The following is a 99,663-nucleotide window of genomic DNA, read 5'->3' on the forward strand; positions in this document are numbered from 1 at the left end:
GCGTCGAGCCGGGGGGGAGCGATGGCATTCAGTGGGGGAGTCTCGGGGCGCTCGAGGGCCGGGACAGGGCTTGCCATGACCTTCTCGAGGACTTCGGCCACCTGGGGCAGCAGGTCGTTGCCGGGGCTCGCGTCGAGCTCGATCCAGGGACTGTGGCGACAGTGGGTGCGCGCACGCAGGTCGCGGGCAAGCTCATCGAGCAGGCCATGCTGGGCGTGGCGGCGCCACTTTTCGTCGGTAACCTGCCAGCGACTGGCAGGGTCGGCGGCCCAGGCCTCGAGTCGTTGTCGCTGGGTGTCTGCATCGATCTGCAGCCACAGCTTGACCAGGCGAACCCCGTCGGCGGCAAGCTCCGCCTCGAACTGACGCATCTGTTCGATGCGGTCATTGTAGGCGCCCTCGCCCAAGGCGCGGGAGGCCCGCGCCAGCACCGCATCGCCGACCCAGCCATGGACGAACACCCCGAGCCGGCCACGCCCCGGAAGACGCCGCCAGAATCGCCACCAGTAAGGTCGTCGGCGCTCCTCGTCGCCGGGCACCAGGGCGTGCACCTCGGTCAACCGGTTCTCCAGCCAGTGGTTGAGCAGGTTGATCAGCTCGCCCTTGCCGGTGGCGGCGTGGCCGGCCACCAGCACTACCACTGCCCGATCCGCTCGCTGGGCCAATTCAAGCTGGGCCGACAGCAGCCGAAACCGCTGACACTCCTCGGCGGACATGGTCTTGCCGGAGGCGTTCTTGCGAGAGGCGTTGCTGGTTGAGCCCCGCTTCTTTCCCTTTGCCACCTTGGTCCTGGTCATCGTCGCTCCTTCATGACGCACTTCCCTGTTCATAAGGCGCATCGCTTTGCATAAGGCGCTTCGCTTTGCATAAGGCGCATCGCTTTGCATGAGGCGCTTCGCGTTTCGTGAGACGCTCCGCCCTTTCATGATGATTCGCCTTTCAGGCCTCGCCCAGCAGCCCCAGGCTCGCCGCCGGCGCCTGTCGCCGAATGCCACGGGACAACAGATGCCCTACCAGGCCCAGTACCACAGCGCCGAGCGTCGGGACCAGCAGCCAGACCCAGGGATGCACCCGCGGCGGCAGATCCAGCCACAGCAGATATAACGCGGCCGTGGCGACCTCCGCCAGCAGCGCCGCCATCAGGCCGCTGGCCAGTCCCAGAACGGCAAATTCAGCCCACTGCACCCGCGCGAGCAGACGGGAACCTGCGCCAAAGACGCGCAACAAGCCGCTTTCGTGGGCACGTACCGGCTGACTGGCGATCAACGCGGCGTAGAGCACACTGACCCCGGCCAGCAGCACGAAGGCCAGCACCACTTCCACCGCCCGGGTCACGTGCCCCAGCACCTCACGGACCTGCCCCAGCAGGGCATCCACGTCGAGCAGCGTCACCCCCGGGAAGGCCTGGACCAGGCTCCCCAGTTCGCGTTTCTGCTGCTGCTCCAGATAGAAGGCGGTGATGTAGCTATGGCCGTAGCGTTCCAGCACACCAGGCGGGAAGATCACGTAAAAGTTGGGCTTGAAGCTGTCCCAATCGAGGTCGCGGAGACTGGTGATCTCACCGACCAGGGTGTCGGCGCCGATGGTGAAACTTAAACGATCCCCCAGCGCCAGCCCCAGACGTTCTGCCAGTTCTCGTTCCATGGAGATCGGCGCCGTCTCGGCGACGTCATCGCCTGCGGGCGCCGAGGACGGCTGGGCGTCCACCTCGTCGAGCCAGCCGCCGACCTCGGCGCGCGAGGCAAACCATTCGCCGGCCACCAGACGATTACCGCTCGGCAGGTCCGCCCGCCAGGTCAGGTTGAGCTCCCGGCGCAGGGCGTTTTCTCCCCTCGCCTCGGGGGGCACGGCCTGCCTCGGCGGCTGGCCGTTGATCGCGGTGATACGCCCGCGGACCATGGGGTAGAGATCACTGCTGGCCTCGGCGATGGCCTCGAGCCGCTGCTCGAAGTCGTCGCGCTCGCCGGGCTGGATATTGATCGCGAAGTGATTGGGTGTGTCCTCGGGTAACTGCGCCTGCCAGGTGGTCAACAGATCGCCCCGCACCAGGGCGATCATGGTCATGGCGAAGAAGGTCACCGCAAACGCCAGCATCTGCCCCAGGCTGGCGTTGCGACGGCGCGCCAACTGCCGAGCGCCCAGACGCAACGACCCACGCAGACCTGCGGGATCGCCCCCCTCCAGCCGCGCGGCCAGACGCAACAGTCCATCGAGAATCAAGCCCGCCAGGCCCCACAGTACGCCCAGCGCCACCATGCCGCCGGCCAGTAGCCCCGCCGCCAGCCCCAGGCTGCCGGAGTACAGCCAAAGCAGAGCACCGAAGGCCAGCGCCGCCGCCAGCAGCAGTGACCAGCCGGAGGCGGGCAAGGGGTCCAGCTCCCGGCGCAGTACCTTGAGTGCGCTAACCCGCTTCAAGCGCAGCAGGGTCGGCCCTGCAAAGCCGGCCAGCACGGCAAGTGCCGTCAGCACGCCGAGCCACAACGGCAAGGCTCCGGGAGGCGGCAGCTCCAGCGGCAGAAAACGCTGCATCAAGGCCAGCAGCAACGCCTGTCCCGCCAGCCCCAGAAGCGCGCCGATCAGCGAGGCCACCAGCGCCAGACCGGCCAGCTGGAAGGTAAAGATACGCGCCAGGTCCCGCTGGGACGCGCCGAAGCAGCGCAGTAGCGCGGCGGTATCCAGATGGCGATCGACGTAGCGCCGCGTCGCCATGGCCACCGCCACCCCGGCCAGCAGCACGGCGGCTAGACCGGCCAGGCTCAGGTAGGTCTCGGCTCGCTCCAGCGCCGAGCCCAGCCGCGGCCGGTCCTCGCGCACGTCACGTACCTCGACGCCGTCGGCGCGCAGGCGGGCGAGCCAGGGCGACAGCGTCTCCACCGCCTGGGGCGAGCCGGCGGCAAGGATCTCGAACTCGATGCGCGAACCGGGCTGGATCAGGCCGGTTGCCTCGACGTCGTCGACGTGCATCATCACCCGCGGGTTGAAGCTGCCGAAGCCGGCAGACTGGTCGGCCTCCCGCTCGATCCAGCCGGTCACCTGGAACTCGCCCCTGCCCAGCGTCAGACTGTCGCCGAGTTCGATGTCCAGCAGCGTCTCGAGCCTCGGCGCCAGCCACACCTCGCCTGGCTCAGGGCCACTGGCGAGCTCCTCGACGCCGGCGCCCTGGTCGACCCGGGACACGCCGTAGAGTGGATAGTCTTCATCCACCGCCTTGATGCTGACCGGCTGAAAGGCGCCATCGCGACTGGCCATGGAGACCAGATCGACCTGGTCGCTCAGGCGCATGCCGGCGCCTTCCAGACGCTCCCGGATCTCCTGAGCGAAGGGATCGGACTGCTCCAGCACCACATCGCCGCCCATCATCTGACTGGCCTGACGGGTCAGACCACGTTCCAGCCGGTCGAGAAAGAACCCCATCATGGTCGAGGCGGCCACCGCCAGGGTCAGCGCCACCAGCAAGGCGCGTACATCACCCGCACGAAGATCGCGCCGCAGAGAGCGCGCCGCCATCACCAGCTGACGTCCCAATTGGCCCTTCGCCGTGACGCTTCGCTCACTCATGCCGAGGCCTCCCGCTGGGCGTCTGGCACCTCGGCTGGAAGCTTGGATGTCACCTCGGTGAGCTGGCCGTCGGCCAGGCGCAGACACCGATCGCAGCGCCTCGCCAGAGCGTGGTCGTGGGTAACCAGCACCAGGGTGGTGCCCTCGGAACGGTTGAGCTCGAACAGGGTCTGAATGATGCGCTCCCCGGTGTCCGGGTCGAGATTGCCGGTCGGCTCATCGGCAAACACCAGCTCGGGGCCGGTGACAAAGGCCCGCGCCAGCGCCACCCGTTGCTGTTCGCCGCCGGACAGCTGCTTGGGCAGGTGATCCAGGCGCTCGCCCAACCCCACTCGACCGAGCCAGTCGGTGGCACGGGCCTCACGGTTGGCAAGGGTCGACAGCTCGGTCGGCAGCAGCACGTTTTCCAGCGCCGTCAGGGTCGGCAGCAACTGGAAGTTCTGAAACACGAAGCCCACTCGGGTGTTTCTCAGCGCCGCGCGACCGTCCTCGTCGAGCTCGGCAAGCGATGTACCGAACATCGCAAGCTCGCCGGCACTGGGCGTATCGAGACCGGCCAGCAGCGCCAGCAGGGTCGACTTGCCGGCACCGCTCTGGCCGAGGATGGCGACGCTCTCGCCGGACTGTACGTCGAGCTCAAGCTCGCGCAGGATGGTCAGTTCCCGCGTTCCGCTGGCGACCCGCTTGGACAGGCCTCGCGCGCGCAGCACGGTGGTCGGGACGGTATTCTCGGAAGGAGACAGCGACATGGTGATGGCATTCCCTGGGACTTGGACGTTTGGGGCGGCACGGCGGTTTTTTTCTGGAGCCTCGCGCTTCGGCGCTGCTGATGCCACGACGTCAGGAAGACGAGCGCAGGATCGCCGGGCAACGCCCGCCAGGCGGATGCTGAAGACGCTGATGATGGCCTGCGTCTTGACCGCCCTTGTGCCGGGGTCGGTCTGGGCCCAGTCTGACACAGCCCCGCCGACCTTGCTGGTGGTGGGCGACAGCTTGAGCGCCGCCTACGGCATCGAACGGGACGCCGGCTGGGTGGCGTTGCTGGCCGAGCGAGTGGCGCACCGCGCCGAGGTGGTCAATGCCAGCATCAGCGGCGAAACCACCGGCGGGGGCGCCACCCGTCTCCCTGAACTCCTCCGACAGCACGACCCGGACATCGTTCTGCTGGAGCTGGGCGGCAATGACGGACTCAGGGGCCTTCCGCCGAGCCAGATGTCGGCAAACCTCGAAGGCATGATCGAAAAGAGCCAGGCCGCCGGCGCCCAGGTGCTGCTGCTGGGTATCGATATTCCCCCGAATTACGGCGACGCCTACCGTCAGGCCTTCACCGGGGTCTTTCGTGAACTGGCCGACACCCATGAGGTGCCGCTGGTACCCTTCCTGCTCGAAGGCGTGGCGCTGGACCCGGAGCTGATGCAGGACGACGGCATCCACCCCACCGCCGAGGCCCAGTCGAGGCTGCTCGACAACGTCTGGCCGAGCCTTGCGCCCCTGCTGGACGAGACCGAGACGCCGGGGACCGAGGCGGTGTCGACCCAACCCTCCAGCCAGAAAGACAGCAAAGAACGCAGCGAGCAAGCGAGCGCCTCCTGAGGCGCTCCGCGGGCCCCTAAGAGGAGGATGGCTCGACGTGAGCCGGCGCCTTCTGCCACTGCTGCAGCCCAAGCCCCAGCAGGATCAGCACCAGTCCGATCAGGGTCGAGGGGAGTATCGGCTCGCCCACCACCAGGTAGAGCAGCATCAGCGACACCGGCGGTGACAGAAAGATCAGGTTGGAGACCTTGGCGGTGCGCGACACCCGCTGCATCGCCGCCTGCCATAGCACAAAAGCGACGCCCATCTCGAACAGTCCGACATAGATGCCCGCGCCCAGGGCGGCACTGCCGTGCCACTGAAAGCCTGGCCCCAGCACCATCAGCAGCGTCAGCACCGGCACCCCGACGCTGAAGTTCTGCCACTGGGCGACCAGCGGAGGACGCCGGTCGCGGGCATTGAACAGCCAGTACAACGCCCAGATCAGCGTCGACACCAGCGCCAGTGCGACGCCCAGAGGATCGGCGAAGGCCACGTCAAAAACCTGGCCGCGGGTGGCGATGACCCAGACCCCGGCGTAGGCCACCAGGCCGGCCACCACGTCCATCGGCGTCAACCGCTGCTTGAGGATCGGCACCGCCAGCAGCGCCATGGCCAGCGCCCAGGTGTAGTTGAGCGCCATGGCCTCCTGTCCGGGCAACCGGTCATAGGCCGCAAACAGCACAAGGTAGTAGGCCACCGGGTTCATCAGCCCGGCCCACACAGCGGTGCGCCAGCCGCGACGAAGTGCCTGATGCAGCTGTCCGCGCCGCAGCATCAGCACGCTCATCAGCGCCCAGGACACCAGCGCCGCCAGCCACATCAGCTCCAGCGGGCTCATATGGGCAAGCGCCAGCTTGAAGGCGGTGGCCACCGTGGACCACAACGCCACGGCGCCAAGGCCGAAGGCCATGGCCTGTCGATCAGTTGTCATGACATTCCCTGGGGTAAAGATGAGGACAAGGATGAGGGCAAGGAGCAGCGGGCCATGGCCACGCCAATCAGCGACGCGGTCAATCAGGATGACGCCATCGAGCCCGCGTTCAGACCGTCAACACAGGATGACCATCGGCAACATTCAACGGTCCAGATGGCCCAGATCGCGCTCGGGAGCGATGCCGTCGCGGACCCGTTGCTTGAGCGTCTTGACGTCGGGAAAGCCGCCATCTCGCTTGCGCTCCCACAGCGTCTCGTCATCCAGCCGGATCTCGAAATGTCCGCCGTGGGAAGGCACCAGCGTCACCTCCTCGAGATCCTCGCCGAAGGTCGAGAGCAGCTCCTGGGCATACCAGCCACTACGCAAGAGCCACTGACATTGCGTACAGTAGATAATCCGAATGCGTGCCACGTTCAGCCTCCCTGTTCCAGCACGTAGGTGGAAACACCGGCGACGCGCTGCAAGGCAGCGTGTACACCGTATTCCCTCAAACCTCGATCATAACAGTCAGGACAGCCTCCATGGCCAGTGGCGAAACCCAGACGCGACTTTACGAGTGGCTCACCGGCGACGAGGACAGTCGCCTGTGCAAGGACATCCCGGACAGCGCCTGCGATGAGCAGCCGCGCAACTTCTTCCTGCATCTGCTGGCGTCGCTCGGCAACAAGCTCGCCGACGAGCTCTCCAGCGCTCGTCTGGTCCTGCCCTGGCTACTGGGTGCCATCGGCGCGCCGACCTGGATGGTCGGCCTGCTGGTGCCGATTCGCGAGGCCGGCGCCCTGCTGCCCCAACTGTTCGTGGCCGGTTTTATCCGCCTGAAACCCCGGCGCAAGGGCGTCTGGATGGTCGGTGGATTGCTCCAGGCGCTGGCCGCCGCGGCGCTGTCGGTTCTTGCCCTGATCGGTTCCGGCGGTGTTGGCGGCGGCCTGGTACTGCTGGCCCTGGTCGCCCTGTCGCTGGCCCGGGGGCTGTCGTCCATCGCCACCAAGGACGTGCTCGGCAAGACCATCTCCAAGCAACGTCGCGGGACCCTGATGGGCTGGAGCGGCAGCGTGGCGGGCGCCGTGACCCTGGCCGCCGGTGCGGTGCTGGTGCTGTTCGACGACCGCCCCGGTGAGCTCGCCCTGGCGGTGCTGCTTGGCGTGGCGGCGCTGGGATGGACCCTCAATGCGCTTTGCGCCGCCGCCATCGAAGAAGCGGAAGGCGCCACCGACGGCGGCGCCAACGCCTGGGATTCGGTCAAGACCGGCCTCGCCCTGATGCGCGACGACGCCGCCTTTCGTAACTTCAACCTGACCCGCGCTCTGTTGCTGTCCAGCGCCCTGGCGTTGCCCTATGTCGCGCTGATGGCCCAGGACAACGGCGGTACTGAACTTGGCGGACTGGGACTTCTGATCGTGGTATCCGGGGTCGCCGGCATGGTCGCCAGCCCCATCTGGGGCAAGCGTTCGGATGCCTCCAGCAAAACGGTGATGCGCGACGGTGCCATCGGTACCACCCTGTGCTGCCTGCTGGGGGCATCGCTGGCCTGGTTGCCCGAGTCGATGAGCGCAAGTGTCTGGCCCTACGCCCTGGTCTACGCGCTGCTGGTCATCGTCCACTCGGGCATTCGCCTCGGTCGCAAGACCTACATCGTCGACATGGCCGGCGCCGACAATCGTGCCCTCTATGTGGCCCTGTCCAACACCATCACTGGCGTGCTGATGCTGATCGTCGGCGCCGTGATCGGTGCTCTGGCGCAATGGCTCGGCGCCGGCCCGCTGTTGCTGGTGCTGGCCGCCACCGCCGCCCTGGCCGCCCTCAGCGCATTGCGCCTGCCGGAGGTAGAGTGACGCAAGGGCAGCAAAAGAGGTTAGCGGACCATTGATTTAATCTCGCCGCCTGGCCATGCTTAGCATCAAATTTTGCCGATTAGAGCCATCATTACATCCCGAGGTTGCGCACAAACCGTCTACGAGAGACTACCGGTTTGGTGCACATCCTGGCCCCTGAATCCCCGGCCCCTGATTACCAGGCAACAAGGGTGTAACGCCAAGCCCGCAACAGGACGTCCCATGACACGACCGAACATGATCGCCCCGGAACTGCTCGAACGCATCGTCAACGCCTCGGAAGACGGGATCGTGGTGGCCGAGAAGGAAGGCGACGAGCATATCCTGATCTACGTGAATCAGGGCTTCGAGCGCCTGACCGGCTACAGCGCGGACGAGATCCTCTACCGCGACTGCCGCTTCCTGCAGAACGACGATACCGACCAGCCGGCCCTCGACGTCGTGCGCAAGGCCTTGAAGGAGTTGCGCCCCTGCCGCGAAGTTCTGCGCAACTACAGGAAGGACGGCACCCTGTTCTACAACGAGCTGTCACTGACCCCGGTGTTGGACGAAAGTGACGAGCTGGTCTACTTCATCGGCGTCCAGAAGGACGTCAGCGAACGTGTGGCCAACCTGGCCGAGATCGATCGCCTGCGTGACGGCGCCGACAGCGCCTGAGCCAGTCCACGCCTCCCTCTTGCACTTTTCTCGATTCCCGCTTATATAGCCAACAGAGTCCTCGGATTCTGTTGGCGCTTCCCGCCGTCGGAAGCATGGTGTGACAAGACGCGCTTCGGCGCTCTGGCCATGGGAGATTTCACATGAGCCGTGATTCCCTTCTCGATGATGCCTACCTCGACCTCTCTGATCAGGAGGCGGTCAACGACGAGGACTATTCCCGCAGTCGTCCTTCCAACCGTGCTGACACCCTGCGCGCCCGCCGACGAGTGGAAGCCCTGCTCGAGGAACGTCGCCTGCGCCAGGCCATCGATGACGACTGGGGCTATGACGAGGAAGAGGAAGAAGAGGAATAGCACCCAGCGCCACCTGTCTTTCCCGGGGCGGTCGGTGCATCGCCCCCGCCCTTCGCTCTCGCCTGGCGAATCCCCTCACCTTGTGTGAGGCGACCCTCGATCTCGCCACACGGCTGGCGTTTGCGCGCCTCCGGCTCTATCATCTGTGACCAGCTTTTTTTCCGCGAACCCCAGTGGAAACGCGGCATCGTCCACGTCTGGCTATGCTGTCGACGCCCAGGGCGTCCGTCAGCGCCGGTGGTGATCGTTTCCCCAACACTAGCGAGTTCCCATGGCGCAATACGTCTACACCATGAACCGGGTGGGCAAGGTCGTGCCCCCCAAGAAGCAGATCCTCAAGGACATCTCCCTGTCCTTCTTCCCCGGGGCCAAGATCGGCGTGCTCGGTCTCAACGGCGCCGGCAAGTCCACCCTTCTGCGGATCATGGCCGGCGTGGACACCGAGATCGAAGGCGAGGCACGGCCGATGCCGGGCCTCAACGTGGGCTACCTGCCCCAGGAGCCCGAGCTCGACGACACCAAGAACGTGCGCGAGACCGTCGAGGAGGCACTGGGCGAGATCAAGGAAGCCCAGGCCAAGCTGGACGCCGTCTATGCGGCCTACGCCGAACCGGACGCCGACTTCGACGCGCTGGCCGCCGAACAGGCCAAGCTCGAGAACCTGATCGAGGCCGCCGACGCCCACAACCTGGAGCGCAAGCTGGAAGTCGCCGCCGAGGCACTGCGGCTGCCGCCCTGGGAGGCCAATGTCGGCCACCTGTCCGGTGGCGAACGTCGCCGCGTGGCGCTGTGCCGCCTGCTGCTGTCCAACCCGGACATGCTGCTGCTGGACGAGCCGACCAACCACCTGGACGCCGAGTCCGTGGCCTGGCTCGAGCGCTTCCTCCACGACTATTCCGGTACCGTGGTGGCCATCACCCACGACCGCTACTTCCTCGACAACGTGGCCGGCTGGATCCTCGAGCTCGACCGCGGCCAGGGCATCCCCTTCGAAGGCAACTACTCCCAGTGGCTGGAAGCCAAGGAGAAGCGCCTGGAGCAGGAAGCCAAGGCCGAGGCCTCGCGTCAGAAGGCGATCAAGCACGAGCTCGAGTGGGTTCGCTCCAACGCCAAGGGCCGTCAGGCCAAGAGCAAGGCACGCCTCAACCGCTTCGAGGAGATGCAGTCCGGCGACTTCCAGAAGCGCAACGAGACCAACGAGATCTACATTCCGCCGGGTCCGCGTCTGGGCGACAAGGTCATCGAATTCCACGGGGTGTCCAAGCGCTTCGACGACAAGCTGCTCTACGAGGACCTGAGCTTCACCATCCCCCAGGGTGCCATCGTCGGTATCGTCGGCGGCAACGGTGCCGGCAAGTCCACCCTGTTCAAGCTGATCCAGGGCAGCGAGAAGCCGGACGCCGGCGAAGTGGTGCTCGGCGAGACGGTGGACATCGCCTACGTCGAGCAGATGCGCGACGCCCTCGACGACAAGCAGACGGTGTGGGAAGCGGTGTCCGATGGACAGGATATCCTCAACATCAACGGCTACGAGGTCTCCTCACGGGCCTACGTCGGGCGTTTCAACTTCAAGGGCAATGACCAGCAGAAGTTCCTCAGGGACCTCTCCGGTGGTGAGCGCGGCCGCCTGCAGCTGGCCCAGACCCTGAAGCAGGGCGCCAACGTGCTGCTGCTCGACGAACCGTCCAACGACCTGGATATCGAGACCCTGCGTGCGCTGGAAGAGGCTCTGCTGGCCTTCCCCGGCTGCGCCATGGTGATCTCCCACGATCGCTGGTTCCTGGACCGCATCGCGACCCATATCCTGGCCTTCGAGGGCGAGTCCCACGTCGAGTTCTTCGCCGGCAACTACACCGAGTACGAAGCCGACCACAAGAAGCGCGTCGGTGACGACACGCCGCATCGGATGAAGTACAAGCGTATCGACGCCTGATACGACAAGCACTGCGCACTGCAACGACGCCACCGGCCCACGCCGGTGGCGTCGTCGTTTGTGCAGTTCCAGTCTTTCCGCTGCCGCCAGCGTTTACCGGCGTACTTGCATGACAGCACGCTTGAAGCGATAAGAGCCAGATGCGACGCATCTTGTCGTCGACATCGACCTATCCCATCCACCGCTACCTGACAGGGTCCCTGCCATGTCATCGCTGACCTTCCATCCGGTGCGGTTGATTCGCGCCTTTTATACCAGCATCGCCTACCTGCCGACCCTGGCAGCCCTGGTCTACGGTCTGCTCGGCCTGCTGGCGCTGGCCCCACCGATCAGCGACACCTCGCTGCCGGAGGTGATCCAGAAGCTCAGTCTCACCGCCCCGGGCAGCGCCCAGTCACTGCTGGCGGCGATGCTCGGCGGCATGATCTCGCTGATGGTGTTCAGCTTTTCCATGGTGATGTCGGTGCTGTCCCAGGCCGGCGGCAACTTTTCCCACAAGCTGGTATTCGGGCTGGTATCGGAGCGCGCCAATCAGTGGGTGCTCGGCCACTACCTGGGCACCATCCTGTTCATCCTGATTCTATTGATCGTGCCGGAGGTCGACGACGGCGAAGCCGCCTGGCGTTCGCTCGCCATCTATCTGGCCTGTGCCATGGTGCTGCACTGCCTGGCGCTGTTCGTCTATTTCATCCACAACGCCTCCCAGTCGATCCAGATCGACGCCGTGATCTCCGGGCTCCATGACACCACCCTGGCCAGCATGCAGCGTCTGCACGACAAGGAAACCGATGACCATTGGCGCTACCTGCCCTCGGCTGCACCGCCGAGCGCCCAGTGTCACGAGATCCATGCGCGCATGGCGGGCTATGTGCAGAACGCCAACCTCGAGCGACTGGCGGAGCTTGCCGAGCGCATCGGTGGCGTGCTGCATCTGCAGTTTCGCTTCGGCGACTACGTGGTGGAGGGGCTGCCCATCGCTATCCTGGAATGCGAGGACACGCCCAACGAGGAGTGGTGCGACGAGGTGCTCTCCACCCTCACCTATCTCGACGGTGAATCCATCGACGAGCACTTCGTCCACGGACTGACCCAGATGATGGAAGTGGCGATCAAGGCGCTGTCGCCGGGGATCAACGACCCCGGCACCGCCAGGCTGTGCCTGCACCGGATGACCGATCTGCTGTGCCGCTACCTCAAGTGGCAGCCGGCCAACACCATGGTCGACGGTGACGGCAAGCGCCGTGTGACCTGGCCGGTGGAACGCTACGACAGCCTGCTGCACCGCCTGTTCGTGCCGATCCTGTCCTACGGCGCCGAGGACCAGAGCACCCTGCTGGGTTTGCTCAAGTCGCTCAAGACCCAGTCACTGTTCGCCGGGGAACACCAGCTCCCCAGCATTCAGCGGATGGCTCAGCGGGTCGGCCAGGCGCTGGCGGACGGCGCCAGCGACCCGATGGATCAGGCCTTTATCGTGGAACGACTGGAAAGAGGCGCGCACCGCCTCGACCTGACCCCCATGCGAGAACGCCTGGCGGCGCGCCTCGAGCAGATCGGTTGACGCCTGGACCGACGAGGCGCCCACGGCCAAGCCGGCAAGCCCCGCCAGGCCAGTCCATCAGTAGATCTTGGCCTCGCCCCTGGGGCGGGTCTTGAAGCGCCGGTGCATCCACAGATACTGCTCGGGATGGCGGCGAATCGCGGCCTCGATCACCGCGTTGATACGGGCAGCGTCGGCGACCTCGTCACCGCTGGGGAAGTTGTCCAGGGCGGGCAGGTATTCGAGGCTGTAGGTGCGATTGTCGGGATTGCGATGAAAGATCAGCGGCATCACCGGCGCGCCGGTCATCTTGGCGATCTTGGCCGTCAGCTTGATCGACGCCGCCTCGACTCCGAAGAAGGGCGCAAACACGCTGGCGTCACGACCGAAGTCCTGGTCCGGACTGTACCAGACGTGGTGACCGGCCTTGATCCGTCGCACCACACCACGCAGGTCATGACGATCGATGGCGGTACCGAAGATGCCGTTGCGGGCACGGGTCATGAAACGCTCGAACACCGGATTGTCGTGGGGGCGATAGACCACGTCGGCGGGAAAGAACAGCGAGTGCAGGGCGCCACCGAGATCCAGGGTGGAGAAGTGGATGCCGATGATCAGCGCGCCCTTGCCTTCTGCCTGGACCCTCGCCATATGCACCTGGCCCTTGAAGGTGACCCGGTGGCGCAGATGTTCGGGATCCCGGCACCAGCCGGTGGCGGTCTCGAAGATGCCGATGCCGTTGGCCAGAAAGCTCTGCTTGACCAGGCGGGCCTGGGCCGCCGGGTCGAGTTCGGGAAAGCAAAGGCGAATATTGGTCTCGGTGATATGACGGCGACGCCCGGCGAAACGCCAGGCGGCCAGTCCGATCAATCGGCCCAACGCCAGCTTGCAGCGCCAAGGCAACCAGGCGCTGGCGCGCATGGCGGTGATGGCAAGGTAGGTCGGCCAGTAGCGTGGCTGGGTCCAGTAACGTGGCGCGGTCGTTGTGTCCTTGGACATGCGATCCCTCGTCGGTCGATCAGGACGACCGACGAGCCAGGCCGTCAGTCGCTAACGGCGCCATTGTACCGCCTGGGCACCCGTGGCAGCACCCCGGTCAACAGGGTATAGCTGATGGTGTCGCAGAATCGGGCCACTTCATCCACCGACAGTACGCCACCGTGACGGCTGCGGCCCCACAGCACCACCTCGCTGCCGATGCCTGCCTCGGGCAGTTCGCTCAGGTCCACCGTCATCATGTCCATCGACACCTTGCCGGCCACATGGGTGCGCTTGCCATCGACCAGCACCGGGGTGCCGTCCACGGCGTGGCGGTCATAGCCGTCGCCGTAGCCACAGGCCACCACCCCGATACGCGAGGGCCGAGAGGTGACGAAGCGCCCCCCGTAGCCCACCGGCTCCCCCGCGGGAAGCTCGCGCACGGCGATGATCTCGCTGCGCAGGCTCATCACCGGTGCAAGCTCTTGGCTTGCGCTGTTGGCGACCTCCAGAGGGTCGGACCCGTAGAGCATCACTCCTGGGCGGTTGATGGCACCGTGGGCCGATGGCTGGGCAAGAATACTTGGCGAGTTGGCCAGGCAGGTGGGCGCGTCGAGGCGCTCGGCCAGCGCCACAATGCACTCGCGCTGACGTTGAAAGTAGCCAGCATCGGTACTGTCGGCGGTGGCGAAGTGACTCATCAGGTGAAGATCACAGACACACTCGGGGGCCGCCTCGAGTGCCCGCCAGGCCGCTTCGGCCCGCTCGGGCGGGAATCCCAGCCGATGCATGCCGGAGTCCACCTTCAGCCACACCGGGATGGGCCGGGCCGGACACCGTGCCAGGGCGGCCTCGAGCTGCCATTCGCTGTGAATCGCCATGCCCAGGCCAAGCGCCTCCACCTGGGCCAGCTCATCGGCGCTGAAGATCCCCTCGAGCAGCACGATGGGCTCCTCGATGCCGGCCTCGCGCAGGGCGACCGCCTCCTCGATCGCTGCCACCGCAAACATCGGCGCCTCGCCGGACAAGGCCCTGGCGCAGGCGACGGCGCCATGGCCGTAGGCGTCCGCCTTGAGCACCGCGACGCTGAGGCTGCCAGGGGCCAGGCCCGCGGCAAGCCGGTAGTTGTGGCGCAGGGCATCCAGGTCGATATCGGCGATCAGGGGGCGAGACATGGGGACTCCGAGGTCAGGGGTAACGGGCTAGCGATATCGCAATATTATGCTCGATAGAAATGGTCATTTCATGGCATATAGAACCATAAATTCCTTGCAACATAGTCGGTTACCCCATAACCATGATGACCCACAGACATAACCACTAAAAAAGCGCCAGGCTTGGCCTGGCGCTTAGGGATACGTCTCACGGGGTCAGTCTTGAAGGCCGGGCACATGCCTCTGTCCAAGCGCCCCAGCATGCGCTGATATCATCTACTTGCGGGCACCGCCACCGACAGCGCTCTGGTCACGCCAGGCTGACGGGGCTACTCGAAGATCGCGTCCAGCGACAGGCCCTGCTTGTCGAGCATCCGGCGCAGCTTCTTGAGCGCCTCGACCTGGATCTGGCGCACCCGCTCGCGGGTCAGGCCGATCTCCTCGCCGACCTGCTCCAGGGTGGCGGCCTCGTGGCCACGAAGGCCAAAGCGTCGCACCACCACCTCGCACTGTTTCTCGGTAAGCTCGGCCAGCCAGTGATTGACGTGGGCCTTGACGTCACCGTCGACCAACGTCGACTCGGGCCCCTGCTCGTTGTCGTCGGTGAGGGTCTCGATCAACGGCTTGTCGCTCTCGCCGCCCATGGGGTAGTCGACCGAGGACACCCGCTCGTTGAGCCCCATCATCTTCTTGACGGTCTCGACGGGCTTGTCCAGATGTTCGGCGATCTCTTCGGCGGTGGCCTCGTGATCGAGCTTCTGGGTCAGCTCGCGGGCGGCGCGCAGGTAGATGTTGAGTTCCTTGACCACGTGGATCGGCAGGCGAATCGTGCGGGTCTGATTCATCAGCGCCCGCTCGATGGTCTGGCGAATCCACCAGGTGGCGTAGGTCGAGAAGCGAAAGCCGCGCTCCGGATCGAACTTCTCCACCGCACGAATCAGGCCGAGGTTGCCCTCTTCGATCAGGTCCAGCAGGGTCAGGCCACGATTGAGGTAGCGGCGCGCGATCTTCACCACCAGGCGCAAATTGGACTCGATCATCCGAGCCCGCCCCTGGGGGTCGCCCTTGCGCGCCAGACGGCCGAAATAGACCTCTTCCTCCGGCGTCAGCAATGGCGAGAAGCCGATCTCGTTCAAGTAGATCTGGGTGGCGTCGAGGCTCTGGCGCGCATAGCGATCCTCGCGACCCAGCGCCTTCTCGAACGCCTGAGTCTCGTCCTCGGCTTCCTCGACCTCTTCGACCTCGTCCGTCACGTCCTCGACGGCGTCCTCGTCAGCCTCGTCTACCGTTTCGAGATTCACATCCTGAAGATCCCGTTCAAGCATGCTCATCGTATAGCTACCCCGTGGTTGCGACCCGGCGTTGTCGTCACCCACTACGATCAACGCCAAAGATTATTATTGTGTGACGCTCATCCTGGAGAAACTGCCGTTTCTCAACGGGAAGGAAGATATTTCGTCGGATCCTGCGGCTGGCCGTCCTTGCGCACCTCGAAATGCAGGCGTACGTCCTCGGCGTCGGAATCCCCCATGGTGGCGATGACCTGGCCTGCCTCGACGACATCGTTCTCGCTGACCTTGAGACTGTCGTTGTGGGCGTAGGCACTCAGGTATTCATCGTTATGCTTGAGCAGGATGAGCTTGCCGTAGCCCCTCACACCGCTGCCCGCGTAGACCACCTTGCCCGGCCCCGCCGCTCTGACAGGTTGCCCCTTTTGACCGCCGATATCAATGCCGGCGGTGATGCTCGAACTCTCGCCGAACTGGCTGACAATCTGGCCGTCGGCCGGCCACTGCCAGGGGACCTCATCGACCGGCGTATAGGTCCGGGACCCGCCGCTTGAAGCGCTTTCGCCGCCACTGGAAGACGTGGCCTGGCTGCTGCTGCCGCTGTCCTGTGAAGCGTTGGCGGCCACGGTTTCTGACTGTGCAGAATCGCTAGCCTCGGCCTGCTGCTGTTGCTGTGCCCTGGCCTCTTCCTCGGCGGCCGCCACCACCGATTCCTCGGCTTCGCGCTGGGCGCGCTCGGCCTTATCCTGACTGCTCAGGCTGCCATCGGCGCCGGGGGTGTCGTAGTCGTACACCGGTCCCGGAGCGGTCGCGCTGACACCGGCCACGGCGGCCGCGCCCTGGGCCGCGGTACCGCTGATCTGCTCGGTACTCGCGCTCACGGTCTCGGTGCTGCCGTCCGGCAACAGCCACTCGAGATCCTCGGAGGAGGGCTGAGCGTTCTGACTTTCCTGGCCGAGGGGCGTTGCCACCGCCCCGCCCTGGCCTGCCTGCGCGCCCGCTACCTGCTGGCTACCGGCGCCCGACGACGGGGCTTGACCGTTGGCCGACAGGCTCAGCGTCTGGCCGACGTCGATGCGGTAGGGAGGCTGGATATTGTTGATCCGGGCCAGTTCGCGGAAGTCCATATCGTGGCGCCAGGCGATGCCGTACAGCGTATCGCCGGACTCGACGGTGTACTGCGCAGGCACCTGGGCGGCACGGGCCGACGACAGGTCCTGAACCTGGACCGGCTGGCTCGGGCCCTGCTGATTGACACAGCCGGCCAGGACCAGCGCCAGGCTGGAGATGACGAGAGTCTTATGCATCGTGTGGTGTCTCCTTGTCGGCTGACCGCGTCGAGCGGCTAGCGTTGGCGTCTTCGCGGGCGGCGGACGAAGCGCCAACCCTGGCAACGATGAGGACCACCAGCATGCCGAGGATGGCGAGCAGCGTCACCCCCACCAGCTGCGCGGCCTCTCCGGTCACCGCAGAATAATCCCAGGGGGCCAGATAACGATAGTCCAGCGGGATGACTTGATTGTCACTGCCTAGCTGATAGCGCGTCAGCTCCCGCCAGGGCCAGAGGATCGGCAGCGAGCCCACGATGAAGCCGACCAGCAGCTGCAGGGTGGCGGTGTGATGACGCCGCAGCAGCCACGACAGCAGACGCGAAAAGGTGAAAAGGCCAACCAGGCACCCCAGGGCAAACAGCCCCAGCAGCGGTACATCAAAACCGCGGATCCCCTGCATTACCACGTCGTAGAGGCCCATGCTCAACAAAAGAAAGCTACCCGAGACGCCGGGCAACAGCATCGCGCTGATGGCGATGGCGCCACCGACGACCAGTACCAGCGAGGGGCTGCCGAGGGCGTTGACCAGCGGCATCAGCGACGGCAGCGCCTGGGCCAGCATCAGTCCCAGCGCCAGCGGCAGCATGTGCCACCAGCGCCAGTCGGCCGGGTGCTTGCCGACCACCAGCGCCGACGCCGCCACCAGGCCAAAGAAGAAGCCGTTGAGCAGCAGCGGATGGCTATCCAGCAGCCACACCACCAGGTGAGCCACGGTGATCAGGCTGGTCAGGATGCCGGCCATCAGCGGAAGCAGGAAGCGCAGGTTCAGGTGAGCGACGAGCCCCCTGACGCCGCCCTGTTTCAGCGCCCCGAAGGCACTGGGACCGAAGCGCTTGATGGTGTGGATCAGCTCCTCGTAGATGCCGGTGACGAAGGCAATGGTGCCCCCGGAGACTCCCGGGACGGCATCCGCCGCCCCCATGCCCGCACCCCGGAGGTAGAGGCCTAGCGAATGTTTCAACGAATTACTCCTTCAAGTAACGGCACGAAGCGTACCGGCTCCAGCCGTTCGAATTCAAAGCGCTCTCCCTCGCGCCGTACACGGGTCAGCCACTGGCGTCCATCGTGGCCTTCCAGCGGCGCGATCAGCACGCCGCCGTCCACCAGCTGGGACAGCAGAGGTTCGGGCAGTTCGCTGGCACAGGCGGTCAGCAGGATGGCGTCGAAGGGGGCGGCCTCGGGCCACCCGTGCCCGCCGTCGGCCAGCCTCAAGCGCGCGTTGTAGGTCTTCAACAGGCGCAGGCGCGAGGCGGCGATACGATGCAGAGCATTGATCCTCTCCACCGACCAGAGTTCCGTCACCAGACGTGCCAGGATCAGCGTCTGGTAGCCTGACCCGGTGCCCACCTCCAGCACTCGCTCGGGCGCCTGCTCGAGGATCAGCTCGCTCATGCGTCCGACGATCCAGGGCTGCGACAGGGTCTGGCCATGGCCGATCGGCAGCGCGGTATCTTCGTAGGCACGATGCGCCAGGGCCTCGTCAAGGAACAGATGGCGAGGTTCCCGCGCCATCACCTCGAGCACGCGAGACGAGCGAATGCCCTGCTCGCGCATGCGGCTGACCATGCGGTCCCGGGTTCGCTGGGACGTCATGCCGACGCCTCTGAGATCAGGTGAGCGCATCAAGCCAGTCCTGCACATCATCGCGTGCGGCGTGTCGGGTCAGATCGGTCTGCAGCGGGGTGATGGAGACGTAACCCTCCGCCACCGCGGCGAAGTCCGTGTCCGGCGCATCGTCGGCATTTTCCCCCACCGGGGCGATCCAGTAGCGCAACCGTCCACGGGGATCGCGCGTCTCGATGGGGCGTTCGGCGGGGCCACGATAGCCCATGCGAGTGACGCGAAAGCCGCGCAGCTCCTCCCACGGCACATCCGGCACATTGACATTGAGCAGGCTGCGCGGCGGCAGCGAAAGCTGCTCCAGTGCCCCTACCAGGCTCGCCGCCACCCGGCCAGCGGTCTCGAAGTAGCGGTGCCCGACCAGTGACACGGCGATGGCCGTCATGCCCAGATTGCGCCCTTCCATGGCCGCCGCCACGGTGCCCGAGTAGAGCACGTCGTCGCCCAGGTTGCCGCCATGGTTGATACCCGAGATCACCAGATCCGGCGTCTCGTCCCAGACGCCGTTGACGCCAAGATAGACACAGTCGGCGGGGGTACCGTCGACGCTGTAGAAGCCGCTGTCCATGGGGCTGAGCGACAGCGGACGCGACAGGGTAAGGGAGTTGCTGGCGCCGCTGCGATCACGATCGGGGGCGACCACCCTGAGCTTGGCATAGGGGCTGAGGGCGTCATGCAAGGCCTTCAAGCCAGGCGCGTTGACGCCGTCGTCGTTGGATAGCAGCAGTCTCCTCATGGTGTATCTCCCTGGTGTTGCTCGGCCACTGGTTGCGCGTCCCCGGTCAGCTCTTCCCCAGGCTGCCTGGCCACAGGCTCCTTCACTAAAGGCTCGTCGACGGACGGCGCGTTGCGAAAGCTCAAGGTGGGGTGATCCATCAGCTCACGCAGCACGGCGGTGGCAAAGGCCCCGGCGGGCAAGCGGAACTCGAGCCACACCGCGTCGCCCTGACGCCATAGACGGGCCTCGGTGGGCATGACTCTCAACGCCCGTCGGGACGCCTTGACCCTGGCCTTCTCGAGTCCGGCGCAAAGCGCCGGCGCCTCGGCCAGGACGTCTTGCTCCAGCGCCTCGGCTCGCTCCCGGGCGCGACTGCCACCGGTCCCCCAGAGTACCCCGGCGGGATGGATGTCGCCTTGCTCGAGGCGCGCCTTCAAGGCGTCATCGGGGCTTTCCACGTCGAACAGGCTGTGGGTACCTTCCAGCATCATCACATCGCCGGCCAGCACCTCTCGCCAGCAGCCCCTGCGCAGACGCTCGGCCAACTGGGCGTTGAACAGGTAGCTGCGAGCGGCGGACAACAGCATGCCCTCGCGGTCATCACGCTTGCGCCAGCCGCGCTCGAGCACCGCACAGGCCTTGCTCAGGTTGCGCCCCTCGTGACCGAACCGCTGGGGCCCGAAATAGTTGGGCACCCCGTCGCTCACCAAGGCCTCGAAGCGCTGTTCGAGCCCAGGGTCCCGAGCCACCTCGCCGGTCAGCTTCAGACGAAAGCGGTTGCCGCGATGGACCCCACGCTTGAGCTTGCGCGGATGACGGCTGGCGGCCTCGACCACATAGCCCTCCGCCGCCAGTCGTGCGTCGAGATCTTTCGGCGCCTCACGCCCCGCAAGATGCACCGAGAACCACTGACGCGTTACCGCCGTGCGGTCCTTCATGCCGGCATAACCGACGTCGCGGCGACTCACCTGACACTGGTGGGCCAGGGTCGAGGCGACCCTGGCGGTGGTGGTGTCACGCTTGGCGATCCACAGCCACAGGTGCTCGCCCTGGCCCTCAGGAGCGAACCCAAGGTCCTCCTCGACCTGGAAATCCTCGGGGGTTTCCCGGTAACGCCCAGCCATCGGGGCGCCGAAACGCTCGTCCAGATAGCGCGGCCAGTCCGGGGGCCAGACGATGGCATCGCTCATGTCGATTCGGCCCTCGTGACACTGGCGCCAGGGTCCCCGGCGGCGCTGGTGGCATCATTGTCAATGGCCGCCATCAGCACCACCGCCTCGGCGGCGATGCCCTCGCCACGCCCGGTGAAGCCGAGACGCTCTGTCGTGGTGGCCTTGACGTTGATGGCGCCCCTGTCGATGCCCAGGTCCTCGGCCAGGGCGTCGCGCATGGCACCGAGATGCGGTGCCATCTTCGGCGCCTGGGCCATCAGGGTGGCGTCCAGGTTGGCCACCCGGTAGCCGGCCTGCGCCACCCGTGCCACCACCCGCCGCAGCAGGTCGCGACTGTCGGCGCCCTTCCACTCAGGGTCGGTATCCGGAAACAGGTGACCGATATCACCGAGGGCGCAGGCGCCCAGCAGCGCATCACTGATGGCATGCAACAGAACGTCGCCATCGGAGTGCGCCACGAACCCCCGATCGAAGGGCAGTCGCACGCCCCCGATCATCAGGTGGTCACCCTCGCCGAAGCGATGGACGTCGAAGCCGTGGCCTATGCGCAGGGGCAGCAGCATGTTCATGAACTCTCGTGCAGATCCCGGAGCACCGCGTCGCCGGCCAGGATCAACTCGGCCAGGCGCAGGTCCTCGGGGTGGGTGATCTTGATATTGTCGCGGCGACCGGCGACCAGTCGGGGCGCGCGGCCCAGGGCCTCAACCGCCGACGCCTCGTCGGTGATCCGGCCGACACCGATGCCGTCCGGCGCCAGCGCCCGCGCCAGAGCTTCCTGAAGCAGAGCAAAGCGAAATGCCTGGGGCGTCTGGGCCTGCCACAGACCCCGTCGGTCCTCGGTGTTCGCCACCGCCCCCTGGCCATCGTCACGCTTGATGGTATCCGCCACCGGCGAGGCCAGCAGCGCCCCGTCAGGGCTCGCTAGGGCAGCGTTGTAGAGCCGTGACAGGTCATCGGCGCTGACACAGGGGCGCGCCACGTCGTGCACCAGCACCAGGTCATCGGGGGCGCCTTGGGCGGCGACCGCCGCCAGGGCATTGACCACGCTGTGCACGCGCTCGGCGCCGCCGGCCACCCGCTGCCAGTCGGTAAAGGGGACCAGCGCCGGGTCGAACCAGTCGTCATCGGGCGCCAGGCACAGGCACAGCCGCGCCTCGGGAAAGCTCTGATGCAGCCGCGCCAGGGTATGCGCCAGCACCGGTCGCCCCGCCACTTCGAGATACTGCTTGGGGCAGGTCCCGCCGACCCGCTTGCCGACGCCCGCCGCCGGCACGATCAGCCACAGTCGGCTCATTCACTGGCCCCCTGGGCAGATCCCGGTGTCGGTTGGGCCACCGGGGCGACGTCGGTCTCGACCCCGGGCACCCAGAAGAACTGCTCGTCGGTGCGCACCATGCCCACATCGCTGCGAGCGCGTTCCTCGATGGCATCGAGACCGGTCTTGAGGTCCACCACCTCGGCGCTAAGGCGAGCATTGCGATCGCGCAGGGGCTGGTTTTCCGCCTCCAGCGCCGCCACCCGCCCGCTGACTTCATTCATTTCCATGACACCGCCCTGGCCCAGCCACAGTCGATACTGAAGCAGGGCGAGCAGTGCCAGCAGCACTATCGCCAAGGTCTTGAGCATGCAGGTACCGTCGACATTCGATTCGGCGCCTAGTATGCCATCGCCGCCCGGTCGGGGGCGAGTCGCGGGTCGGCCCATGTCACGATGGCCAGGAGAGCGCATCAAGACCAGAGGCACCAACGCAATCGGCCGACCCCGAGTGTCGCCCGACTCACTGGCGAGCGTTCTTGCGCTGGTTAAATGCCAACCGCTCTATAGCTGGAACGGCATACGGAAGGTCAGGCTGATATCCGAGGCGTCATCGGTCATGCCGATGCCCAGGTTGGTGACCACCGAGGTGGAATCGGTCATGGCGTAGGTGCCACCGATATTGAACACCCCGATAGTGGCGTCACTGCCGATAACCTCGGTCTCATTGCCACCTTCCGGAGTAATCTCGGTCTTGCGGATATATTCGTGGGAGTAGGACAACGCCAGACTCAGCCGCTCATTCAAGGCAAAGGCGGTACCGAAGCCTGCGCTGATGCTGTCACCCAGATCCACATCGGCGCGCTGATCACCCTCACCCGCCGAAATATCGTCGAAATCTTCCTCGATATTGTAGGTGTAGCCCAGGTTGGCGAAGACGATGGCCGGGTCCAGAGTCTTGAGTACCGACACCCCGGCAGTCACGCCCCAGACGCCGTTGCCGGTAGGCAATTCCTTGGGAACCGACAGGTTACCGGCGGTATCGGATTGCTCGATTTCGATGCCGTAGGGGTCCTTGCCGGTGGGCGCACGCACCCCCAGACTGACCACCACGTCGGGCCTCTCCACGGTCTCCGGCAGCAGCCGGTAGGACAGGCTCGCCGAGATATCACCTAGCCCGGCTTCATCGACGTCATCCTCCACATTGCGTTCTGTGGAGAACTCACCACCGATGGACTGGATGGTGGTGGTGCGATAGACGAAGGGCACATTGATGCTGGCTTCCAGCCGATCGGTCAGGCCATAACGGGTATTGATATCCAGGGTGGTAATGTGGGTCTCGACATTGTCGAGATTCAGCTCGCCGAGAAAGATGGCGTCCAGTGCCAGAAAGCCGCGTAGTGCCAGGCTATCCCGATCCGAGTAGGTGTAGGTGATCCCGGGTTCGATGGTCAGGCGATCGGAAAACAGCGCGTGCTCCTCGCGGAAAATATCCTGCACGCTGCGCGAGGCCTCCTGGGATTCCAGCGCTTCTTGCTGTTCGGCTCCGACGGTCTGTTGTGCAAGAGCAGGCGCCGCAGCACCGGCCAGTAAAAGGCCCGCCAACGGCGGGCAGAGCGTCCTGTTGATGACGATATTCACGTCGATCTCCTTGTCCCCGAATGAAATCGTTTGTACTTCTTGTCGAGCGTCTACTGCGCCCTTCTGCTCCCCTTCCAGCAGGGTCCCCCGACACTCCTGGTAAAGTGTAGTCAAATTGTGCGTTTACGACGGCCAAATCCTTCATAGCTGTCAACGCAGTGCCGCCGCGGACTTGATGCCGCTGAGCATGCCGGGTACCGCCCTGTCTCCCACCCCGGCCTGGTTACCCATATACAGCTGCAGCCGGGTCAGGTTGCGCACCTGCTGCATGTTGCTGGAGAGCTGGATCGCCTGATTCAGCCCGCCGCCGGGTACAATGGCCTGACTGATGCTGCCCATACCCGGAATGTCCACGGATACGCTCATGTTGTTGCCGACGGCGGATACCGCGATGGTACTGCCGGCGATGGAGCGGGTCAGATTGCCGCTGGTGTCCGGGCTCACTCCACCGAAGCTCGAGGCGTCCATGACATCGATGACCAGGTCATTGGCGGCGACGTTGAAGTCCCCCCCCGCCTGGATCGACTGCACCACGCCGGAGGCGTTGGCGGTGCCCCGATCGACTATCGTTGCACCGTTGCCAAGACTTGCCAGACCCGCGGCGCTCTCCACCACGGTAATGGTGGGCTGGAAGCTCACCGTGGGTTGGCCTCGACTCAGATCACCCAGCATCTGCGCCCCGGCAGATAGATGATCCCCCGCCGCGGTGCGCCATTCGCTGACCATCTGCACCCCGAAAAACATCAGGCGCCCCTTATCGGCGAAGCGCCCGCGCTGTTGTCCCAGTTCACTGTCGGATAGCTGACGCGCCTCGCTGAAACCCTCGAAGCGGTCAAAGTCGGTGGTGGCAGCCAACGCTGCCGGTGCGCCCAGAGCCAACGACAATGCCAACAGCATTGCCCAGTATTTCAGCCCTGGTCCCCTGTCATGTCCCATCATGGTGTTGCCCCCTGATCGACGGCGCCTTCCTGCTCGCCGCTGAGCCTTGCCGAAAGAGCGTTATCGTTATCAGAACAGTTCAGCGTGACGGAAACCGAAGTCGATCATCTGCTCGCGTGAGACGGGCGAAAACACGTCCTTCATTCGATGCGCCGTCAAAGGCTGGCGCGGATCGAGCAAGGCGGTATAGCGATCGAAGCCGTCGCCCACCACCGCGAAGATGATATTGTTCCAGGCGGCCATGAATTCGTCCCGGGACATCACCCGGTTGCCCAACGCCGGATCACCGACATAGACGCGATCTGCGCTGGCCTTCTTCATGACCACGAAGTGTTTGTAGCCGTTGAGGTCCAGTAGGACGATCACCGGAATCGAGACGTCATCCAGGGTCTCGGCGTCGACTTCATAGCCGCGCCCGCGTAGGCCCAGGGTCTCGACATAGTTCTTCAGATCCAGCAGGGAGAAGCCCTGCTGCTGTACCAGCTCCAGGTCGGCTACCTCCAGCATCCCCGCCAGCACGTCGTGCTCGGTGGTGTCGGGACGTTGGTAGGCGTACTTGAGCAGGGTGGCCAGCGAAGCGGCACCACAGGAAAAGTCGGTGCGCTGCTCGACCAGATTCTCGTAGCGACGCTCACGGATGGACTGCACGTCCTTGTTGATCACCGTCCCCGGCACGATCCCTCCCAGGCGAATGGTGGCAGCCTGGGTGTTGCCGAGTGGTAGTGCGAGGCCGATGGCCAGTGCCGCGGCCAGCGGCCAGCGTGGCAGTGTCATGACCTGTCCCCCGTATCCAGATGGTGAGTGTCGTATTGGCCAGCTTCTTGGTGAGCTTTGGCGCTGGTGTCTTGTTGGAAAGATCCCCGGCCCAGATGGGCCGGGGAATTCGCGCAGCGGAGACTGGTATCAGTTCTCGCCGCCCACGCCACCGGTGTTGCTTGAGTTCGCCATGCTGGAAGCAATCGACAGCGAGTTGCGCTGCATGTTGCCGGTGCCGGAGGCGATGTTGACGCCGATGTTGCCGGTGGCGCCGCGCAGGGCATTGCCGCTCAGAGTGGCAGTATTTTCCTGGTAGACCAGCACTTCATTGAAGGAGCTGCTGGAACCGGAAGCGGTGCCGGCCAGGCCAATCAGACCAGCCTCGACGAAGCCGAGAGAACCGCCTTCTTCACCCTCGAAACGACCGTCGTTGCCATCCGGGCCCTGGTCGTCGAAGTCAGCATGGCCCCACAGGGACTCGCCGCCGGGGTGGCTGTCGCCGCCCTGCCAGATTTCCGGATAGACGTCGTTGGTCTGCTCCCAGTTGCCCTCGTAGCTACCGACACCGCCACCGATGTAGCCACCGCCCAGTACCACGCCGGCGCTGAACTCGGAGCCGCTTTCCAGGGTCACGACCTGTCCTGCGGTGGTGGTGCTGTTGTTGTAGCTGGCCTGGACGCCGCCGGTGGTGGCGTCGGCGCTGCCGCTGGCGGTGTTGACGGCTGCCGCCAGGCTGTTGTGCTGGGCGTTGCCGATACCGGCCGCGACGTTGACGCCGATGTTGCCGCTGGCGTTACGCAGGGCGTTGCCACCCATCAGGGCAGTGTTCGGGCTGCCGGTGATGCCAGTCATGTTGTTGGAGGTGGACTGGAAGGAGAAGGAGGCCGCCTGGCCGAACACGGTGGCCGCGTCGGAAGATGACAGCGCGGCGTCGTTGGCCTGCTGGTTGTTGTCACCGGCGGCCACGTTGGCACCGATATTACCGGCAGCACCCTGCAGGGCATTGCCGCCCAGGGTCGCGTCATTGGTGGTCAGGTCTTGCGTGGCATAGTTGTTGTCGCTGAACTGCTTGCTGTCCACGGTGGCGCCGGAGTAGTTGTCATCTGTAACCAGGGCTCCACCGAGCGCACCCAGCCGCTTGTAGGTGTGGGAATCGTTCTTGATATGAACGTCGTAGCGGTTGTTGACGTCGGAATCCATGTAGGAATCGGTGTCAAAGCTGTTGTCCGCCAGTGCCGCCGGTGCGACCAGAAGTGCAGAGATGGCCAGAGCGAGCGGTGCTTTTTCGAAAGTTTTCATGATCGTTCTCCTGAATGAACCGTACTGTCTTTTCACTGCTTTTATTGACGTCACTCGTTGTCTTCCACGCTTGCTCTATTGGTTGAAGCGATAGCTGAAGCTGTTGCGAGTGGCGTTCCCCGTGCCGGCTGACTGGTTGACCTGAATCACTCCTCTGGCGCCCCCGAAGGTACTCTCATCGATCTCGAGATTCCGGATGGCGCTGTCGGAGCCATTGCTGCTCGACCCATTCAGCCCCTGCCTTGGTGCCAGCACCTGTTGCAGACTGTCGTCGCTCAGGCCGCTGACCGTGCTCCCCAGAGCCATGCCGAAGCTGTTGCTCTGAAGGTTGCCTATCCCCGCCGCCTGGTTGACGGACATCCACCCGGAGGCTCCACTAAAGGCGCCCTCCCTGATGGCGGTGCCCACCTCCATGCCGGCGAGTCGTTCGTCGATGCGCACCTGCTGCACCAGACGATTGTTGATGGTGGCGCCATCACCGATGGCCAGGGCGCCGCTGTTGGACTGCAGATTCTGGTTGCCCGCGGCCTGGTTGGCCGCCGCGACACCACTGACACCGCTGAGCGCCTGTCCGCTGATCACGCTGCTGCTGCGCAGGCCGCTCAGGTCCTGGCCCTGGGCCGGGTCCGGGCTCACCATCACCAGCCCGAAGGCGGCGGTAAGCACCAGGCTGCGAGTCAGCCGTACCGGCACGAATGAAGGCTTGAAGATCCGCATGATCAGCGCCTCCCGCCGGTCAGGGGCGCCAGCGCGCCAGTCACGGTATTGGCGATACCCGAGGTCGCCCCGATCACGCTGCCACCGGCTGCCGATCCGCCACCGACCGAGGTCGCTACCCGATTGCTGCTGCCCAGGGGGCCGGTGCCGAGATTGGCGCCGGTACCCAGGGCGCGGTGCATCTGACTCATGCCGCGGCCTACGCCGGCGGAGATACTGGCCGCCCGGGTGTCATCGAGCATGATCGCGGAGACCCCACCCATGCGGGTGTGAACGCTGCCGGTGGCGCTGCGCGCCATGTTGCTGCTGTGCATCAGGTCGGCACGGCCACGAATCGGCCCGCTTTCGCGATTGACGTAGCCGAATGGCGCAGTCTCGACCTCTCGCAGCATGATGATCTCGCCGGGCTGGACGCCGGGGCGAAGATCGGCGCCGAGGCTCTGGTCGGTCCCCACACCGACCAGGCCCACCGCTACTACCGCTGCGGCCAGGGCCAGACGCCACTGGCACGTCACGGCGTTCCCGCTTCCCCCTTGCCCTTCTTTGTGCTTCAGGTGTCCCATGGTGATCACCAGTCCCGTTGCGTAGTGACGTTGGCGCTCTGACGGTTGTTCAGCCCGTTGGCTGCGCGATGGCTGCTGTCGTCGCCCCCGCCTCCGGCACCTCGTCCCGGCCGTTCGTCCCAGAGGATGACGCCGTCGGCGTCGATTCCCTGCTCCGGCACGAAGCGGCCTCGAATTGTGTCCAGCGCCCCGTCATTGACGAGGTGCTGCTCCCCGGGAGCGCCGAACACCTGCTGCTCGTCGAGCATCGCGGTGTCCGATCGGGCCGACATGGATCCGGTGGCGGCCAGCGCCACACCGATCGCGATGGACGCGCCAAGGACTAGGGTCCGGCTGTTTGCGATCGTCTGGTTCATGTCGGCGTCTCCTCGGGTCCTGTTCCCGTTGCAGTGTTTCTCCTGCACAAAGAACAGAGCAATCGCCGTGCCAACTTATAATCTGTTGATTTATAGGTATTTTTATTTTTGTGCGAAATGAAGAGTGTTAAGCGGATGAAACAACGCACCTTCAGCCGATGAGAAAAAACAGCACAAAACATCGTCAACTATCTGTTTTGTCGGTGGTTTTCCAAAAAGTACCGTTACTGGTACAGCACAGAACTGAGCGATAGCGACAAACAGGCAAAGCGACGCTGCCAGCCTGGCACTATCGTGCTGAAGGGCCCGCGAGGCGGGGGTTTCAGAAGAAACAGCAAAAAAATGTGGCAGGGTGTGTTCAAGGACGACATTCGCGTTACGAGGGAAGCCGGCACCTTGTACGGATGGGGGAGAAATGTCAGAAATCGCATGATTGAGCACAGTCAAACCTGACCCATCAACAAGCAATACACTGATATAAAAGGTATTTTTTAGACATTCACCGCTTCAACACTGTCCCTCTGGCCAATGTTTCAACAAAGCAACACTTTTGCGCCAGGCCCATTTTTCGGGGGTACGAAGCATCAGCTTCGTCCGGATAGCGTCGACATCTTGCCGCGATCTCTCAACGTCGATAATCGGATCCGGATGCCAGAGCGCAGATACCAGGGAAGTAGAAGGACGCAGATACCAGGGTGATAGAAGGACCCAGATGCCAGGGCGATAGAAAGCCCCCAGATAGCAGAGCACTGGAACCTGGATGCAAAAAGCCCCGCTTGCAGCGGGGCTATCAAAGAGTGGTTTGCCGAGAGGTCATAGAGAGAAGAGAGCGCTGCGAGGAGAGACCTGCCGATAACGCCTCTTCACTACCGCTCGAACAGAATCAATGACACCAGTCCGTCAGGAGAAGGCAGCCTCCTGGGGAGGCGTACGAGAAATACCGTGCTTGTCGAGCAACCGATAGATGGTCACCCGGGAGACGCCAAGTTCCTTGGCGGCGGCGTTGACCCGGTACTTGTTGCGCCCCAGCGCCGAGAGCAGCGCATCACGCTCGGCTTCCTCGCGAACCTCTTCAAGCGTTATCTGGTGGCGGTTCAAGCCACGCCGTTCGATGCCGAGGTCCTCGGGCTGGATCAGACGGTTTTCGCACATCACCATGGCCCGGCGAACCCGATTGATCAGCTCGCGGACGTTGCCGGGCCAATGGTAGCGCTGCATCACCGACAGCGCCTCTCGGGAAAAGCCTTTCAGACAGGAGGCCTTCTCGCAGGAGAAGCGCTCGAAGAAGAAACGCGCCAGGATCTCGATATCTTCCGAGTGCTCGCGCAAGGCAGGTACCTGCACCTGGAGCACATTGAGCCGGTGATAGAGATCCTCCCGAAAGCGTCCCTCCTTCACCGCCAGCTCGAGATTGACGTGGGTCGCGGCGACGATACGCACGTCCACCGGAATATCCTCGAGCCCACCGACGCGCTGGATACAGCGCATTTCCAGAAAGCGCAGCAGGTTGACCTGAAGCTCCAGCGGCAGGTCGCCGATCTCGTCGAGGAACAGGGTGCCACCGTCGGCCGCCTCGATACGACCGATCTTGCGTTGCGAGGCACCGGTGAAGGCGCCCTTCTCGTGGCCGAACAGCTCTGACTGAATCAAATGCTCGGGCAGGGCGCCGCAGTTGATGGCGTGAAAGGGCTGGCGCGAACGCGTGGAGCGCTCGTGGATGGCCTGAGCCGTCAGCTCCTTGCCGGTACCGGACTCACCGCTGATGAACACCGGGGCATCGACCACCGCCACCTTGCGGATGGTCTTGAACAGGTTCCACATCACCGGCGTCGTACCGACGAACTCGTACTCGCTGTCTTCGGCGGCGGCCGACATGCGCTGTTCTTCACGGTCGCGCTGCTGCAGCATCGACAGTTCCGCAGCGTGCTCCATCAGGATCGACAGGCGTAGCAGATCCACCTGGGGCGACACCAGGGAGTGGCTCAGGTGGGCCATGATGCGACGCATCTCGGGATCGTCACACTGATCCGAGGTGCTGACCGCGATCCAGGGCCTTTCGCTTTTCAGGATCAGCGGTTCCAGATGGCGCAGGTCCTGACAGGACAGGTCCTCCAGTACCATGATGCCGACCCGGCAAGGGTCATCAGGCTGCAAGCGGCAATCCGACAGCGGCGACACCAGCGGATGCATCTGCCAGCCATTCGACTGCAATCCCTCCAGCAGGTGGCCGGCACGACCACCGGGGTCGCCGATCCACCAACTGCAACGTTGCTTGACGTCCATCGCCTGTCCCCTGAACCCAACCGCCCGCAGACACCAGCAACGATCGGACTGTCGCGCCAACGCGACTACGAACCCGACCGCTCTCGATCCATCTGCGCCTGCGTAATGTAATCGTTATCTCACATGAGTATCGGTTGAATCATAGCACCGTATTACGCTCTACCTCGAAACGGTAGTCCACGGTGAGCCGCCGCCACATACAGTTCGAGCTGTCGGGCTTCCTCTTGACAAAATCGCGCTACCGCATCGTTGAGGCGGGGATCATTGACATGATGCAAGGACGTCAGCCGGCGGGGGACGAAGCCCCGGGACACCTTGTGCTCACCCTGGGTACCGGGGTCAAAGCAGTCGAGGCCTCGCGCAAGGCAGTGTTCGATACCCTGGTAGTAGCAGGCTTCGAAGTGCAAACAGTCGGCCAGCACCTCGCTGCCCCAGTAGCGACCGTAGAGGGTTCGGGTTCCCTGAAGGCAGAGCGCGGCGGCCACCGGGCGGCCTTCAACAAAAGCTTGAACAAGCACAAGGTTTTCCGGCATATGACGGCGAAGCCGCTGAAAAAATACCTCGCTTAGATATCCTGTCGCACCTCTTTCGAGATAGGTGATGCGATAGCAGCGAAAGAAGTGGCGGATCGCCGCTTCGTCGATCTCGCTACCCTCGAGGCGCCGCAGTTCGATGCCCTGGTCGGCGACACGGCGACGCTCGCGTCTTACTTCCTTGCGCCGTTTCGAGGACATCGCCGCCAGGAATCCCTCGAAGTCGCCAAAGCCCTCGTCTCGCCATTGAAACTGCACGCCGCTTCGGGCGATCAACCCCGGACAGGCCTGTCGCCAGGCGGCCACCTCCGAGTCCTCGGCAAACAGCAGATGCCAGCCCGATAGCCCGGGGTCGTCTTGCCACTGGCTCGCCAGCATGGCCATGACGGTCTGCTCGTCTTCACCTTCTGCCAGTGCCAGGCGCGGGCCTGGCGCCGGGGTGAAGGGGATCGCGCTCACCGCCTTGGGGTAGTAGCGTCCCCCGGCACGCTCCCAGGCATCCGCCCAGCTCCAGTCGAACACGTACTCGCCCCAGGAGTGTTCCTTGAGGTAGTACGGCAGCAGGCCTACCAGTCGCGCCCCTCGCCACAGCGTCAGATGTCGAGGCTGCCAACCGGTGCCCTCCCCCACCGCACCGGTGGCCTCCAGCGCATCGAGAAATTCGTGACGGGCAAAGGGGTGGTCCGGGTCCACCAGGGCGTTCCAGTGCTCGGCCGGCACCTCGGCGACGGTCTCCAGGCACTTGACCGAAAGACCTTCCTCGGCGTGGCCGCCCTGTTCTTGCTGCGGGGATGATGGCGTCACAACCCACTCCTTGCGCTTTGCGATTCAGCCACAGAGTGCCAGACTTTGGAGGTGCTCGTCGCCGAGATCGTCGAAGGCGGCGACCACCGGCCACTCCCTGTAAAAAAACTACATATTCGACCAAAGCACTCGGTCAAGGGGGAGGAAATTGGCTTTTTATTTGGTAAAGTTACGTACCTGACCCGCATCAACACGTCTGAGGTTGACCATGGCTAGCCAGCAAGCTTCTTCGCTCGATCCCACCGTCGCCCGCGTCACCGAGCGCATTCGTGAGCGCTCCCGGCAAAGGCGCGCCCTCTACGAAGAGCGCATGGAGGCCCAGCATCGTCGCGGCGTCCATCGCTCCGAACTGTCCTGCGGCAACCTGGCCCACGGCTTTGCCGCGTGCGGCAGCGAGGACAAGAATCAGCTCAAGCTGATGAATAGCGCCAACCTCGGCATCATCTCGTCGTACAACGATATGCTGTCGGCGCACCAGCCGTTCGAGACCTTTCCCGAGGTGATTCGCGAAAGCGCCCGCCAGATGGGCTCTACCGCCCAGTTCGCCGGCGGTGTGCCGGCCATGTGCGACGGCGTCACCCAGGGCCAGCCGGGCATGGAGCTGTCGCTGTTCTCCCGCGACGTCATCGCCATGGCCACCGCAGTGGGCCTGTCGCACAACATGTTCGACGCCGCCCTCTATCTTGGCGTGTGCGACAAGATCGTGCCGGGCTTGTTCATCGGCGCGGCGCGCTTCGGCCACCTGCCGACTACCTTCATCCCGGCCGGGCCCATGCCCAGCGGCCTGCCCAACAAGGAAAAGGCCCGCGTCCGTCAGCTGTTCGCCGAGGGCAAGGTCGGCCGTGACGAGCTGCTGGAAGCCGAGTCCGAGAGCTACCACAGCCCCGGTACCTGCACCTTCTACGGCACCGCCAACTCCAACCAGCTGATGATGGAGTTCATGGGGCTGCACCTGCCGGGCGCTTCCTTCGTCAACCCCGGTACCGACATGCGCGAAGCGCTGACTCGTTTCGCCACCGAACAGACGATCCGCAATACCGAGCCCGGCGGCGACTACCGTCCGTTCTATCGCCAGATCGACGAGCGTGCCATCGTCAACGCCATGGTCGGCCTCTTGGCCTCCGGCGGCTCCACCAACCACACCATGCACCTGGTGGCCATGGCCGCGGCGGCGGGTATCACCATCAACTGGGATGACTTCTCGGAGCTGTCCTCCGCGGTGCCCAGCCTGACCCGGGTCTATCCCAACGGCCAGGCCGATATCAACCACTTCCAGGCCGCCGGCGGCATGAGCCTGCTGATCCGGGAGCTGCTCGGCGCGGGCCTGATCCACGGCGACATCCCGACGATATTCGGCACCGACCTGACCGCCTACACCCAGGAGCCCTTCCTCGAGGATGGCAAGCTGGTGTGGCGCGAAGGCCCCCTGGAAAGCCTCGACCCGGACGTGCTGCGCCCGGTATCCAACGCCTTTGCCGCCACCGGTGGCCTCAACGTGCTCGAGGGGAATCTCGGCCGTGGCGTCATCAAGGTGTCGGCGGTAGAGGCTCAGCACCGGGTCGTCGAGGCGCCGATCAAGATCTTCGAGGAACAGAACGACCTCAAGGCCGCCTTCGACGCCGGCGATCTCGACCGTGACGTCATCGTGGTGGTGCGCTTCCAGGGCCCCAAGGCCAATGGCATGCCCGAACTGCACAAGCTGACCCCCTACCTGGGCGTCCTGCAGGATCGCGGCTACAAGGTCGCCCTGGTCACCGACGGGCGCATGTCCGGTGCCTCGGGCAAGGTACCTGCGGCCATCCACATGACCCCGGAGGCGCTGGACGGTGGCCCGCTGGCCAGGCTGCGTGATGGCGATGTGGTGCGCCTGGACGCCGACAAGGGCGAGCTGTCTGTCGTGCTCAGCGACGCCGAATGGCGGGATCGTCCCAAGCGCGTGGCCGAACTGGACCACTACCATGTGGGGCTGGGTCGTGAACTGTTCGGCGGCTACCGTCACCTGGCCATGGGCGCCGAGGAAGGCGCCGGCGTCTTCGGTGGCTTCGAGGCCGACGACCTCGAGCGCCAGCAGGGACAGATCCACGACGAGGACGCCTGAGTTCGCCCATGACACGCCAAGCGCTGATCGGGGACATCGGCGGCACCAACGCACGCTTCGCGCTGGTGTCGCCGGGCAAGACTGCCCCCCACGACATCCTGACCCTGCCCTGTGCCGACTATCCCGGCGTGGTGGAGGCTGCCCGTGACTACCTCGAGCGGGTGGGCGCCAGCGGCGAGAAGGCCCCGCGGGAGGCGTGCCTGGCGTTCGCCTGTCCGGTGCACGCTGAACGGGTCAGCATGTCCAACAATCACTGGAGCTTCCTGAAGGGCGAGGTCAAGCGTGACCTTGCCCTGGATGACTTCAAGGTCATCAACGACTTCATGGCTCAGGCGCTCGGCGTCCCCCACGTCGATTCGCATGATCTGGTCAGCATCCAGACCGGCGAGGCCGAAGGGCATGCCGCTCGACTGGTCATCGGACCGGGCACCGGCCTCGGCATGGCTGGCGTCTTCCCGGCACGGCGCGCCTGGGTGCCACTGCCCAACGAGGGTGGCCATGCCAGCTTCGCGCCCACCGACGAACAGGAACTCGAGATCTATCGACGCTTCCACCGTCGCTATGGCCGGGTCAGTGTGGAACGCATCCTGTGCGGTCAGGGCCTGCTCGACCTTTACCGAGTACTGGCCGAGATCGATGGTCTGGAGGCCAGCGCCAGCACGCCGGCTCAAGTCACCGAGGCCGCCAACCGCGGCGACCCGCTGGGGCGTGATACCATTCTGCGCTTTCTCAAGATCCTCGGCGACGTGGCGGGCGACGCTGCGCTGACCCTGGGTGCGAGAGGCGGCGTCTACCTGTGTGGTGGCATCGTGCCACGGCTGATCGACTGGCTGCCTCACAGTGGGTTTCTCAGCGCCTTCTGCAACAAGGGAAGGATGCGCCCTTACAACGAAGCCATCTCCATCCAGGTGGTCACGGCCCCGTGGACGGGGCTGCTGGGCGCCGCCGAGGCGCTCCACAACGAGGAGGTCGAATGATTCCGGCAACGCTCAAGACACGTATCGACGAGGTAGAGGGCCAGGGGCACATCCACTGGGCCGGCCGCGACATCTGGGTGGCCAACGAGAGCTGGGGCCAGCTGGCGATCTCGTTGCAGGGCGCCCAGGTGCTTCACTTTCAACCTGCGCCCGACGCCACGCGAGCCGCAGGCGCATCTCCCGCGCCCGACCCCACGCGAGCCGCAGGCGCTTCTCCCGCCAAAGCCACCGTCGACAGCGGTGCGGATGATCCTCTGGTGCCCGCTGGCTGGCTGTGGGTGACCCCCACGCCCCAGGACGTGCCGGGTGCGATTCGTGGCGGCATCCCCCTGTGCTGGCCGTGGTTCGCCGACGAGAACACCGCCGACGAGTCCCCCGACCGCTCCGGCCCGATGCACGGCCCGGCGCGCAAGGCCGACTGGCAACTGGACGCGGTGGACGAGCACGAAGACGGCGTCGAGGTGCACCTGTCACTGCCACAGCGCCTGCACAGCCAGTTGCATCCCCGTGCGGTGGTCCAGGCCAACGCCCAGCGTCTGCACGTGGAGCTGATCACCGAGCACCTGGGCGAGACGCCGGTGAAGATGACCGCCGCCCTGCACAGCTATCTGGCGGTGGATCAGGTCTTCGCCTGTCGCGTCGAAGGCCTCGTCGGGGCCCGCTACCTGGACAAGCTCAAGGGCTTCGCCGAGAGCGAGCAGGTGGGTGAGCTCGGGGTCCGTGAAGGCGTCGATCGTATCTATCATTCCAACGCCGAGGTGGTGCTCGATGACGGCCAGCGCCGCCTGCGAGTGGCTCGCCAGAACAGCGACTCGGTGGTGGTGTGGAATCCCGGCGAGACACCCAACCCGGACACCCCGCTGGACGCCGCCCGCCGTTTTCTGTGCGTCGAGTCCGCCAACACCCGCCTCGATCCGGTGTGGCTGGTACCCGGCGCCCAGCATATGCTCGGCACCACCCTGTCGCTGGCCGACAACCACTGATCGACGAGGAATCCCGCCATGCCCCCCGTGATCGCCTTTGGTGAAGCCCTGGTCGACATGCTCTCCAGTCGTCTCGGTGATGCCGCCGAGGGACCAGAGACCTTCACCCCCTACGCCGGTGGCGCGCCGGCCAACGTGGCCGTGGCCTGTGCGCGACTGGGACTGACCAGTCGCTTTCTCGGCATGCTGGGCGACGACCACTTCGGCGACTTCCTGGCCCGTGAGCTCGAGCACCACGGCGTCGACGTCTCCGGCGTATCGCGCACCCGCGAGGCCCGCACCGCCCTGGCCTTCGTCTCCCGCGACGCAGACGGCGAGCGCACCTTCGACTTCTATCGTCCTCCCGCCGCCGACCTGTTGTATCGCACCGAGCATCTGCCCCATGGAGTGTTCAGCGAGCCCGCCATCGTCCACCTGTGCAGCAACAGCCTTACGGACGATGCCATCGCCGCCACCTCCCTGGCGATCACCGAGATGGCCTCCCGGGCTGGCTGTCTGGTCAGCGTCGATGCCAACCTGCGTCACAACCTCTGGCCCGAGCACAGCATCGACGTCGGCCTGGTCACCCGCCTGCTCGACCAGGCCGACCTGATCAAGCTGTCCACCGATGAACTCGACGCCCTGCGGGGTGATCACCCACGTGACGACTGGCTGGCCGAACGCCTGGCCGCCGGTGCTCGCCTGATCGTGATCACCGATGGTCCCGGTGCGGTCGCCGCCCACACCACCCAGGGCGTCAAGCGCATGACACCGCCGCCGGTCAAGGCGGTCGATACCACCGCCGGTGGCGATGCCTTTATCGGCGGTCTGCTGGCGGCTCTGGCCGACCACGACTGGCAGCGCCCCAACTGGCAGCACGACGAGGCCTTCCTCGAACGCGCCCTGACCCTGGCCTGTCGCTGCGGCGCCCACGCGGTGACGCGCCCCGGCGCCTACGCGGCCCTGCCGCGCCGCGAAGACGTGATCGACAGCTGACATCACGACAACCTCGGGTGACCCGAAAGTCCCCCGCCGCCATGCCAGGGCCTATCGCCTCCCCGCCCTGGCATGGCGCCAGCGATTGACCAGCCTGTGGACGATCAGCGGCAGAAAGATGGCAGCCACCGCGCAGCCCTGGAACCAGGCCAGACGATAAGGGTGCGCCCATGCGCCCGAGTATCCAGTCAGGATCCCCGTGCAGGTCAGCACGATGGCCGCGGTGATCGTTGCCGCCAACCACTCGAGCCTGACCCAGCGCCGCGACCAGCGGTACACCACGACTCCTTCGACCAGCGACAGCAACACAACCCCCCACGAGTGGTAGCCCAGGGTCATCCCCCAGGACACACCACCCCGATACTCCCTGCCCAGGTAATCGGCGATCTCATGACCGACGCTGTACCCCACCACCAGTAGCAGAAAGCGCAGTCCTGGTAGTCCAAGCACGCGGTAAAGCAATCCTAGCTTCATTGACGGCCTATTCCATCACTGCGTTGACGGCTTGGGTCAGGCCAGGTCCCTGGCCTGCACCAGATGCCTTCCGGCTGGCGCGCTGATGGCGCCCTGCACCAGCGCCTCGGCGATGCGGGCCACCGGACTGGGTCGCCACTGGCGCGGCAGCAGCGGACGCAGACCGCGAGAAAGCGCGAGCCCCAGGCGCTCGGCGTGGCGCACCTCGGCTCGCTCACCGTCGATCAGGCCCGGCCTGACCAAGGTCAGGCTGGGGTAGTCGAGGTCGAGCAACTCGGCTTCCAGTTCGCCCTTGACCCGGGAGTAGAAGAAGCGCGAGCCACGATCGGCGCCTAGCGCCGAGTTCAAGGCAAAGCGTTCGGCACCGGCGGCTCTGGCGCGGCGCGCAAACCACAGCGGCAACTCGAGATCCACACGTCGAAAGGCCTCTCGCGAGCCGGCGGCCTTGAGGGTGGTGCCCAGTGCGCAGATCACGCCATCCGCCTTCCACCACTCGTCATTCCCCGCCAGCACCTGTGCATCACCTCGTCCAGTCTTGTCCGGTCGCAGTGACTCCAGATCGGCGAAATCGACGACCGGGGCGGCTAGCCTTGGGTGCTCCAGCGTCAGCGGTCGGCGTACCGGTGCCCGCACCTCGGTGACGTCGGGATGGGCCAATGCCTGGCGCAGCGCCTCGCTACCCACCAACCCCGTCGCGCCCAGTATCAACAGTTTCATAGGTTTTCTCCGCTCGCTCAGGCAACCATCATCCCATGGCGGCGGACAAAAAAAATCCGGCCAGAGGCCGGATCAAGGACAGCACCAGCTGTCGAGAGAGCACATGGATAGGCATGACGCCCTTCCGGTGCAGAGAGCTCAGGAATCATGACGAAGCGGCCAGCGCCGCTTCGTCATCGAGCATTCGGTGATGGCTTCAGTGATGGAAACGATCCGCGGCTTCCTTGGCCAGGGCGCGGATGGCGTCCCAGTCACCGGCGTCGACCAGCGACTTCGGGGTCAGCCAGGAGCCGCCCACGCACATGACGTTAGGCAGCGCCAGGTACTCGGAGGCGTTGCCCAGGTTGATGCCGCCGGTGGGGCAGAAGCGAGCCTCGCCAATGGGGCCGGCGAAGGCCTTGAGCGCCTTGACGCCACCGCTGGCTTCGGCCGGGAAGAACTTGAAGCGACGATAGCCGTACTGCCAGCCGGTCATCAGCTCGGAGATGGTGGCCACCCCCGGCAGCATCGGCACCGGGCTCTCGACGCCATAGCGGTAAAGCGCCTCGGTGGCGCCCGGGGTCACCACGAAGTCGGCACCAGCCTGCTCGACCTGACGATACTGGGCAGGTGTCAGCACGGTACCGGCGGCGATGCTGGCCTGGGGCAGCTCCTTCTTCAGCCGGGCGATGGCCTCGATCGCGCAGTCGGTGCGCAGGGTCACCTCGAGCACGCTGAGACCGCCTTCGACCAGGGCGCGGCCCATGGGCACGGCGTCCTCGATGCGATCGATGACGATCACCGGGATCACCTCGGCCTTCAGGCAGATGCTGTCGAGCTCGGTGGTGCGGGTAGACGGAAGCTGTTTTTCAATGGTCATGAGCGTGGCTCCAGGAAATCAGGGCGCCCAGTAGACGGCCAGCGGGCAGCTAAGAAAGGCACGAATGGGCAGTTCACGTACGTTGTCACCGGCCATGGCGCTTCCCAGCACGGCGCGCTTGTCGTCACCGGTCAGGTGCAGGTAATGGCGGCGGGCATGGTGCAGGCGCTCGGCGCTCAGGGTAATGCGCGCCTGGGGCTGGCTCGGTGTGCGCACCGCCACCACATGGGCATCGGTGCTCAGTGCCAGGTCCAGTTCGCGACTGTCAGGAAAAAGTGAGGCGGTATGGCCATCACCGCCCATCCCCAGGATGACTACCGATGCCGGCCAGGAGAGGCCCGTCAGTCGCTGGGCGACCTCGTCGGTGCCTTCCTCGGGGGTATCGTGTTCGGTGGTGAGCGGGACAAAGGTGGCCGCCTCGGCCCGGTTGATCAGCAGGTGCTTCCTGACCAGCCGGGCGTTGGAATCGTCGGCCTCGGCAGCGACCCAGCGCTCGTCGGCCAGGGTCACGTCGACCCGATCCCAGGGCAGAGTTTCCTGGGACAGTGCCTCGAAGAACGGCACCGGGGTGGAGCCGCCGGACACGATCAGCAGGGCGCGATCCTGGGACGACAGATCCTCGCGCAGCGCCGTGGCCACGGTCTGGGCCAACTGGTGCGCCAGTTGCTCGCGGGGAGACGGAGAAAGTTGCTCGCTGCTCATGTCAGTAGTCCTCGTACCAGCTACGTCCGTCCTGGGTGATCATGGCGATGGAGGCCACCGGCCCCCAGGAGCCTGCCGGATAGCGGCGCGGCGGCTCGTCACGATCCTGCCAGGTAGCGATCAGCTCGTCGCACCAGTGCCAGGCATGCTCGACCTCGTCACGCCGAACGAACAGGTACTGCTGGCCCTTCATGACTTCGAGCAGCAGACGCTCGTAGGCGTCGGGGATACGTGCCTTGGGGAAGGCGCTGTTGAAGTCCAGGTGCAGCGGGCCACGGCGCAGGCGCATGCCCTTGTCGAGACCACTGTCCTTGGTCAGCACCTCGAGGCGGATACCTTCCTCCGGCTGCAGCCGGATGATCAGCTTGTTGGCGGCCAGCGCCCGCTGATCCGGGTCGAAGATATAGTGCGGCTGCTGACGGAAGTGGATCACGATCTGTGACAGCTTCTCGGGCATGCGCTTGCCGGTACGCAGGTAGAAGGGCACGCCGGCCCAGCGCCAGTTGGACACCTCGGTCTTCATCGCCACGAAGGTCTCGGTATGGCTGCGGGTATTGGCGCCTTCTTCCTCGAGATAGCCGGGTACACTGGTGCCGTCGCTGGTGCCGGCGGTGTACTGTCCGCGCACCACGTCACGTCCGATCATGTCGTCGGTGAATGGCTTGAGCGCCTTGAGCACCTTGACCTTCTCGTCGCGGATGGCGTCGGCGTCGAGGTTGGCCGGCGGGTCCATGGCGATCAGGCAGACCAGCTGCAGCAGGTGGTTCTGGACCATGTCCCTGAGCTGGCCAGCCTCGTCGAAGTAGCCCCAGCGGCCCTCGATGCCGACCTTCTCGGCCACCGTGATCTCCACGTGGGAAATATGGTTCTGGTTCCACTGGGTTCCGAACAGCGGATTGGCAAAGCGCAGCGCGATCAGGTTCTGCACCGTCTCCTTGCCCAGGTAGTGGTCGATACGATAGACCCGTGACTCGGGGAACACCGCCCCCACCGCATCGTTGACCTCCCGCGACGACTCCAGGTCGTAGCCGATCGGCTTCTCCACCACCACGCGGCTTTGCTCGTCCAGGCTGCCACTGGCCTCGAGGTGGCGGCAGATATCGCCATACAGGCTCGCCCCCACCGCCAGATAGACCACCAACGGGCGCTGCTGACCGCCCTGCTCACGCCACTCGGCGATGGCGCCATAGCCTTCCACCGTGGTGAAGTCCACCGACAGGAAGGACAGGCGATCGAGGAAACGGGCGACCACCTTGTCATCGAGCTCGCTCGACTTGACGTATTCCTTCAAGGAGCCATGGATGCGCTCGCGGAAGGCCTCCTGGTCGATGTCCTGACGCGCCAGGCCAAGAAGCCGGGTGTCGTCATGCAAGAGCCCCTCGCGGTCCAGCTGGTAGAGCGCCGGGAACAGCTTGCGGCGAGACAGGTCGCCCAGGGCGCCGAACAACGCCAGATCGATGTCGGTACGCTCGGCGTCACCGGATCGGGTGTGTCGTGTCATAACCGTCCTCGTTTGGTGGTAGACCCCTGGATATCGCAGAAGGCTATCGAGCGAGATGTGTCCTGCTTACCGTCAGGGTATCTAAGTTTACAAAAAAATGGTCAACTTTCGACGGCCAGATTGAAAAATATTTTGTAAACTTACACAAAATATCCCGCTGGCGCGCTTATACGTTGGATGTAGATCGGTGGAGCGCTAGGATAGCCGCCAATACGTAGTTAAATCACCACATCCCCAGAGAGAATTGTCTCGGGTACCCCAATAAATGCGCCGCTGCCCGCGCACCACCGCGCAGTTGCCCGCGCCTTTCGTCACGGAGCCGACCTCGACCATGGTTCGCCACGACCTTATCGAACGCATTCGCACCCGCCTCGACGAGCTCAACCGCTCCGAGCGCAAGGTCGCCGACGTCATTCTGGCCGACCCCGCCGCCGCAACAGGCATGAGTATCGCCAGTTTGGCTCAAGCTGCCTCGGTCAGCGAACCCACCGTCAATCGCTTCTGCCGAAATTTCGAGGCCAAGGGCTATCCCGACTTCAAGATCCAGCTGGCCCAGAGCCTGGCCGGCGGCACCCCCTATGTCAGCCAGGCGGTGGAACCCGATGACGGTGCCGAGGCCTACAGCGGCAAAATCTTCGGCGCTACCATCGCGGCGCTGGACCTCGCCAGTCGGGAGGTCGCTCCCGAGCGCATCGAGCGCATGGTCGACTACCTGATCCAGGCCAAGCAGATCCACTTCTTCGGCCTCGGTGCCTCCGGCGCAGTGGCCCAGGACGCCCAGCACAAGTTCTTTCGCTTCAACCTGCCGGTCAGCGCCTACATCGACGTACTGATGCAACGCATGGTCGCCTCGGCCTGCCACACCGGCGACGTGGTGGTGGTACTGTCCTATACCGGGCGCACCCGGGAACTGGTCGACATCGCCGCCCTGGCCCGTGAAAACGGTGCCGTGGTGCTCGGTATCACCGCGCCGGACTCACCTTTGTCGCGCCAGTGCACCGAAACCCTTGCGGTCAGCGCGCCCGAAGACACCGACCACTACATGCCGATGACCTCACGCATGGTACAGCTTGCGCTGATCGACGTGCTGGCCACCGGCGTCACCCTGCGTCGCGGCGAGGACTTCCTGCACCACCTCAAGAAGATCAAGGACAGCCTGCGCAGCACAAGGTACAGCGTCGACGAGTGACAACAACGACAGGCCCGCTCCACGGCTTGCCTCCCTAGCGTATTGGCACAACAATAGCGGCCTGTCTTGCGTCCCTGTCCGCACGCCGCCATCCACACCATTGCCAGGAAGCCTCATGCGATCACTGCCATCCCTGACCTCTGTTCTGACCGTCTTGAGCCTGGGGCTGTTCAGCCTGCCGACGCTGGCCGACCAGACCGAGACCTTCCGCTTCACCGCCATCCCCGACGAGGACGAATCGCGTCTGGTGGAGCGCTTCTCGCGGGTGGCCGACTATCTGTCCGAGACGCTCGAGGTCGAGGTCGAGTACGTGCCGGTGAAGTCCTACGGTGCGGCGGTCACCGCCTTCCGCAACGATCAGGTTCAGCTGGCCTGGTTCGGCGGTCTGTCCGGTGTCCAGGCCCGTCGTCTGATGCCCGGTTCCCAGGCGCTGGCCCAGGGCGTCGAGGATGCGGCCTTCGAGAGCTATTTCATCGCCCACTCCAGCACCGGACTCGAGGCCGCCGACCAGCTGCCCGAAGAGATCGAGGGCAAGACCTTCACCTTTGGCGCCAAGACCTCCACCTCCGGTCGCCTGATGCCGGAGCACTACCTGCGCGAGCGCTTCGACGCCGCGCCGGAAGAGCTGTTCTCACGGGTCGGCTTCTCCGGTGATCACTCACGCACCATCGCCCTGGTCGAGGCCGGCACCTACGAGCTGGGTGCGGTCAACTTCAAGGTGTGGGACGCGGCGCTGGAAAATGGCGATGTCGACACCGACAAGGTCAGCGTGATCTGGTCTACCCCGAGCTACCCGGACTACCAGTGGACCCTGCGCGGCGACGCCGATGAGGCCTTCGGCGAAGGCTTTACCGACAGGGTTCGCCAGGCACTGCTCGAGATGGAAGATCCCGAACTGCTGGAGAGCTTCCCGCGTTCCGGCTTCATTCCCGCCGACAACAGCATGTACGCCCCCATCGAGACGGTCGCCGAGAGCCTCGGCCTGCTGCGCTGATGGACGATGGCCAACGTCAGGTCACCGGCGGCCGGGACAACGGCCACGGTGACTTCCCGACACTGATCCTCGACGGGGTCGACCTGGGCCACGCCGACCACAGCGTGCTGCATGACGTCCACCTTCGCCTTGCGCCCGGCGAGCGCGTCGCCCTGCTCGGGGAAAGCGGCGTCGGCAAGTCCACCCTGCTGGCGGAGCTGCGCCGCCGTCTTGGCCGCCACGCCGCCTGGTGTCCCCAGTACCACGGCCTGGTGCCTCAGCTATCGGTCTACCATAACGTCTACATGGGCAGGCTGGAGCGCCACTCGGCGCTGGTCAACCTGTGGAACCTGGTCAGGCCGCTGCGCCAGGCCTGGGAAGATGTCGCAAACCTGTGCGCTGAACTAGGGCTCGAAGGCGCCATCAGGCGCCCGGTAGGTCGGCTGTCGGGTGGCCAGCGCCAGCGGGTCGCCATCGCCCGTGCGCTCTATCAGCGCCGCCAGGTCTTTCTCGGTGACGAGCCGGTCGCCAGCGTCGACCCCCACCAGGCCATGGCGCTGCTCGATCGAATCGATGCCCAGCACGCTACCACGGTGATGGCACTGCACCAGCGCGAGCTGGCGCTGAGCCACTTCGATCGCGTCTGGGGGCTGGCCGGCGGTCGCGTGGTGCTCGACGCGCGCAGCCAAGATCTAAGCCTCGATGATCTCGACGCGCTCTACCCCAGTGCGTCACGCACGGCCTCCTCTCCCGCTGCTCCCAGCCCTGCTCGCGACGACAGCAGCGATTCGCCGGCCGAGGCCAGCACTCGCCACGCCTCGCACCAGCCCGGCGAGGAGCAGGCACGACCGTGAGCGCCGCGCAAGCGACACGCCCAGGCCTGTTGGCCGGCGACGGTATCGGTGCCCGCCTGGCACGCCACAGCCTGTGGCTGGTGGTGCTGGCTGCCCTGGCGATTCCGCTGGCCGACCTCGAAGTATTGAGCCGCGATCCCTGGGGCGAACTCGGACGCATGGCAATGGGCCTGGCGCTGCCTGACTTCGGCGCCATCGAGACGCCCCTGCAGGCCATCGGCCTGACCATTGCGGTGGCCTTCTGGGGCACCCTGGCCGGCGTGGTGCTGGGGCTGCCCCTGGCGCTGGTCTACGCCCGCTCACGCCTGGTGCGCGCTGCCAGTGCCGCGGTGCGGGCGGTCCATGAGCTGTTCTGGGCGCTGCTGTTCCTGCAGGTGTTCGGGTTGTCCGCGCTGACCGCCCTGGCGGCCCTGGCGATCCCCTACGCCGGCATCTTCGCCAAGGTCTACGCCGAGATCCTCGAGCAGACGCCCCAGGCGCCCCAGGCGGCGCTGCCCGAGGGTACCGGGCGCCTTGCCCGGCTGGCCTATACCGAGCTGCCCCAGGCCTTCGCCCAACTGGCCGCCTACACCCGCTACCGCTTCGAGTGCGCGCTCAGAAGCAGCGTGCTGCTGGGTTTTGTCGGTCTGCCGACGCTGGGCTACCAGCTCGAGAGCGCCTTTCGCGAGGGCCGCTACTTCGAGGCCGGTGCCCTGCTGTGGGCCTTTTACCTGCTGATCGCCACCCTGCCCTGGTGGGCCCATCGGCGCCTGCTGCTGCCGCTGGGGCTGGCCAGCGTGTGGTTGCTGGGTCCCTGGCCCGAGATCGACCCAGGCCTGTTATGGCGTTTCGTCAGCGTAGACATCTGGCCCCGCGCCCTGCTTGAGGGCGACATCGGCGGTGTGCTCCGCTGGCTGGCCGGACTGCCCGACCTCGTCGGCGCGGTGGCCAATACCCTGCTGCTGGGGCTGCTCGGCACCGTCGGCGCCCTGCTGCTCGCCCTGGTGCTGTGGCCCCTGGCCTCGCGCCACTTCGGCAATCGCGTCAGCCAGAGAATCGGCCAGGGTGTGCTGATCTTTCTGCGCTCGACCCCGGAGCTGATGCTGGCCTTCGTCTTCCTGTTGCTGCTGGGGCCATCGCTGCTGCCGGCCTGGCTGGCCCTGGCGCTGCATAACGGCGCCCTGATCGCCTTCCTGGTATGTCGCCACGCCCAGGCGATCGAGCCCGGCATGCCGGGACTCCCGGCCTCGGGACGGCTGGCCTACGAGCTGTTGCCGCGGCTGTACCCGGGCATGCTGGCGCTGGTCTATTACCGCGCCGAGGTGATCCTGCGCGAAAGCGCCCTGCTCGGCATGCTCGGGGTCGCCACCCTCGGTGACAATATCGATGACGCCTTCCAGACCTTGATGTTCGACGTGGCCTTCGCCCTGCTGGTGATCACCGCCCTGCTCAATATCGCCGTCGACGCCCTGGCCCGCCGTCTGAGGCCTTGTGAGCCGCCCATGGAAGATCCCTGCCTGCGCTGAAGGGAAGACCCCTGCCTGCGCAGAAGACAAGACGCCTTGAAGGGCGGCACATGCGCTTTATCCGGCTCATCCTGACGCCAGGACCAATGCCTCAAAACCGACACAAACGACAACGCCGGCCACGGGGCCGGCGTTGTCGTTCGAGCGGACGGCTACATCACTGCGGCTCTGTTACAGGCCCTTGACGGCGGCGGTGACGGTGATCTCGACCTTCAGTTCCTTGGCCGGCATCGGCGCGCACACGCAGGTACGGGCGGGGGCGTGGCCTTCCGGCACCCAGGCGTCCCATACCGCGTTCATGGCGGCAAAGTCCTCGCCGTTCTGCAGGTAGATGGTGGCGCTCAGCAGATGCTCGCGGTCGCTGCCCACTTCGGCCAGCAGCTCATCGACACGCTCCAGCATGCTGGTGGTCTGGGCGGTGATATCCCCCTGACGGGCGTCCGGTCCGGCGACCTGACCACACAGGTAGGCAACACCGTGGTGGATGACGGCGCGGCTCATGCGGGTCTTGGTGTCGTGACGCTGAATGCTCATCGCTCTCTCCAAAAAAGTCGGTATTTCTAAAAAATCTCGAAAAGACAGCCGATTCGACCACCTCTTCACCAGTGTCTTCTCTGCAACGTTAGACAGCCGCCCAATATAGCCAACTTCTCCCTGCGCCAGATAGTCTGTTGTCGCGCTTTTGCCTCTTTTGCGATGTCAGGTATCCCTCACCCCGGCGACATAGTCACGACAGTCCTGCTGTCGCCCAACCGTTTATATGAGGGTTTGCAAATGAAACGTTCCGTCATGATGGCCGCCGTGCTGTCCACCGCCCTGGCGCAAGCCGGCGCCATTGCCACCGTCCAGGCCGCCGATGGCGACATGGAAAAGTGTTACGGCGTCGCCCTGGCCGGAGAGAACGACTGCAAGGCAGGGCCAGGCACCACCTGCGCCGGCACCTCTACCGTCGACTACCAGGGCAACGCCTGGACCCTGGTCCCGGAAGGCACCTGTACCGATATCGAAACGCCCCACGGCAATGGCAGCCTGAGCGAGGTCGAGCGCCCCTGAGCCAGAGCACTGGCGCCACGGGGAGGCTATGGCCTTCCCGTGACGTTTACACGCCAAGCCTCAAGCCATAGCGAATCGCCCATGCCCTCTTCCCTGTCATCCAGCCTTCCACGCGAGTCGCTCGAGACGCCCGTCTCGGCGTCCTTGCCAGCGCCACAGCCAATGGCGGCCAATGCGGTCGGTATCGGCCTCAAGTTTCAGCATATGCAGGCGCTGGTCCATCTGGCTCACTCGGTTCACTCAGCCCAGTCGGCCCAGTCGGCCCAGTCGGCCCAGGCCCCGGACTTTCTCGAACTGCACGCCGAGAACTACATGAACGCCGGCGGGCCCCTTCAGGATCGACTCGATGAACTGGCACGCTGCTACCCGCTCTCGGTCCACGGCGTCGGCCTGTCGCTGGGTAGTGCCGAGGGCATCGACCCGGCCCACCTGGAGCGTCTTGCACGCCTGGTCGATCACCTGAACCCCGCGCTGGTCTCCGAGCACCTGGCCTGGAGCCGTCTCGACGGCCACAGCTACAACGACCTGCTGCCGGTGCCGCTGACCGAGGAATCGCTACGGGTTCTCGGCGACAATATCGCCCGCACCCAGGACCGTCTCGGCCGCCGCCTGCTGGTGGAGAACCCGAGCCTCTACGTCAGCCTCGACAATCGCTTCAGCGAGACCGAGTTCCTCCAGCGGCTGGTGGACACGACCGGCTGTGGGCTCTTGTTCGACGTCAACAACGCCTATATCAGCGCCGCCAACCTGGGACGCGACCTGGATGCCTATCTGGACGAGGTGCCCTGGGCCGCCGTCGGCGAATGGCACCTGGCCGGCCACAGCCTCGATGCCGCCGGCGAGCTGTACATCGACGACCATGGCAGCGCCGTCAGTGAGCCGGTGTGGCAGCGCTACCGCCAGGTGCTCGCCCGGCGTCCCGGCCTGCCCACTTTGATCGAGTGGGACAACCGGGTGCCGACGCTAGAGCGCTGGATGCAGGAGGTCGACCTGGCACACCGGCATCAGCATGCAGCCCATGGCCCCGGCGCCGATGCGAGCACCGCCCTGGCAGCCAGCGCCTCGGCGCAAGCCACAGGGAGAGCGCCATGAGCGGCCTGCTGGATTGGCAGCGTAGCTTCATCGATGCCATGCATCGCCCCCAGGCGACGCCACCACAGCTCGGCCACAAGGCCGGGCTCGACGTCTACCGCAACAATATTCGCTCAAGCCTGATCGAGGCCCTGAAGGAAGCCTTTCCCCATACCCTGACCCTGCTGGGCGAGGGCTGCTTCAGTGCCGAGGCCGCGAGTTTCGTGGCCACAAGCCCCCCGCAGGACCCTCGACTCAGCCGCTATGGCCAGGGCTTCGCCGACGCTCTGGCGCGCGCACCGGCGCTTGCGCCCTATCGCTTCGTCGCCGATATCGCGCGACTCGAGCACGCCCGGCTTCAGGTCAGTCACGCAGCCGAGGCAGTGCCGCTGGAGGCGTCCGATATCGGCGCCGTCCTTGACGACCAGCGGCTCGTCCAGGCGCGTCCGGCCAGCCGGACCATCCGTTGCCAACATGACGTCGAAGCCCTGTGGCAGGCGCTGGAGAGCGGAGAGGGTGGCGCCCCCCTGGGCGAGCGAGGCGCCGGCCACTGGCTCGTGATCCGCTCGGGTCGCCAGGTCAGGCTTAGGCCACTCGATGCGGCAAGCGCAGCGTTGTACGGCTTGCTGGACACACCGACCTCGCTGTCCCAGGCGCTGAGCGAACTGGCCGACCGCGGCGTGGCAGAGGATGCGCTCGGCCACGCTCTGGGCACCCTGGTCGGCCATGGCGCGCTCGCGGTACTGGACCCCGCCCCCACTTTGCTACGAGGCACCCCATGACACCGATGAAAAACCTGCTGGACACCTACTACGGGCGACTCTGCCCCTGGCTCGAGCGTCGTTCGCTGGACCTGGTGCTAGCGTTGATGCGCCTGATACTCGGCGCCGTGTTCTTTCTGTCGGCGCTGACCAAGGTGGAGGGGTTCGGTATCGCCGACAGCACCTTCTTCCTGTTCGAGCACGAATACGCCCTGCCGTTGATTTCGCCGGTGCTGGCCGCCTACCTGGCAACACTCGCCGAGTTCTCGCTGTCGCTGCTGCTGTGGGCGGGGCTTGCGACGCGACTGGCGGCCCTGGGTCTGCTGATCATGACCCTGGTGATCCAGACCTTCGTCTATCCCGAGGCCTGGGTCACCCACGGACTCTGGGCGGCGAGCCTCGCCACCCTGATCCTGCGCGGCGGCGGCTGTCTCTCGCTGGAGTGGCTGCTATGCAGGATGAAGGGCAAAGGTCGCGAATCGGTGACGCCACAGCAGGACCGCGTCGACGACGCATAGACGCATAAAAAACGACCCGCCGCCGAACAGGATTCGGCGGCGGGTCGATGTCGATGTCGGCTCAGCCTCGTCAGCGCAGCAGCAGCACCGGCAGCGAGGTGCGCCTGAGGACACTGGTGGTGGTGCTGCCCACCAGCAGATGGCGAATCCGCGAGTGGCCATAGGCTCCCATCACCACCATCTCGATGGCGTGGTCCTTCTGGTAGGTGCGCAGGGTCTCCTCGACCTCTCCGGCGCGAATCTCGCCCTGGGCCTCGTGACCGGCGCCCTTGAGGCTGTCCAGCGCCCACTCCAGCTGGGTGCGGTTATCACCGGTATCGGCACCGACCATCACCACGTGACAGGCGATCCCCTTGAACAGCGGGCTCCTGGCCAGCAGCTCGACGCCCTTGCGGGTGGTCTTGCTGCCATCGAAGGCGATCATCACCCGAGTCGGCGGCGTGAAGCTCTCCGGCACCATCAGAATCGGCCGATGCAGACCGCGAACCACCCGCTCGAGATTCGAGCCCAGGTGCTCGCTGGCCTGCTGGGCGCTCTCGCCCCGCTTGCCGATCACCAGCAGGCGGATCTCGTCTTCCAGCTCCAGTAGTGTCTCCACCAGGGTGCCGTTGCGCTGTCGGCAATGCAGGTCATCAACACCACTGGCGCTGGCGCGATCCTTGGCCGCCTTGAGCATCAGGCGGCCGTGCTCCTGGGCGACCTTGGCCCGCCGCTCGTCGAGGCTTGCCAGCTCCTCGAGCAGGTGCTCCCTGGCGCCGAGTCCCAGGTTACCGGACAGATCGGCCTCGGCGGTCTGGGGGTGGTTATCCACCACGTGAAGAAACGTCAGCGGCGCATCGAGGGCCTGACTGGCCCAGGCGGCAGAGTCGCAGACCCCTTCGGAAAACTGGGACCCGTCGATGGCGGCCATCACCTGTTCTGTCATGAAATCGTCCTGCCTGGCGTTGGGGGCGAACGCGCGTCCTGAGACGTCGCGTTCCATCGATTGTGGCCTTGTCGTCGCGCCCGAGCGGGGCGCGACCCTCAGACCTGTTGTCTAGCCCGATCCGGGTGTTACCTCCAGTTCTACACCAACTGGCACACACCCGTCACATCTTCGGCGCCTGCCTCAGTGACCACCCATCAGCTTTTCCACCGCCGCCGGGTTATCGTGGATGGCGTAGCGATCGACGATGGTGGCGCTGGCCTCGTTGAGCCCGATCAGCTCGACGTCGGTGCCCTCACGGCGGAACTTGATCACCACCATGTCCAGCGCCTGGACCGCGGTGATGTCCCAGAAGTGGGCACGTGACAGGTCGATGACCACCTTCTCGACGCTTTCCTTGAAGTCGAAGGCGGCGGAGAAACGCTGAGACGAGGCGAAGAACACCTGGCCAACCACGCGGTAGCGCCGTCCCTTGCCGAGCTCCTCTTGCTGTCCCAGTTCGTCACTGGCGATGTACAGGAAGTTGCCGACCTTGTTGGCGAAGTTGAGCGCGGCGATCAGCACACCGACGAACACACCGATCGCCAGGTTGTGGGTCCACACCACCACCGCCACGGTGGCAATCATCACCACATTGGTGGACATCGGGTGCTTCTTGAGGTCACGCAGCGAGCTCCAGCTGAAGGTACCGATGGACACCATGATCATCACCGCCACCAGCGCCGCCATGGGGATGCGCGAGACCCAGTCCGACAGGAACACCACCATCAGCAGCAGGAAGACCCCCGCCAGCAGGGTAGACAGGCGTCCACGACCGCCAGACTTGATGTTGATCACCGACTGACCAATCATCGCGCAGCCCGCCATGCCGCCAAGCAGACCGGTACCGATGTTGGCCAGACCCTGGCCCTTGCACTCGCGGTTCTTGTCGCTGGAGGTGTCGGTCAGATCGTCGACGATAGTGGCGGTCATCATCGATTCGAGTAGACCAACCACGGTCAGCATGACCGCATAGGGGAAGATGATGCCGAGGGTCTCGAGATTCAGCGGCACGTCAGGCCACAGGAACATCGGCAGGGTATCGGGCAGCTCGCCCATGTCACCGACGGTGCGGATATCCATGCCGGTCGCCAGGTAGACGCCGGTCAGCACCAGGATGCACACCAGCGGGGACGGCAGCAACTTGCCGATCCTGGGCACATAGGGGAACAGATAGATGATGCCAAGACCCGCCGCGGTCATCGCGTAGACGTGCCAGCTGACATTGGTCAGCTCAGGCAGCTGGGCCATGAAGATCAGGATCGCCAGGGCGTTGACGAAACCGGTCACCACCGAGCGCGAGACGAAACGCATCAGATCGGCCAGGCGCAGATAGCCGGCGATGATCTGCAGTACCCCGGTCAGCAGGGTCGCGGCCAGCAGATATTGAAGTCCGTGCTCCTTGACCAGGGTCACCATCAACAGTGCCATGGCGCCGGTGGCGGCAGAGATCATCCCAGGCCGGCCACCGGCGAAGGCGATGATCACCGCCATGGAGAAGGAGGCGTAGAGGCCAATCTTGGGATCGACACCTGCGATGATGGAGAAGGCGATGGCCTCCGGAATCAACGCCAGGGCCACGACGATGCCGGACAGCACGTCGCCCCTAATATTGGAAAACCAGTCTTGCTTGATCGATCGCATCATGAGGCGGTCCAGGGGGAGTGGTTGTGAGATATCGCGACAAGCGGCCCAGGGCCGACCGTTTCTCCACGACAGCAGCGCACCGGGAGGCGTTAGCCTGGCGCTGTCATGATGTAGTGGAGACACGGGAAGGGGCGCAGTTTACCAGAACCACCCGAGCAAGGCGACGCTGCTACCCAGCCTGTCTCCGACCAGTCTCGATCCGGCCAAGCCCGCACGGTGGCATCTTCTGAAAAAAATGTGTAAGGATCGTTGCCCCCTGCCGACTCAGCTGACTACGTCCAAGGAACGCGACATGGAGCGATGTGCCTCGACGCCACCGTCATCGCGAACGGAGAGCCCATCGCCGGGCCCGCCGCTTATAGCGCTTGAGCATAGTCTCGCGCGCCATGGGTGGCCTCTGTCCGGGCATCGACTGGAACCGCTGGCCGATACCGGCCTGGCCCACTGGCATGTGCGCCTGGCCGGCGGCAGTGACAAGGGCGGCTGGCTGGCGCGGTTGCCCAAGCAGAGCCAGATGGGGCTGGATGCATCGTCCAACCTGGCCTATCAGGTCGCCTGCTTTGACCGCGCCCAGGCCAGTGGTCATACACCCAGGCTCAATGACTGGCTGCCCTGCGACGACCTGCTGCCCAGAGGCGCGCTGGTGGTGGAGGCCATCGATGGCCGTCCCGCCAGCCTGCCCTCGGACCTGCCGGCCCTGACCTCGGCCCTGGCCAGCCTGCACCGGCTGCCGCTGCCCGATCACCGCGCCCCCCTGTCTTCACCGGTGGACCCCTGGCGAGAGATGCTCGACGAGATCGCCACCCAGGCCCGCTTTCTCCCCAGGGCCGGGCTGTTTCGCACCAGCACGGCCCTGATCGAACAGGCACTGGCACAGCTCCCCGAGCGACTTCGCATCGCCGACGACGAGATTCGCCTGATCAGCTTCGATGCTCACCCCGGCAACTTTCTGATCACGCCTCACGGACGCGCCGTACTGGTGGATCTGGAAAAGTGCCGCTATTCGCTACCCGGCTTCGACCTGGCCCACCTGAGCCTTTACACCTCCACCACCTGGGACCTCAACAGCCGCGCGGTGCTGTTCGTCGAGGATCTGGTGGCGCTGTATCGGCGCTGGCAGGAACTGATGGCCGAAGACGGCCATCACAGCGACTGGTCGACGCTGATCACCTGTCGTCGCGCCATGTGGCTATGGTCGCTGACCTGGTGTGCCAAATGGCGTGCCCAGCAGCGCCGCCAGGTCGACAGGCAGCACAGTGGTGAAGACTGGTCGGCACAGCTAAGTGACCATGCCTTGATCGCCCATGTGGCCGACCGCGTCGATCACTACCTCTCGGCCCCCATCATCAGGCGTGTCGCCGACGAACTCGAGGAACTCGCCCGTGCCGGATGACGCTCCCGGCGCTGTCCAAGCCTGCCCGGCTCTATCCAACCCTGCCTATCCATCGTCACAAGGACGCGACCATGACCACGCCTTTTTCCTGTAGACGCCCGTTTGCCGACCTCCGCTTGACCTGGCTTCCCGGTGGCGCCTTCGTCCTCACCGCCCTGGCTGCCCTGGGGCTCGGCTCGCCCGCCTGGGCCCAGGATACATCCACGCCGCTGAACCAGCCGTGGCAGGAGATCGAGCAGCAGGCCAGGGGGCAGACGGTCTACTTCAACGCCTGGGGCGGTGACCCCAACGTCAATGGCTATCTCGACTGGGTCGCCGGCGAGCTCGAACAGCGCCACGACATCGACCTGGTCCACGTCAAGCTCGACGACACCGCCGCTGCGGTCTCCCGCGTCCTGGCCGAGAAGTCCGCCGGCAACGTCGACGAGGGCGCCATCGACCTGATCTGGATCAACGGCGAGAACTTCGCCGCGATGAAGGCCAATGATCTGCTGCTCGGGCCCTTTGCCCAGCGCCTGCCCAACTTCGCGCTGACCTCGCCGGACGCCAATCCCGAGATGACCACCGACTTCACCGTCCCCACCGAGGGTTTCGAGTCACCTTGGGGCAAGGCCCAGCTGACCTTCTACTACGACAGCGAGCGTGTCGAGGCGCCGCCGACCAGCATGGCCGAGCTGCTCGACTGGACCGAGCAGCATCCTGGGCGCTTCACCTATCCACTGGTCCCGGACTTCCACGGTTCCACCTTTCTCAAGCAGGCGCTTATCGCACTGATCGACGACCCGGCGGTGCTTGCCCGCCCCGTCGGCGAAGCCGACGCCGAAGCGGCCATGGCACCGCTGTGGGACTATCTCGACGCCCTGCACCCCCATCTGTGGCGCCAGGGGCGGGACTTCCCCGCTTCAGGGCCTGCGCTCAGAAGCCTGATGGGTGACGGCGAACTGTCGCTGGCCTTTACCTTCAACCCCGCCGAGCCTGCCGCTGCGGTCAACAACTACCAACTGCCTCCCTCGATTCGCAGCTATGTGCTCGACGGCGGGACCATCGGCAACGTTCACTTTGTCACCATCCCGTTCAACGCCAGCCACCAGGCCGGCGCCATGGTCACCGCCAACTTCCTGCTCTCGCCCGAGGCCCAGGCGCGCAAGCAGCGCCTGGACGTCTGGGGTGACCCCAGCGTGCTCGATCTCGCGCGCCTGAATGAGGCCGAGCGTCAGGCACTGACGCCCATGGATGACCAGCCAGCGCGACTGGCGCCACAGGCCCTGCAACAGACCCTGCCCGAGCCGCACCCGAGCTGGATGGAAGCGGTAGAGGCGGCCTGGCTCGAGCGCTATGGCAGCCGCTGATACCTCGACCTTCTCCCGCCTGGTGGGGCTGGCGCCGGCGCTGACGGTACTGCTGCTGGTGGCCCCGGTAGTGGCCGGCCTGGCAGGCGCTGCGGCGCCGGCCTTCGGCTGGCTGCCGGTGCTCGGTGGAGAGCAGCTGAGCCTGGCGCCCTGGGTGAGCCTGGCGAACACCCCAGGGCTTTTCGAGATGCTGGTGCTCAGCTTCACCACTGGCCTGATCAGCACCGCCCTGGCCCTGACCATCGTGGTGCTGTTTCTCGGTGCCTTCGCCGACAGCGCCGCCTTTGTCTGGCTCAAGCGCCTGCTGTCGCCGCTGCTGGCGGTGCCCCACGCCGCCGCCGCCATCGGTCTGGCCTTTCTGCTGGCGCCCTCGGGCCTGGCCATGCGCCTGGTCTCCCCGGCCTTGAGCGGTCACGCCACGCCTCCTGACTACCTGTTTCCCGGTGATCCCTTTGGCCTTGCGCTGATCGCCGGACTGGTGGTCAAGGAAGTCCCCTTTCTGCTGCTGATGAGTCTATCGGCACTGCCTCAGTGCCAGGCCGACGATCGTCGGCACCTGGCACTGTCGCTGGGTTATTCGCCGGTGACCGCCTTTCTCAAGGCGGTACTGCCGAGCCTGTACCCGCTGATTCGGCTACCGGTCTACGCGGTCATCGCCTTTGCCTCGTCGAATGTCGATGTGGCCATGATCCTGGGCCCGTCCACCCCACCGACCCTGGCGGTCAGCGTGGTCCGCTGGCTTGGCGATCCCGACCTGTCGATGCGCTTCATGGCCTCCGCCGCAGCGCTGAGCCAGCTCGGCATCACGCTGCTGGCACTGGCCTGCTGGTGGTGCCTGGAACAGGCCGTACGCTGGTGCGCCACGCCACGCCTGACCGACGGCCGACGCAACAGCGGTCAACGCCTCGGCAGCCTGCTGGGCGGCGGTCTGACCTGGCTCAGCGTTACCCTGCTGGGTGCCAGTCTGCTGGGACTGACGCTGTGGTCGCTGGCGGCCTTCTGGCCCTTTCCCTCGGCCTGGCCCACGCCCCTGACCCTGGCCAACTGGGATCGTGCGCTGCCAGGCCTGCTGCCGGCCGCCCTCGATAGCCTGTGGCTGGCACTGGCCGCCACCGCTCTCGCAACCATCCTGGTGATCGGCTGTCTCGAGAGTGAAGCGCTCAATCACCGTAGCATGGGAACGAGCGCCACCCTGGTGCTCTACCTGCCGCTGCTGGTGCCACCGGTCGCCTTTCTCTACGGTCTGGTGCAGCTTCAGGCGCAGCTGTCGGTGGCACCGGGCTTAATGGTAGTGGTCCTGGGACACTGCCTGTTCGTGCTGCCCTACGTCTTTCTGTCACTGGCCGAGAGCTACCGGCGGCTTGACCCCCGCTGGGCCCAGGTCGCCGCAGGTCTCGGCCATGGCCCGGCCGCCGCCTTTGTACGCGTTCGCCTGCCGCTGCTGCTGGCCCCCATCGCCACCGCCGCCGCCGTGGGGGTCGCCGTCAGCGTCGGCCAGTATCTGCCGACGTTGCTGCTGGGGGCCGGACGCCTGACCACCCTGACCACCGAGGCGGTATCGCTTGCCTCCGGAGGGGATCGTCGCCTGACGGCGGTCTATGCCCTGGCCCAGCTACTCTTGCCGGCACTCGGTTTCGCCCTCGCCATCGGCTTGCCGCGCGTACTGCATCGCCACCGACGCGCCCTGCTGACCTGAACCGTCTCAACGCCATCCGAGCCCACCATGTCACAGACACCAGACACACGATGCCACCTTCCCCCTACGTCTCCGGCGAACCCGACGGGCGCACTGGTCTTCGATCGGGTCGTGATCTCGCTGGACGGTGCCCCACTGGTATCACTGAATGCTCAGGTCGCCCCCGGCGAGGTGGTCAGCGTCATGGGGCCTTCCGGTGTCGGCAAGTCCACCCTGCTGGCCTACGCCGCGGGCTTTCTCGCCCCCGCCTTTGACGCACAGGGCGAGGTGCGCCTCGGCGACAGGCGAGTCACCGACCTGCCTGCCTCGGCCCGCCGACTCGGTCTGCTGTTCCAGGATGCGCTGCTGTTTCCCCACCTCAGCGTCGCCGGCAACCTGGCCTTCGGCATGCCGTCGTCTGCCAGCCGACGCGAGCGCCGCGAGGCCATCGAAGAGGCCCTGGCGGATATCGGTCTTGCCGGATTCGGTGAGCGCGATCCGGCAACGCTATCCGGCGGCCAGCGCGCTCGCGTCGCGCTGATGCGCACCCTGCTGTCGCGTCCCCAAGCGATGCTGCTGGATGAGCCCTTCTCCAAGCTCGACGCCGCGCTCCGCCAGGAGATGCGTGACCTGGTCTTCCAGCGCATCCGCGACCATCGTCTTCCGGCGCTGCTGGTCACCCACGACAGGGCAGACGCCGAGGCAGCTGCGGGCCCGATCGTCGAACTGGCGGCCGCCACCGAAGCCCCCGCCGGGGCCGCCTGGCAGGGTGCCCGCCGTGCCTCTCGCTGAACCAGGCTCCCCGACCGTCGCACCACGTCTGTGTGTGGTCATTCCCGTCCTCGATGAGGCAGCGACCATCGTCGCGGGTCTTGAGCGGCTATCCGAGTGGCGCCAGCAGGGCGTCGAGGTGATCGTCGTCGATGGCGGAAGCGAAGACGATACCCAGGCGCTTGCCCGTCCCCTGGCCGATCGGGTCATCGACGGCCCCCGCGGAAGGGCGCGCCAGATGAACCAGGGCGCCGCTGCGGCGAGCGCGCCGTCCTTGCTGTTTCTGCACGCCGACACTCGACTGCCCCCGGCGGCCATGCCGGCGATACTGAAGGCGCTGGAGAAACGCCATTGGGGGCGCTTCGACGTGCGCATCCTGGGCCGGTCGCGCTGGCTATCATTGATCGCCGCCTGCATGAACCTGCGCTCACGCCTGACCGGCATCGCCACCGGCGATCAGGCGATGTTCATGCGTCGCAGCGCCTTCGACGCCGTCGGTGGCTTCCCCGACCAGCCGTTGATGGAAGACATCGAAATGTCCAAGCGCCTCAAGCGGCTGTCGCCGCCCGCCTGCCTTGGCTTCAAGGTGCTCACCGACGGTCGCCGCTGGGAGCAGGGCGGCGTGCTGACGACGATATTGCTGATGTGGCGACTGCGCTTTCGCTATTGGCGAGGGGCCGATCCCGTTCGCCTGGCCGAGGAGTATCGCCATGTGCGCTGACCACGATAGCGACGGGCTGGCAGCCAGCCCGGATCTGGCGAATAGCCAGTCGCATAGCCAGGCGTGCGGCCAGCAGCTCGGCGATCAGCACCCTGTTCACCACGAGGATGGCCTGAAGCTGGCCATCCTGGCCAAGGCGCCGATCCCCGGCCAGGCCAAGACGCGGATGATCCCCGCCCTCGGCGCCGAAGGCGCCGCTCGTCTCCAGCACAGACTGATCGAGTACACCCTGAAGACGGCGCTGGAGACGACGTCCGCGCGCAACATCACGCTTTGGACGGCGCTTGAGCACGACCATCCGTGCTTTGTCGATATCCGCCAGCGGTTCGGCGTGACGCTGAGACCACAGCCTGAAGGCGACCTGGGGGTGCGCATGCACGCGGCGCTGTGCTCGGCAGGTGGCCCGAGCCTTCTAATCGGCACAGATTGCCCGATATTGGATAAGACATTACTAAAAACTTGTCAGAAACGGCTTAAAGACGCAGATAGCGTCTTTCTTCCGGCCGAGGACGGCGGCTATGCTCTGGTTGGAGTTCGTCGCCCCGATCCCCGTCTCTTCCGAGGAATCGACTGGGGCACGTCCAGCGTCATGTCCCAGACGCGCACACGTCTTGCGGAGCTTTTGTGGACGCTGGAGTGTCCAACGACCGTATGGGACCTGGATACGCCCCAGGACCTGGCTCGCCTCGCCGACATGGAAGCCCTCGCCCTGGAGATTCTGCCGTGACCCAAGAAACGCTCACCGACCGCCACAAGAAACTCGCCGCCGTGCGCCCCCGCCTGGTGTCCTTCGCCCGCATGCACCTGCGCGATCATGCCGCCGCCGAGGACGCCGTGCAGGAAGCCATGATCGCCGCCATCGAGAAGAACGACAGCTTTTCGGGGCGCTCCGGCTACGAAACCTGGGTATTCGGCATCCTCAAGTACAAGCTGCTCGACCAGATGCGCCAGCAGAAGCGTCATGGTCGCTGGGAGCCCTTCGATGAAGAGCACAGCGACGACGCCATCGACCGCATGTTTCAACAGGACGGACACTGGGCCGCCGACGCCAAGCCCCAGGCATGGAGCACCCCGGAGCAAGCGTTCGAGAACGAAAATTTCTGGAAAGTATTCGACGCTTGTATGCTGAGTCTTCCAGAAAACGTGGCTCGCGTTTTCTCCCTGCGCGAATTGATGGGCCTTTCCACCGACGATATTTGTAAGGAAGTGGGCATCAAGGAAAACAACGCTTGGGTGATCCTGCATCGGGCTCGCCTCAAGCTTCGCGCTTGCATTGAAAAGGGATGGAAGGAGGACGCGGCATGATGATGTGCAAGGCCGCTACGCGGCTGATGTCAAAGCAGTTGGATGCACCCCTGACGGCCAGGGAGCGTATTTCGCTGCGGTTTCACTTGATGTTGTGCTCGGCCTGTCGCAACTGCGAAAAGCAGTTCGGCATGCTGCACCGGGTCGGCAATGCCTATAACGGCACAATTGATAAACCCCAGGACGGTACGTCCCCTGGCGCGACTACCGACAACGTCGCCAGTGATCAGGACCTGCTGAAGGTAAAGGAAGCGATGGCCGAGGCGGAGACCCGTCGTCAGAACTGAAGGTCTCGGCTGACGGACTGGGCGCAAGGACCTCGACTGACCTACCTCGACTGAACTACCTCGAGGGCAGCATCTCGCTGGTCGACCCACCATTCTGCCTCCCCCTGGCGGGCCACCAAGGCAGCCCGCCGACGGGGCGCCAGTTACCCCCCACCTGAGTCAGCCTCAAGCGATTGCGTGCCAGATCCCCGGTAAAGAGGTCCCGAGCCGGACCCGGTGAGCAAGGCTCGGGAGATGCCTGGGCAAGGCCAGGCCATCATTGCTGGCCCGCTGCCTCCCGCGCCAGCCCGGTCAGGGCCTCGGCGATCTTGTCCACGGGCAGCTCGCAGTCTTGCAGGCCGTGGCGCTCCACCAGGTAATGAGGGTCGTTCCACTCGATCACCAGGTGATCATCCTGCTGGCGAACCAGCATCTTCTGGGGAAGGTCCAGCGCGACACTGCCCTCGCACTGCATCAGTCGAGTGCCCACCTCGGGCTTGCCGAAGATGTAGGTGCGTGTCGCTGGCAATTCCAGCTCCACCCCGGCGGCGTTGGCCTGGTGGTCCACGCTTGCCATCAGTCCCATCCCCCGTTTTTCCAGCCCCTCCTTGAAGCGGGATTCCACCGCCTCCAGGCTATCGGTCGACGTCAGACTGGCGATACCGCTGTCGCTCACCTCGACCTCGCCCTGCGCCCAAGCCATGGTCGCCATCGATCCCGCCAGCACGCTGCCCAGGCACAGGGTGAACATCTTGCGATAGCACTGCTTCATGATGGAGCTTCCTTTCCAGGTCAATGTGCCTACAGCATGGTCGCCGGTCCCCGACCACCACAAGGGGAAATCTCTCACAATCCGGGTTGACGCTGTGTAAGGTTCAACGCCGGGGCGACGACCCAGTACCCATAGCCGACGCGACTGGGCATAGTGCGCGCAATGCAGCTACACGATGTGCGCACAGGCGATGGCCGCCCACACGATTTGGACCTGATGGTTCATATCGTTCATATCGTTCACGTCGTTTCAGCCGCTTCCCCGATTGCCGACGACAGGAGCCTGCATGGCCCGGATTCTTCCCCTTCGCCACCTCGCTGCCCCACCGCCGCGTACCCTGACCTGCGCCCTTGTCTCGGCTGCGGTCCTGATGGCCTCCTGCGCCCAGGCCCAGACCTTCAGCCCGCGCGCCATGCTCGACTGGCCAACCAAGTCCTTCGCCGGCGAAACGGCCTACCGGCTGGTCGAGCGCGATGGCGTCAGCGTGCTCGAAGCGCGCTCCCGGGGGCTGGCTTCGGCCCGCTATCTGGAGCGCGACATCGACCTCGGCGAGACCCCCTACCTGCGCTGGTGCTGGCAGGTATCCGGGGTCTATTCCGGGGTCGACGAACGCACGGAGAGCGGCGACGACTATCCCGCCCGGGTCTACGTGGCCAGACGCACCGGCCTTCTACCCTGGCAGGTGGAGTCGGTCAACTATGTGTGGTCATCGAATCAGCCGGCAGGCACCAGCTGGCCCAACGCCTTTACCGATCGCGCCGTCCTGCTGGCGCTGCAAAGCGGAGGTGCCAAGGCTGGGCAGTGGGTCGGCGAGGTGCGCGACGTGGCCGCCGACTACCGTCGACTGTTCGGCGCGAGCCCCGACGGCGTCGATGGCCTGGCGCTGATGAGCGATGGCGACAACGCCGGAGGCGACGCCACCGCCTGGTTCAGCAAGATGGAGTTCAGCGCCTCGTCGTCGCCGCCTGTCTGTCCCTGACATCAGCGCTGGAACACCACCGTGCGCGAGCCGTTGAGAAACACCCGACGCTGCAGGTGCAGGGTGACCGCCCGGGCCAGGGTGATGCACTCGATGTCACGCCCCCGGGCCACCAGGTCCTCGGCGGTATCGGCGTGGGTGACCGGCTCCACCCCCTGGGTAATGATCGGGCCTTCGTCCAGGTCATCGTTGATGTAGTGGGCGGTCGCCCCGACCAGCTTGACGCCCTTCTCGAAGGCCTGGTGGTAGGGCTTGGCGCCCTTGAAGCCAGGCAGCAGCGAGTGATGGATATTGATCGCTCGACCGGCCAGGCGTTCGCTCATCTCGCTCGACAGCACCTGCATGTAGCGCGCCAGGATCACCAGCTCTGCGCCACTGTCCTCGACGATCCGCCATACCTGGGCCTCCTGCTCGGCCTTGGTCTCGGCGCTGATCGGCAGATGGTGATAAGGCAGCCCGTGCCACTCGGCCAGCGGCGCCAGATCGGGGTGGTTGGACACCACCGCCTTGATGGCAACGGGAAGCTGGCCGGTACGATAGCGATAGAGCAGGTCATTGAGGCAGTGATCCGCCTTGGAAACCATGATCACCACCGGTGTGAGGCGCTCTGGTGAGGTCAGCTCGAATGCCATGGAGAACGGCGCTGCCCGCTCGGCAAAGGCCGCCTCGAAGGCGCCTGCATCGAGCTCGCCCTCCTCGGGAGGGCGAAACTCGGTGCGGATGAAGAAACGACAGGAGCTGCTGTCGTCAAAGGACTGCTGCTCGGTGATGTAGCAGCCCTGCTCGCGCAGAAAGCGGGTGACCACGTCCACGGTGCCAAGACGACTGGGGCACTGGGCGGTCAGGATCCAGTGGGTCGTGCGCACGGCGCTCACGCTGATCGTCATGTCGTCTCCCCGGCGGTGACGTCACGCTCGACGCCGATGGCGAACTCCTCACCGGCATCGAGCAACCAACGATAAACGTAGTCGGCGAAACTGCGCCGCACCACCAGCTCCCAGCGTCGCTCGTCGGGGCGACGCAGGATGACACTGGTCTTGGCCAGCACCGTGGTCACCCCCTTGCCCACCGCAAAGTGGCGCGGGTGGACGTCGTAGACCACCGACTTCATCAACAGCTCGCGCATGGCCTGGTCCTCACCGGTCAGCTCGATCACCGTCTGACCGGCGCTGACGTCGGAGAAGGCCACGCTGGCGTCACCCAGGGCGCTGCGCAGCGCCGTCTCCACGCGGAAGGCGTCACCCTGGGGCAGCACGGCAAGCCACTCGTCGGGACTTAGCCACTGAAGCGAAGCCCTCTCTCCCTGACTGAGTTCCAGCGGACGCGCCGGCAACGACAGCCCCAGCACCGCGCGCACCGCCTCGTCGAGCACGATGGCGCCACCGCGCAGGATCAGATGGTCGTGCAGGCGTTCGCGCATCACCACCCGCGAGTCAGTGCCGGGCGCTGGGCAGCCGACATGCTGAAACGACCAGGCCAGCGGCGACTCCAGGGCAATACGTTCGTCCGGGAAGGCATCAAAGGTACGGGCACGTTCTATAGCTTCAGACATTCTGGCGCTCCCCCTTGGGGTCAAGGAAGATGGTGGAAACGATCTCGGCCTCGTGGACCTTGCCGTCGACACAGGGTAGATAGACGGTCTCGCCCATCCGCTGGTGGCCACCCTTGACCACCGCCAGGGCGAAGCCGGTTTCCAGCGTCGGGCTGTAGTAGCTCGAGGTCACGTGGCCGACCATCGGCATGGGAATCGGATGGTCAGGGTCGAGCACGATCTGGGCGCCCTCCTCCAGCACCACCGACGGATCCCTGGGTTTCAGCCCCACCAGCTGCTTGCGATCCTGGCGCGCGGTGTCGCTGCGGGTCAGCGCCCGCTGGCCCACCCAGGAGAACGGCTTGTCGTAGCCTACCGCCCACTGCATGCCCAGATCCTCCGGGGTCACCGAACCGTCGGTGTCCTGACCTGCGATGATGAAGCCCTTCTCGGCACGCAGCACGTGCATGGTCTCGGTACCGTAGGGTGTCAGGTCGTACTTCTCGCCGTGGGCGAACAGCGCCTTCCACACGTGCATGGCGGCGTGGGCCTGGACGTTGATCTCGTAGGCCAGCTCGCCGGTGAAGGAGATCCGGAACACCCGTGCCGGCACCCCAGCCACCTTGCCCTCGCGCCAGTCCATGAAGCGAAACGCCTCGCGATCCAGATCGATGCCCTCGGTAAGCTCGCTCATCAGCTCCCGCGCCCTGGGGCCGGTGACGGTCATGGTGGCCCAGTGGTCGGTGACCGAGGTAAAGCTCACGTCGAGCTCCGGCCACTCGGTCTGGTGCCACAGCTCCAGCCACTCGAGCACTCCCGCGGCGCCACCGGTGGTGGTGGTCATCAGGAAGTGATCCTCGGCCAGACAACTGGTGGTGCCGTCATCCATGACCATGCCGTCGTCCTTGCACATCAAGCCGTAGCGCACCTTGCCCACGCCCAGCTTGGCCCACTTGTTGGTGTAGATGCGGCCGAGAAACTCGCGGGCGTCCGGCCCCTGGATATCGATCTTGCCCAGAGTCGAAGCGTCGAGGATGCCGACGCCTTCGCGCACCGCGCGGCACTCACGCATCACCGCCTCGTGCAGGGTCTCGCGCTTGCCGTTGACGGTCCTGGGGAAATACCAGGGCCGCTTCCACTGGCCCACGTCCTCGAACTCGGCGCCCTGCTCGACGTGCCACTGGTGCAGCGCGCTGTAGCGCTCGGGATCGAACAGCGCACCGCAATGGCGACCGACGATGGCACCGAAGGTGACCGGGGTATAGTTGGGCCGGAACACGGTGGTGCCGACCTCGGGAATCGAGCGCCCCAGGCAGCGCGCGGCGATGGCCATGCCATTGATGTTGCCAAGCTTGCCCTGATCGGTACCGAAGCCCATGGCGGTGTAGCGCTTGACGTGCTCGATGGACTCGAAGCCTTCCCGGGTGGCAAGCTCGATCCCGGCGGCGGTGACGTCATTCTGCAGGTCGACGAACTGCTTGGGCGCCCGCAGGGTCGGCTTTTCGTGGGGCACCTGGAACAGCGCCACCGCCGCACCGTCGCGCCGCGAGGCTACCGCCGGCAGTATAAGCTCGGCACCCTCGAAGCCAGCCTGGCTCGCTGCCTCGAGGCCGGCGTCGCGACCTTCCGCCAGCACCTCGGCCAGGCAAAAGGTGCCGCCGGCTGCACCGGCCGCCAACATGCCCCTGGGCAGGTTGGGCACGAAGGCGATCAGGTCGTCGCGCCAACTCGGCCGCGTTCCGGTGTGAGAGGCCAGGTGAATCACCGGACTGAATCCACCGGAACTGGCCAGCGTGTCGCAGTCGAGCGTCTCGCTGGCGCCGGTAACGCGAAAGGCGTCGATATCGATGGCGGCGACCCGCGCTGAGGTGACCCGCTGCTCGCCCCTGGCCTCGACCACGGCGGCACCCGGCAGAATGCGGATACCGCGCGCCCGGGCGACCTCGACCAGTTCACCGTCGGGGGCGGGACGGGCGTCGGCCACCGCCACCACCTCGCGGCCGGCATCCAGCCAGTCGAGCGCGGCACGGTAGCCGTCGTCGTTGCTGGTGGAGACCACCAGCCGCTTGCCCGGCACCACCCCATAACGGCGGATGTAGGTGGACACCGCCGAGCACAGCAGATTGCCCGGCACGTCATTGCCGGCGTAGACCAGCGGACGCTCATGGGCCCCAGTGGCCAGCACGACGCGCGCGGCGCGCACCCGATGCAGGCGCGAGCGCGACTGACGCCGTCCCTCCACTCGAGGCGCGCAGTGGGCCAGGTGCTCGCTGCGCCGCTCGTGCAGGGTGACGAAGTTGTGGTCGTGGTAGCCGTTGGCGGTGGTACGCGGCAGCAGCGTCACCTCGGAGTTGGAGGCAAGCTCCTCGAGCACCTCCTCGACCCACTGCAACGCCGGACGATCGTCCAGCAATTCCTGCCCGTCCAGCAGCGATCCGCCAAAGCGTTCCTGCTCGTCGCACAGGATCACCCGGGCGCCGCTGCGCGAGGCGGCCAGGGCGGCAGCCAGTCCCGCAGGCCCGGCGCCGATCACCAGCACCTCGCAGTGGCGATTGATGTGGTCGTAGATATCCGGGTCGCGCTCCAGCGGGCTGCGCCCCAGCCCCGCGCTCTTGCGGATATAGCGCTCGTAGGTCATCCACAGCGAGGCCGGCGCCATGAAGGTCTTGTAGTAGAAGCCGGGGGGCATCAGCTTGCCGCCAAGCTTGCCGATGGTCCCCATCAGGTCGCGCTGGACGTTGGGCCAGCCGTTGGTGGAGCGCGCCGTCAGCCCCTCGAACAGGGCCTGCTGGGTGGCGCGCACATTGGGCACCTGCTCGGCTTCGGTCTGGCCGAGCTGGACCACCGCATTGGGCTCCTCGGCACCGGCGGCGACGACGCCGCGGGGACGCGAGTACTTGAAGCTGCGATTGACCACGTCCACCCCGTTGGCCAGCAGCGCCGAGGCCAGGGTGTCCCCGTGAAAGCCGGTGTACTCCTTGCCATTGAAGGTAAAGCGCAGGGGCCTGCTGCGGTCGATCAGTCCCCCGGTGTCGAGGCGATTGGGCTGGCTCATGCGCGAACCTCCTGGGCGGCGGTGGCGATATCGCTGTCGTCAAGGGACTCAGGCGCTGACGCCACCACCCCGTCGGGGTTGTCCCGGGTAAAGCGCGGTCGCTCACCGATGCGATAGGTCTCGAGGATTTCGTAGCTCTGGGTGTGGCGCGTCACGTTGAAGAACTTGCGACAGCCCACCGCGTGGACCCACAGCTCGTGGTGGATGCCGCGGGGGTTATCGCGGAAGAACAGGTAGTCGCCCCACTGCTCGTCGGAACAGCCGGACGGATCCTCCGGGCGTGCGATGTGCGCCTGCCCCCTGGGATGAAACTCTTCTTCCTCGCGCCACTCGTCGCAGTAGGGACAATGGATATGGAACATGGAAACCTCCTGAAATCAGTGGGCGACACCGGCGGCGCCGTGTTCGTCGATCAGTGCGCCGCTGTGGAAGCGGTCGATCGAGAAGGGGGCGGCCAGCGGATGCATCTCGCCCTTGGCCAGGCTCGCCGCGAACACATGCCCGGAACCAGGGGTCGCCTTGAAGCCACCGGTGCCCCAGCCGCAGTTGAAGTAGAGCCCCTCGATCCGGGTCTTCGACATGATCGGACAGGCGTCCGGGCAGGTATCGACGATGCCGCCCCACTGCCGGTTCATGCGCACCCGCGAGAAGATCGGGAACATCTCGACGATGGCCTGCAGGGTGTGCTCGACGGTGGCGTAGCTGCCACGCTGGCCGTAGCCGTTGTAGCCGTCGATGCCCGCGCCGATGACAAGGTCACCCTTGTCGGACTGGCTGATATAGCCGTGCACGTGGTTGGACATCACCACGGTATCGAGCACCGGCTTGAGCGGCTCTGACACCAGCGCCTGCAGCGGGTGGCTCTCCAGCGGCAGGCGCAGCCCCGCAAGCGATGCCATCACCCCGGAGTTGCCGGCGGTCACGCAGCCCACGGTGCGAGCCTCGATATCGCCGCGATTGGTGTGCACCCCAAGGATGCGGCCGTCGCGGATCTTGAATCCGGTCACCTCGGTCTGCTGCAGGATGTCGACGCCGAGGGCATCGGCACCACGGGCGTAGCCCCAGGCCACGGCGTCGTGGCGGGCGACCCCGGCACGGGGCTGCCAGGAGGCCCCCATCACCGGGTAGCGCGCGTTCTTCGAGCAGTCGAGGATAGGCACGATCTCCTGCACGCCCCTGGCGTCGAGCACCTCGCCGTCGATGCCGTTGAGCCGGTTGGCGTTGACCCTGCGCTGGATGTCGCGCATGTCCTGCAGGGTATGGCCAAGATTGAGCACGCCGCGCTGGGAGAACATCACGTTGTAGTTGAGATCCCGGGACAGCCCTTCCCACAGCTTCATCGAGTGCTCATAGAGCGCGGCGGCCTCATCCCACAGATAGTTGGAGCGCACGATGGTGGTGTTGCGGGCGGTGTTGCCGCCGCCCAGCCAGCCCTTCTCGATCACCGCGACATTGCGCACGCCAAATTCCTTGGCCAGGTAGTAGGCGGTGGCCAGGCCATGGCCGCCACCACCGACGATGATCACGTCGTAGGCGGCCTTGGGGGTCGGGTTGCGCCACTGGCGCTGCCAGTTCTCGTGGTGACTCAGGGCGTGGCGGGCCAGCGCGAATCCGGAGTAGCGTTGCATAGGGTGTCCCTCAAAACTCTGGGCTAGAGCGTGTCTGAAAAGTGCCTGGGCGGTCGCACCGTGCGTCACGACCGCCGGGGGGGCATCATGCCGATCAGGCCGGCACGGCAGCGGCTTGCCGAGGGGCCGGATAGACCGGGTGGCGCGCGCATAGCTCGCCGACCCGCTGGCGTACGTCGGCCTCGATGGCGGCGGTGTCCTCGCCACGGGCCAGCACGTCCAGCACATCGCAGATCCAGCCGGCAAGCCGCTCGCACTCTTCGGCATCGAAGCCGCGGGTGGTCACCGCCGGGGTCCCGATGCGCAGGCCCGAGGTGACGAAGGGGCTCTGCGGGTCTCCCGGTACCGCGTTCTTGTTGACGGTGATGTGCGAGCGACCCAGGGCCGCGTCGGCGTCCTTGCCGGTGATCCCCTGGCGAATCAGCGAGACCAGAAACAGATGGTCTTCGGTGCCGCCGGAGACCACGTCGTAGCCGCGCTCGAGAAAGGTCCCGGCCATGGCCTTGGCATTGACGATGACCCGCTCCTGGTAGCGCACGAATTCCTGGTTCATGGCCTCGCGGAAGGCCACCGCCTTGGCCGCGATGACATGCATCAAGGGGCCGCCCTGCTGGCCGGGGAAGACCGCGCCGTTGAGCTTCTTGTACAGCGCCTCGTCACCGCTGGCGGACAGGATCAGGCCACCGCGCGGCCCGCGCAGGGTCTTGTGGGTGGTGGTGGTGACCACGTGGGCGTGGGGCAGCGGGCTTGGATAGAGCCCGGCCGCCACCAGACCGGCGACGTGGGCCATGTCCACCAGCAGCCAGGCGCCGACGCTGTCGGCGATGGCGCGAAAGCGGCGCCAGTCGACCACCTGGGAGTAGGCCGAGAAGCCGGCGACGATCAACTTGGGGCGATGCTCGTTGGCCAGTCGCTCGACCTCGGCGTAGTCGATCTGGCCGGTGGCCTCGTCCAGACCATACTGCACCGCGTGGTAGTGCTTGCCGGAGAAGTTCGGTGCCGCGCCATGGGTCAGGTGGCCGCCGTGAGCCAGACTCATGCCGAGCACGGTATCACCGGGGGACACCAGCGCCATGAAGGCGGCGGCATTGGCCTGGGCGCCGCTGTGGGGCTGCACGTTGGCGTAGTCGGCGCTGAACAGCGCGCAGGCCCGCTCGATGGCCAGACGCTCTACCACGTCGACGTGCTCGCATCCGCCATAGTAGCGCTTGCCGGGATAGCCCTCGGCGTACTTGTTGGTCAGCTGGGTGCCCTGGGCCTCCATCACCGCGGGACTTGCGTAGTTCTCGGAGGCGATCAGCTCCACATGATCCTGCTGACGAACGACCTCCTCGGCGATGGCCTCGGCGATCTGCGGATCGAACCGGGACAGTGACGAGCTGGACAGATGAGCGCTTGGCATGGGGTATCTCCGGTAATGGCGAGGCGCCTCTTCGCGGCCGCTTTCGCCTGATCGATGTTGTCGTTGTGATGGCTGACGAAGACGGGCAGTCCCCCGCCTCCAAGGTAAGCCGCTATCCCGGCGCCGACATTCTGGAAACGACATCGGCGTCGCCGTCAGGGACATCGACGCTGCCCGGACCGGCCCAGACGGGCCCAGACGGGCCCAGACAGACAGAGACCGGCCCAGACGAGCGCAGATGCCCGTCGGGATAAGGTCATTGAAGCCGAGCGGCTCCTTCAGAACTTGAACAAATGCGACAGCTTTGTTGGACGCAGGCATGAGCCGAGCGCCGTGGACGAGCGCTTGGATGACGTTGCCGGCGGCACGATCAGGGGAACTATCAGCGGCATTATCAGGAGCACTATCAGGGGCAATTGCGCCAGCGGGAGGCGCTCAGCGATGCCCCAGACGTGCACCGACATGCAGGAAGAAGGGATCGACGCCGGCCTCCTCGCGACCGACGGGATCGCGACGCAGACGTGAGGGCGACTGTCCGAAGGCGCTGCGGAAGTGGCGGGAAAAGTGGGCGGTGTCGGCGAAACCGCAGCGCTCGCCGATCTCGGTGACGCTATGGTCGGTGAAGTACAGAAGCCACAGACCGTAGCGCAGGCGCAGGTCACGGGCGAACTTCTGCGGGCCGACACCGAAGGCCTGGCGAAACTTGCGCTCGAGCCCCCGACGCGAGGCGCCGGCGCGCGTCGCCAGCTCATCCACCGACAGCGGCTCGCCCAGATGCTGCTCGAGAATCGCCACGGCACGACGCACGATGCGATCCTCGATGCGATCGAAGACCACCGGCTGGGGCTGGGAGTGGTCGCCGCTTCGGTGGCCGTCCAGCAGCATGATGTGCAGGCTCTTGCGTGCCCAGGCGCGTCCCAGGTGGCGCTCCACCAGATAGGCCGCCAGGTCCGCCGCCGCAGCACCACCGGCACAGGTCAAGCGGTCGCCATCGTCGACATAGAGGCGGTCGGCCACCGCGCTGACAGCGGGAAAACGCCGGGTCAGATCCAGGTGGTGGTACCAGCTGACGCAGCAGCGCCGCCCCTCCATCACACCGGCCTGGATCAGCGAGTAGACCCCGGTGCACACCCCCACCAACGGCACACCCAGCGCTGCCGCATGGCGCAGATAGTCGAGGGTGCCGCCATCTCGCTCGGGGCGATTTCGCTCGAGAGCCCGTCGTTCATGGCTCGCTCGCTCAGGGCTATCAGCTTCCTCGCCTTCCCCCAGCACCCCGCCGATCACCACCAGGTAGTCGAACTGGCGGGGATCACAGAAAGGCTGCCCATGACGCCCCCCTATCGGCTCGCAGGGCGAGATCACCGCACCACAGCTTGACGCAACCTCGGCGCCATCCTCTGACAGAAAGCGCCAGCGGCAACGTAGCTGACGACTGCGATCGCCCTCGTCGGACGCCAGCCGCAGGCAGTCGACGAAGGCAGCAAAGGGCAGCAGGGTAAAGCGCGACAGCAACACGAAGCCCACCGACAGCGCCGGCGTGAGCGGCTCGCCGCCAGAGACATCGGCGTGCCCTTGCTGTGCTGACGATGGTGCCGGCGATGGCCGTGATGGATGGAGCGGGTGCAGGGGCGAGGATGGCATAGCGTCCAAATACCAGCAAAAATCAGACTCCAGCCTAACCGAATTTCTCACGGCCCTCCTATTTATCAACGCCATACGGAGTCACCTGCACCGGACGGTTACACCTCTGCCGCGTTGGGTGCTTGCGCCCCGCCTCCGCCGGGAGCCACCGCCGCTACCAGTCCACCGTGACGTTACCCCTGGGTCGACTGCAGCAAGACAGGATGAAGCCCTCGGCCACGTCCTCGTCGGTGATGCCACCGTTGTGTTCCATGTCCACCTCGCCGGCGACCAGTGGCACCCGGCAGGTGCCGCAAATGCCCATGCCGCAGGCCTTGGGAATATGCAGTCCGAGCTTTGAGGCCGCGGCGTGCACGGTCTCGCCCGGCTGGATGCGTACGCTCTTGCCCGCCGAGGCGAATTCGACACAGTGCATGTCGGCCGCCACGAGCTCCTCGGCCTCCGCCTCGGCCTGCTCCGCCAGCTCGTGGACGTCTTCCTGGACGTCGACCGGCGTGGCACCGAAGGATTCCTCGTGGTAGCGACTCATGTCGAAGCCACGCTGGGTCAACAGACGCCTGACCGCCGACATGAAGGGCGTGGGCCCGCAGCAGAAGACCTCTCGATCCAGAAAATCAGGCGCCATCAGCTCCAGCATGGGCTCCGACAGGAAGCCGCGGAAACCCGCCCAGGCCTGGTTCAACTCACTATCCCGCTCACACACGATATGCAGCTTGAATTCCGGAATGCGCGAGAAGATATGCTCCAGCTCACGGTGAAAGATGATGTCCCTGGGAGTCCTGGCGCAGTGGATAAAGGCCAGGTCCACCGCCGCATTGGTATCGAAGAACCAGCGGGTCATCGACATCAGCGGCGTGATGCCGACACCGCCGGAGAGCATCAGCACCTTGTCGGCGGTGTAGTCGATGCAGTTGAAGTCCCCCACCGGACCGTGCACCGCCAGTTCGTGGCCCACGTCCATCTGGTCATGCAGCCAGTTGGAGACGCGCCCCCCCGGCACCCGCTTGACGGTGATCGAGAAGCTGTAGGGGATGGAAGGTGAACTGGCGATGGTATAGGAGCGGAAGACGCACTCACCGTCGATCTCGAGCTCCAGAGTGACGAACTGCCCCGGCTTGAAGAAGAACATCACCGGCTGCTCGGCCATGAAGCAGAAGGTTCGGACGTCCCAGGTCTCCTGGATGACCTTGACGCAGCGCACTACGTGGCGGCCATTGGCCCACGTCTGGGTGGTCACCGGATTGAGAAAATTCGTCACCATGGCGGTTTCGCTCGCAGACAGTCGGCGGGTCACCCAGGCCCCGAACCTCGTTCGAGGCCTGGTCATTGAGCGCATTCTGCCCCTCGCGCCTCGCGCGCCACTTGTCTGATCGCGACATCAGCATACTCGAATCCTCCGGCCACGCTCGCTGCAGCGACAAAGAGGTCGCAACGGCATCATCTGGTGTCGCCGCCAGATACCCAGGGTCATCCCCCTTGCCCCAGACTGCGCAGCATGACAACCGCGACGCACGCCAGCTGATAGCGCCGCTAATGCTTTCCCCTGATCCATAGCGGCGCCCCTTGCCATGGGCCACCGCGCCCATCGACACCGCATCTATCGCATCACGAGGAGTGCACCATGGAGCCCATCGCCCATCTCAATCTGGAGGATCCCCTGGGGGATGCCCGTCGTTTCGCCCTGGAGACGATGTCACACCACCCCTACGGCTTCTCGTTGCCGCAGCCGTTCTACAACGATGAACGACTGTTCCAGCTCGACATGCAGACCATCTTCGAGCGCGAGTGGATCTTCGCCGGAATGAGCTGCGAGATTCCCGCCAAGGGCAACTTCATCACCCTCGACATCGGCCATAATCCGGTGGTCATCGTGCGCGGCGATGGCGACGCCATTCACGCCTTCCACAACACCTGCCGCCATCGCGGATCTCGCCTGTGCTCCACCGAGAAGGGCAAGCTGGCCAAGCTGGTGTGCCCCTACCATCAGTGGACCTACGAGCTGGACGGACGTCTGTTATTCGCCGGCACCGAGATGGGCGAGGACTTTCGACTCGAGGACTACGGACTCGCCCCGGTCGCGCTGACCGAGGCCGGCGGCTACCTGTTCGTCAGCCTCGCCGAGAATCCGCCGGACGTGAGCGACCTCAAGGCCATCTTCGACAGCTACCTGAGCTTCTACGACATGACCAACCTCAAGGTGGCCGTGACCACCACCATCGAGGAGCAGGCCAACTGGAAGCTGGTGCTCGAGAACAACCGCGAGTGCTACCACTGCAACGGCTCTCACCCGGAGCTGATCAAGTCGCTCTACGAGTTTGACGACACCGAGGACCCCCGTGCCACGCCGGAATACCGGAGCCTGGTGGCGCGCAAGCAGCAGGAATGGGACGGCCTCGGCATCCCCTGGAAGATGAGCTGGGCGGGAGGCAAGCGCAATCGTCTGACCCGCACCCCGCTGGTCGAGGGCACCGTGTCCATGACCATGGACGGCAGGGCCGCCTGTCGCCGGCCGCTGACCCATCAGGGCATCGAGGACATGGGCTCCCTGCGCATCCTGCATCTACCCAATAGCTGGAATCACTTTGTCGGCGACCACGCCGCGGTGTTCCGGGTGCTGCCGCTGGGTCCCCAGCGCACCCAGGTCACCACCAAATGGCTGGTCCACAAGGATGCGGTGGAGGGTGTCGACTACGACGTCGAGAACCTGAGCCGGGTGTGGGACGCCACCAACGCCCAAGACCGAAGGCTTGCCGAAGAGAACCAGCGAGGCATCAACTCCCTGGCCTATCGCCCCGGCCCCTACTCCCCCACCTACGAATACGGGGTGATCGACTTTATCGACTGGTACCGCACCACCTTGGCAGCCAACCTGGGCAGCAGCCCGGCGCTGAGCCTGGCCAGCGGCTAGGGCTTGTCTGAAAAGTGCCTGCGCTCGTCGACATTGCGGTCCCCTGGGTGTCTCTCTGTCACGGCCTGGTGTCTCGACCTGCTGACATAGCCCGCTGACATAGCCTGTTGACATAGCCTGCTGAAACAGCCTGCCGTCATCGCTTGCCCTGAAGCCAGCCCTGGTGTCGTCTTCAAGACGACACCAGGGCGGATTTCAGGACTCCGCGGTCGCTCAGCGTCGGCGCGCTTCCGCCCCAATCAAGTCCTGCCGATCCATCGGGACCTCCTGCTGCGGCGCCAGATGGGGGCGACGCAGCAGGCCGGCAAGCTCCCGGAAAGGCACCGGTCGAGAGAACAGATAGCCCTGGAAGGTGGTGCAGCCCAGGTCCTTCAGGGCGGCACATTGATGCGGTGTCTCGACCCCTTCTGCCAGCGCCTCGAGGCCCAACTCCTGGGCCAGGGTGATCACGCTGCGACAGACCGCGATATCTCGTTCACTGTCCAGGCACTGGGCGACAAAACCACGATCGATCTTGATCTTGTCGATGGGCAGGGACTTGAGGTAATCGAAGCTCGAGTATCCCTTTCCGAAGTCATCGATCGCCGTGGTGACCCCGCGGGCCGCCAGGGCCCCCAGTGTACGAGCCACGCGTTCCTGGTCATCCAGCAACATGCCTTCGGTGATTTCCAGCTCCAGACACTCGGCATGCAGGTGGGTCTGATCCAGCGTCTGGCACACGCTCGATAGAAAATCCATGCGATGAAATTCCAGCGGTGACAGGTTCACCGCCACCCGCCCCGGCTTGAGTCCACTTCGCCACAGGCGCTTGGCGTCGTAGCAGGCCCTGCGCATCACCCAGCGCCCCAGATCGATGATCTGGCCGGTTTCTTCGGCCAGTGGAATGAACTCCGACGGTGAGACCCAGCCGAATTCGGGATGGGACCAGCGTATCAATGCCTCCAGACCGGTGATCCTGCCCTCGCCATCCACCTGGGGCTGATAGAACAACTGCAGACGCTGCTGTTCCATGGCAATACGCAGCGCGTTGCGCAGGGTCACATGACGCCCGGGGACACCGTCGAGGGTGCGTGTGAACAACTGATACTGGTTTCGCCCGCGTTGCTTGGCCTGGTACATGGCCAGATCGGCCTGCTGGATCAGCCGTTGTGGCGACAGGGTGGTCCCGGTGTCCAGCAAGGCGATCCCGATACTCGCGGATATCTGCAGCTGGAAGCCGTCGACGCGGCAGGGTTCACGCAACTGGTTCAGCAGGCGCTCGGCCACCGCGATGGCCTTGTCCTTGCCACCGATATCCACCAGCACCAGCACGAATTCGTCCCCGCCCAGACGCGCCAGGGTATCCGAGCGTCGCTGCCCTCGGCTCAGGCGTTTGGCGACCTGTATCAGCACGCGATCACCGACCTCATGCCCCAGGCTATCGTTGATCGGCTTGAACGCATCCAGATCGATGAACAGCACCGCCAGCCCCTGCCGATGACGTGTCGCCAGGGCTACGTCGTGCTCCAGTCGGTCGGCCAGCAGGGTGCGATTGGGCAGACCAGTCAGGGCGTCGTGGGTGGCCTGGTGGGCCAGCATCTCTTCCTGAACCTTGCGCTGACTGACGTCATCGACGATGCCGATGTAGTGACTTACCCCTTCGCGGAGCGCATGCACCGGCGAGAGCGTCAGGTCGTACCAGCGACCGCCTCCTCCTCCCTGGCTGGCCAGCGCAGTGACCGAGCCCGGCTGCTGGGTCTTCATCCAGTGACAGATCTCGGCTTCGGTCACCGGGTCCAGACACATGGTCCTGGCAAGCTCACTCGCCAGCAGTCCGGTCACCGAGGATGCCGAAGCATCCAGCATGCGGCACAGAGCAGCGTTGGCATACATCACGGGGCAGCCCCTGGACTGGGCGTCGAAGATCACGACCCCATTGCTGCTCTCCCTGAGACAGTGCTCCATGATCGACAGCCTGGCTTGCTCCTGCTGACGCAGACTGATGTCGGCGAAACTGGCGAAAAGGCCCACACAGGCCGCCCCCACCCGGACCTGCTGCAGGCGTATCCTGAAGGTAGAATCCGCGATCGAGCACTCGAACACCACGGACCGCTGTCGCCCGGTCATGACATTGTCGAAGTGCTTCATCAATTCATCGGGCGCATCACCGCATCCCAGCAGTCGACTGGCTACCTCGGTGAAGGGTCGAGCGATAGCCTCCCCTGCGCTGTCACCCAGAGCTTCCGTGGCAGAGTCGTTGAGCGCACCGATCAGGCCCGAACGTCGAACCTGCAGCATCGGCACGGGGTGTAGTCCGAACAGGGAATGAAACTCCTGTTCACGCGTCGCCAGCGAAATCGCCTGCTCTCTACGCAATCGCGCCAGCGCAATCCAGGTCATCAGTTGATAGGTGACAAAAAGGCCCAACGCCAGCAACAGCGCCGGCAATAGCACCCACTTGAGCGACAGCGGCTTCGATGCCTGAACCCGCAGCAGCGTGCCGCCAGCCAGGGCAATATCGTCTCGCATTACGCCGGCCAGCCTGCCGCGCTCGACCCAGACCTCGCGGGCACCATGATCCAACGCCTCTGCCGGGCGGAGCCCCAACAGCGACAGGTTCGCCGTCAGTCCTTCACTCATATGCTCAAGCCACAGCGTCGTGTCGACCAGTACGACCAGCCGGGGGCCCGCAGCACCGAAGCTGTTGACCTCCAGCAGCGCCGCGCCTTTGCCCGGAATCCACCAGCGCATGGCCTCGTTCTGACGCTGTTCGAGCCAACTTCGAACCTCGTGCAACGCCAGCATTTCTTCGAGTCGAGACGTCGCCCCACCACCGTCAGCGGGGTTCCAGCGCAATGCGCCCCTGTCCTGCCACCAGACGTAGGCAAGCACCTCTCCCCGGGCTGCGGGACCGGTGGGTTCCGGCGACCCTCCTGCCTGGGTCAGTGGAAGGCTCCATTCGCTCCAGCCCAGGCGGTAGCGTTCTTCCCAATTGGCGATGCGCTCACTCAAGGTATCCAGCTGCGTGCTCAGATCCTGTTTCAGATCGAGCGAATAGAGGTGGTAGCCCCCAAAGCCCACCAGCATGCTGAGACTGGTGCCGATAAGCCCGACCTTGATCACCCTGGGCGCCAGCCGTAGCAAGTTCAAGCTGCGCTGGCGGGCGAACAGCCAGAAGATGACGCCATAGGTAAACACCATGACGGTGCCAAGCGGCCGGGACTCGAACAGTATAAGGCGCCAACGAGGGGCATCCTCCGTCGTCCAAAGGATCGAAAATCCCAGCGCACCAGCCACCATGCACACGATTCCCAGGGCCGCGTAGCGCCTGCGCCCGACGCCTCGACCGTGCCACAGACAGAAGGCGAACAGCAGCATCAGCAGCAACGACATTGCCGGCAGCGCCTCGAGGCTCACCTGACGATTGACTTGATCAAGCAGCCATAGCCCTTGTCCCAGGCTGTACCCCAGCAGCGCCAACGAGGCCAGCCGCCTGACACGATCACAGCCGATAACCAGCGCCAGAATACCGAGCGTCGCCAGCAACGACGCCACCGCGCCCCAACGGCTGAAAGTCAGAAGATCGAACAGGAACAATGAGGACGAGGAGGAGGCGAACAGGGTATGCAGGGCCATCAGGGCCCCGAAGGTCAGCACCACCAGCAGCAGTGGCGGAAAGCCCAGACTCCGCTCTTCCTCGGACTTCCAGTCACTCATCGGCCGGCCTCAGTGGTGAAGGAGCGTCCAGATGGGCGGCGCAAGCCTCCTGGGCGAACGCCTTAGATCAGCCCGCCTCAGGGGAAAGCTGCACAGATTTGTCTCCCTGCTAATTATCCTGCACAAAATGTCGCTACGACTCTCAGTAACTAATTCGTAATTTAATGTAAGAAAAAAGCCACAAGCTAAGCGCCGTGGCTTCACATTCTTATGGCAGGCAAGCCCTGACGGCTGGCTTTGTGGCAACCACCACCCTACCTGCAGACACACCCGCAGGCCCGATGCCCCCTGCGACATGATGACGGACAACATCGAGGCACAAGCTCGCAAGCAACAGCTCGCAAGCCACCGCTCGCCACCCGCGAGAAAGATCAGCCTGTGGGTTTCAATGAGCGCCGTCGCCGGACGACAGCTCCAGACCCAGGAAAAGCTCCACCAGGCCGGTGAAGCAATGGGGAGAAATACCGGTAATCTCGTGGATGCGATCCAGTCGATAGCGCAGAGTGTTGCGATGGACATGCAGGGCATCGGCGCAGCGACTCAGGTTGCCCTCGTGCTCGATCAGCATTGCCAGGGTCTTGAGCAGACGCCCATGGCTGTCGGCGCCACGGATGCGCTCGACCGCCTCGCGCAACTGCTCGCCTTGCCAGCCATCGTTCAGTGGCGACAGCAGCACCGGAAGGCGCAGCTCTTCGTAGTGATAGGTCATTCGCTCGGGAAACTGGCGCTTGCCGATCGCCAGTACCTGCCGGGCGCTCCCGTAGGACAGGTGGAGGTGGCCGGGTGCATCGAAGGCACGCCCGACGGCGACCTTGACCCCGTGAATATCGTGGCGTGCCAGTCGCGCCAGCAGGGCTTCGATAGCCCCGTCGGGGCCTGGGTGTGCGCCCTGCTTGTGCTGTCCAGCCTGATCCGTCAAAGGCTGGAGCACCAGAACGCGATGGGGTGAGACCTGGGTGACCAGACTGTCACGGGCCAGAAGCTCCATCAGTCGCTGCATGGCATCCAGATCTGCGCTGGGCGATCCTCTGTCCAGCTCGATCAGTACCGCCAGTCGCTGACAGGCGACGTCGATCCCCAGTCGCTCGGCCCAGTCATGAAGTTGCTCGGAAGAAAGCTCAGCGTTGACCCATGACAGGATAAAACCTTCCCGGTGGCGCTTGGCCCACTCAAGCTGACTCAGCATGTCGGCCTGTTCGACCAGCATCTCGGCGGTCACCTTGACCAGCCGCGCCGCCTGACGTACCTGCGATGGCGGACCGGTGATACCGAGCACTCCCACGGTCTCGCCGGCGCACTGAAGCAGCAGATTGATGCCCGGTCGCGCCCCCTTGAAGGCATCGACGTCATGCTCGGATATCTCGAGTCCATTGCCACGCTGAAGCGCCAGCACCGCGCCATCGTGCAGGGTACCCAGACGCGAGTGATCACCGCTGGCGATGATCACCCCGCGCGCGTCCATCACGTTGATGTTGGCGTCGAGAATATCCTGGGTCTTGTCGATGATCTGCTGTGCGAGCTCAGCGCTCAGAATCATGGGGCCACCTGCCGCCGCTGGCGAAGAAACGCCATCTTCGCCTTGCGACTGAGCGGCTGCAAGCCGGCGGTCTAGCCTGCGCCCCAGGCTGAGCCATAGACGGCACCACAGTCGGCGCCCTAGGCTAGGCGCCCTAGGCTGAGCCCTTCCCTGCAGCCCTGGATTCGCCGTTATCATCGAGCCCCAGCAGGTGGGCCTGGATGGCCTGATGGACCGACGGCAACAGCACCTCCTGCTTGTCCATCAATTCGCGCACCAGCGCCGCAAGGCCGGGCAGGCCGACCTCACGTGCCTTGAGCCGGGCCATCCTGGCGCAGGTCTCGGGGCAGGCATCCTCGGGCAGGCGCACTCCCAGCGCCAACAGCCGATCACGAAAGTCACGACCGTCGATCAGCTCGGCAATCATCATGGTGGGTGACTCCTTGTTGCTGTGTCTAACGTTCAGATTAGGGCTTGTCTGAAAAGTGCCTGCGCTCGGTAATACGGCGTTAAAAATCGGATCAAAATGCTCATTTACACCCCGTAAACTGCGCTTTCTCACCGATTTTTGCCTTGTCTAACCTTCGCTCGTCGACTTTTCGGACATCGCCTAGGTGACCTGGGCCGGCTCGGCGCGACTCAAGCGACAGGCGGCATACTTGAACTCCGGAATCTTGCCGTAGGGGTCCAGCGCCGAATTGGTCAGCAGATTCACCGCCGCCTCCACATAGCAGAAGGGTACGAACACCATGCCGTCGGGCATGCCGTCGTCGAGCCGCGCCACCAGGGTGATGGCGCCACGCCGGGTGGTGATGGTCACCCGCTCTCCCGGGTGCACACCCAGCCGGGTGAGCTCCCCCGCCGACAGGCTGGCCACCGCCTCGGGCTCCAGGTCGTCGAGTACCTGGGCCCGGCGGGTCATCGAACCGGTGTGCCAATGCTCAAGCTGGCGTCCGGTGGACAGCACCGTCGGGTAGTCACGGTCGATGGGTTCATCGGGCGGCAGCGGCAGCGCCGGCGAGAAGCGCGCCTTGCCGCTCGCCGTGGGGAAGGCCTCGGAGAACACCACGTCTTCGCCCGGCGCCCCTTCCGCCAGGCAGGGATAGGTGACCGCGCCTTCGCGCTCGAGTCGCTCCCAGTCGATATGGTTCAGCGAGGCCATCCCCTTCTGCATCTCGGCGTAGACCTCGCGCGGGTGGCCATAGTCCCAGTCGAGGCCGAAGCGCCGCGCCATCTCCTGGATGATCCACCAGTCCGGCCGCGCATCACCGGGCAGCGGCAGCGCCTGGCGCCCTAGCTGCACCTGACGGTTGGTGTTGGTCACGGTACCGTCCTTTTCCGGCCAGCTCGAGGCCGGCAGGATGACGTCGGCGAACTGCGCCGTCTCGGTGACGAACAGGTCCTGCACCACCAGATGTTCGAGGCTTGCCAGCGCACCACGGGCGTGGGTCAGGTCCGGGTCCGACATGGCCGGGTTCTCGCCCAGAATGTACATGCCGCGGATGGTGCCGGCGTGGATGGCGTCCATGATCTCGACCACGGTGAGGCCCGGCTCGGGATCCAGGGCGTCGCCGCTGCCGTCGCTGCTTGTGCCGGCGTTGCCCCACAGCTCCTCGAAGGAGGCCCGCACCTGGGCGTCGGACACCGGCTGGTAGTCCGGCAGCACCATCGGGATCAGGCCGGCGTCGGAGGCTCCCTGGACATTGTTCTGGCCACGCAGCGGATGCAGGCCGGTGCCGGGGCGCCCGGTGTGACCACAGGCCAGCGCCAGCGAGATCAGGCAACGGGCGTTGTCGGTGCCGTGGGTATGCTGGGAGATCCCCATGCCCCAGAAGATCATCGCCCGTTCGGCGTTGGCGTATTCCCGCGCCGCCGCGCGGATCTCGTCGGCGGGCACGCCACAGGCCGCGGCCACCGACTCCGGCGTCTGATCGCGCACCGCTGCCTTGAGCCGCTCGAAGCCCTCGGTGTGCTCACGGATATAGGCCTCATCGAAGAGCTGCTCGTCGATGATGACGTTCAGCATGGCGTTGAACAGCGAGACGTCGGCCCCCGGGGTGAAGCGCAGTACCCGATGGGCATAGGCGCCCATGGCCTGGCCCCGTGGATCGATGATGATGAACCGGGTGCCACCCTTGGCCGCCTGCTTGAAGAAGGTCGCCGCCACCGGATGATTGACCGCCGGATTGCAGCCGGTGAGGATCACCACGTCGGCGTTCAGCGCCTGCATGAAGGAGGCGGTCACCGCACCGGAGCCGATGCATTCCATCAGCGCCGCCACCGAGCTTGCGTGACACAGCCGGGTGCAGTGGTCGACGTTGTTGGAGCCGAAGCCGGTGCGTACCAGCTTCTCGAACAGCCAGGCCTCCTCGTTGGAGCACTTGGCACTGCCGAAGCCTGCCAGCGCCCTGGGACCGTGGTCGGCCTTGAGCCGGGTCAGGCCCCCGGCGGCCAGCGCCAGCGCCTCGTCCCAGTCGGCCTCGCGAAAATGGGTCAGTGGCCGGGCGGGATCGAAGCCCTCGTCCATGCCCTTGGGCACGCCCTCGCGCCGCACCAGCGGTCGGGTCAGCCGTGACGGGTGGCGGCCGTAGTCGAAGCCGAAGCGTCCCTTGACGCACAGCCGTCCCTGGTTGGCCGGGCCGTCGCGGCCTTCCACGTAGAGGATGGCGTCATCCTTGACGTGGTAGGTCAACTGGCAGCCGACGCCGCAGTAGGGACACACCGAGTCCACCTTGCGCTCGGCGCTGTCGCTGTTACCACGGCCCTGGGCATCGATCAGGCTGGTCGGCGACAGGGCGCCGGTGGGACAGGCCTGGACGCACTCGCCGCAACCCACGCAGCTGCCCTGGCCCATGGCGTCATCGAGGTCGAACACCACCTTGCTGGCGGCGCCGCGATGGGCCATGCCGATGACGTCATTGACCTGCACCTCACGACAGGCGCGCACGCACAGGGTGCAGTGGATACAGGCGTCCAGATTGACCGTCATCGCCGGATGGCTGGTGTCGTGGCCTGCTGTCGCGGAAGCATGGCTCCTCCCGCTCGCATCATCTGCGATCGGCGGGCACTGGCCGGGAAGGCGAGCGCCGGGCGCATGACGCACGACGTCGGGCCTGCGCCTGGGGTAGCGTGCGCGGGCGCGGGTGGCGTCCACCGCCAGGTGATCGGCCATCTGCCACAGCTGGCTTGCACGGTCCGGGCTATCGTCGCGCGGCGGCTGATCGCTGAGCAGCAGCTCCAGCACGCCCTCGCGGGCGACCCGGGCGCGCTCGGACGACTGGCTTCTGACCACCATCTCGGGGCGCGCCTCCCTCAGGCAGCTGGCGGCGAGCACCCGCTCGCCCTCGATCTCCACCATGCAGGCGCGGCAGTTGCCGTCGGCGCGGTAGCCGCTGGCGTCCTTGAAGCACAGGTGCGGTATGGTCTCCCCGGCACGCTTGGCCACCTGCCACAGGGTCTCGCCGGGCCAGGCGCTCACCTCGACACCATCCAGCGTCAGCGTGAAGGACTCGAGCGTCGAATCTTCAGCGACGTGGGAGACAAAAGCGTTCCGGGATCCGGTCATCAGCATGCTCCCTCGGCGGTATCGGTGACGATGATGTCGTGGCGCCCCAGGTCATCGCGGAAGTGGCGCAGCAGACTCAGCACCGGATTCGGCGCCGCCTGCCCCAGGCCACAGATCGAGGCGTCCTGCATCACCCGGGACAGTCGCTCCAGGTCCTCCACCACCCATTGATCGCGCTCGAGCAGGCTCAGCATCTTCTCGCTACCGACCCGACAGGGGGTGCACTGACCGCAGGATTCATCGGCGAAGAAGGCCAGCAGGTTGGTGGCCACCGCGCGCAGGTCGTCCTGGTCGGACAGCACGATCACCGCCGCCGAGCCGATAAAGCAGCCCTCGGCCTGGAGGGTGTCGAAGTCCAGTGCGATATCCGCCTTGGCAGCGGGCAGGATACCGCCGGAGGCGCCCCCCGGTAGATAGCCGGCCAGCTGATGGCCAGGCGCCATGCCGCCGCCGTACTCGTCGACCAGTTCGCGCAGGCTGATGCCGGCGGGTGCCAGATAGACACCAGGCCGTCGCACCCGCCCGGACAGCGAAAAACTGCGCAGGCCGCTGCGCTCGCGTCGGCCCTGACCGGCGTACATGGCCACCCCCTCGCGCCACAGCACCGGTATCCAGTACAGGGTCTCGACGTTGTTGACCAGCGTAGGCCGGCCGAACAGGCCCTTGTGGGCGACCAGCGGCGGACGATGCCTGGGCTTGCCGGGCTTGCCCTCCAGCGACTCGATCATCGCCGACTCTTCGCCGCAGATGTAGGCCCCGGCGCCACGCCTGAGGATAAGCTGGCCCGGCTGCGCGATACCGGCGTCTTCGAGCTCCTCGATGGCCTCGATCAGTACCCGGTGGACGCCGGGATACTCGTCGCGCAGGTAGATATAGACGCCTTCTGCCTCGACCGCCCAGCAGGCCACCAGGGCGCCTTCCAGCATCTGATGGGGGGCGCGCTCCAGGTAGTAGCGATCCTTGAAGGTCCCCGGTTCACCTTCGTCGGCGTTGACCGCGCACCAGCGAGGACCGGGCTCGGCGCGAACGCTCTGCCACTTGCGATGGGTCGGGAAACCCGCGCCGCCAAGCCCCCGCAGGCCCGCGCGCTCGAGCATCGAGGTCAACTCATCGGCCGTCACCTGGCCTTCCCGGCAGCCGCGCAGCAGCTCGTAGCCGCCCTCTCGGCGATATTCATCGAGGCGCTGCCACAGCACCGCCTCTGGATGGGTCTTGCCGGTTTCCACCAGCACCTCCACCGCCTGCGGGGTGGCGTGGCCCAGGTGGTGGTGCCCCACCTCGACCACCGGCGCCAGGTCGCAGCGGCCCATGCAGGGGGCACGGGTGACGCGCACCTGCTCGGGGTCGAGGCCGTCGCTCAGCGCCTCGGCCAGACGCTCGGCCCCGGCAAGCTCACAGGACAGCGAGTCGCACACGCGCACCGTCAGTGCGGGTGGCGGCGCCTCGCCGTCATGCACCACATCGAAGTGAGCGTAAAAGGTCGCCGTCTCGTAGACCGCCGCCATGGGCAGCGTCATGTAGCTCGCAAGCGCCCTCAGCCAGTCAAGCGCCAGATGACCATTGGCGTCCTGGATAGCGTGCAGGTGCTCGATCAAGAGATCGCGCCGCCGCAGCTCGGGGTGCTTGCGTTCATCGTCCAGCAACCGACGCAATGCCTCGAGGAGGTCGGGGTCGGTCTGGCGCCCCTTGAGGGTCGCCCGGGTACGCCGGGATCGGCTGGCGTCGGAAGTCACGGTGGTATCGGGTTCGACGGTCATTGCTTGACTCTAGTTATGTCCATGTAAGGCAGCGGTGCGGACTTTGCCGGGTCGACGCGCCCTGCCACTGGCGGTCCCTGCCTTGATGCTGGCACCGCTTGGCGTCAGCGTCCATCGCCTTGTGGACTACCTTGTTGACCGTGCCGGGCCCCGCCGGCAGGCAAGACGCCCTCTGCCTCGAGCATCGACAGGATGGCGGCGGCCCCTTCTGTGGCCGAGACATCCTCGAGCACCCGACCACCGCCACCTTCGGCCTTGGCGGCGGCGGCCTTGAAGCGATCCCGGGCGCTGGTCGCGGTGACGATCTTGAGCCGCCTGGGGCGGGCGCGGGCCGGTATCAGCGGCCACTGCTCCACCGCCGGGTCCAGCACCACCTCTTCGCCTGACTCGACCAGACGCAGCTGACCACGCCGGGCCGGACCGAAGGCACTCTGGCGCGCGGCCGGTGCCGCACTGTCCACCCCCAGGATGGCCGGCAGGGTCACCGCCAGACGGCGTCGCTGTCCCTGCGGCAGCGCCTGCAGCACGATGGCCTGGAACAGCACGGTCTCCCCGTCGTGCTTCGCCTCGCCTGGCTCACCGTCCTCAGCGTGCCGCTGGCGACCCTCGATCGCTTCAATACGCTCGAGGGCCACCACCCCAGGGACCCAGGCCCAGCCGAGTTGCTCGGCCAGCACCATGGGCAGCATGCCGGTGCCCTCGCCCTGCTCGGCACGCATCCCGCACAGCACCAGGCGCGCCTGACGGTGGTAAGCGTCCTCCGCCGAGGGCGATGTCAGCGACGCCCGAAGTGGCGCCATGGCGTCCGCCGCCGCCGGTGCCTTGATCCAGCGAATGGCGTCCAGGCCCATGCCCAGATAGCCACGCAGCGCCGCTTCGGTGTCGTCGCCCTCCGACCCCAGGTGCCAGGGAATCAACTCCACCTCGGGAGGGGTCGTCTTCTCGGTCTGCAACGCCTGTCTCAGCGACAACGCCATTTCCAGCGCCCGGGCGTCGCCATCGGCACGCTGGGCGCGACCGGTCAGGCGATGGCGCCCCACCGACAAAAGCACATCCAGGCGAAGCGAGGTGATGGCGCTGGCTTGTAGGTAGGCAGCGTCTGCGCTGGAGGCGTTGGCCTTGGCTTTGTTTTTGACACCGCCGTTGGTATCGGCACTGGCACCGATCTGGGCCTCGCCATGGGGGGAGGAAGATTCAGGCAACATTCAGGGCCTCCTTCGGGGATGTTTCCGCTGGCCGGGACTCGTGGGTATCGCCACGCTCGCTATCACCTTTGCCTCCACGTTCCCCCCTGGCCTCGACCAGACGTACCAGTTCGGCGAGGATCTCGTCGCCATTGCCAATCACCGACAGATCGGCCCGCTTGACCATATCGCAGCCGGGGTCGCGGTTGACGGCGATGACCTTGTCGCAGCGCTGGATTCCCTGCAGGTGCTGGATCGCCCCGCTGATCCCCACCGCCAGGTAGACCCGGGCGCTGACGAAGGTGCCGGTGGCCCCCACCTGGCGATGGCGTGGCATATTGCCGTCGTCCACCGCCACCCGGGAGGCGCCTTCGCTGGCGCCCAGCGCCTGGGCGGCCCGGTGAAAGCCGGGCCAGTCGCCAACGCCATTGCCGCCGGACAGGATAAAGGGCGCCTCGTGCAGGGCGATCTCGGCAGGGTCCACCGCCACCGCACCAAGATCCTCGAGCCTTGCTTGGGGTGCTTGGGGCGCGTGCGGTGGCTCCTGGGCCATCGCTCTCGCCTCGTGGCGGGTCTCGACCACCGGCTCGGCGCATTCGGCTAGCGCCATCAGGATGCGCGGCAGCGGACGGGGCTGGTCCTCGCGCCCGGACCCGGTCCGACAGACGCAGGACCCGCCGGCATCGAGCCCGCCATCCGCCTCGACCCGCCACACTCCACAGGCGGGCCGCTCGCCCAGCCGTACCGCCAGCCTGCGACCCAGATCGCCGCCGTCCAGGGCGGTATCGGGAAACAGCCAATGGCGCGGCGCCAGCGCGTCGTCCACTCGGGTGCAGGCCGCCAGACGTGCCTCGGGGGCATAACCCTCCGCCACCGCCAGGCAGACCACCCGATCGGCCCCGGCCTCGCCGAGCGCCTGCTCCAGCGCGGGTGGCGGCGAATCCCCGAACAGGATGGCCACCACGGCCAGTTCAGCTCCCTCTGGCTTGGAACCGCTATCGGCCAGTCGACGGGCCAGGCCGAACAGATCGCGATCGTGCTCGGTCAGCCTGCCGGTGGCGGTATCCGGGACCACCGCGATCCAGCCCGCCGGGGCTTCCAGCGTCACCGCTCGGCGCCGGTCGCGGGCGGCCTGAACGGTTGCGGTCTGGGCGCGACCTGCAGGCGACGCGGTGGCTCCCGCCTGGACACCGCTGCGGTCGATACGCCGACGACCGTTGGGGCCAATAAAGCCCACCGCGTGCGGGTTCCGGCGCAACCGTCCCTGGGGGCCCATCCACGCCGGTGGCGAGGTGGCGCCCTCCAAAGCGGCCAGCACCGACTGATGCTGCGGATGCAAACGATTGCGGGCGATCCACTCTTGCCGGGGATCGCGACGCCGCCGAGCCGTCTCTACCGGGGTGCTGCCTCGCGTCGCTTTATCGGACGGGTTCATTGGCTCAGCTCCTCTACGTCACGGCCCACGCCTCGGTTCACGGCCGGGTCGGCGCCTCTTGCCACACCTCCTTTTGCGGCGACCGTCCTGTCGTGTGCTTGCGCCTTGCGCGCTTGGCGCTTGCCGGTGGGCAGCTCGATCAGCGCCTCCGCCACCAGCTCGGCGATATCGCGCACCTGGGCGGTGGCATCGACCACCCCTTCGAGCATGGCGGTGCACTGGGGGCAGCCCACCGCCACCAGCTCGGCGCCGGTCTCGGCCACGTCGGCCATGCGCATGTCGGGAATCCGCCGCTCGCCGGGCACGTCGGTGATCGGGGCGCCGCCACCCCCACCGCAGCAGCGCGAACGGAAACCGGAGCGCTGCATCTCGGATAGCTCGATGCCGAGCGCCGCCAGCACCTGGCGCGGCGCCTCGTATTCGCCGTTGTAGCGCCCCAGGTAGCAAGGGTCGTGGTAGGTGACACGGCCGCGCTGACGGGACTCGAGCGTGAGCCGTCCGTCGGCGATCAACTCCTGGATAAAGGTGCTGTGGTGGCGCACCCGGTAGTCGCCGCCGAAGGCGCCGTACTCATTGCCGAGCACGTGGAAGCTGTGGGGGTCACAGGTGACGATGGTCTGAAAGCGATAGTGTGAAAGCGTCGCCACATTGGCCCGGGCCAGACGCTGAAAGGTCGCCTCGTCTCCCAGCCGGCGTGCCACGTCGCCGCTATCGCACTCCTCGTTGCCAAGCACGGCAAAGTCCACCGACGCCGCCCGCAGGATCTTGACCAGGGCGCGCAGAGTACGCTGATTACGCATGTCGAAGGCGCCGTCCCCCAGCCACAGCAGCACATCCACCTGGCCGTAGTCGCGCATCAGCGGGAGCGCCAGGTCGGCCGCCCAGTGCATGCGTGACCCGGGGGCAAAGCCGCCGGGATTGTCGGTGGCGATCAGATTGTCGAGCACCGCCGCGCCCTTGCCCGGGGTCTTGCCGCGCTCCAGGGTCAGGTGGCGGCGCAGATCGACGATGGCGTCCACGTGCTCGATCATCATCGGGCACTCTTCCACGCAGGCCCGGCAGGTGGTGCAGGACCACAGGGTATCGGCATCGAGCAAGGCGCCCCCCGCCTCGACGACGATGGGTCCTCCCGGCCGGCCCTGGTTCTGAGACTTGTCTTGACCTCTATCTTGAGTGAGCGGCCGGCCGGGATAGGGCGAACCGTGGTAGCTGTCGGCGCTGGCACCGGTCATGCCCCGCACCATGTCCTGGATCAGCTTCTTGGGATTGAGCGGCTGGCCGGCGGCGAAGGCCGGGCACACCGCCTCACAGCGCCCGCACTGCACGCAGGCATCGAAGCCCAGGCGCTGGTTCCAGGTGAAGTCCTCGGGACACGCCACCCCCAGCGGCGCCTCGGGGTCGTCCAGATCGAGCGCCTTGAGCCCAGTGGAGCGCGGCGTGCGCCCCTCGCGCTCGCTTGAGCGCGTGGAAAAGCGCTCTGCCCGGCGATGCCAGGCCAGGTGCAGCGCACCGGCGAAGGCGTGCTTCATCGGCCCGCCCCAGGTCATGCCCAGCAACATCTCGGCGAGTCCCAGCGCGAGCCCCACCAGCAGCACGCCGGCAAGCGTCCAGCCGAGGATGCCGCCGAGCCAGCCTGGCGGCAGCAGCGAGGACAGCAGACTGACCAGTGCAACGCCGGCAAGGCTTGCCGAGAAAACCGTGAGGCTCCTGGGCAGGCGCATCCAGGGGCCACATGACAGCCGCGCCGGCGGCGAGCGCCGCCGCCTGGCGACCAGCCTGGCACCGACCAGCATCAGCACGCTGGCGGCCAGCATCAGGCCGGTCAGGCCGAGCCTTAGCCCCGCCGGCATCGGCACCAGCAACACCAGCAGCATCAGCAGCGCAGCGGCGACGAAGCCCCCGGCGGTGGCCACGTGGGTGTGGGCGAAGGCCTTGTCCCGGGCCACCACGTGGTGCAGATCCACCAGATAGCGGCGTGGCATCGCCGCCAGGCCCGCCAACCAGGGCACCGGCGAGGGCCGCCCACGTCGCCACAGGGTGAAGCGTCTGGCCCCACCCACCAGGGTCAGTGTCAGCACGGCCAGCACCAGCACGGCCAGCAGGTCAGGAAGAACGGTTGCGGGCATCTTCTATCTCCTCTCGACGAGGGTCAGGCGGGCGGCGACAGGGCCGCACTCGTGGCTCGCTCAAACGTCCTTGCACAGACGCAGGGCGTCATAGATGGCGGCGTGCACATTGCGCGGCGCCACCCCGTCGCCCAGTCGGAACAGCACGAAACCGGCGCTGCGATCTCCAGCGCTGCGACCTTCTCCGTCCAGGTACGCCAGGCAGGGCTGCGGCCTGGCCGCATAGAGCGCTTCCAGATCGACCTGACCGCGATTGAGCGAGGCCTCCTTCATCTCGAGGTAAAGCCGCTCGTCCGGGCGCACGCCGTTCTCCACCACGATCTGGTCGACCACACGCTCTTCCTGGACCCCGCTGTACTCGTTCTCGAGCACCGCCACCAGCGACGCCCCCTCGCGGTAGACCTCGTGCAGCATCAGGTCCGAGGTCATGATGACCTCCTTCTCGTACAGGCTGCGGTAGTAGGTGGGGAAGGTGGTGCCCCCCACCGCGGCCCCGGGCTTGATGTCGTCGGTGACGATCTCGACCCGGGCGCCCTTGTCGGCCAGAAAGTCGGCAGCGGACACCCCGGAGAACTCGCAGATGGAATCGAATACGAGCACGTTCTGGCCCGGTGCCACCTTGCCCGAGAGGATGTCCCAGGTGCTGACGACCAGGCTCTTTTCCGGGTCAGGGTCGAAGCCCCAGTCGGCGTACTGGTCGAGAAACGGCCGTCCGCCGGTGGCCAGCACCACCAGGTCGGGCCTCAGGTCATCGATGGTGGGTACATCGGCCCGGGTGCCCAGGCGCAGGTCCACCTTGAGCCGGGCAAGTTCGAGCTGATACCAGCGGGTAATCCCGGCGATCTGGTCGCGACTCGGGGCCCTGGCCGCCAGAGTGATCTGGCCGCCCAGGCTGTCCTCGGCCTCGAACAGGGTCACTTCGTGGCCGCGCTCGGCCAGCACCCGGGCGGCCTCCATGCCACCGGGGCCGCCACCCACCACCACCGCGCGACGCCTCCGGCCTTCGCTCTGGCTGATGACATGCGGCAGGCCCATGTACTCCCGCGATGTCGCCGCGTTCTGGATGCACAGCACGTCGAGGCCCTGGTACTGGCGATCGATGCAGTAGTTGGCGCCGACGCACTGACGGATCTGGTCGACCTGGCCCATCTTGATCTTGGCGATCAGGTGGGGGTCGGCGATATGCGCCCGGGTCATCCCCACCAGGTCGACGTAGCCACCTTCGAGGATGCGGTTGGCCTGGGTCGGGTCCTTGATGTTCTGGGCGTGGATCACCGGCACGCTGACCACTTCCTTGATGCCTGCGGCCAGGTGCAGGAAGGGCTCCGGCGGATAGGACATGTTGGGAATGACGTTGGCCAGGGAGTTGTGGGTGTCACAGCCGGAGCCGACCACGCCGAAGAAGTCTACCTTGCCGGTGGCGTCGTAGTAGGCGGCGATGGCCTTCATGTCGTCGTGGGTCAGGCCATCGGGGTGGAACTCGTCGCCGCAGATGCGCATGCCCACCACGAAGTCGTCGCCGACCTCGGCACGCACCGCCTTGAGCACCTCCAGGCCAAAGCGCATGCGGCCCTCGAAGGTGCCGCCCCAGGCATCCTCGCGCTTGTTGACGCGTGGGCTCCAGAACTGGTCGATCAGGTGCTGGTGCACGGCGGACAGCTCGACCCCATCGAGACCGCCCTCCTTGGCCCGGCGAGCGGCCTGGGCGAAGTCACCGACGATGCGCCAGATTTCCTCCTCCTCGATGGTCTTGCAGGTGGAGCGATGGACCGGCTCGCGAATGCCCGAGGGTGACACCAGGGTGGGCCAGTCGTGGCCATCCCAGCGCGAACGACGCCCCATATGGGTAATCTGGATCATTATCTTGCCGCCGTGACGGTGCACCGCCTCGGCCAGATTCTGAAAGTGCGGGATGATGCGGTCGGTGGACAGGTTCACCGAACTCCACCAGGCCTGGGGGCTGTCGATGGAGACCACCGAGGAGCCGCCGCAGATGCATAGCCCGCAGCCGCCCTTGGCCTTCTCCTCGTAGTAGCGCACGTAGCGCTCCGTGGTCATGCCACCGTCGGTGGCGTGGACCTCGGCGTGGGCGGTGCTGACCACGCGATTGCGAATGGTCTGACTGCCGATGGTGATCGGCTCGAAGATCGCGTCAAAGGCCATGGGGAAACTCCTCTGCCCGGACGAAGGTGGAACCACGGCAGACGCCTTGGCCTGCGGTGGTCGCTGACGGGAGCCGCTGGCTGAGCTCGCCGACGGGTGTCGCTGGCTGGCCTCGCCGACGGAGGTTGCTGGCTGGGCTCGCCGACGGGGGTTGCTGAATAGGGTCGCCGATCGGGTTCGCCGAACAGCGTCACCTGACAGGAACACCAGAGCTGCGCACCGAATCGACGAGATAGCGCAGCTCAGCGAGACACGGTGGCGAGCGGCTGGACCTCGAAGCGGCCTACCTCGCAGCCTGGCTCGGCGGCGCTCTGGGTCTGCTCGGCACTGGTACGCAGTGCCGACCCCGAGGCCGCCAGGATCTGGTCCATGGCACCGGCGAACCAGCCGGTGAACATGTACTCGACCCGGTAGCCGACCTTGCCCAGCTGGTAGACGAAGGCGCTGTGTTCCAGTCGCACCCGGGCGGTACCCGCCTCCAGGTCGATGGCCTCGGTGATGAAGCGGCCCCAGCCTCGCTGGGACAGACGCGTCATGTAGTGCTCGAACACCGCCTCGCCGGCCAGACCGTGCAACTCGGCCTCCTTCTCGCACCAGTGCCAGGCGCTCTTGTAGCCGGCGTGGTAGAGAATCTCGGCGTAGGCCTCGACGCCCAGCGCCTGCTCCACGGCGATATGGTTGTTGATAAAGAAGTGTCGCGGCACATACAGCATCGGCAGGGCGTCGGTGGTCCAGACACCGGTCTCGACGTCCACCTCTATGGGCAGTTCAGGCGCCATCTTGGTCACGGTCGACTCCTTGGCAGGCGTTATTGTTGTGGTGGTTGTGTGCTATTCGCCCCAGACATCGGCCAGCACCCGTACCCAGTTCTCGCCCATGATCTTGCGCACCTGGGCCTCGCTGAGGCCGTGGCGTAGCAGCGCTTCGGTGAGGTTGCCGAACTCGCCGATGGTGCGAATGCCCTTGGGATTGATGATCTCGCCAAAGGAGGTCAGGCGACGGGCGTAGCCCTTGTCGTGGGTCAGCCACTCGAAGAAGGCCTGGTCGTGGCCCTGGGTGAAGTCGGTGCCGATACCGATGGCGTCTTCGCCGACGATATTCATCACGTAGACGATGGCCTCGACGTAGTCGTCGATGGTGGCGTTGACCCCGGCCCGCAGGAAGGGGGTGAACATGGTTACGCCGACGAAGCCGCCGTGGTCGGCGATGAACTTGAGCTCCTCGTCGGACTTGTTGCGCGGGTGTTCCTTGAGCCCGGAGGGCAGGCAGTGGGAATAACAGACCGGCCTGGACGACTCGAGGATCACTTCGCGCGAGGTGTTGGCGCCAACGTGAGACAGGTCACACATCACCCCGACCCGGTTCATCTCGGCGACGATCTCGCGACCGAAGCCGGACAGGCCACCGTCGCGCTCGTAGCAGCCGGTGCCCACCAGGTTCTGGGTGTTGTAGCAGAGCTGGACGATACCGACGCCGAGCTTCTTGAAGATCTCGACGTAGCCGATCTGGTCCTCGAAGGCATGGGCATTCTGAAAGCCGAAGATGATGCCGGTCTTGTCTTCCTGCTTGGCACGCCGGATGTCCGCGGTGGTGCGCACCGGCAGCACCAGGTCGCTGCACTCTTCCATCAGCGCGTTGGTGGCCACGATATTGTCCACCGTGGCCTGGAACCCCTCCCACACCGACACGGTGCAGTTGGCCGCCGACAGCCCACCACGGCGCATGTCTTCGAGGAGTTCACGGCTCCACTTGGCGATGATCAGACCGTCGATCACCGTGGCCTCGCGGTGAAGCGCCCGGGCGTCGATGGCACCAGTTTCGGTTTGCGTCAGAGGGGAGTTCATCGCTGTTGTCCTTACCCGCTTCAGGGAGAGCGCCAGCAGCAGAACGCTGGCGTTGTGCGGGCAGGATAGCGCCGCCCCGGGGGGCCACGACGCCTGATTGCGACGACGAGAATTCCAAAAGCGTCACCGCCGTTCCGGCAGCGACAAAAGGCACCCGTGGGCAAAGGAACGAAGCGAAACGACGCGCCTCAAAACACCGCGAAGACGTGCCGGAAGCAAAGGGGCAAAGGGAAAGAAGCGAATGGACAGAACCCAAAGGATCAAGGACTGCGACGCCTGCCGGCTACAGCTTCTCCAGGTAGCCAAGGCCCAGGTTATTCATCTGTCGCTGAATCCAGGCGGCGTGACGGGCGGTGCGCGGCCCCGGGTGCGAGGCGCTGCGCTCTCGCGGGTTGGGCAGCACCGCCGCCAGGCGGGCCGCCTGGGCGGCGCTCAACTGATCGGCACCGACGCCAAAGTAGTGGCGACTGGCGGCCTCCAGGCCAAAGACCCCCCGGTCGAATTCGACGATATTGAGATAGACCTCGAGGATGCGCTCCTTGGGCCACAGCAGTTCCATCAGGGTGGCGAACCAGGCCTCGAACACCTTGCGCACATAGTCCCGCCCGGTCCACAGAAACAGATTCTTGGCGGTCTGCTGGGTAATGGTGCTGGCCCCGCGCAGCGAGCCTCCGTTCATGGCGGACTCGATGGCACGCTTCAACTCCACCAGGTCGAAGCCATGATGATCGGGGAAGCGCTGGTCTTCCGCCGCAATCACCGCCAGCTTGGCGTTGTCTGACAGCTCATCCCAGGGACGCCAGCGCTGCTGGATGTCCAGCGGCTCGCCGGAGAACCAGGACGAGACCTCGCGCTCCAGCATCACCATGGAGCCGAACACCGGCACCACGCGAAACACCAGCACCAGCACCACTGACCCCAGCGCAAAGGCAAGGGTGGCGCGTAGCAGAAGTCGGCTGAGAGGGCGCCACCAGTTGCGCATGCATCGGGCTCGGTTGGAATCGATCCGGGGAGTATATCAAGGCCTTGGGTGGGGCGGGCAATCGCCGCTGTCAGCATTTACCGGTGTGGCCAAAGGCCCTCCTGCCGATATCTGGCGTCCAGGCATACCGAAGCCTGCTCCCTGGCCTCGGCCAGCAAATTCGGCCAGCGAAGGCGCATTGTTCAACACGCCCTTCGCTACTTGGGCAACACCTTGAAGCTGCCGTAGGTCGGCTCCCCCCGCGCTTCTTCCAACGCCGACAGCGCCCGGGATACCGGTTCGTCAGGGGCAGCCGCCAGCAGCGGGGATACGGTGCTACCGGCCACCACCGGCGAGAAGGCGCTCCAGCCCAGTCGCTCCTCCCGCGGCGGCAGGCCGAAGCACTCGCGGTAGCACTTGGAGAAGTGCGGGGTGGAGACGAAGCCACAGGCGGCGGCGATGTCGATGATCGACATCGAGGTCTGCTTCAACAGCTGACGGGCGCGATTGAGCCGCAGGCGCATGTAATAGCGCGACGGCGAGCAGTGCAGGTTGCGCTGGAACAGCCTTTCCAGCTGGCGCCGCGACAGGCTGACGTAGCGGGCCAGCTCGTCCAGGTCGATGGGCTCTTCAAGGTTGTTCTCCATCAGCGCGACGATCTCCTGCAGTCGCGGCTGGGTGGTGCCGAGCATATGCTTGAGCGGCACCCGCTGCTGGTCCTGCTCGCCACGCACCCGATCGCACACGAACATGTCGGAAATGCCCGCCGCCAGCTCGCGCCCATGGTCACGCCCGATCAGCGTCAGCATCATGTCCAGCGGCGCCGTGCCGCCGGAGCAGGTGAAACGGTCCCGGTCCATGGCGAAAAGCTTCGACGTCAGGCCGATGCCCGGGTAGGCCTCCTGCAGCGCTGCCTGGCACTCCCAATGGGTGCTGACCTCATAACCCTCGAGCAGCCCGGCCCGGGCCAGCGCCCAGGCGCCGGTACACACCGAGCCAAATCGCTTGAGGTGGCGTGCCTGGGCCTTCAGCCAGCTGACGTGGCCCTGGTGCACATGGCGGGTCGGCGCCACGCCGCCGCAGACCACGACCATATCCAGCGACAGCGGCACCGTGATCGACGAGTCCGGCGTCACGGTCAGGCCGTCGCTGGCCTGAAGCGGCGCACCATCCAGGCTCAGGGTGAACCAGCGATAGAGTTCCTGGCCCGATAACTGGTTGGCCATGCGCAGCGGCTCGATGGCCGAGGCCAGCGAGATCAGGGTGAAATGCTCGAGCAGCAGAAAACCTACGGTCTGTGGCCCCTCGGGCCGGCTGGGCAGGGTCATGGTCATCTTCTCCACAGCGTCGGCCTCCTCGTCGCAAGCCACGAGGTACCGTCACGTCCATTTGTTGTTATCGCGACGTCGTAAACGGAACAGGACTCGCGCATGGTGTCGACACCCTCGACGTTGCCAGCGTCGCTACGGGTATCGCAGGCAGGAGCGTCCGTGCTTTTCTCCGACGACTTTACGCCTGGCGACTGAGTCTCGGCATCACAATAATCGCTATCGGCTGCCGCTTGACCAGTCGTCTCCGACAATGATGTCGCAGGTGACTATGACGAGGTCGCATCTGTCATCTGACAAGGCAAAGGATCGGCCATATTTCCCCATTCACGACAGGGCTATCTCTACAGGCGACCCGTCGATGCCTTGCCGGGACGCCGCCTTTGGCTCGCCAGCCAGCGCACGCCCCCCTGCCCGGACACGCCAAAACCCAGCACTCTCTTCCCCCACTCCATGGTCCGGAAGTTCAGGCCGCAGAAATCCCGGGCAAAAAAATAAGCCCAGAAACGCCACGGCCCCCGATGATCGGGGGCCGTGGAGGATACCTTGGAGGGTACTGCAGGTTGGCGAGAAGTCTCGCTCAGCGCTTGGCGTAGAGCTTCTCGGCGTGGTAGCGCAGGTGATCCTCGATAAAGGTCGCGATGAAGAAGTAGCTGTGGTCGTAGCCGGGCTGGCGACGCAGGATCAGCGGGTGATCGCGCTCGGCACAGACCGCCTCCAGCCGCTCCGGACACAACTGCTCATCGAGGAAGTCATCGGCGTCGCCCTGGTCGATGAACAACGGCTGACGTGAGGCGCCACGAGCCACCAGTTCACAGGCGTCGTACTGGGTCCACTTGCTGGAATCCTCGCCCAGATAGGCCGAGAACGCCTTGCGCCCCCAGGGGCACTGGGTCGGATTGACGATCGGCGAGAACGCCGACACCGAGCGGTAGTGCCCCGGCTTGCGCAGCGCCAGAATCAAGGCACCGTGGCCTCCCATGGAATGACCACTGATGGACTCGCGACCGTTGAGCGGGAAGTGCTGACGAACCACCGAAGGCAGCTCTTCGGTGACGTAGTCATACATCCGGTAGTGAGCCTTCCACGGCTCCTGGGTGGCATTGACGTAGAAGCCCGCCCCGGAACCCAGATCGTAGCTGTCGTGCTCACCCGGCAGGTCAGTCCCCCTGGGACTGGTGTCGGGGCAGAGGATGGCGATGCCCAGTTCCGCCGCCAGCCGATGGGCACCGGCCTTCTGCATGAAGTTTTCGTCGGTGCAGGTCAGCCCCGACAGCCACCACAGCAGCGGCACCTTTTCCGTCTCGGCCTGGGGCGGCAGATAGATGGCGAAGGTCATCTCGCAGTCCAGCGCCCGCGAATGATGACGATAGCGCTTGTGCCAGCCGCCGAAGCTGCGATTGGCGCTGACCAGTTCCAGATGTTCGCTCATGGACATGGCGACTTCCCCTCAACGATGAAGCCCCGAGGTCCGGGGCGGATAAAACGACGCGGTGCGTTCTGGCGGATGACGCGGCCGTCTGGCGGTGGGGCGAGCTGGCATCAATACTGCGCCAGCATTCGACTCACCGCCAATCGGCGCCCGCCTGGCCCATCGCTTGGGTCAGGCGGGCGTGGCCTCATCAGCGCCGTCTCGATGCTACCGGCTCAGTAATGCAGTACGGTGCGGATGCTCTCGCCGGCGTGAAGCAGGTCGAAGGCTTCGTTGATCTTCTCGAACTCCATGTTGTGGGTGATGAAGTCGTCGATGTTCAGCTCGCCCTTCATGTACTGCTCGACGTAGCCCGGCAGCTGGCTACGGCCCTTGACGCCACCGAAGGCGGAGCCCTTCCATACCCGACCGGTCACCAGCTGGAAAGGCCGGGTGGAGATCTCTTCGCCGGCGCCGGCGACACCGATGACGATCGACTCGCCCCAGCCCTTGTGACAGCACTCCAGCGCCGAGCGCATAACGTTGACGTTGCCGATGCACTCGAAGGAGTAGTCGACGCCGCCGTCGGTCAGGTCGACGATCACCTGCTGGATGGAATCGCTGTAGTCCTTCGGATTGACGAAGTCGGTGGCGCCAAACTGCTTGGCCAGCTCGAACTTGTCCGGATTCACGTCGATGGCGATGATACGACCGGCCTTGGCCATCACCGCACCCTGGATTACCGCAAGGCCGATGGCACCGAGACCGAACACAGCCACGGTGGCGCCCGGCTCGACCTTGGCGGTGTTCATCACCGCGCCGATCCCGGTGGTCACCCCGCAGCCGAGCAGGCAGATCTTGTCCAGCGGCGCTTCCTTGGACACCTTGGCCAGCGAGACCTCCGGCACCACGGTGTACTCGCTGAAGGTGGAAGTGCCCATATAGTGATAGAGCGGCTTGCCGTCCAGCGAGAAGCGCGTGGTGCCGTCAGGCATCTGGCCCTTGCCCTGGGTGGCACGGACCGAGCTGCACAGGTTGGTCTTGCCCGAACGGCAGAACTTGCACTCGCCGCACTCGGCCGTGTACAGCGGGATGACGTGGTCGCCGGGCTTCAGGCTGGTGACGCCCTCCCCCACTTCTTCCACCACACCGGCACCCTCGTGACCCAGTACCGACGGAAACAGCCCCTCCGGGTCGGCTCCGGACAGGGTATAGGCGTCGGTGTGACAGACGCTGGTAGCGACCACCCTGACCAGCACTTCGCCGGCCTTGGGGCCTTCGACATCGATTTCGGTCAGGGTAAGCGGCTTGCCGGCTTCCAGGGCAATGGCGGCGCGAGACTTCATGGCAATCTCCTCGGATCGGGGGTTGCACGCCAGGCATGAACGACCAAGCCTGGCGCACTGACGTAAGGGGCACGGGTCATCCTGACCCGGTTGATGATGACCACAGTCTAGACCTCGCTACGGACTGGGATAAAGCACGCATTCGGCATAACATTGTTGCTGTCTCGCAACAATGGAGAGCGCCATGCATCCCTGGGCCGGCATTGAAGCCTTTATCGAAGTGGTACGCCTGAAGTCCTTTGCCGCCGCCGCCCGACGCCTGGGTGTATCCAGCTCCCACGTCAGCCGACAGGTGGCCGCACTGGAGAGCCGCCTCGATACGCCGCTTCTGTATCGCACCACCCGCCAGATAAGCCTGACCGAGGCCGGTCGCCTCTACTATCAGCAGTGCGAGGCGCTGGTCGACGGCTTTCGCGAGGCCGACGCCGTGGTCAAGGACTTCGAGGCCCATCCCAGGGGCGAGCTGGCGCTGACCTGCGCCACCACCTTTGGCGAGCGCTACGTGGCGCCTCTGATCAATGACCTGTTGATCCAGTACCCCCAGCTCGGCGTGCGCCTGCACTTCACCAACCGCCAGGTGGACCTGATCGAGGAAGGCTTCGATATCGGCATCCGCATGGGCACGCTGGAGGACAGCACCATGATCGCCCGCCGCCTGGCCGATCGTCGCGAGTACGTGGTGGGCTCCCCCGACTACTTCCAGCGCTATTCGCAGCCCCACGCCCTGTCCGAGCTGAAGCACCACCGCTGCCTGCATGGCTCACGTGATCGCTGGCGCTTCGCCGTCGACGGCATTCCCCGGGAAGTGGCGATCAAGGGGCCCTGGCAGGGCAACTCCGGCCCGGCCCTGCTCGACGCCGTGCTGAAGGGCGTGGGCCTGGGTCAGCTTCCCGACTACTACGTCGAGCATCACCTGGCCCGTGGCGAACTTGTCTCGGTACTCGACACCTACCGTCACAGCGATACCGGCGTTTGGGCCGTCACCCCCCACCACCGCCACCGCTCCCCAAAGGTCCGCGTGGTCATCGACTACCTGGCCGAACATCTCGCAGAGCGCCTGCCACCGCGATATCGCGACAGGCGAGGCATCGACGAGCCAGCGCCATCCGATTAACCCCAGCGACAAAAAGGCCCTCGATACGCTTTCGTATCGAGGGCCTTCGACAGCTGGTCACCAAAAGCCTTGCCTCCTATTGCCTGCCACCTGCGACTACTGAAAGGTCCCATCCTCCTGATACTCAAGCCCGTAGTAGCTGGGCACATAGATATTGTGTTCTTCCTGCCACTCCCGAGAAAGGCGGATGGCCTCACGGATCTGCTCAGGGGTCATCTTTTCTTCGAGGCGGGCTTTGTCGGGAGCGCTGCCGGGTGAGAGAAGGTCGTAATATTTATAAGCTTGGACGAGGTCGATATCCGTACCTATCCCTTCTTCGTAAAAGCCCCCTAAGCTTGTGAAGCCTACCATCTCATCGCCGTAAGTCATTCCGTCCATTTTTAACAACCAATCCATTGCTTCTTTGTCGTTTCTCACTACCCCCCTGCCCTCATGAGTAAGCCCAGCCAGATTCAACGAAGATACTCGATCTCCTTGCATAGCTGCCTTTTCATACCAGTAATATGATTGAGAAAAATCCTGTTCGACAACTCCGCTAAGTCTCACACCTCGATACACATGACCCAGCACTCTTTGAGATTTCACCAAACCTAGTTCTGCCGATGCTTCTAAGTACTCCAATGCTATTTCAGTATTTTTACATACACCAATCCCTTTATAATATATATCAAACAAACTATATCCAGCTTCTACGACGCCTAGTGACCACGCCTTCTTTAAAAGCTCCACGCCTCTTTGTTCATCCCTCAGCCGGTCATGCCCAGTAACATTCCCAAAGTTCAAAACACCTTCCAAATAAACATAATAAGGATTTTCATCATCGGATTTTTGAGCTATTTCATTAGGTGTACTAGAAGAAAAAACCAGTTCTAATGCAAGAGGGCCTGGATCTGGATTATACACTCTTGCAATTTCAGAAATATCCTTAACATCTACATCATCATTGCAGGAATCACATGCGACCAAAAAACATGAAACCACTAAAATAACAAAAAATAACCTCACCATTCTCACGCAACAACTAAAATAAGATAACATTTAAAACCGCTCCGAGCACGTTCCTCATTTCCCAAGCCGCCATCAAATACGACGGAAAGCTCTACAAATTCGTCAATTTCAAAATTTCCAAACGACTCATCTAAAAAAACGCTAAAAAACCCGGCGGTCTCAATGAGCAAGTGCAACACCTGATCGATCGGGTGTTGCAC

Annotated in this window: 88 protein-coding genes; 29 read left to right on the forward strand and 59 right to left on the reverse strand. The window is 65.3% G+C overall.

Features of this window, described 5'->3' with window-relative positions:
- From RBB39_RS10690 to RBB39_RS10700, 3 genes are all read right to left on the reverse strand, one after another.
- Nucleotides 1–797, reverse strand: a 797-nt coding sequence (locus RBB39_RS10690; protein WP_306169080.1) for a hypothetical protein, incomplete at its 3' end; no start/stop codon positions are given.
- Between the two features lie 142 nt (nucleotides 798–939).
- The gene (locus RBB39_RS10695) at nucleotides 940–3,558 is read right to left on the reverse strand and encodes an ABC transporter permease (RefSeq protein WP_204248906.1); all 2,619 of its coding nucleotides are present in this window, start codon (nucleotides 3,556–3,558) and stop codon (nucleotides 940–942) included.
- Nucleotides 3,555–4,307 (reverse strand): ABC transporter ATP-binding protein, encoded by a 753-nt coding sequence (locus RBB39_RS10700; protein ID WP_045991045.1) that lies wholly within the window; start codon nucleotides 4,305–4,307, stop codon nucleotides 3,555–3,557. The genes RBB39_RS10695 and RBB39_RS10700 overlap by 4 nt, the downstream gene beginning before the upstream one ends.
- A 136-nt stretch (nucleotides 4,308–4,443) precedes the next feature.
- Between RBB39_RS10700 and RBB39_RS10705 the strand changes: the two genes are divergently transcribed.
- A complete protein-coding gene (locus RBB39_RS10705; protein ID WP_083970178.1) occupies nucleotides 4,444–5,151 on the forward strand; it encodes an arylesterase in 708 nt (235 codons plus the stop codon).
- A gap of 16 nt (nucleotides 5,152–5,167) precedes the next feature.
- Here RBB39_RS10705 and RBB39_RS10710 read toward each other — a convergent pair whose 3' ends face one another.
- Together RBB39_RS10710 and RBB39_RS10715 are read right to left on the reverse strand one after the other, a co-directional pair.
- On the reverse strand, nucleotides 5,168–6,064 hold the full coding sequence (locus RBB39_RS10710) for a DMT family transporter (protein WP_045991044.1): 897 nt from the start codon (nucleotides 6,062–6,064) through the stop codon (nucleotides 5,168–5,170).
- A gap of 144 nt (nucleotides 6,065–6,208) precedes the next feature.
- Nucleotides 6,209–6,478: a SelT/SelW/SelH family protein gene (locus RBB39_RS10715; RefSeq protein WP_045991043.1), complete on the reverse strand. Its 270-nt coding sequence runs from the start codon at nucleotides 6,476–6,478 to the stop codon at nucleotides 6,209–6,211.
- Nucleotides 6,479–6,588: 110 nt separating this feature from the next.
- On the opposite strand from RBB39_RS10715, the gene RBB39_RS10720 reads away from it, so the two are divergent.
- The 5 genes from RBB39_RS10720 (at nucleotide 6,589) to RBB39_RS10740 (ending at nucleotide 12,403) form a co-directional block, all read left to right on the forward strand.
- Nucleotides 6,589–7,899: an MFS transporter gene (locus RBB39_RS10720; RefSeq protein WP_045991042.1), complete on the forward strand. Its 1,311-nt coding sequence runs from the start codon at nucleotides 6,589–6,591 to the stop codon at nucleotides 7,897–7,899.
- Nucleotides 7,900–8,121: 222 nt separating this feature from the next.
- Entirely contained in the window at nucleotides 8,122–8,556 is a 435-nt protein-coding gene (locus RBB39_RS10725; protein ID WP_045991041.1) for a PAS sensor domain-containing protein, read from the forward strand.
- A 143-nt stretch (nucleotides 8,557–8,699) separates the two neighbouring features.
- Nucleotides 8,700–8,912, forward strand: a complete 213-nt coding sequence (locus RBB39_RS10730) for a PA3496 family putative envelope integrity protein (RefSeq protein WP_045991040.1) — start codon at nucleotides 8,700–8,702, stop codon at nucleotides 8,910–8,912.
- Between the two features lie 271 nt (nucleotides 8,913–9,183).
- Nucleotides 9,184–10,845: an energy-dependent translational throttle protein EttA gene (gene ettA, locus RBB39_RS10735; protein ID WP_045991039.1), complete on the forward strand. Its 1,662-nt coding sequence runs from the start codon at nucleotides 9,184–9,186 to the stop codon at nucleotides 10,843–10,845.
- A gap of 205 nt (nucleotides 10,846–11,050) precedes the next feature.
- Complete coding sequence (locus tag RBB39_RS10740) at nucleotides 11,051–12,403, forward strand: DUF2254 domain-containing protein (RefSeq protein ID WP_045991038.1); 1,353 nt, start codon at nucleotides 11,051–11,053, stop codon at nucleotides 12,401–12,403.
- Nucleotides 12,404–12,460: 57 nt separating this feature from the next.
- Here the strand turns inward: RBB39_RS10740 and lpxL are convergent, their stop codons facing one another.
- The 20 genes from lpxL to RBB39_RS10840 all read right to left on the reverse strand — a co-directional run bounded on the left by lpxL (nucleotide 12,461) and on the right by RBB39_RS10840 (nucleotide 31,789).
- A complete protein-coding gene (lpxL, locus tag RBB39_RS10745; RefSeq protein WP_045991037.1) occupies nucleotides 12,461–13,381 on the reverse strand; it encodes an LpxL/LpxP family Kdo(2)-lipid IV(A) lauroyl/palmitoleoyl acyltransferase in 921 nt (306 codons plus the stop codon).
- A 44-nt stretch (nucleotides 13,382–13,425) separates the two neighbouring features.
- The gene (alr, locus tag RBB39_RS10750) at nucleotides 13,426–14,535 is read right to left on the reverse strand and encodes an alanine racemase (protein WP_045991036.1); all 1,110 of its coding nucleotides are present in this window, start codon (nucleotides 14,533–14,535) and stop codon (nucleotides 13,426–13,428) included.
- Nucleotides 14,536–14,843: 308 nt separating this feature from the next.
- Entirely contained in the window at nucleotides 14,844–15,839 is a 996-nt protein-coding gene (rpoS, locus tag RBB39_RS10755; protein WP_045991069.1) for an RNA polymerase sigma factor RpoS, read from the reverse strand.
- A 110-nt stretch (nucleotides 15,840–15,949) separates the two neighbouring features.
- Complete coding sequence (locus RBB39_RS10760; protein WP_045991035.1) at nucleotides 15,950–17,110, reverse strand: peptidoglycan DD-metalloendopeptidase family protein; 1,161 nt, start codon at nucleotides 17,108–17,110, stop codon at nucleotides 15,950–15,952.
- The gene (locus tag RBB39_RS10765) at nucleotides 17,103–18,056 is read right to left on the reverse strand and encodes a DUF368 domain-containing protein (RefSeq protein ID WP_045991034.1); all 954 of its coding nucleotides are present in this window, start codon (nucleotides 18,054–18,056) and stop codon (nucleotides 17,103–17,105) included. Before RBB39_RS10765 ends, RBB39_RS10760 begins: the two co-directional genes overlap by 8 nt.
- Before the next feature lie 35 nt (nucleotides 18,057–18,091).
- Nucleotides 18,092–18,757 carry a protein-L-isoaspartate(D-aspartate) O-methyltransferase gene (locus tag RBB39_RS10770; protein ID WP_045991033.1) on the reverse strand — a complete coding sequence of 222 codons (666 nt, stop codon included), beginning with the start codon at nucleotides 18,755–18,757 and terminating at the stop codon, nucleotides 18,092–18,094.
- Nucleotides 18,744–19,490, reverse strand: a complete 747-nt coding sequence (surE, locus tag RBB39_RS10775; RefSeq protein ID WP_045991032.1) for a 5'/3'-nucleotidase SurE — start codon at nucleotides 19,488–19,490, stop codon at nucleotides 18,744–18,746. The genes RBB39_RS10770 and surE overlap by 14 nt, the downstream gene beginning before the upstream one ends.
- On the reverse strand, nucleotides 19,487–20,662 hold the full coding sequence (gene truD / locus RBB39_RS10780; RefSeq protein ID WP_071211075.1) for a tRNA pseudouridine(13) synthase TruD: 1,176 nt from the start codon (nucleotides 20,660–20,662) through the stop codon (nucleotides 19,487–19,489). Before truD ends, surE begins: the two co-directional genes overlap by 4 nt.
- Entirely contained in the window at nucleotides 20,659–21,195 is a 537-nt protein-coding gene (ispF, locus tag RBB39_RS10785) for a 2-C-methyl-D-erythritol 2,4-cyclodiphosphate synthase (RefSeq protein WP_045991067.1), read from the reverse strand. The genes truD and ispF overlap by 4 nt, the downstream gene beginning before the upstream one ends.
- A 14-nt stretch (nucleotides 21,196–21,209) precedes the next feature.
- Complete coding sequence (ispD, locus tag RBB39_RS10790; protein ID WP_045991031.1) at nucleotides 21,210–21,938, reverse strand: 2-C-methyl-D-erythritol 4-phosphate cytidylyltransferase; 729 nt, start codon at nucleotides 21,936–21,938, stop codon at nucleotides 21,210–21,212.
- Nucleotides 21,935–22,270, reverse strand: coding sequence for a cell division protein FtsB (gene ftsB, locus RBB39_RS10795; RefSeq protein ID WP_045991030.1), 336 nt, complete (start codon nucleotides 22,268–22,270; stop codon nucleotides 21,935–21,937). Before ftsB ends, ispD begins: the two co-directional genes overlap by 4 nt.
- 192 nt (nucleotides 22,271–22,462) lie before the next feature.
- Entirely contained in the window at nucleotides 22,463–23,539 is a 1,077-nt protein-coding gene (locus RBB39_RS10800; RefSeq protein ID WP_231498461.1) for a transporter, read from the reverse strand.
- A 150-nt stretch (nucleotides 23,540–23,689) separates the two neighbouring features.
- Nucleotides 23,690–24,478 carry a hypothetical protein gene (locus RBB39_RS10805; RefSeq protein WP_124802684.1) on the reverse strand — a complete coding sequence of 263 codons (789 nt, stop codon included), beginning with the start codon at nucleotides 24,476–24,478 and terminating at the stop codon, nucleotides 23,690–23,692.
- 69 nt (nucleotides 24,479–24,547) lie between these two features.
- Nucleotides 24,548–25,252: a C39 family peptidase gene (locus RBB39_RS10810; RefSeq protein WP_045991029.1), complete on the reverse strand. Its 705-nt coding sequence runs from the start codon at nucleotides 25,250–25,252 to the stop codon at nucleotides 24,548–24,550.
- 129 nt (nucleotides 25,253–25,381) lie between these two features.
- The gene (locus RBB39_RS10815) at nucleotides 25,382–26,533 is read right to left on the reverse strand and encodes a hypothetical protein (RefSeq protein WP_052704198.1); all 1,152 of its coding nucleotides are present in this window, start codon (nucleotides 26,531–26,533) and stop codon (nucleotides 25,382–25,384) included.
- 75 nt (nucleotides 26,534–26,608) lie between these two features.
- The gene (locus RBB39_RS10820; protein ID WP_045991028.1) at nucleotides 26,609–27,250 is read right to left on the reverse strand and encodes a hypothetical protein; all 642 of its coding nucleotides are present in this window, start codon (nucleotides 27,248–27,250) and stop codon (nucleotides 26,609–26,611) included.
- Between the two features lie 2 nt (nucleotides 27,251–27,252).
- Nucleotides 27,253–27,765, reverse strand: coding sequence for a hypothetical protein (locus RBB39_RS10825; RefSeq protein WP_045991027.1), 513 nt, complete (start codon nucleotides 27,763–27,765; stop codon nucleotides 27,253–27,255).
- 53 nt (nucleotides 27,766–27,818) lie between these two features.
- Nucleotides 27,819–28,169 carry a hypothetical protein gene (locus RBB39_RS10830; protein ID WP_045991026.1) on the reverse strand — a complete coding sequence of 117 codons (351 nt, stop codon included), beginning with the start codon at nucleotides 28,167–28,169 and terminating at the stop codon, nucleotides 27,819–27,821.
- Nucleotides 28,170–29,069: 900 nt separating this feature from the next.
- Entirely contained in the window at nucleotides 29,070–30,452 is a 1,383-nt protein-coding gene (locus tag RBB39_RS10835) for a sigma-54-dependent Fis family transcriptional regulator (protein WP_239452493.1), read from the reverse strand.
- Between the two features lie 152 nt (nucleotides 30,453–30,604).
- Nucleotides 30,605–31,789, reverse strand: a complete 1,185-nt coding sequence (locus RBB39_RS10840; protein WP_045991025.1) for a GNAT family N-acetyltransferase — start codon at nucleotides 31,787–31,789, stop codon at nucleotides 30,605–30,607.
- 208 nt (nucleotides 31,790–31,997) lie between these two features.
- Between RBB39_RS10840 and edd the strand changes: the two genes are divergently transcribed.
- Genes edd through RBB39_RS10860 form a run of 4 tightly spaced genes read left to right on the forward strand, consistent with a single transcriptional unit; the run spans nucleotide 31,998 to nucleotide 36,822 of the window.
- Nucleotides 31,998–33,887, forward strand: a complete 1,890-nt coding sequence (edd, locus tag RBB39_RS10845; RefSeq protein ID WP_045991024.1) for a phosphogluconate dehydratase — start codon at nucleotides 31,998–32,000, stop codon at nucleotides 33,885–33,887.
- Nucleotides 33,888–33,895: 8 nt separating this feature from the next.
- Complete coding sequence (gene glk, locus RBB39_RS10850) at nucleotides 33,896–34,864, forward strand: glucokinase (RefSeq protein ID WP_045991023.1); 969 nt, start codon at nucleotides 33,896–33,898, stop codon at nucleotides 34,862–34,864.
- Nucleotides 34,861–35,847: a D-hexose-6-phosphate mutarotase gene (locus RBB39_RS10855; protein WP_045991022.1), complete on the forward strand. Its 987-nt coding sequence runs from the start codon at nucleotides 34,861–34,863 to the stop codon at nucleotides 35,845–35,847. Before glk ends, RBB39_RS10855 begins: the two co-directional genes overlap by 4 nt.
- An 18-nt stretch (nucleotides 35,848–35,865) precedes the next feature.
- Nucleotides 35,866–36,822 (forward strand): carbohydrate kinase, encoded by a 957-nt coding sequence (locus RBB39_RS10860; protein ID WP_306169081.1) that lies wholly within the window; start codon nucleotides 35,866–35,868, stop codon nucleotides 36,820–36,822.
- Nucleotides 36,823–36,873: 51 nt separating this feature from the next.
- On the opposite strand, the gene RBB39_RS10865 is transcribed toward RBB39_RS10860, so the two are convergent.
- The 5 genes from RBB39_RS10865 to zwf form a co-directional block, all read right to left on the reverse strand.
- Complete coding sequence (locus RBB39_RS10865; RefSeq protein ID WP_045991020.1) at nucleotides 36,874–37,296, reverse strand: hypothetical protein; 423 nt, start codon at nucleotides 37,294–37,296, stop codon at nucleotides 36,874–36,876.
- Between the two features lie 36 nt (nucleotides 37,297–37,332).
- Nucleotides 37,333–38,013, reverse strand: coding sequence for an NAD(P)H-binding protein (locus RBB39_RS10870; RefSeq protein ID WP_045991019.1), 681 nt, complete (start codon nucleotides 38,011–38,013; stop codon nucleotides 37,333–37,335).
- Between the two features lie 196 nt (nucleotides 38,014–38,209).
- A complete protein-coding gene (locus RBB39_RS10875) occupies nucleotides 38,210–38,872 on the reverse strand; it encodes a bifunctional 4-hydroxy-2-oxoglutarate aldolase/2-dehydro-3-deoxy-phosphogluconate aldolase (RefSeq protein ID WP_045991018.1) in 663 nt (220 codons plus the stop codon).
- An 18-nt stretch (nucleotides 38,873–38,890) separates the two neighbouring features.
- On the reverse strand, nucleotides 38,891–39,574 hold the full coding sequence (gene pgl, locus RBB39_RS10880; RefSeq protein WP_045991017.1) for a 6-phosphogluconolactonase: 684 nt from the start codon (nucleotides 39,572–39,574) through the stop codon (nucleotides 38,891–38,893).
- A gap of 1 nt (nucleotide 39,575) precedes the next feature.
- Complete coding sequence (zwf, locus tag RBB39_RS10885) at nucleotides 39,576–41,075, reverse strand: glucose-6-phosphate dehydrogenase (protein WP_045991016.1); 1,500 nt, start codon at nucleotides 41,073–41,075, stop codon at nucleotides 39,576–39,578.
- Between the two features lie 331 nt (nucleotides 41,076–41,406).
- On the opposite strand from zwf, the gene RBB39_RS10890 reads away from it, so the two are divergent.
- The 4 genes from RBB39_RS10890 (at nucleotide 41,407) to RBB39_RS10905 (ending at nucleotide 45,596) form a co-directional block, all read left to right on the forward strand.
- The gene (locus RBB39_RS10890; RefSeq protein ID WP_045991062.1) at nucleotides 41,407–42,264 is read left to right on the forward strand and encodes a MurR/RpiR family transcriptional regulator; all 858 of its coding nucleotides are present in this window, start codon (nucleotides 41,407–41,409) and stop codon (nucleotides 42,262–42,264) included.
- A 115-nt stretch (nucleotides 42,265–42,379) separates the two neighbouring features.
- The gene (locus tag RBB39_RS10895) at nucleotides 42,380–43,258 is read left to right on the forward strand and encodes a putative selenate ABC transporter substrate-binding protein (RefSeq protein ID WP_306169082.1); all 879 of its coding nucleotides are present in this window, start codon (nucleotides 42,380–42,382) and stop codon (nucleotides 43,256–43,258) included.
- Complete coding sequence (locus RBB39_RS10900; RefSeq protein ID WP_306169083.1) at nucleotides 43,258–44,091, forward strand: ATP-binding cassette domain-containing protein; 834 nt, start codon at nucleotides 43,258–43,260, stop codon at nucleotides 44,089–44,091. The genes RBB39_RS10895 and RBB39_RS10900 overlap by 1 nt, the downstream gene beginning before the upstream one ends.
- The gene (locus tag RBB39_RS10905; RefSeq protein WP_306169084.1) at nucleotides 44,088–45,596 is read left to right on the forward strand and encodes an ABC transporter permease subunit; all 1,509 of its coding nucleotides are present in this window, start codon (nucleotides 44,088–44,090) and stop codon (nucleotides 45,594–45,596) included. The genes RBB39_RS10900 and RBB39_RS10905 overlap by 4 nt, the downstream gene beginning before the upstream one ends.
- 171 nt (nucleotides 45,597–45,767) lie before the next feature.
- On the opposite strand, the gene RBB39_RS10910 is transcribed toward RBB39_RS10905, so the two are convergent.
- Nucleotides 45,768–46,130, reverse strand: a complete 363-nt coding sequence (locus tag RBB39_RS10910) for a RidA family protein (RefSeq protein ID WP_045991015.1) — start codon at nucleotides 46,128–46,130, stop codon at nucleotides 45,768–45,770.
- A gap of 240 nt (nucleotides 46,131–46,370) precedes the next feature.
- On the opposite strand from RBB39_RS10910, the gene RBB39_RS10915 reads away from it, so the two are divergent.
- The 4 genes from RBB39_RS10915 (at nucleotide 46,371) to RBB39_RS10930 (ending at nucleotide 48,999) form a co-directional block, all read left to right on the forward strand.
- Nucleotides 46,371–46,649: a DUF2282 domain-containing protein gene (locus RBB39_RS10915; RefSeq protein ID WP_045991014.1), complete on the forward strand. Its 279-nt coding sequence runs from the start codon at nucleotides 46,371–46,373 to the stop codon at nucleotides 46,647–46,649.
- An 81-nt stretch (nucleotides 46,650–46,730) separates the two neighbouring features.
- Nucleotides 46,731–47,741, forward strand: a complete 1,011-nt coding sequence (locus RBB39_RS10920) for a DUF692 domain-containing protein (RefSeq protein WP_306169085.1) — start codon at nucleotides 46,731–46,733, stop codon at nucleotides 47,739–47,741.
- Nucleotides 47,738–48,502, forward strand: coding sequence for a DNA-binding domain-containing protein (locus tag RBB39_RS10925; RefSeq protein ID WP_306169086.1), 765 nt, complete (start codon nucleotides 47,738–47,740; stop codon nucleotides 48,500–48,502). The genes RBB39_RS10920 and RBB39_RS10925 overlap by 4 nt, the downstream gene beginning before the upstream one ends.
- Nucleotides 48,499–48,999, forward strand: a complete 501-nt coding sequence (locus tag RBB39_RS10930; protein ID WP_306169087.1) for a DoxX family protein — start codon at nucleotides 48,499–48,501, stop codon at nucleotides 48,997–48,999. Before RBB39_RS10925 ends, RBB39_RS10930 begins: the two co-directional genes overlap by 4 nt.
- Before the next feature lie 70 nt (nucleotides 49,000–49,069).
- Here the strand turns inward: RBB39_RS10930 and RBB39_RS10935 are convergent, their stop codons facing one another.
- Complete coding sequence (locus RBB39_RS10935; RefSeq protein ID WP_045991011.1) at nucleotides 49,070–49,924, reverse strand: universal stress protein; 855 nt, start codon at nucleotides 49,922–49,924, stop codon at nucleotides 49,070–49,072.
- 183 nt (nucleotides 49,925–50,107) lie between these two features.
- Complete coding sequence (locus RBB39_RS10940) at nucleotides 50,108–51,610, reverse strand: SulP family inorganic anion transporter (RefSeq protein ID WP_306169088.1); 1,503 nt, start codon at nucleotides 51,608–51,610, stop codon at nucleotides 50,108–50,110.
- A 292-nt stretch (nucleotides 51,611–51,902) separates the two neighbouring features.
- Between RBB39_RS10940 and RBB39_RS10945 the strand changes: the two genes are divergently transcribed.
- From RBB39_RS10945 to RBB39_RS10980, 8 genes are all read left to right on the forward strand, one after another.
- Nucleotides 51,903–53,003 (forward strand): aminoglycoside phosphotransferase family protein, encoded by a 1,101-nt coding sequence (locus RBB39_RS10945; RefSeq protein ID WP_306169089.1) that lies wholly within the window; start codon nucleotides 51,903–51,905, stop codon nucleotides 53,001–53,003.
- A 71-nt stretch (nucleotides 53,004–53,074) separates the two neighbouring features.
- Nucleotides 53,075–54,352, forward strand: coding sequence for an ABC transporter substrate-binding protein (locus tag RBB39_RS10950; RefSeq protein WP_306169090.1), 1,278 nt, complete (start codon nucleotides 53,075–53,077; stop codon nucleotides 54,350–54,352).
- Nucleotides 54,339–56,048 (forward strand): ABC transporter permease, encoded by a 1,710-nt coding sequence (locus tag RBB39_RS10955; RefSeq protein ID WP_306169091.1) that lies wholly within the window; start codon nucleotides 54,339–54,341, stop codon nucleotides 56,046–56,048. Before RBB39_RS10950 ends, RBB39_RS10955 begins: the two co-directional genes overlap by 14 nt.
- 27 nt (nucleotides 56,049–56,075) lie before the next feature.
- Nucleotides 56,076–56,819 (forward strand): ATP-binding cassette domain-containing protein, encoded by a 744-nt coding sequence (locus RBB39_RS10960; RefSeq protein WP_108131365.1) that lies wholly within the window; start codon nucleotides 56,076–56,078, stop codon nucleotides 56,817–56,819.
- The gene (locus tag RBB39_RS10965) at nucleotides 56,806–57,519 is read left to right on the forward strand and encodes a TIGR04283 family arsenosugar biosynthesis glycosyltransferase (RefSeq protein WP_204248905.1); all 714 of its coding nucleotides are present in this window, start codon (nucleotides 56,806–56,808) and stop codon (nucleotides 57,517–57,519) included. Before RBB39_RS10960 ends, RBB39_RS10965 begins: the two co-directional genes overlap by 14 nt.
- Nucleotides 57,509–58,246: a TIGR04282 family arsenosugar biosynthesis glycosyltransferase gene (locus RBB39_RS10970; RefSeq protein WP_083970173.1), complete on the forward strand. Its 738-nt coding sequence runs from the start codon at nucleotides 57,509–57,511 to the stop codon at nucleotides 58,244–58,246. The genes RBB39_RS10965 and RBB39_RS10970 overlap by 11 nt, the downstream gene beginning before the upstream one ends.
- Entirely contained in the window at nucleotides 58,243–58,824 is a 582-nt protein-coding gene (locus RBB39_RS10975; protein ID WP_045991008.1) for a sigma-70 family RNA polymerase sigma factor, read from the forward strand. The genes RBB39_RS10970 and RBB39_RS10975 overlap by 4 nt, the downstream gene beginning before the upstream one ends.
- Nucleotides 58,821–59,111 carry a zf-HC2 domain-containing protein gene (locus tag RBB39_RS10980; protein ID WP_045991007.1) on the forward strand — a complete coding sequence of 97 codons (291 nt, stop codon included), beginning with the start codon at nucleotides 58,821–58,823 and terminating at the stop codon, nucleotides 59,109–59,111. The genes RBB39_RS10975 and RBB39_RS10980 overlap by 4 nt, the downstream gene beginning before the upstream one ends.
- 256 nt (nucleotides 59,112–59,367) lie before the next feature.
- On the opposite strand, the gene RBB39_RS10985 is transcribed toward RBB39_RS10980, so the two are convergent.
- The gene (locus tag RBB39_RS10985; protein ID WP_052704195.1) at nucleotides 59,368–59,862 is read right to left on the reverse strand and encodes a DUF302 domain-containing protein; all 495 of its coding nucleotides are present in this window, start codon (nucleotides 59,860–59,862) and stop codon (nucleotides 59,368–59,370) included.
- A 286-nt stretch (nucleotides 59,863–60,148) separates the two neighbouring features.
- Between RBB39_RS10985 and RBB39_RS10990 the strand changes: the two genes are divergently transcribed.
- Nucleotides 60,149–60,841, forward strand: coding sequence for a DUF3047 domain-containing protein (locus RBB39_RS10990; RefSeq protein ID WP_045991006.1), 693 nt, complete (start codon nucleotides 60,149–60,151; stop codon nucleotides 60,839–60,841).
- Nucleotides 60,842–60,843: 2 nt separating this feature from the next.
- Here the strand turns inward: RBB39_RS10990 and purU are convergent, their stop codons facing one another.
- The 8 genes from purU to RBB39_RS11030 all read right to left on the reverse strand — a co-directional run bounded on the left by purU (nucleotide 60,844) and on the right by RBB39_RS11030 (nucleotide 71,362).
- Nucleotides 60,844–61,728 (reverse strand): formyltetrahydrofolate deformylase, encoded by an 885-nt coding sequence (gene purU, locus RBB39_RS10995; RefSeq protein ID WP_045991005.1) that lies wholly within the window; start codon nucleotides 61,726–61,728, stop codon nucleotides 60,844–60,846.
- Nucleotides 61,725–62,393 carry a sarcosine oxidase subunit gamma gene (locus RBB39_RS11000; RefSeq protein WP_045991004.1) on the reverse strand — a complete coding sequence of 223 codons (669 nt, stop codon included), beginning with the start codon at nucleotides 62,391–62,393 and terminating at the stop codon, nucleotides 61,725–61,727. Before RBB39_RS11000 ends, purU begins: the two co-directional genes overlap by 4 nt.
- Nucleotides 62,386–65,427: a sarcosine oxidase subunit alpha family protein gene (locus RBB39_RS11005; protein WP_045991003.1), complete on the reverse strand. Its 3,042-nt coding sequence runs from the start codon at nucleotides 65,425–65,427 to the stop codon at nucleotides 62,386–62,388. The genes RBB39_RS11000 and RBB39_RS11005 overlap by 8 nt, the downstream gene beginning before the upstream one ends.
- Nucleotides 65,424–65,789: a sarcosine oxidase subunit delta gene (locus tag RBB39_RS11010; RefSeq protein ID WP_045991002.1), complete on the reverse strand. Its 366-nt coding sequence runs from the start codon at nucleotides 65,787–65,789 to the stop codon at nucleotides 65,424–65,426. Before RBB39_RS11010 ends, RBB39_RS11005 begins: the two co-directional genes overlap by 4 nt.
- A 15-nt stretch (nucleotides 65,790–65,804) precedes the next feature.
- Nucleotides 65,805–67,055, reverse strand: a complete 1,251-nt coding sequence (locus tag RBB39_RS11015; RefSeq protein WP_045991001.1) for a sarcosine oxidase subunit beta family protein — start codon at nucleotides 67,053–67,055, stop codon at nucleotides 65,805–65,807.
- 94 nt (nucleotides 67,056–67,149) lie between these two features.
- Nucleotides 67,150–68,457, reverse strand: a complete 1,308-nt coding sequence (gene glyA, locus RBB39_RS11020; protein ID WP_157032934.1) for a serine hydroxymethyltransferase — start codon at nucleotides 68,455–68,457, stop codon at nucleotides 67,150–67,152.
- Nucleotides 68,458–68,892: 435 nt separating this feature from the next.
- Complete coding sequence (locus tag RBB39_RS11025; RefSeq protein WP_083970171.1) at nucleotides 68,893–70,101, reverse strand: GlxA family transcriptional regulator; 1,209 nt, start codon at nucleotides 70,099–70,101, stop codon at nucleotides 68,893–68,895.
- Nucleotides 70,102–70,255: 154 nt separating this feature from the next.
- Nucleotides 70,256–71,362, reverse strand: a complete 1,107-nt coding sequence (locus RBB39_RS11030; RefSeq protein ID WP_045990999.1) for a hybrid-cluster NAD(P)-dependent oxidoreductase — start codon at nucleotides 71,360–71,362, stop codon at nucleotides 70,256–70,258.
- A gap of 360 nt (nucleotides 71,363–71,722) precedes the next feature.
- Between RBB39_RS11030 and RBB39_RS11035 the strand changes: the two genes are divergently transcribed.
- Nucleotides 71,723–73,009 (forward strand): aromatic ring-hydroxylating dioxygenase subunit alpha, encoded by a 1,287-nt coding sequence (locus RBB39_RS11035; RefSeq protein WP_045990998.1) that lies wholly within the window; start codon nucleotides 71,723–71,725, stop codon nucleotides 73,007–73,009.
- Between the two features lie 213 nt (nucleotides 73,010–73,222).
- Here the strand turns inward: RBB39_RS11035 and RBB39_RS11040 are convergent, their stop codons facing one another.
- The 15 genes from RBB39_RS11040 to RBB39_RS11110 form a co-directional block, all read right to left on the reverse strand.
- Entirely contained in the window at nucleotides 73,223–76,705 is a 3,483-nt protein-coding gene (locus tag RBB39_RS11040) for a bifunctional diguanylate cyclase/phosphodiesterase (protein WP_306169092.1), read from the reverse strand.
- A gap of 385 nt (nucleotides 76,706–77,090) precedes the next feature.
- Nucleotides 77,091–78,242 (reverse strand): sugar diacid recognition domain-containing protein, encoded by a 1,152-nt coding sequence (locus RBB39_RS11045; RefSeq protein ID WP_052704193.1) that lies wholly within the window; start codon nucleotides 78,240–78,242, stop codon nucleotides 77,091–77,093.
- A gap of 133 nt (nucleotides 78,243–78,375) precedes the next feature.
- Entirely contained in the window at nucleotides 78,376–78,651 is a 276-nt protein-coding gene (locus RBB39_RS11050; RefSeq protein WP_045990997.1) for a hypothetical protein, read from the reverse strand.
- A gap of 180 nt (nucleotides 78,652–78,831) precedes the next feature.
- Nucleotides 78,832–81,786, reverse strand: a complete 2,955-nt coding sequence (gene fdhF / locus RBB39_RS11055; RefSeq protein ID WP_045994974.1) for a formate dehydrogenase subunit alpha — start codon at nucleotides 81,784–81,786, stop codon at nucleotides 78,832–78,834.
- Nucleotides 81,786–83,543: an NADH-ubiquinone oxidoreductase-F iron-sulfur binding region domain-containing protein gene (locus RBB39_RS11060; protein WP_204249008.1), complete on the reverse strand. Its 1,758-nt coding sequence runs from the start codon at nucleotides 83,541–83,543 to the stop codon at nucleotides 81,786–81,788. The genes fdhF and RBB39_RS11060 overlap by 1 nt, the downstream gene beginning before the upstream one ends.
- A gap of 104 nt (nucleotides 83,544–83,647) precedes the next feature.
- On the reverse strand, nucleotides 83,648–84,748 hold the full coding sequence (locus RBB39_RS11065) for a hypothetical protein (RefSeq protein WP_083970663.1): 1,101 nt from the start codon (nucleotides 84,746–84,748) through the stop codon (nucleotides 83,648–83,650).
- Nucleotides 84,738–86,162 (reverse strand): electron transfer flavoprotein subunit alpha/FixB family protein, encoded by a 1,425-nt coding sequence (locus tag RBB39_RS11070; RefSeq protein WP_083970664.1) that lies wholly within the window; start codon nucleotides 86,160–86,162, stop codon nucleotides 84,738–84,740. Before RBB39_RS11070 ends, RBB39_RS11065 begins: the two co-directional genes overlap by 11 nt.
- Nucleotides 86,159–88,288 carry a DUF3483 domain-containing protein gene (locus tag RBB39_RS11075; protein ID WP_253028666.1) on the reverse strand — a complete coding sequence of 710 codons (2,130 nt, stop codon included), beginning with the start codon at nucleotides 88,286–88,288 and terminating at the stop codon, nucleotides 86,159–86,161. The genes RBB39_RS11070 and RBB39_RS11075 overlap by 4 nt, the downstream gene beginning before the upstream one ends.
- Nucleotides 88,289–88,348: 60 nt before the next feature.
- The gene (locus tag RBB39_RS11080; protein WP_045994975.1) at nucleotides 88,349–90,451 is read right to left on the reverse strand and encodes an NADH:flavin oxidoreductase; all 2,103 of its coding nucleotides are present in this window, start codon (nucleotides 90,449–90,451) and stop codon (nucleotides 88,349–88,351) included.
- Between the two features lie 242 nt (nucleotides 90,452–90,693).
- Complete coding sequence (locus tag RBB39_RS11085; RefSeq protein ID WP_045994976.1) at nucleotides 90,694–91,239, reverse strand: DUF5943 domain-containing protein; 546 nt, start codon at nucleotides 91,237–91,239, stop codon at nucleotides 90,694–90,696.
- A 42-nt stretch (nucleotides 91,240–91,281) separates the two neighbouring features.
- Complete coding sequence (locus RBB39_RS11090) at nucleotides 91,282–92,295, reverse strand: dipeptidase (RefSeq protein WP_045994977.1); 1,014 nt, start codon at nucleotides 92,293–92,295, stop codon at nucleotides 91,282–91,284.
- 283 nt (nucleotides 92,296–92,578) lie between these two features.
- Complete coding sequence (gene mtgA / locus RBB39_RS11095) at nucleotides 92,579–93,277, reverse strand: monofunctional biosynthetic peptidoglycan transglycosylase (protein ID WP_045994978.1); 699 nt, start codon at nucleotides 93,275–93,277, stop codon at nucleotides 92,579–92,581.
- A gap of 197 nt (nucleotides 93,278–93,474) precedes the next feature.
- A complete protein-coding gene (locus RBB39_RS11100) occupies nucleotides 93,475–94,590 on the reverse strand; it encodes a GlxA family transcriptional regulator (protein ID WP_045994991.1) in 1,116 nt (371 codons plus the stop codon).
- Between the two features lie 574 nt (nucleotides 94,591–95,164).
- Nucleotides 95,165–96,022: an S-formylglutathione hydrolase gene (gene fghA, locus RBB39_RS11105; protein ID WP_045994979.1), complete on the reverse strand. Its 858-nt coding sequence runs from the start codon at nucleotides 96,020–96,022 to the stop codon at nucleotides 95,165–95,167.
- Nucleotides 96,023–96,231: 209 nt separating this feature from the next.
- Nucleotides 96,232–97,341, reverse strand: a complete 1,110-nt coding sequence (locus tag RBB39_RS11110) for an S-(hydroxymethyl)glutathione dehydrogenase/class III alcohol dehydrogenase (RefSeq protein ID WP_045994980.1) — start codon at nucleotides 97,339–97,341, stop codon at nucleotides 96,232–96,234.
- A 184-nt stretch (nucleotides 97,342–97,525) separates the two neighbouring features.
- On the opposite strand from RBB39_RS11110, the gene RBB39_RS11115 reads away from it, so the two are divergent.
- Nucleotides 97,526–98,455, forward strand: coding sequence for a LysR family transcriptional regulator (locus RBB39_RS11115; protein WP_045994981.1), 930 nt, complete (start codon nucleotides 97,526–97,528; stop codon nucleotides 98,453–98,455).
- A gap of 96 nt (nucleotides 98,456–98,551) precedes the next feature.
- Here RBB39_RS11115 and RBB39_RS11120 read toward each other — a convergent pair whose 3' ends face one another.
- Complete coding sequence (locus RBB39_RS11120) at nucleotides 98,552–99,493, reverse strand: tetratricopeptide repeat protein (protein WP_083970666.1); 942 nt, start codon at nucleotides 99,491–99,493, stop codon at nucleotides 98,552–98,554.
- Nucleotides 99,466–99,663 (reverse strand): hypothetical protein (locus tag RBB39_RS11125; protein ID WP_306169093.1); only part of this gene is annotated, 198 nt, incomplete at its 5' end. The genes RBB39_RS11125 and RBB39_RS11120, both read right to left, overlap by 28 nt.

The organism is Halomonas sp. MMSF_3323, from assembly GCF_030733595.1.
In the GTDB taxonomy this organism is placed as follows: Bacteria; Pseudomonadota; Gammaproteobacteria; order Pseudomonadales; family Halomonadaceae; genus Halomonas; species Halomonas litopenaei.

Bases quoted from the DNA above. Each gene is read 5' to 3' on its own strand.
- RBB39_RS10695 (WP_204248906.1), bottom strand. From the start codon at position 3,558: ATGAGTGAGCGAAGCGTCACGGCGAAGGGCCAATTGGGACGTCAGCTG.
- RBB39_RS10700 (WP_045991045.1), bottom strand. From the start codon at position 4,307: ATGTCGCTGTCTCCTTCCGAGAATACCGTCCCGACCACCGTGCTGCGC.
- RBB39_RS10705 (WP_083970178.1), top strand. From the start codon at position 4,444: ATGCTGAAGACGCTGATGATGGCCTGCGTCTTGACCGCCCTTGTGCCG.
- RBB39_RS10710 (WP_045991044.1), bottom strand. From the start codon at position 6,064: ATGACAACTGATCGACAGGCCATGGCCTTCGGCCTTGGCGCCGTGGCG.
- RBB39_RS10720 (WP_045991042.1), top strand. From the start codon at position 6,589: ATGGCCAGTGGCGAAACCCAGACGCGACTTTACGAGTGGCTCACCGGC.
- RBB39_RS10725 (WP_045991041.1), top strand. From the start codon at position 8,122: ATGACACGACCGAACATGATCGCCCCGGAACTGCTCGAACGCATCGTC.
- RBB39_RS10730 (WP_045991040.1), top strand. From the start codon at position 8,700: ATGAGCCGTGATTCCCTTCTCGATGATGCCTACCTCGACCTCTCTGAT.
- ettA (WP_045991039.1), top strand. From the start codon at position 9,184: ATGGCGCAATACGTCTACACCATGAACCGGGTGGGCAAGGTCGTGCCC.
- RBB39_RS10740 (WP_045991038.1), top strand. From the start codon at position 11,051: ATGTCATCGCTGACCTTCCATCCGGTGCGGTTGATTCGCGCCTTTTAT.
- lpxL (WP_045991037.1), bottom strand. From the start codon at position 13,381: ATGTCCAAGGACACAACGACCGCGCCACGTTACTGGACCCAGCCACGC.
- alr (WP_045991036.1), bottom strand. From the start codon at position 14,535: ATGTCTCGCCCCCTGATCGCCGATATCGACCTGGATGCCCTGCGCCAC.
- rpoS (WP_045991069.1), bottom strand. From the start codon at position 15,839: ATGCTTGAACGGGATCTTCAGGATGTGAATCTCGAAACGGTAGACGAG.
- RBB39_RS10760 (WP_045991035.1), bottom strand. From the start codon at position 17,110: ATGCATAAGACTCTCGTCATCTCCAGCCTGGCGCTGGTCCTGGCCGGC.
- RBB39_RS10765 (WP_045991034.1), bottom strand. From the start codon at position 18,056: ATGGGGGCGGCGGATGCCGTCCCGGGAGTCTCCGGGGGCACCATTGCC.
- RBB39_RS10770 (WP_045991033.1), bottom strand. From the start codon at position 18,757: ATGCGCTCACCTGATCTCAGAGGCGTCGGCATGACGTCCCAGCGAACC.
- surE (WP_045991032.1), bottom strand. From the start codon at position 19,490: ATGAGGAGACTGCTGCTATCCAACGACGACGGCGTCAACGCGCCTGGC.
- truD (WP_071211075.1), bottom strand. From the start codon at position 20,662: ATGAGCGATGCCATCGTCTGGCCCCCGGACTGGCCGCGCTATCTGGAC.
- ispD (WP_045991031.1), bottom strand. From the start codon at position 21,938: ATGAGCCGACTGTGGCTGATCGTGCCGGCGGCGGGCGTCGGCAAGCGG.
- ftsB (WP_045991030.1), bottom strand. From the start codon at position 22,270: ATGCTCAAGACCTTGGCGATAGTGCTGCTGGCACTGCTCGCCCTGCTT.
- RBB39_RS10805 (WP_124802684.1), bottom strand. From the start codon at position 24,478: ATGATGGGACATGACAGGGGACCAGGGCTGAAATACTGGGCAATGCTG.
- RBB39_RS10810 (WP_045991029.1), bottom strand. From the start codon at position 25,252: ATGACACTGCCACGCTGGCCGCTGGCCGCGGCACTGGCCATCGGCCTC.
- RBB39_RS10815 (WP_052704198.1), bottom strand. From the start codon at position 26,533: ATGAAAACTTTCGAAAAAGCACCGCTCGCTCTGGCCATCTCTGCACTT.
- RBB39_RS10820 (WP_045991028.1), bottom strand. From the start codon at position 27,250: ATGCGGATCTTCAAGCCTTCATTCGTGCCGGTACGGCTGACTCGCAGC.
- RBB39_RS10830 (WP_045991026.1), bottom strand. From the start codon at position 28,169: ATGAACCAGACGATCGCAAACAGCCGGACCCTAGTCCTTGGCGCGTCC.
- RBB39_RS10835 (WP_239452493.1), bottom strand. From the start codon at position 30,452: ATGGACGTCAAGCAACGTTGCAGTTGGTGGATCGGCGACCCCGGTGGT.
- edd (WP_045991024.1), top strand. From the start codon at position 31,998: ATGGCTAGCCAGCAAGCTTCTTCGCTCGATCCCACCGTCGCCCGCGTC.
- glk (WP_045991023.1), top strand. From the start codon at position 33,896: ATGACACGCCAAGCGCTGATCGGGGACATCGGCGGCACCAACGCACGC.
- RBB39_RS10855 (WP_045991022.1), top strand. From the start codon at position 34,861: ATGATTCCGGCAACGCTCAAGACACGTATCGACGAGGTAGAGGGCCAG.
- RBB39_RS10860 (WP_306169081.1), top strand. From the start codon at position 35,866: ATGCCCCCCGTGATCGCCTTTGGTGAAGCCCTGGTCGACATGCTCTCC.
- RBB39_RS10865 (WP_045991020.1), bottom strand. From the start codon at position 37,296: ATGAAGCTAGGATTGCTTTACCGCGTGCTTGGACTACCAGGACTGCGC.
- RBB39_RS10870 (WP_045991019.1), bottom strand. From the start codon at position 38,013: ATGAAACTGTTGATACTGGGCGCGACGGGGTTGGTGGGTAGCGAGGCG.
- RBB39_RS10875 (WP_045991018.1), bottom strand. From the start codon at position 38,872: ATGACCATTGAAAAACAGCTTCCGTCTACCCGCACCACCGAGCTCGAC.
- pgl (WP_045991017.1), bottom strand. From the start codon at position 39,574: ATGAGCAGCGAGCAACTTTCTCCGTCTCCCCGCGAGCAACTGGCGCAC.
- zwf (WP_045991016.1), bottom strand. From the start codon at position 41,075: ATGACACGACACACCCGATCCGGTGACGCCGAGCGTACCGACATCGAT.
- RBB39_RS10890 (WP_045991062.1), top strand. From the start codon at position 41,407: ATGGTTCGCCACGACCTTATCGAACGCATTCGCACCCGCCTCGACGAG.
- RBB39_RS10895 (WP_306169082.1), top strand. From the start codon at position 42,380: ATGCGATCACTGCCATCCCTGACCTCTGTTCTGACCGTCTTGAGCCTG.
- RBB39_RS10900 (WP_306169083.1), top strand. From the start codon at position 43,258: ATGGACGATGGCCAACGTCAGGTCACCGGCGGCCGGGACAACGGCCAC.
- RBB39_RS10910 (WP_045991015.1), bottom strand. From the start codon at position 46,130: ATGAGCATTCAGCGTCACGACACCAAGACCCGCATGAGCCGCGCCGTC.
- RBB39_RS10915 (WP_045991014.1), top strand. From the start codon at position 46,371: ATGAAACGTTCCGTCATGATGGCCGCCGTGCTGTCCACCGCCCTGGCG.
- RBB39_RS10920 (WP_306169085.1), top strand. From the start codon at position 46,731: ATGCCCTCTTCCCTGTCATCCAGCCTTCCACGCGAGTCGCTCGAGACG.
- RBB39_RS10925 (WP_306169086.1), top strand. From the start codon at position 47,738: ATGAGCGGCCTGCTGGATTGGCAGCGTAGCTTCATCGATGCCATGCAT.
- RBB39_RS10930 (WP_306169087.1), top strand. From the start codon at position 48,499: ATGACACCGATGAAAAACCTGCTGGACACCTACTACGGGCGACTCTGC.
- RBB39_RS10935 (WP_045991011.1), bottom strand. From the start codon at position 49,924: ATGACAGAACAGGTGATGGCCGCCATCGACGGGTCCCAGTTTTCCGAA.
- RBB39_RS10940 (WP_306169088.1), bottom strand. From the start codon at position 51,610: ATGATGCGATCGATCAAGCAAGACTGGTTTTCCAATATTAGGGGCGAC.
- RBB39_RS10945 (WP_306169089.1), top strand. From the start codon at position 51,903: ATGGAGCGATGTGCCTCGACGCCACCGTCATCGCGAACGGAGAGCCCA.
- RBB39_RS10950 (WP_306169090.1), top strand. From the start codon at position 53,075: ATGACCACGCCTTTTTCCTGTAGACGCCCGTTTGCCGACCTCCGCTTG.
- RBB39_RS10955 (WP_306169091.1), top strand. From the start codon at position 54,339: ATGGCAGCCGCTGATACCTCGACCTTCTCCCGCCTGGTGGGGCTGGCG.
- RBB39_RS10960 (WP_108131365.1), top strand. From the start codon at position 56,076: ATGTCACAGACACCAGACACACGATGCCACCTTCCCCCTACGTCTCCG.
- RBB39_RS10970 (WP_083970173.1), top strand. From the start codon at position 57,509: ATGTGCGCTGACCACGATAGCGACGGGCTGGCAGCCAGCCCGGATCTG.
- RBB39_RS10980 (WP_045991007.1), top strand. From the start codon at position 58,821: ATGATGATGTGCAAGGCCGCTACGCGGCTGATGTCAAAGCAGTTGGAT.
- RBB39_RS10985 (WP_052704195.1), bottom strand. From the start codon at position 59,862: ATGAAGCAGTGCTATCGCAAGATGTTCACCCTGTGCCTGGGCAGCGTG.
- RBB39_RS10990 (WP_045991006.1), top strand. From the start codon at position 60,149: ATGGCCCGGATTCTTCCCCTTCGCCACCTCGCTGCCCCACCGCCGCGT.
- purU (WP_045991005.1), bottom strand. From the start codon at position 61,728: ATGACGATCAGCGTGAGCGCCGTGCGCACGACCCACTGGATCCTGACC.
- RBB39_RS11000 (WP_045991004.1), bottom strand. From the start codon at position 62,393: ATGTCTGAAGCTATAGAACGTGCCCGTACCTTTGATGCCTTCCCGGAC.
- RBB39_RS11005 (WP_045991003.1), bottom strand. From the start codon at position 65,427: ATGAGCCAGCCCAATCGCCTCGACACCGGGGGACTGATCGACCGCAGC.
- RBB39_RS11010 (WP_045991002.1), bottom strand. From the start codon at position 65,789: ATGTTCCATATCCATTGTCCCTACTGCGACGAGTGGCGCGAGGAAGAA.
- RBB39_RS11015 (WP_045991001.1), bottom strand. From the start codon at position 67,055: ATGCAACGCTACTCCGGATTCGCGCTGGCCCGCCACGCCCTGAGTCAC.
- glyA (WP_157032934.1), bottom strand. From the start codon at position 68,457: ATGCCAAGCGCTCATCTGTCCAGCTCGTCACTGTCCCGGTTCGATCCG.
- RBB39_RS11025 (WP_083970171.1), bottom strand. From the start codon at position 70,101: ATGCCATCCTCGCCCCTGCACCCGCTCCATCCATCACGGCCATCGCCG.
- RBB39_RS11030 (WP_045990999.1), bottom strand. From the start codon at position 71,362: ATGGTGACGAATTTTCTCAATCCGGTGACCACCCAGACGTGGGCCAAT.
- RBB39_RS11035 (WP_045990998.1), top strand. From the start codon at position 71,723: ATGGAGCCCATCGCCCATCTCAATCTGGAGGATCCCCTGGGGGATGCC.
- RBB39_RS11040 (WP_306169092.1), bottom strand. From the start codon at position 76,705: ATGAGTGACTGGAAGTCCGAGGAAGAGCGGAGTCTGGGCTTTCCGCCA.
- RBB39_RS11045 (WP_052704193.1), bottom strand. From the start codon at position 78,242: ATGATTCTGAGCGCTGAGCTCGCACAGCAGATCATCGACAAGACCCAG.
- RBB39_RS11050 (WP_045990997.1), bottom strand. From the start codon at position 78,651: ATGATGATTGCCGAGCTGATCGACGGTCGTGACTTTCGTGATCGGCTG.
- fdhF (WP_045994974.1), bottom strand. From the start codon at position 81,786: ATGACCGGATCCCGGAACGCTTTTGTCTCCCACGTCGCTGAAGATTCG.
- RBB39_RS11060 (WP_204249008.1), bottom strand. From the start codon at position 83,543: ATGACCGTCGAACCCGATACCACCGTGACTTCCGACGCCAGCCGATCC.
- RBB39_RS11065 (WP_083970663.1), bottom strand. From the start codon at position 84,748: ATGTTGCCTGAATCTTCCTCCCCCCATGGCGAGGCCCAGATCGGTGCC.
- RBB39_RS11070 (WP_083970664.1), bottom strand. From the start codon at position 86,162: ATGAACCCGTCCGATAAAGCGACGCGAGGCAGCACCCCGGTAGAGACG.
- RBB39_RS11075 (WP_253028666.1), bottom strand. From the start codon at position 88,288: ATGCCCGCAACCGTTCTTCCTGACCTGCTGGCCGTGCTGGTGCTGGCC.
- RBB39_RS11080 (WP_045994975.1), bottom strand. From the start codon at position 90,451: ATGGCCTTTGACGCGATCTTCGAGCCGATCACCATCGGCAGTCAGACC.
- RBB39_RS11090 (WP_045994977.1), bottom strand. From the start codon at position 92,295: ATGAACTCCCCTCTGACGCAAACCGAAACTGGTGCCATCGACGCCCGG.
- mtgA (WP_045994978.1), bottom strand. From the start codon at position 93,277: ATGCGCAACTGGTGGCGCCCTCTCAGCCGACTTCTGCTACGCGCCACC.
- RBB39_RS11100 (WP_045994991.1), bottom strand. From the start codon at position 94,590: ATGACCATGACCCTGCCCAGCCGGCCCGAGGGGCCACAGACCGTAGGT.
- fghA (WP_045994979.1), bottom strand. From the start codon at position 96,022: ATGTCCATGAGCGAACATCTGGAACTGGTCAGCGCCAATCGCAGCTTC.
- RBB39_RS11110 (WP_045994980.1), bottom strand. From the start codon at position 97,341: ATGAAGTCTCGCGCCGCCATTGCCCTGGAAGCCGGCAAGCCGCTTACC.
- RBB39_RS11115 (WP_045994981.1), top strand. From the start codon at position 97,526: ATGCATCCCTGGGCCGGCATTGAAGCCTTTATCGAAGTGGTACGCCTG.
- RBB39_RS11120 (WP_083970666.1), bottom strand. From the start codon at position 99,493: ATGTTATCTTATTTTAGTTGTTGCGTGAGAATGGTGAGGTTATTTTTT.